At 39.5% G+C, this 115,343-nt stretch carries 88 protein-coding genes and 2 tRNA genes (2 of these 90 running past the window's edge); 49 read left to right on the top strand and 41 right to left on the bottom strand.

Annotated elements, in window-relative coordinates; genetic code table 11:
* The 4 genes from OQ289_RS07580 to OQ289_RS07595 all read left to right on the top strand — a co-directional run.
* Nucleotides 1–1,338, top strand: partial view of a zinc-dependent metalloprotease gene (locus tag OQ289_RS07580; RefSeq protein WP_270090110.1) — the 3' portion only. Its footprint begins 1,278 nt before the window's first position; only the last 1,338 of its 2,616 coding nucleotides appear in the window; its start codon lies off the left edge, out of view; the stop codon is at nt 1,336–1,338.
* 13 nt (nt 1,339–1,351) lie between these two features.
* Nucleotides 1,352–4,687 carry a SusC/RagA family TonB-linked outer membrane protein gene (locus OQ289_RS07585; RefSeq protein ID WP_270090111.1) on the top strand — a complete coding sequence of 1,112 codons (3,336 nt, stop codon included), beginning with the start codon at nt 1,352–1,354 and terminating at the stop codon, nt 4,685–4,687.
* Nucleotides 4,688–4,753: 66 nt separating this feature from the next.
* Nucleotides 4,754–6,085: a RagB/SusD family nutrient uptake outer membrane protein gene (locus tag OQ289_RS07590; protein ID WP_270090112.1), complete on the top strand. Its 1,332-nt coding sequence runs from the start codon at nt 4,754–4,756 to the stop codon at nt 6,083–6,085.
* A 73-nt stretch (nt 6,086–6,158) separates the two neighbouring features.
* A complete protein-coding gene (locus OQ289_RS07595) occupies nt 6,159–6,884 on the top strand; it encodes a LytR/AlgR family response regulator transcription factor (protein ID WP_270090113.1) in 726 nt (241 codons plus the stop codon).
* 8 nt (nt 6,885–6,892) lie between these two features.
* On the opposite strand, the gene OQ289_RS07600 is transcribed toward OQ289_RS07595, so the two are convergent.
* From OQ289_RS07600 to OQ289_RS07610, 3 genes are read right to left on the bottom strand one after another with little or no spacing between them, the layout of a single operon-like run.
* Nucleotides 6,893–7,924, bottom strand: a complete 1,032-nt coding sequence (locus OQ289_RS07600; protein WP_270090114.1) for a LacI family DNA-binding transcriptional regulator — start codon at nt 7,922–7,924, stop codon at nt 6,893–6,895.
* A gap of 49 nt (nt 7,925–7,973) precedes the next feature.
* Nucleotides 7,974–8,810 carry a glutamate racemase gene (murI, locus tag OQ289_RS07605; RefSeq protein WP_270090115.1) on the bottom strand — a complete coding sequence of 279 codons (837 nt, stop codon included), beginning with the start codon at nt 8,808–8,810 and terminating at the stop codon, nt 7,974–7,976.
* Between the two features lie 53 nt (nt 8,811–8,863).
* A complete protein-coding gene (locus OQ289_RS07610; RefSeq protein ID WP_270090116.1) occupies nt 8,864–10,282 on the bottom strand; it encodes a glycoside hydrolase family 125 protein in 1,419 nt (472 codons plus the stop codon).
* Nucleotides 10,283–10,677: 395 nt separating this feature from the next.
* On the opposite strand from OQ289_RS07610, the gene OQ289_RS07615 reads away from it, so the two are divergent.
* Nucleotides 10,678–12,318 (top strand): gliding motility protein RemB, encoded by a 1,641-nt coding sequence (locus OQ289_RS07615; protein WP_270090117.1) that lies wholly within the window; start codon nt 10,678–10,680, stop codon nt 12,316–12,318.
* Nucleotides 12,319–12,456: 138 nt separating this feature from the next.
* A complete protein-coding gene (gene aroQ, locus OQ289_RS07620) occupies nt 12,457–12,873 on the top strand; it encodes a type II 3-dehydroquinate dehydratase (protein ID WP_270090118.1) in 417 nt (138 codons plus the stop codon).
* Nucleotides 12,874–12,886: 13 nt separating this feature from the next.
* Here the strand turns inward: aroQ and OQ289_RS07625 are convergent, their stop codons facing one another.
* The 6 genes from OQ289_RS07625 to lgt all read right to left on the bottom strand — a co-directional run bounded on the left by OQ289_RS07625 (nt 12,887) and on the right by lgt (nt 19,443).
* Nucleotides 12,887–13,969: a dipeptidase gene (locus tag OQ289_RS07625; protein ID WP_270090119.1), complete on the bottom strand. Its 1,083-nt coding sequence runs from the start codon at nt 13,967–13,969 to the stop codon at nt 12,887–12,889.
* 19 nt (nt 13,970–13,988) lie between these two features.
* On the bottom strand, nt 13,989–15,086 hold the full coding sequence (locus tag OQ289_RS07630) for a D-TA family PLP-dependent enzyme (RefSeq protein ID WP_270090120.1): 1,098 nt from the start codon (nt 15,084–15,086) through the stop codon (nt 13,989–13,991).
* A gap of 126 nt (nt 15,087–15,212) precedes the next feature.
* The gene (locus OQ289_RS07635) at nt 15,213–15,680 is read right to left on the bottom strand and encodes an Atu1372/SO_1960 family protein (protein WP_033566100.1); all 468 of its coding nucleotides are present in this window, start codon (nt 15,678–15,680) and stop codon (nt 15,213–15,215) included.
* 39 nt (nt 15,681–15,719) lie between these two features.
* The gene (locus tag OQ289_RS07640) at nt 15,720–17,039 is read right to left on the bottom strand and encodes a gluconate:H+ symporter (RefSeq protein WP_270090121.1); all 1,320 of its coding nucleotides are present in this window, start codon (nt 17,037–17,039) and stop codon (nt 15,720–15,722) included.
* Between the two features lie 167 nt (nt 17,040–17,206).
* Entirely contained in the window at nt 17,207–18,400 is a 1,194-nt protein-coding gene (locus OQ289_RS07645) for a multidrug effflux MFS transporter (protein ID WP_270090122.1), read from the bottom strand.
* Nucleotides 18,401–18,612: 212 nt separating this feature from the next.
* Entirely contained in the window at nt 18,613–19,443 is an 831-nt protein-coding gene (gene lgt / locus OQ289_RS07650; protein ID WP_270090123.1) for a prolipoprotein diacylglyceryl transferase, read from the bottom strand.
* Nucleotides 19,444–19,778: 335 nt separating this feature from the next.
* Between lgt and OQ289_RS07655 the strand changes: the two genes are divergently transcribed.
* The 3 genes from OQ289_RS07655 (at nt 19,779) to OQ289_RS07665 (ending at nt 23,042) form a co-directional block, all read left to right on the top strand.
* Nucleotides 19,779–20,897, top strand: coding sequence for a M42 family metallopeptidase (locus OQ289_RS07655; RefSeq protein ID WP_270090124.1), 1,119 nt, complete (start codon nt 19,779–19,781; stop codon nt 20,895–20,897).
* A gap of 23 nt (nt 20,898–20,920) precedes the next feature.
* Nucleotides 20,921–21,232, top strand: a complete 312-nt coding sequence (locus OQ289_RS07660; RefSeq protein WP_033565939.1) for a DUF3467 domain-containing protein — start codon at nt 20,921–20,923, stop codon at nt 21,230–21,232.
* 301 nt (nt 21,233–21,533) lie between these two features.
* Nucleotides 21,534–23,042, top strand: a complete 1,509-nt coding sequence (locus OQ289_RS07665) for a carbon-nitrogen hydrolase family protein (protein ID WP_270090125.1) — start codon at nt 21,534–21,536, stop codon at nt 23,040–23,042.
* A gap of 54 nt (nt 23,043–23,096) precedes the next feature.
* Here the strand turns inward: OQ289_RS07665 and smc are convergent, their stop codons facing one another.
* The 11 genes from smc to OQ289_RS07720 all read right to left on the bottom strand — a co-directional run bounded on the left by smc (nt 23,097) and on the right by OQ289_RS07720 (nt 39,247).
* Nucleotides 23,097–26,636 carry a chromosome segregation protein SMC gene (smc, locus tag OQ289_RS07670; RefSeq protein WP_270090126.1) on the bottom strand — a complete coding sequence of 1,180 codons (3,540 nt, stop codon included), beginning with the start codon at nt 26,634–26,636 and terminating at the stop codon, nt 23,097–23,099.
* Between the two features lie 181 nt (nt 26,637–26,817).
* A complete protein-coding gene (locus OQ289_RS07675; protein ID WP_270090127.1) occupies nt 26,818–28,005 on the bottom strand; it encodes a glycoside hydrolase family 76 protein in 1,188 nt (395 codons plus the stop codon).
* Nucleotide 28,006: 1 nt separating this feature from the next.
* Complete coding sequence (locus tag OQ289_RS07680) at nt 28,007–29,143, bottom strand: glycoside hydrolase family 76 protein (RefSeq protein ID WP_270090128.1); 1,137 nt, start codon at nt 29,141–29,143, stop codon at nt 28,007–28,009.
* 11 nt (nt 29,144–29,154) lie between these two features.
* Entirely contained in the window at nt 29,155–30,300 is a 1,146-nt protein-coding gene (locus tag OQ289_RS07685; RefSeq protein ID WP_270090129.1) for a SusE domain-containing protein, read from the bottom strand.
* A gap of 18 nt (nt 30,301–30,318) precedes the next feature.
* Complete coding sequence (locus tag OQ289_RS07690; protein ID WP_270090130.1) at nt 30,319–31,953, bottom strand: RagB/SusD family nutrient uptake outer membrane protein; 1,635 nt, start codon at nt 31,951–31,953, stop codon at nt 30,319–30,321.
* Between the two features lie 10 nt (nt 31,954–31,963).
* Nucleotides 31,964–35,074 carry a SusC/RagA family TonB-linked outer membrane protein gene (locus OQ289_RS07695; protein ID WP_270090131.1) on the bottom strand — a complete coding sequence of 1,037 codons (3,111 nt, stop codon included), beginning with the start codon at nt 35,072–35,074 and terminating at the stop codon, nt 31,964–31,966.
* Between the two features lie 263 nt (nt 35,075–35,337).
* Nucleotides 35,338–36,627, bottom strand: coding sequence for a sugar porter family MFS transporter (locus OQ289_RS07700; RefSeq protein ID WP_270090132.1), 1,290 nt, complete (start codon nt 36,625–36,627; stop codon nt 35,338–35,340).
* A complete protein-coding gene (locus OQ289_RS07705) occupies nt 36,624–37,472 on the bottom strand; it encodes an ROK family protein (protein WP_270090133.1) in 849 nt (282 codons plus the stop codon). Before OQ289_RS07705 ends, OQ289_RS07700 begins: the two co-directional genes overlap by 4 nt.
* The gene (locus tag OQ289_RS07710; RefSeq protein ID WP_270090134.1) at nt 37,462–37,608 is read right to left on the bottom strand and encodes a hypothetical protein; all 147 of its coding nucleotides are present in this window, start codon (nt 37,606–37,608) and stop codon (nt 37,462–37,464) included. The genes OQ289_RS07705 and OQ289_RS07710 overlap by 11 nt, the downstream gene beginning before the upstream one ends.
* Before the next feature lie 90 nt (nt 37,609–37,698).
* Nucleotides 37,699–38,688 carry a LacI family DNA-binding transcriptional regulator gene (locus OQ289_RS07715; protein WP_270090135.1) on the bottom strand — a complete coding sequence of 330 codons (990 nt, stop codon included), beginning with the start codon at nt 38,686–38,688 and terminating at the stop codon, nt 37,699–37,701.
* A gap of 61 nt (nt 38,689–38,749) precedes the next feature.
* Complete coding sequence (locus tag OQ289_RS07720; RefSeq protein WP_270090136.1) at nt 38,750–39,247, bottom strand: regulatory protein RecX; 498 nt, start codon at nt 39,245–39,247, stop codon at nt 38,750–38,752.
* 219 nt (nt 39,248–39,466) lie between these two features.
* Between OQ289_RS07720 and OQ289_RS07725 the strand changes: the two genes are divergently transcribed.
* Entirely contained in the window at nt 39,467–41,908 is a 2,442-nt protein-coding gene (locus tag OQ289_RS07725; protein WP_270090137.1) for a bifunctional UDP-N-acetylmuramoyl-tripeptide:D-alanyl-D-alanine ligase/alanine racemase, read from the top strand.
* Between the two features lie 50 nt (nt 41,909–41,958).
* The gene (locus OQ289_RS07730; RefSeq protein WP_033565927.1) at nt 41,959–42,555 is read left to right on the top strand and encodes a DUF502 domain-containing protein; all 597 of its coding nucleotides are present in this window, start codon (nt 41,959–41,961) and stop codon (nt 42,553–42,555) included.
* A gap of 154 nt (nt 42,556–42,709) precedes the next feature.
* On the opposite strand, the gene OQ289_RS07735 is transcribed toward OQ289_RS07730, so the two are convergent.
* From OQ289_RS07735 to OQ289_RS07745, 3 genes are read right to left on the bottom strand one after another with little or no spacing between them, the layout of a single operon-like run.
* Nucleotides 42,710–43,771, bottom strand: coding sequence for a hypothetical protein (locus OQ289_RS07735; RefSeq protein ID WP_270090140.1), 1,062 nt, complete (start codon nt 43,769–43,771; stop codon nt 42,710–42,712).
* Between the two features lie 17 nt (nt 43,772–43,788).
* On the bottom strand, nt 43,789–45,564 hold the full coding sequence (locus tag OQ289_RS07740) for an HSP90 family protein (protein ID WP_270090141.1): 1,776 nt from the start codon (nt 45,562–45,564) through the stop codon (nt 43,789–43,791).
* Nucleotides 45,565–45,567: 3 nt separating this feature from the next.
* Nucleotides 45,568–48,051: a tetratricopeptide repeat protein gene (locus OQ289_RS07745; RefSeq protein ID WP_270090142.1), complete on the bottom strand. Its 2,484-nt coding sequence runs from the start codon at nt 48,049–48,051 to the stop codon at nt 45,568–45,570.
* A gap of 295 nt (nt 48,052–48,346) precedes the next feature.
* Between OQ289_RS07745 and OQ289_RS07750 the strand changes: the two genes are divergently transcribed.
* Nucleotides 48,347–48,949 (top strand): histidine kinase, encoded by a 603-nt coding sequence (locus tag OQ289_RS07750; protein WP_270090144.1) that lies wholly within the window; start codon nt 48,347–48,349, stop codon nt 48,947–48,949.
* Here the strand turns inward: OQ289_RS07750 and OQ289_RS07755 are convergent.
* The 5 genes from OQ289_RS07755 to OQ289_RS07775 all read right to left on the bottom strand — a co-directional run bounded on the left by OQ289_RS07755 (nt 48,946) and on the right by OQ289_RS07775 (nt 57,952).
* Nucleotides 48,946–49,725, bottom strand: coding sequence for a Cof-type HAD-IIB family hydrolase (locus tag OQ289_RS07755; RefSeq protein ID WP_270090146.1), 780 nt, complete (start codon nt 49,723–49,725; stop codon nt 48,946–48,948). The genes OQ289_RS07750 and OQ289_RS07755 overlap by 4 nt on opposite strands.
* A 184-nt stretch (nt 49,726–49,909) precedes the next feature.
* Complete coding sequence (locus OQ289_RS07760) at nt 49,910–53,245, bottom strand: DEAD/DEAH box helicase (protein ID WP_270090148.1); 3,336 nt, start codon at nt 53,243–53,245, stop codon at nt 49,910–49,912.
* 98 nt (nt 53,246–53,343) lie between these two features.
* Nucleotides 53,344–55,425 carry a TonB-dependent receptor gene (locus OQ289_RS07765; RefSeq protein ID WP_270090149.1) on the bottom strand — a complete coding sequence of 694 codons (2,082 nt, stop codon included), beginning with the start codon at nt 55,423–55,425 and terminating at the stop codon, nt 53,344–53,346.
* 64 nt (nt 55,426–55,489) lie between these two features.
* On the bottom strand, nt 55,490–56,839 hold the full coding sequence (locus tag OQ289_RS07770; protein WP_270090150.1) for a BamA/TamA family outer membrane protein: 1,350 nt from the start codon (nt 56,837–56,839) through the stop codon (nt 55,490–55,492).
* A 159-nt stretch (nt 56,840–56,998) separates the two neighbouring features.
* Entirely contained in the window at nt 56,999–57,952 is a 954-nt protein-coding gene (locus tag OQ289_RS07775; RefSeq protein WP_270090152.1) for an acetyl-CoA carboxylase carboxyltransferase subunit alpha, read from the bottom strand.
* Between the two features lie 174 nt (nt 57,953–58,126).
* Here OQ289_RS07775 and OQ289_RS07780 point away from each other — a divergent pair, with 174 nt between their 5' ends.
* The 6 genes from OQ289_RS07780 to OQ289_RS07805 all read left to right on the top strand — a co-directional run bounded on the left by OQ289_RS07780 (nt 58,127) and on the right by OQ289_RS07805 (nt 69,157).
* Nucleotides 58,127–60,301: a glucoamylase family protein gene (locus tag OQ289_RS07780; RefSeq protein WP_270090153.1), complete on the top strand. Its 2,175-nt coding sequence runs from the start codon at nt 58,127–58,129 to the stop codon at nt 60,299–60,301.
* Between the two features lies 1 nt (nt 60,302).
* Nucleotides 60,303–61,136 (top strand): 4,5-DOPA dioxygenase extradiol, encoded by an 834-nt coding sequence (gene ygiD / locus OQ289_RS07785; protein WP_270090154.1) that lies wholly within the window; start codon nt 60,303–60,305, stop codon nt 61,134–61,136.
* Nucleotides 61,137–61,220: 84 nt separating this feature from the next.
* Nucleotides 61,221–61,742 carry an OmpA family protein gene (locus tag OQ289_RS07790; RefSeq protein WP_270090155.1) on the top strand — a complete coding sequence of 174 codons (522 nt, stop codon included), beginning with the start codon at nt 61,221–61,223 and terminating at the stop codon, nt 61,740–61,742.
* Nucleotides 61,743–62,194: 452 nt separating this feature from the next.
* Nucleotides 62,195–66,619, top strand: a complete 4,425-nt coding sequence (gene dnaE, locus OQ289_RS07795; protein ID WP_270090157.1) for a DNA polymerase III subunit alpha — start codon at nt 62,195–62,197, stop codon at nt 66,617–66,619.
* 122 nt (nt 66,620–66,741) lie between these two features.
* Nucleotides 66,742–67,059: a thioredoxin gene (trxA, locus tag OQ289_RS07800; RefSeq protein ID WP_033565914.1), complete on the top strand. Its 318-nt coding sequence runs from the start codon at nt 66,742–66,744 to the stop codon at nt 67,057–67,059.
* Nucleotides 67,060–67,246: 187 nt separating this feature from the next.
* Nucleotides 67,247–69,157, top strand: coding sequence for a class II glutamine amidotransferase (locus OQ289_RS07805; protein WP_270090159.1), 1,911 nt, complete (start codon nt 67,247–67,249; stop codon nt 69,155–69,157).
* 306 nt (nt 69,158–69,463) lie between these two features.
* Here the strand turns inward: OQ289_RS07805 and asnA are convergent, their stop codons facing one another.
* Entirely contained in the window at nt 69,464–70,471 is a 1,008-nt protein-coding gene (asnA, locus tag OQ289_RS07810) for an aspartate--ammonia ligase (RefSeq protein ID WP_033565912.1), read from the bottom strand.
* A 620-nt stretch (nt 70,472–71,091) separates the two neighbouring features.
* On the opposite strand from asnA, the gene OQ289_RS07815 reads away from it, so the two are divergent.
* Nucleotides 71,092–72,354, top strand: coding sequence for an aminotransferase class I/II-fold pyridoxal phosphate-dependent enzyme (locus OQ289_RS07815; RefSeq protein WP_270090160.1), 1,263 nt, complete (start codon nt 71,092–71,094; stop codon nt 72,352–72,354).
* A gap of 1 nt (nt 72,355) precedes the next feature.
* On the top strand, nt 72,356–73,006 hold the full coding sequence (locus OQ289_RS07820; RefSeq protein ID WP_270090161.1) for a TetR/AcrR family transcriptional regulator: 651 nt from the start codon (nt 72,356–72,358) through the stop codon (nt 73,004–73,006).
* 67 nt (nt 73,007–73,073) lie between these two features.
* On the opposite strand, the gene OQ289_RS07825 is transcribed toward OQ289_RS07820, so the two are convergent.
* The 3 genes from OQ289_RS07825 to OQ289_RS07835 all read right to left on the bottom strand — a co-directional run bounded on the left by OQ289_RS07825 (nt 73,074) and on the right by OQ289_RS07835 (nt 74,488).
* Nucleotides 73,074–73,769, bottom strand: coding sequence for a hypothetical protein (locus OQ289_RS07825; protein ID WP_270090162.1), 696 nt, complete (start codon nt 73,767–73,769; stop codon nt 73,074–73,076).
* A 174-nt stretch (nt 73,770–73,943) separates the two neighbouring features.
* Nucleotides 73,944–74,016 (bottom strand) — tRNA-Lys (locus OQ289_RS07830).
* Nucleotides 74,017–74,110: 94 nt separating this feature from the next.
* Nucleotides 74,111–74,488 (bottom strand): VOC family protein, encoded by a 378-nt coding sequence (locus OQ289_RS07835; protein ID WP_270090164.1) that lies wholly within the window; start codon nt 74,486–74,488, stop codon nt 74,111–74,113.
* Nucleotides 74,489–74,833: 345 nt separating this feature from the next.
* Here OQ289_RS07835 and OQ289_RS07840 point away from each other — a divergent pair, with 345 nt between their 5' ends.
* From OQ289_RS07840 to OQ289_RS07855, 4 genes are all read left to right on the top strand, one after another.
* A complete protein-coding gene (locus OQ289_RS07840) occupies nt 74,834–75,646 on the top strand; it encodes a hypothetical protein (RefSeq protein ID WP_270090166.1) in 813 nt (270 codons plus the stop codon).
* A 19-nt stretch (nt 75,647–75,665) separates the two neighbouring features.
* Nucleotides 75,666–76,760: a ThiF family adenylyltransferase gene (locus OQ289_RS07845; RefSeq protein ID WP_270090167.1), complete on the top strand. Its 1,095-nt coding sequence runs from the start codon at nt 75,666–75,668 to the stop codon at nt 76,758–76,760.
* 25 nt (nt 76,761–76,785) lie between these two features.
* Nucleotides 76,786–78,945 (top strand): sensor histidine kinase, encoded by a 2,160-nt coding sequence (locus OQ289_RS07850; RefSeq protein WP_270090168.1) that lies wholly within the window; start codon nt 76,786–76,788, stop codon nt 78,943–78,945.
* A gap of 83 nt (nt 78,946–79,028) precedes the next feature.
* Nucleotides 79,029–80,114: a hybrid sensor histidine kinase/response regulator gene (locus OQ289_RS07855; protein WP_270090169.1), complete on the top strand. Its 1,086-nt coding sequence runs from the start codon at nt 79,029–79,031 to the stop codon at nt 80,112–80,114.
* Between the two features lie 13 nt (nt 80,115–80,127).
* On the opposite strand, the gene OQ289_RS07860 is transcribed toward OQ289_RS07855, so the two are convergent.
* The 3 genes from OQ289_RS07860 to prmC form a co-directional block, all read right to left on the bottom strand.
* Nucleotides 80,128–80,598, bottom strand: a complete 471-nt coding sequence (locus OQ289_RS07860) for a response regulator (protein ID WP_270090170.1) — start codon at nt 80,596–80,598, stop codon at nt 80,128–80,130.
* A gap of 174 nt (nt 80,599–80,772) precedes the next feature.
* Nucleotides 80,773–80,845 (bottom strand) — tRNA-Lys (locus OQ289_RS07865).
* 121 nt (nt 80,846–80,966) lie between these two features.
* Entirely contained in the window at nt 80,967–81,827 is an 861-nt protein-coding gene (gene prmC, locus OQ289_RS07870) for a peptide chain release factor N(5)-glutamine methyltransferase (protein ID WP_270090171.1), read from the bottom strand.
* 100 nt (nt 81,828–81,927) lie between these two features.
* Between prmC and ribD the strand changes: the two genes are divergently transcribed.
* The 3 genes from ribD to OQ289_RS22155 are packed head-to-tail and all read left to right on the top strand — an operon-like array spanning nt 81,928 to nt 84,523.
* A complete protein-coding gene (gene ribD, locus OQ289_RS07875) occupies nt 81,928–82,974 on the top strand; it encodes a bifunctional diaminohydroxyphosphoribosylaminopyrimidine deaminase/5-amino-6-(5-phosphoribosylamino)uracil reductase RibD (protein WP_270090172.1) in 1,047 nt (348 codons plus the stop codon).
* Nucleotides 82,975–83,015: 41 nt separating this feature from the next.
* Nucleotides 83,016–84,305 (top strand): DUF2851 family protein, encoded by a 1,290-nt coding sequence (locus tag OQ289_RS07880; protein ID WP_270090174.1) that lies wholly within the window; start codon nt 83,016–83,018, stop codon nt 84,303–84,305.
* Nucleotides 84,302–84,523, top strand: coding sequence for a PspC domain-containing protein (locus tag OQ289_RS22155; RefSeq protein WP_033564364.1), 222 nt, complete (start codon nt 84,302–84,304; stop codon nt 84,521–84,523). Before OQ289_RS07880 ends, OQ289_RS22155 begins: the two co-directional genes overlap by 4 nt.
* Nucleotides 84,524–84,530: 7 nt before the next feature.
* On the opposite strand, the gene OQ289_RS07890 is transcribed toward OQ289_RS22155, so the two are convergent.
* Nucleotides 84,531–85,184 (bottom strand): ankyrin repeat domain-containing protein, encoded by a 654-nt coding sequence (locus OQ289_RS07890; protein WP_270090177.1) that lies wholly within the window; start codon nt 85,182–85,184, stop codon nt 84,531–84,533.
* A gap of 543 nt (nt 85,185–85,727) precedes the next feature.
* Between OQ289_RS07890 and OQ289_RS07895 the strand changes: the two genes are divergently transcribed.
* The 9 genes from OQ289_RS07895 (at nt 85,728) to OQ289_RS07935 (ending at nt 92,540) form a co-directional block, all read left to right on the top strand.
* Nucleotides 85,728–86,294, top strand: coding sequence for a UbiX family flavin prenyltransferase (locus OQ289_RS07895; RefSeq protein WP_270090179.1), 567 nt, complete (start codon nt 85,728–85,730; stop codon nt 86,292–86,294).
* Nucleotides 86,295–86,623: 329 nt separating this feature from the next.
* Complete coding sequence (locus OQ289_RS07900; RefSeq protein ID WP_270090180.1) at nt 86,624–87,889, top strand: dihydroorotase; 1,266 nt, start codon at nt 86,624–86,626, stop codon at nt 87,887–87,889.
* Nucleotides 87,890–87,894: 5 nt separating this feature from the next.
* On the top strand, nt 87,895–88,563 hold the full coding sequence (locus OQ289_RS07905) for a hypothetical protein (protein WP_270090181.1): 669 nt from the start codon (nt 87,895–87,897) through the stop codon (nt 88,561–88,563).
* A 4-nt stretch (nt 88,564–88,567) separates the two neighbouring features.
* Complete coding sequence (locus OQ289_RS07910) at nt 88,568–89,206, top strand: DUF4199 domain-containing protein (RefSeq protein ID WP_270090183.1); 639 nt, start codon at nt 88,568–88,570, stop codon at nt 89,204–89,206.
* A 32-nt stretch (nt 89,207–89,238) separates the two neighbouring features.
* A complete protein-coding gene (locus tag OQ289_RS07915; protein WP_270090185.1) occupies nt 89,239–90,189 on the top strand; it encodes a glycosyltransferase family 2 protein in 951 nt (316 codons plus the stop codon).
* 4 nt (nt 90,190–90,193) lie between these two features.
* Nucleotides 90,194–91,192, top strand: coding sequence for a glycosyltransferase (locus OQ289_RS07920; RefSeq protein WP_270090187.1), 999 nt, complete (start codon nt 90,194–90,196; stop codon nt 91,190–91,192).
* A 103-nt stretch (nt 91,193–91,295) separates the two neighbouring features.
* Nucleotides 91,296–91,535 carry a hypothetical protein gene (locus OQ289_RS07925; RefSeq protein WP_333485594.1) on the top strand — a complete coding sequence of 80 codons (240 nt, stop codon included), beginning with the start codon at nt 91,296–91,298 and terminating at the stop codon, nt 91,533–91,535.
* On the top strand, nt 91,532–92,296 hold the full coding sequence (locus tag OQ289_RS07930; RefSeq protein WP_033564370.1) for an MBL fold metallo-hydrolase: 765 nt from the start codon (nt 91,532–91,534) through the stop codon (nt 92,294–92,296). The genes OQ289_RS07925 and OQ289_RS07930 overlap by 4 nt, the downstream gene beginning before the upstream one ends.
* A gap of 91 nt (nt 92,297–92,387) precedes the next feature.
* A complete protein-coding gene (locus OQ289_RS07935; protein WP_270090190.1) occupies nt 92,388–92,540 on the top strand; it encodes a lmo0937 family membrane protein in 153 nt (50 codons plus the stop codon).
* Between the two features lie 9 nt (nt 92,541–92,549).
* Here OQ289_RS07935 and OQ289_RS07940 read toward each other — a convergent pair whose 3' ends face one another.
* Nucleotides 92,550–93,239, bottom strand: coding sequence for a 2-C-methyl-D-erythritol 4-phosphate cytidylyltransferase (locus OQ289_RS07940; protein ID WP_270090191.1), 690 nt, complete (start codon nt 93,237–93,239; stop codon nt 92,550–92,552).
* A gap of 150 nt (nt 93,240–93,389) precedes the next feature.
* Nucleotides 93,390–94,439, bottom strand: a complete 1,050-nt coding sequence (gene queA / locus OQ289_RS07945) for a tRNA preQ1(34) S-adenosylmethionine ribosyltransferase-isomerase QueA (RefSeq protein WP_033564372.1) — start codon at nt 94,437–94,439, stop codon at nt 93,390–93,392.
* Nucleotides 94,440–94,708: 269 nt separating this feature from the next.
* Between queA and OQ289_RS07950 the strand changes: the two genes are divergently transcribed.
* From OQ289_RS07950 to OQ289_RS07985, 8 genes are all read left to right on the top strand, one after another.
* On the top strand, nt 94,709–95,956 hold the full coding sequence (locus OQ289_RS07950) for an ABC transporter permease (RefSeq protein ID WP_033564373.1): 1,248 nt from the start codon (nt 94,709–94,711) through the stop codon (nt 95,954–95,956).
* A gap of 54 nt (nt 95,957–96,010) precedes the next feature.
* Nucleotides 96,011–96,670: a DUF2306 domain-containing protein gene (locus tag OQ289_RS07955; RefSeq protein WP_270090192.1), complete on the top strand. Its 660-nt coding sequence runs from the start codon at nt 96,011–96,013 to the stop codon at nt 96,668–96,670.
* A 98-nt stretch (nt 96,671–96,768) separates the two neighbouring features.
* Complete coding sequence (locus OQ289_RS07960; RefSeq protein ID WP_270090193.1) at nt 96,769–97,680, top strand: YARHG domain-containing protein; 912 nt, start codon at nt 96,769–96,771, stop codon at nt 97,678–97,680.
* A gap of 130 nt (nt 97,681–97,810) precedes the next feature.
* The gene (locus OQ289_RS07965; protein ID WP_270090195.1) at nt 97,811–100,261 is read left to right on the top strand and encodes a glycoside hydrolase family 31 protein; all 2,451 of its coding nucleotides are present in this window, start codon (nt 97,811–97,813) and stop codon (nt 100,259–100,261) included.
* Nucleotides 100,262–100,283: 22 nt separating this feature from the next.
* Nucleotides 100,284–102,248, top strand: a complete 1,965-nt coding sequence (gene glgB, locus OQ289_RS07970; RefSeq protein ID WP_270090197.1) for a 1,4-alpha-glucan branching protein GlgB — start codon at nt 100,284–100,286, stop codon at nt 102,246–102,248.
* Nucleotides 102,249–102,443: 195 nt separating this feature from the next.
* On the top strand, nt 102,444–103,862 hold the full coding sequence (locus tag OQ289_RS07975; protein WP_270090198.1) for a glycogen synthase: 1,419 nt from the start codon (nt 102,444–102,446) through the stop codon (nt 103,860–103,862).
* 4 nt (nt 103,863–103,866) lie between these two features.
* Complete coding sequence (locus OQ289_RS07980; RefSeq protein WP_270090199.1) at nt 103,867–105,141, top strand: glucose-1-phosphate adenylyltransferase; 1,275 nt, start codon at nt 103,867–103,869, stop codon at nt 105,139–105,141.
* A gap of 31 nt (nt 105,142–105,172) precedes the next feature.
* The gene (locus OQ289_RS07985) at nt 105,173–105,715 is read left to right on the top strand and encodes a hypothetical protein (protein WP_270090200.1); all 543 of its coding nucleotides are present in this window, start codon (nt 105,173–105,175) and stop codon (nt 105,713–105,715) included.
* 119 nt (nt 105,716–105,834) lie between these two features.
* On the opposite strand, the gene OQ289_RS07990 is transcribed toward OQ289_RS07985, so the two are convergent.
* Nucleotides 105,835–107,040, bottom strand: coding sequence for a pyridoxal phosphate-dependent aminotransferase (locus OQ289_RS07990; RefSeq protein WP_270090202.1), 1,206 nt, complete (start codon nt 107,038–107,040; stop codon nt 105,835–105,837).
* 174 nt (nt 107,041–107,214) lie between these two features.
* On the opposite strand from OQ289_RS07990, the gene OQ289_RS07995 reads away from it, so the two are divergent.
* The 5 genes from OQ289_RS07995 (at nt 107,215) to OQ289_RS08015 (ending at nt 112,640) form a co-directional block, all read left to right on the top strand.
* Nucleotides 107,215–108,189, top strand: coding sequence for a bile acid:sodium symporter family protein (locus tag OQ289_RS07995; RefSeq protein ID WP_270090204.1), 975 nt, complete (start codon nt 107,215–107,217; stop codon nt 108,187–108,189).
* A gap of 54 nt (nt 108,190–108,243) precedes the next feature.
* Nucleotides 108,244–109,233, top strand: a complete 990-nt coding sequence (locus OQ289_RS08000) for a cation diffusion facilitator family transporter (protein WP_270090206.1) — start codon at nt 108,244–108,246, stop codon at nt 109,231–109,233.
* 127 nt (nt 109,234–109,360) lie between these two features.
* The gene (lepA, locus tag OQ289_RS08005) at nt 109,361–111,151 is read left to right on the top strand and encodes a translation elongation factor 4 (RefSeq protein WP_270090207.1); all 1,791 of its coding nucleotides are present in this window, start codon (nt 109,361–109,363) and stop codon (nt 111,149–111,151) included.
* A 30-nt stretch (nt 111,152–111,181) separates the two neighbouring features.
* A complete protein-coding gene (locus OQ289_RS08010) occupies nt 111,182–112,066 on the top strand; it encodes a bifunctional 5,10-methylenetetrahydrofolate dehydrogenase/5,10-methenyltetrahydrofolate cyclohydrolase (RefSeq protein ID WP_270090209.1) in 885 nt (294 codons plus the stop codon).
* A complete protein-coding gene (locus tag OQ289_RS08015) occupies nt 112,032–112,640 on the top strand; it encodes a hypothetical protein (protein ID WP_052144089.1) in 609 nt (202 codons plus the stop codon). The genes OQ289_RS08010 and OQ289_RS08015 overlap by 35 nt, the downstream gene beginning before the upstream one ends.
* Nucleotides 112,641–112,686: 46 nt before the next feature.
* Here OQ289_RS08015 and OQ289_RS08020 read toward each other — a convergent pair whose 3' ends face one another.
* Complete coding sequence (locus OQ289_RS08020; RefSeq protein ID WP_270090212.1) at nt 112,687–112,899, bottom strand: heavy-metal-associated domain-containing protein; 213 nt, start codon at nt 112,897–112,899, stop codon at nt 112,687–112,689.
* Between the two features lie 84 nt (nt 112,900–112,983).
* Nucleotides 112,984–115,343: the 3' portion of a heavy metal translocating P-type ATPase gene (locus OQ289_RS08025; protein WP_270090214.1), read on the bottom strand. It continues 58 nt past the right edge of the window; only the last 2,360 of its 2,418 coding nucleotides appear in the window; its start codon lies off the right edge, out of view — the gene reads right to left on this strand; it ends in the stop codon at nt 112,984–112,986.

Consider the following 115,343-nt stretch of genomic DNA (forward strand, 5'->3'; position numbering starts at 1 on the left):
GGCAACTCATTTTCGGACGAGAAAATGGCACACGCTATTCGATTTGTATCCTCTCATGAAATAGGACATACCTTAGGTCTTAAACATAATATGGGCTCGTCCTTCAGCTTTCCTGTGGACTCACTACGTTCACCGGGGTTTACAAAAAATATGGGCGGAACAGCTACTTCAATCATGGATTATGCCCGATTTAATTACGTTGCGCAGCCGGAGGATAATGTATCTTCAATCACACCTGTAATTGGTCTATATGACAAATACGCTATAGCGTGGGCATATAGATGGAATGAAAGTAAGACGCCTTGGGATGAACTACCTGAACTTCGAAAAGAAATTGAGAATCATCAACACGATCCACACTATTGGTATGGAGAGCAGCAAGATGGTAAAAATATAGTGGATCCTAGATCTCAATCTGAAGATTTGGGTAATAATGCGATGTTAGCTGGACAATACGGTTTACGTAATTTGAAAAGAACAATGCCCCACATTATTGAGTGGACAACTAAAAGCGGTGAAGACTATTACCGCGCAGGCAAGTTGTATATGGCTGTTATCGGTCAATGGTATGCCTATGCGGACCACGTAGTCAATAATATCGGCGGAATATACTTGGAAAATCCAGTATGGGGAGATGGTAAGAGTGCGTATGCTCCTGTGGCTCGCCAAATGCAAAAAGATGCGCTTACCTATATTAAGGATCAAGTGTATTACTTACCTGAATGGTTATTCAGAATGGATTTAATGACTAAAACATTTCCCTTGAAAGATAGCCCAATGGGACCATTTGAATACGCTCCGTACAATTTGAAACGCGAGTTCCAATATAGCCTTCTTTACAATTTGGTCAAAGATGAACGTTTGTTGCGGATGACTGAAATGGAACTTTTGTTTGGGAGGGAAGCAGCCTGGAGCGTCGAAGAGTTCTTGACAGATATTCGTAAAGATATTTTTGCGAAATCCCTCAAAGGGCAACAGTTGGATGCGGAAACCCGCATGTTACAACAAAACTATATTGATGTCTTATTGGTTTCTACCAATAAGAATATGGAAAAATTGCAAGGCAAAAAGCTTGAACTGGTCGATTTGTTTCTGAAAGAAGCTAGGCCCGAAATCTGCGCAGTGCATGGTATTGCTCATGATACGGCTAAAGAATTGCGGAATGTACACGTATCTGGGATGAGTCGTACTTCCGAGATGTTGACAAGCAAGAGGTCCGAATTATTCCAGATCCGCAAGTTATTGTTCAAGGCCAAGGACTCGGGCGATTATATTAATAAAGCACATTATCAAGACCTGATCTCTCGTATAGATGGATCGCTAAATATCAAAGATTAACTTAAATCCACAAATGAACAGAGTACTGTTATTCATCATTTTTTCTTGTACGCAATTAGTTTACGGACAGGAATTAATCACGGTCAATGGCCGAGTGCTGGATGCCACATCGCACCAACCAATTGTCGGAGCTACTGTTTTTGTTGGCAGCTCTGCTGTCACAGAAGATACAGGCGTGCCCGGACAGATTCAACAATCTGCCTTGGGGACCTTGACCGATAGTAAAGGAACTTTCGAATTAAAAGTGCCTAAAAATGCAGCTTATTTTACGATTTCTTATGTTGGCTATGAGAGCCAACCTGTCAAAGTATCTGAAGGAGAGAAAACTATTTATCTGAAGGTTGACAACCAGTCTTTGGAAGAAGTTATCGTCACGGGATATACAGACATCAAAAAGAGAAAGAATACTACAGCCTATGATAAAATCAAATTAGATGATATCAAACAAGTCGGCGTGTCTAGTATTGATCAATTATTGGAAGGTAAAGTAGCGGGTCTACAATTGAGCAATTTAAATGGTGGACCTAATAGTGCACCTCAAATCCGAATTAGAGGGACAGTGTCCATGAATGGGACACAGGACCCGCTATGGGTGATTGACGGATTGCCAATTGAAGGGGCAGTGATGCCTAATACCTTTGATAAGGATAACTTAAACAACTTGACCAATCTACCTATTGCAGGTATTAATCCGGATGATATAGCGGATATCACGGTATTGAAGGATGCTGCGGCAACTTCAATATATGGCGCTCGTGCAGCGAATGGTGTGATTGTAATTACGACGAAAAGAGGGAAAAGGGGGCCTGCTCAAGTGCAGATTAGTGCCAATACCTTCGTGACCCAAAGACCTGATTACGGCAAATTGAATTTGATGAATTCTGCTGAAAAGATTGATTTTGAACTTGCCTTAGCGAGCAGGTCGGACTTGGATTACCGTCTAGGCAATGGGGCTATTTCCAGACTATTGACAGCGTCCAATGAATGGGATGTGTATAGAAACGGTGGACTTTCAGCATTGAGCAATGCTACGCAGCAGTCCATCAATAATCTGCGTGGTCAATCTACAGACTGGGGACGTGAACTTTTTAGAAATGCCCTTAACCAGCAATACACTGCATCGGTGTCTGGGGGTAATGAAAGTCACACTTACTACATCTCTGGTGGTTATTACGATGAGAAAGCTACGACTAAAGGTGTGGACATGCGTCGCTATTCATTGACTTTCAGCAACGATTTTCAAATCAATAGCAAACTGAAGGGTGGATTGAGCCTATTAGGTTCAGCAACTGATCGTCATAATTTGATTCAGGATAGAGATGGTTTTTCAAACCCATCCCGCTATGCTCGTAACGCCAATCCGTATATGAATGTGCGCGACGCTGCTGGAAATTATGTTTATGATCCGGATATAGAAGGCTTCGAGCAGACGAGATATGTAGATTTTAATGTTGTAGAAGAACGTGAAAATACATCATATTCATTGGCCAACAAGAGTTTGAAAGCTATCGCTAACTTGCAGTACCAAATTATCCCGTCACTGGCCATCCGTACAGAGCTAGGTTTGCAACTGGAGGAGATTGGGACCGAAAAATTTGGAGATAAAGATTCTTACTATACCCGTAAATTTAGAGAAGGTACTCGCTACTACGATAGTTCTAGTAAACAGTATAAGTATTTCTTGCCAGATGGTGGAATTATTGAAAATTCTAAAAATAGTGGCTTTCAGTACAATTGGAAATCATTTGTCCAATACACCAAATCTTTTGGGGAGCGACACGAACTAGAAGTGATGGCGGGGACGGAATTGAGAAGGTCCGATAATACAATTATCGAAACAAAGGGATTTGGATATGATCCTGTTACTTTGACGAATCAGAGTATTATTTTTCCAAATAGCTCTTATCAAAAGTTAGCGCTTTATCGACAATATGCAAAACGGATTGGTGCGACTTCATATGCATCATTCTATGCGAATGCTTCGTATACCTTAGACCGAAAGTATAACTTCAGTGGAAGTATCCGCTATGATGGGTCGAACATGTTTGGAGTTGATCCTAAATATAGATTCTTGCCAATATGGTCGCTCTCGGGGTCATGGAATGCCTCGGAAGAAGAATTTGTGCGGGATATGGAGTGGATATCTAATTTGAAGATACGGGGTTCATATGGTATCCAAGGAAACATCGATCGCAACACTTATCCATTCATTATTGGGGAGTATGGTAATACAACCTTATTGCCAGGAAACAATGAGCCAACGATTAATGTAGGTGCTCCAGCAAACGATAAACTGCGTTGGGAAAAAACAAAATCATGGAATGCTGGGATAGATTTCAGTCTGTGGAAAAATAGACTTTCATTTACGGTAGACTATTATAACCGTACGAGTACTGATTTAATCGGTAACAATAATCTGCCTCAAGAAAATGGTTTTGAGCAGGTATTACGCAACTGGTCTTCTGTACGTAATGATGGTGTCGAATTGACGATTTCTAGCCGTAATATAGTGAAAGAACATTTTACATGGTCTACTGATTTCAATATTGCCCATAATCGCAATAAATTGTTAAAGGTAATTGCTAATCCGAATGCATACATGCCTGATGGAAGAGCGGGGTATGGTATCAATTCGCTCTTTGTATTGGAGACAGCTGGATTAGATGCCGATGGTGTGCTGCAGTTTAGGGGCGATAATGCTGAGGTGATTAAATTTGAAGATTTTTATGAAGTGTATGATCCATATGCAGACTTTATGCCGGGATATTTCCTTGCGACTAATTTAACGCACGAGTCGTACCGAAATAAATACAAATATAAAGGAAGCCTAGATCCGAAATTTGTGGGTGGTTTGACCAATAGATTTAAGTATCGCAATTTCGATTTAGCGGTATCTGCTATCTTCAATATAGATAAATGGGTAAAACGTGAACCTTTGTACAATCCTGCTAAGGTGGATAGAGGAATTAATTATTCAAAAGAAATTTTCCAGGCATTGGAAGGTGGCGGGTTACCAAGTATAGGAAGTACAAGTATGGATCTCAACGACAGATGGATGGCATATAGCTGGATGATGGATGGGGATCCAGCAGGATCATTTAGAAATCTGGATATATGGGCAAAGGAAATGAGTTATTTCAGAATCAGTAGCATCCGATTGGGATATACACTGCCAAAATCGATAAGTAACAAGCTGCGCTCATCTAATCTAAGAGTGAGTGTCGAAGGACGTAACTTATTGGTGTTTGGAACGGACTACACAGGCTACTTCGATCCAGAGACATATGGTAACAATTATGCGCAGCCGATTTCTAAATCAATCGCTTTTGGACTGTCTGCAACATTTTAATGTAATGAAATGAAAGCTAGTTCGAATATAGACGAGCTTTCATCAACAATGACAAAAAATAACAAGATGAAAAAAAATATTATATGTATCTATCTTTTGTCCATGAGTGTCATCTTGTCCTCTTGCGATAAGTATTTGGATATTCAACCCGTTGGCACAGTTGTGCCCAGTACGGAATCTGACTTCAGAGCACTATTGACCAGTGGTTACCAAGCATTTCCCGATCATAAGGCTTTTCTGAATCTTCGTACAGATGAACTTGTATTGAATGAAGAATCTACGGATTTATCATCTATTAAGGACATATATATATGGAACGATCAGAACCCTGGCCCAACAACGAGATCTTATGCATGGTTGACTTTTTATAAAAGCATCTTCTATGCAAATCACATTATAGCTGAAGCTGAGGAAAAGGTAGGTAATAGTGATGGAATCAGTCAAATTCGTGCAGAAGCATATCTTATGCGTGCTTATTCACATTTTGAACTGTTAAACTCGTATGCACCTTCATATAATCCTGCAACAGCTGCTTCGGATAAAGGTGTGCCAATTTCTATCAAGATCGATTTGGAACAAAAGTTTGTGCCCGCATCCGTTGAGCAAGTCTACCAGCAAATATTGGCAGATATAGCGGCAGCATCATCATTGATTAAGGTAACCGATAGCCCCACGAATGTTAAATATAGATTTAGTAAACGTGCTATTCATGCATTTGAAGCTAGGATGAGATTGTATAGAGGAGAGTGGCAACTTGCTATGGACGCAGCAGAAAAAGCGTTGGAAATTAATGCCAATTTAGAGGACTTGACAAAGGGAAGTAGTTTACTGCCTAGTAATTTTGAGTCGGTTGAGATGATTCAGTCATGGGAAAATACAGGAAATTCGGTAGTCCGAAACTCGACATTTATCTCGGACGAATTACTAGGATTATATAACGTAGGTGGTGATTTACGATTTGATCGTTATTTTCAAAATACGGATAAAGATAATCCGCGATATGTATCGTTGAAGGGAGGTGATAATCAATTTAACGTGACCTTCCGCAATGGCGAATTGTATCTGATTGTCGCTGAAGCATCACTACGGTTGAATAATAAGACCAAGGCTATAGATTATCTGAATCGTCTTCTCAAGAATAGACTGACCCCAGGGTATTTAGCAGCCCACACTACAGTGTTAGCCGGAATGACAGATGCGCAGTTGCAATCTGAGATTATGGATGAGCGTGCGCGAGAATTGGCTTTGGAAGGCCTGCGTTGGGATGATTTGAAAAGAACGGATAGGCGTCAGGTTGTACATAAGTTCTTTGGACAAGACTACATTTTGAACCAGAATGATCCACGTTATGTCATTCGCTACCCGAAGGAAGCGGTGGAGAAAAACCCCGATTTGTAATTCTTTCATCAGAAATGGACAATAACTGATCCCTACTCTGTAAAGAGTAGGGATTTTTTTTTAATTTCACCACATGGCAACTCGAATATTGATCGTGGAAGATGAAGGCTGGGCTGTAGACAGCTTGTCTGAGATGTTGTCGGATATGTGGACGGACGATTTTACAATTGAGGTGAAGGCTACTGTACGAGATGCAATTGATTGGTTGACCAAGCATAAAGCCGATCTTATCTTTATGGATGTACACCTAGGGGATGGTTTGAGTTTTGATATTTTTGATTCCATAAAGGTAAAGACCCCCATTATTTTTACCACCGCTTATGAGGAGTATGCTCTGCAAGCATTCCAGAACAATGGCTATGCTTATCTTTTAAAACCTTTTGATCAGGAGGAACTCCATGCAGCGGTTGCCAAGGTACAGCCTCTGATATCGAGGGCACAGCATTCATCGGCCTATAAGAATAGATTTTTAGTCAAGTATGGCGTTAGATTGAAGTCTATTCGTGCAGAAGATATCGCTTATTTCATGGCTGAAGACAAGTTGTTGTACGGTTTTTCAGTGGAGGGAGAAAAATTTATAGTGGATGAGACTATTACCAAACTCATTTCAAAATTAGATCCTCGATTCTTCTTTCAAATCAACAGAAAGTTTATTGTACATATTCAATCCATTGTCGAAATGATTAAGATTAGCCGTAATCGGATACGACTAAAACTGAATCCAGATTTGGTCGATGATATCGAAGTCGTAGTGACCGAGGAAAAGTCCAACGAATTTCAAATGTGGTTAGATAAATGATACCAGTGTTATAACTTTGTGGATTTTCGCACAATCAATAGCGGGTCCAATTCAATACGCTCATAGTTGGGTTGTATGTCTTTAGCGTGAAGGTTCAATATTTCAATTAATTTTTGTGCTCCCAATTGGCCCATCTCTTTTGCAGGTTGATATATACAGGAAAGTGGTGGTGAGAATCCCTTTGAATAAGCTGAGTTGGAAAACCCGATTAAGGCGATTTCTTGGGGGATTTTTACGTCCATTTCGTTGAGGATACCAGTTAATTTATTCGTCAAGACATCAGTTGCGGCAAAGATAGCATCCGGTCTGGGGGGCGATTTGAAAAGTTTTGTAAGGGACTTCTGGATTTCATTCTCTAAACTCGTGGTATCTTGCAGGTCAAATTGCAAAATGTATTTTCGGTCCAACGTTATATTGTAATCTTCAAGACACCTTTTGTATCCATCTAGGCGTTCGGATACAACCCCAAGATTTTTCCCCGTAATGTGTACGATCTTTGAGCGGCCTTGTTCAATGAGGTGTTGCACGGCTAAGTAGGCTCCCTCGAAGTTCTTTACCCCAATTTTGTCGGTGTTGAGGATATTGTTGATCCTGTCAATCACCACGATTGGACAACCATTTTCATGTAGGTTTCGAAGCAATTCTATATTTGGAGCATAGCCTATGGGAGAGATAATGATTCCGTCAACGCCTCGAGCATATAATGTCTCGATACATTTTCGTTCTGTCTCCGCATGCTCCTTACTTTGCATGATGACCAAGCTATAGTCGGTATGTACCAGATATTCGTCAATACCTTCTAGAATCTGCGAGAAAAAAGAATTGCTGATAGTGGAGATAATGACTCCAATGACTTGGCTCTTTCCTGTGCGGAGGCTTTGGGCTAATCGATTGGATTGAAAGTTATGCGCTTTAGCATATGACTGAATGAGTTTTTTAGTCTCTTCATTCACCTCATGGCTGTCAGATAGTGCTTTGGATACCGTAGATATAGATTTATTAACGGCTAGGGCAATGTCTTTGAGTGTTAGCTTTTTCATATTAACCGCTTAGCATAAAACCGTAATATACCAAATTATCCAGTTCTTTCTATTGCTCAACAACCTTTATAGTAGTTGCATGTATAGATTGACCAAAAAAAATCTCTGCTTTTTCTTCAAACCCGATAGCATCATCAGTTGTATAGAATGTGAGTACACCACTTTTGGAACAAGTTTGCTCAACCTCAGGATGGCGATGTAGATAGTCTACAAGGCTATCTGCTACAATTGGACCTTGAGAAATGATTTGTATGTGTCTTGGTACAAATTGTTCGATGATGGGAAGTAGGAGTGGATAGTGTGTGCAGGCGAGTACTATCGTGTCAATATCGTGGGACATCGACAACAGGGTATCAATATCTTTCTTTACAAAATAGCGTGCGCCAGGGGTATCGATTTCATTGTTCTCAACCAAAGGAACCCAAAAAGGACAGTCATGTTGGAAGACCTCGATATTTGGAGAGAACTTGTTGATCTCGAGTTTATATGATTCTGATTTTACTGTTCCTGTAGTTGCCAATATCCCAATTCTGTTAGTTTTGGTGAAGTTTTGGATGATTTCGGCGGTGGGCCTGATTACTCCTAATACTTTCTTGCCTGGAGGAAGGTCGTTTTGTTGGATGGTACGTAGGGCTTTGGCGGATGCGGTATTGCAAGCAAGTATGACGAGATTACATCCTCTAGAGAAGAGTTCAAAGACACAGTCTTTAGTAAATTGATAGACGGTTTCAAAAGAACGGGTACCATACGGGATGCGGGCGTTGTCTCCAAGATAAATGTAGTCGTATTGTGGTAGTCTTTTTTGGATTTCCTTGAATACCGACAGGCCGCCGTAACCTGAATCGAATATACCTATCGGACCCATATTTGTATCTTGATCTTGCATAAAAAAACACTATTGGGAATACCCAACAGTGTTTTAAATATTGAGTATTCGGATTACTTAAGCAAAGATGGCTTTTCCTGATAAGTTTTCCATAACAATTCTCCAAATAATGTATTCGTCCACGCAAACCAGTGACGGGTATATTTTGTCGGATCGTCTTTATGGAAAGATTCGTGCATGAATCCAGTGCCGCCGTGGGTTTTAATCAGCGTCTGTATACAATTGCGAATTTCAGTCTCATCGGAGGTTGTAAATGCACGCATGATAATAGACATCGGCCAAATCATGTCGCGACCAATATGTGGACCACCGATACCTTCTGCCGCTGTACCTTTGAAAAAGAATGGGTTGTCAGCTGACAAAATGTATTTGCGGGTACGTTGATATACTTCATCATTCACATCTACAGCTCCTAAATATGGTAAAGCTAATAGACTTGGAACATTGGCATCGTCCATCATCAAATGACTACCAAAGCCGTCAACTTCGAATGCATATACTCGACCAAATTTTGGGTGGTCGATAATTCCATATTTTTGCACTGCTTGTTCCACCTCATTGGCTAGATTTTCCATCTTCGAGGCGAGGTCTGTATTGTTTTTTACTTTACGTAGTATCTCGGCAGATTGTCTCAGACTCACTACTGCAAATAGATTAGAAGGAATGAGGAAAGAGAATACGGTGGCATCATCAGAAGGTCTAAAGCTTGATACAATTAGTCCTACAGGTTTTACAGGATATCCAAGGCCATCTACTTGCAAAGTATCTGAACCTCTTGCAGTGGTCCTTTCAAATTTGTACGGGCCTTGATTCTCTTTTCTTTGTTGCTCAATAAAGGTCTTATAAATATTTTGTTGTGCTTGCACCCATTCCTCATCAAATGGAGTTGCATCATTGGACGCTTTCCAATAAGCATAAGCTAGGCGGATAGGATAACATAACGAGTCGATTTCCCATTTACGCTCATGGATACCAGGCTTCATGTTGGTATGATCGGTAAACCATTCACCCTTTTTTGTAGGGTCGTTATAAAACGCGTTGGCGTAAGGATCTATATTGATACATTTACTCTGCTTACGGACTAAACCCATGATGAGGCTTTGAAGGTTTTTATCTTTCTTCATAAAAGGAAGATAGGGCCACACTTGGGCGCTACTATCACGAAGCCACATGGCATCGATATCACCCGTAATTACATAGGTGAGCGGTTTGTCACCATCTTTTTCTGGATAGACGGTTGTGTCCAACGTGTTTGGAAAACAGTTGTTGAACATCCAAGCCATCTCTTTATTAGAGACGCCTTTTTGGAATTCGCTAATGACATCTTCAATAACCTTGCTTGAAAAATGTCTCTTATCTTTTGCTAGACGGACGACCGGAAAGGAGCTCTGCATCTCTGCAAAGGAAAGCTTGCTCGCCATCACTCCAGCACTTAATAGGGCCGCATTTTGAAGGAATGTTCTTCGTTTCATTATGGTGGTATTATAAATTAGTTACTATTAATCTCTCGCAATATAATAAAAAAATTGTTCTATTGGTATCGCAAATACGTTTTAGCTTGGTGATAATAAAGGTTTGCAACCATTAGTTAAATATTATTTAGTTAATTTGCACTTCGGAATGGATTTTGCTTAATGATTCCCGGAAATTTGATAGGAAAAAGGAATGTATATGCGGCCATAGTTAATAAGACCCTAAAGACTATTTCCTGTCCATAAATGCAAACTGTATTTGAAATATTCAGGTAGCCTCGGCTACACAAACATGAAAAATTTAGTTTGGATATTCCATACCGATACATCGGGACAAGTTAATGATAGATGAAGATCAAACGGAGCTTACGAGCTCAAGACGTAATTAAATACATATGAAATTTACTATACTCAAGCCTTGGTTGCGCTGGACGATTGCTACTTTGCCTTTGGCAATTGTCACACTCCCGACTTTTGCTCAGGTCAAAAACCAAACATACTCTTACCAATATTATCAAAAGTTCAATGACGTGGTTTATTCTCCAGATACTCGAGAATTTACGTCTTCCAAACCCTTTGTATTTAAAGATTTACTTCTGTCGCGATACGACTCTTTAGGAAGTGTAGGGCAAGTAGACTCGGACAATCTCTTTATGCGGAAGATTTTTAATGAACATCTTGTTCAGGTTGAAAAGGAAGATCATACTTTTTACCTAGATTTTATGCCAGACTTCCAGATTGGAAAGGACCTAATGGGAGACAAACGAAGTACTTATATGAATACTCGGGGTTTTCAAGCTGGATTGACCATTGGAGATAAATTTACTTTTTATGCCAATGCTTATGAGAACCAAGCTCGATTTCCAGGTTACCTGGACGATTATATGACCCGTAATGAACTCATCCCTGGTCAAGGAGTAACCAAAATGCAGTCCAATAATGTCAAGGACTGGATGTATGCTACAGCAAGTGCAACTTATGATGTCAGCCCGTATCTTCAAGTGACACTTGCGTATGACAAAAATTTTATTGGTGATGGGTATCGGTCGCTTCTATTGTCGGATTTTTCTTCGAACTATACTCACTTGAAATTAAGAGGAAAGATTGGGAATGTGCAATATACTTCCATTTGGGCTTATATGACAGATCCGAAGAATCCACGTGTTGATTCCCTCAATTCGGGAGGCCGTTTTGGCGATGGGATCAAATGGGGTGCGTTCCAATATTTAGATTATAACGCAACCAACAGATTATCGGTGGGTTTTTTCCAAGCGGTGGTATGGGCGAATAAAAATGAGGCTGGTCATCGCGGATTTGATTTCAATTATATCAATCCGTTGATTTTTATTCGCCCTGTGGAGTCTAATAATGCCTCTTCACCTGATAAAATGTTTTTAGGACTGAATGCAAAGTACAAGGTATTGCGCAATGCAACTGTGTATGGACAATTCTTGTTAGGAGAATTTACCGCAAAGGAATTTTTTGGTGGAAATGGGTATGCACATAACAAATGGGGAGTGCAGTTAGGAGCGAGAGGATTTGACCTTTTCGGTGTGAAACATCTTAATTTCTTAGGAGAGTTCAATACAGTACGCCCCTATACTTATCAACATTTTACTTCTATCTCTAATTATAGTAACCACGGCGAACCTCTTGCGCATCCTACAGGTGCTAATTTTAGAGAGTTGGTTGGGCTCCTGAACTACTCGTGGAAAAGGTTCGATTTCTCGGGACAGCTGTTGTATAACAGGTTTGGTACAGATCCAAACATGGAGACTAATATGGGAGGAGATATCTTTCAATCGTACAATGCAATTCCCAATTTGTATGGAAATTCGATTGGTCAAGGGGTGAAAAACAACCTGTATTTTGCGGATCTAAAAGCTGCATATGTATTGAATCCAAAATATAACTTACGCTTTGAATTAGGGTATACGCAACGTTATCGTCAAATTGAAAATATGGCCACCCAAAAATCGGGGGTTATTTCAGTTGGGTTGAGGTCTTCGTTCCGTAATTTCTATGGGGATTTCTAATAATAGTTTATCTTTATATCTCGATGAGACTATCGTGATTTGATAGCCCATACAATATACATTTTGCAAAGGTGCATCGAAACTGGTGAACAATTTTATATTGCCGTATGGCAACTGAAAAATAAATTATATACATATATGAAAAAAATATTGATCATCAACGGTCCCAATCTTAATTTATTAGGAGTCAGAGAGAAAAGTATCTATGGCGATCAAGATTTTGTTAGTTATTTCGAATCTTTAAAAATCAAGTATCCCGACGTTGAGCTGGAATATTTTCAAAGCAATGTTGAAGGCTTTATTATCGATAAAATTCATGCTGTGGGCTTTGATATCGATGGTATCGTCCTAAATGCCGGAGCCTATACACATACGTCGGTAGCTATTGGGGATGCGATAGCGGCTGTCAAAAGCTCAGTCATCGAGGTTCATATATCCAACGTATATGCGCGTGAGGAATTTAGACATAAGTCATATTTGGCTAAGAACTGTAAAGGTGTGCTATGTGGATTTGGATTGGACGGTTATCGATTAGCAATAGAGGCTCTGATATAGGTGTGCACTTTAGTTAAAGTGCACTTCTCATAAATCGTAACCAATTTCCGTTTGCTATCTTCTCTACATCCATATCGGTGTATCCCCTTGTTTTTAAGATAGTCGGAATCTTCTGGAGGTCAGCAATAGTTGTGATATCGTAAGGACATTGTTCCGTCCCAAACGCGCCGTCCAAATCACTCCCAATCCCAACATGGTCTGTATTTCCTGCCAATTGACAGATATGATCGATATTGTTGGCCACGATTTCTAGATTACAATTCATGCCTTTCGGAGTGGAAACACCTCGCTCCCAATTGGGTACCATCATCCAAGCATCCAAGGCGATACCGATTACCGCCTGGCGATCGATTAATGTTCTAATCATGTCATCACTGTATTGGCGATTGTGATTGACAAATTTGCGACAGTTGTTGTGGCTGGCCCAGATATTGCCTTGGTACAAATCCATTGCATCCCAGAAGGCATCGTCACAGAGGTGCGTTGCATCGAGTATCATGCCCAGACGATCCATTTCGCGTAGCAATTCAATTCCTTTATGATTTAGTCGACCTGTTGCATCTGTGCCATTCGCATATCGCCCTGGTCCGTAATGTGCGGGACCTATGGCTCTCAAGCCATAATTGTGAGCTATTTCGACGTGACCGATGTCGACAATGGAATCTGCACCCTCTAGACTGAGGATATATCCAATGGGCTTATCGTTAATTGATGAGGTATCTTGCCAGAGAGAGAGGTGATTTTCCAACCCAATCTTGTCTTTAATCATGACCATCTCTCCAGCAGCTTCCATTGCTTTATACCAGGCTAATTGTCCTTGTGTTTGTGCCCATGCTTGTTCAGCGGAATGCCAACCCGCACCAGGTCGATTATTATTGGCGCGCGTTACGCGTGCAATTTGCGTAGCGACGACAAGGCCGATATTTCCTTTTCGAAGTTCAGGGAAACAGGTGGTAGCATATCCTCGGTCAGGTTTGTCGGTCATCAACACCTCACTGCTATTGATTTCATCAATAGGCCATCGTAGGTCTCGGTTCCATTCCAAGGCATTCATACTTAAATCCAAGTGGGCATCGACGATAAATGGCTTATCCATAATGGTTGATTGTATTGTTTTAGATATTAATGATACGTTTACGGGCCACGATAGCCCATTCTTGGGTCTTGTTTTGATCAACAACGACATGTGCTACGTCGTAAAGAGCTACAGTAGGACAGATATGCACGGGTATACCATATAGAATGTCTCCAATCGAAAGTGTATGCTCCGATATTTGTAAGACCAGATGTTCTTCACTTTGAGCAACAGGTTGTGCTGTAGGAACATTTAAAAAATGGACACGAGGTAACGGATTTTCCGCAGCGACGGACTTATGTCCCAAATCTACACAGACATGGTTTTTGTCAATGAGGGAAATTACCCTGCTAATCAGTACGGCAGCATATTGAAAATGCAACTCTTTCAACAGGTGTTGATATCCCCAATCCCAAAATGCGAACGTACCCGGACTGCACTCAACCTCCTCACGTAGTAGATGTATGGGAAATGTAGGTGTGCCACCAATAACCATAAGTATGGGATGCCCCAATCTCTGAACGATGGTATCTTGTGCTTTTTTCGCAAGGAGGTAGCAATTATCTGCTGCTAATTTTCGCTGGGCAAACTCCTTATCATGTATGTGGCCATCATAAGCGTGTATCCCTTTTAATTGAAGAGTAGTGCAGCTTTCCAGCACATCCAATAAAGGTGAGATGTGTGCTGGTTTTAATCCTGTTCGGTTCATTCCAACATTAATATCGATGAAAACATCGAGCTGTATATGGTGTGCCCGACATATATAATCAAGCTGTAGTGCACTTTCAACATGGTCGATTAAACAGGAGAATCGAGTAGAAGGGTAGGCCTTGATTAAAGCTACGAACCGACGGGCTTTCGGACCTACGGGCTGGTAAGCCAATAATACATCGGGCGCTTGAATGGTACCTAGCATTTCAGCTTCGGCGATGGTTGCACATTTAAACTTCGAGATACCTTCCTGTAGCATCATTTGGCATACTTCTGCGGTTTTTGTTGTTTTGACGTGTGGTCTCAACTTTTCGACTCCTCCCGCCATCTCCTTCACAAGTGATATGTTGTTGGCAATCCGTGATGGATAGACAGCCAAAGCAGGGGAGTCGATGTGGTCAATATTGTCAATCTTATACCATTCCATGGGAGAGTTATCTTTATAGCGTGCCAAAATACTTGTATATGTGCGCAATAGTTCCTAAACAGAAGTCGTCAGCAGGTCGAATGAATGTTCTGCATTAGTATACTTTCTAATATGAACTCGGATGTTTTACTCATGTAGTTCGAATAGGGCTTCTATTTCCACTGGAATATTATCTGGCAATGAGCCAAACCCGACGGCACTACGCGTGCCGATACCATTTTCTTCACCCCACACTGCAGCAAATAGTTCGCTACAACCGTTGATGATATAGGGATGCTTTTCAAAATCAGACGTACAGTTGACCATTCCCAACACTTTAATAACCCTTTTTATTCTGGACAGGCTTCCAAGATTGCTGTGTATGGTCGATAACATTGTTAATCCTACTTGGCGGGCAGCCAATTTCCCTGTTTCCATATCCATATCGCTTCCTATACGACCTATGATTAAGGATTTGTCATCTTGAACCGGACCATGACCAGATAGATAAAGATATTTACCATCGATGACATACGGCTTGTATACGCCTAGTGGTTTCGGCGCAGGAGGTAAAGTCAATCCTAATTTTTCAAATGCTAAATCAGCATTATGCATATTGTCCATATTTTTTTAATTTAACGTGCTATTTCTTTTTTATAAAAACATATTTATTAACAAGACCCCCATCAATCCAGCGATAGATACAATAGCTTCCATGACCGACCAAGATTTTAACGTGTCTTTGACACTGAGGTTAAAGTATTCTTTAAACATCCAAAATCCAGCATCATTGACATGTGAGAACATTAAGCTACCTGCACCCAAAGATAATACCATTAGGTTAGGATTGACACCTGATTGATGCATTAAAGGTGCAATCACCCCAGCAGCTGTCAGTGCAGCGACTGTAGCAGATCCTACGCACCCTCGTATTATAGCCGCTATCAACCAACCCAAGATAAGCGGATGTACAGGCAGTTGTTGTAATAGCTGTGCCAGTTCGTCATTGACTCCGCTTTCTTCCATCACTTGTTTAAATATACCGGAGCCAGCGATAATAAGCAAAATCATCGCAATATATTTTACGGCATCAGCATAGATATCCATTACAGCCTTAATACTCCTCTTTTGTCGAATGCCTAGTGTATAGGTTGCTATGATAATCGCAATTAACATGACAATGGCCGGGTCCCCTAAAAAAGAAAGCCATTTGTTCACGTTATCGTTTAAATTTGGCAAACAGTAGGGGATGACTGTTACAATGATGAGAAGAAAAACAGGTAGAGTGGCAGAGAAAAAGCTATTGAACTTTCCGGGTATGCCAATATTGAGATCTACGCTTTTCTGTTCAAATAAGGTGACAGGCCCAGGCTGTATGCCCGTCAATGTTTTAGTGAATAAGGGGCCAGCAAGTATAATCGCAGGAATAGCGACTGCCAATCCGTAGATAAGGGTCATGCCCATATCCGCATGGAAGATAGATACCAGCGCGGCAGGTGAGGGGTGTGGTGGTAGAAAGCCATGAGTCACTGAAAGTGCGGCCAGCATGGGTAATCCGATGTATACAGATGAAAGACGATATTTATAGACGATGGAAAAAATTAATGGAACCAAAAGGACAAAACCAATTCCATAAAAAAGCGGAATGCCAACAACAAAACCCGTGACCATCATCCCCCACTGGATATGTTTGATGCCGAAAGTGTTAACCATTACTGCTGCTATTTTTTCAGCGGCACCGCTTTCGGCAACTAGCTTACCCAACATGGCGCCCAGAACAATGATTAGTGTAAGGCTGCCCATGATGCTTGCAATTCCAGTACTGACGATAGAGGGCAATCTTTCGACTGGAATACCAAGACCTATCCCTGCTATGAGCGACACGAGCAGAAATGATAAAAAAGCATCTACTTTGAAGTACGAAATAAGTGCAATCAATAGGACTAAGCAAAGGGCAACAATGAGAAGCGACATAGTGCGTTCAATGTAAAGGGTTATAGTTGATTCTGTTACGTTGGTTGTTACTCAAAAATATCAAAAGATATTGAATATCCAACTAAAAAAACACCATAATTTAAACAGCAATATTCATTCCCTCTTACTTCGAATATCAATATCAACGAACCGTCGACTTTAGTGGGTCATTTGATAAGCTTTGGTAGAAAACGGTAGACAATCAAGCTTAAAAATGAACATCCCACCATTACAGATACCATTGGTGTCGCAGTCCCGTTGTGCAATAAGCTGACTGCAGCAGAGGCCAAGGCCCCGACACCCATCTGTACACAGCCTAGTAGTGCAGAGGCGCTACCTGCCAGCTCTTTGAAAGGTGCTAATGCCAATGCGGATGTATTGGGAAATGTAAATCCCTGTGCCAATAAGAATAAAAAGATAATACCAATCATCAGTGGTAGGGTAATCCAGCCAGCCAACGTAGTGGCGATGAAGAATAATGCAACTATAGACTGGAATTGAACAGCAAATTTGGATATATCTGCACTAGATCTTCTATTGAGAGCAATACGATTAATCTGGGTCGCAAAAATTAGGGCTGAAGCAATAAAAGCAAAAGCAACCCCATATTGTGCCTCAGACAAACCGTAGTATTCTTGTAAAACAAAAGGGGAGCCCGCAAGATAGGCATACATCCCCGAAGAAGATAGCGCCCCAACTAGACAAAATCGAAGAAAGACGGGGTGCTTTATAACACTCCAGAAACTAGCAGTTACTTCCCGAGGAGCGAGAGAAAGATTTTTGTTCCCAGCGTATGATTCGGGTAAGAAAAAGATAACGCCCAACAGAATTAGGAATGAGATAATGGTGAGGATGGCGAAAATAACATGCCACTCATAATGAGACATCACAAACGCACCGACACTTGGCGCTAAAATAGGGGATATACCTACAACGAGCATGAGCATACTGAAGATTTTGGCAGCTTCTTGTGGAAGGAAATAGTCACGGACCATCGCTCTGGAGGCTACCATCCCCGAACAACTCCCCAAAGCCTGTATAAATCGAAAAAGAATCAATTGCTCTATCGAGGTCGAGAAGATACACATGATAGAAGCAAAGATGTATAAAGACAGGCCTATTATAAGCGGTTTTTTTCGACCGAACTTGTCTAGTAACGGACCATATACCAATTGTCCTACTGCGATGCCGATGAAAAATGAAGAAAGTGAAAGCTGAACTTGATCTACGGTTGTACCAAAATCATTTGCAATGATATTGAAAGCAGGTAAATACATGTCTATAGAAAATGGTCCTACTGCTGACAATAGGCCTAGTATAAAAATAATAGTAATTCTTTTTGATCGTGTGAAGTCGCGCATATAAAATATATAAATAAACATCCCAACCGCTCCAGCTAGTACTCCAGCACTGAGTCACTTAAACGGATTTTTTAGTCTGAAAAGTGGCTGTATTCCGCAGGAGTCTCTAATCATTTACATCCCTACTGTTCGTAAACTACCTGGTGGTGATGACTTTTGAGAAAGTAGTATTTCAGAAAAAAAGCCCTTTTATATAAAAGAGCTTTTAGGTGTTATTTGTTTTTTTGATCTGCCGGTTTTCGGAAGATAAGGTAAAAGCCTACGATAATAAAAGGGATGCTTAAGAGTTGTCCCATATTGAACAACATGTTTTGCTCAAATGCTTCTTGGTCGATTTTGAAATATTCTAATACAAATCGTGCTCCAAAGAGCAGAACTAAAAAGATACCAAATAAGAAGCCCGATTTTCTAGTGCTCTTTTTGTTATAAAGGTACCACATTACGACAAAAATGAGTACGTAGGCTAAAGCCTCGTATAATTGTCCTGGATGACGAGGTATATTATCATGTTGCTTGAATACGACACCCCAAGGTAAATCTGTTGGCGGGCCAATCATCTCTGAATTGAAAAAATTACCCAATCGAACGAATGCTCCTGCAATGGGTACGACCAATACAAGGCGGTCAGCCACCCACATAAAGTTGATTTTTGTCTTTCTTGAGAACAAATATATAGAAGTCAATATACCAACAGCAGCTCCGTGGCTAGCCAATCCTGCGAAACCTGTCATTTGAAAATTGCCATTGGCATCCCAACGGAAAGGCAAAAATATTTCTAAGATGTGATCTTTGTAATAATCAAATTCATAAAATAAGCAGTGTCCTAGACGAGCACCAATCAATGTACCTACGAAGATGTATATACTCAATTGATCTAATTGCTCCTGTGTCTTGCCTTCTTTTTTGAAGACCTTAAGCATCAATACATAAGATATAGCGAATGCAGCCAGCCAACAAAGGGCATAATATCGTAAACCAAAAGAACCTATTTTGAATATTTCGGGTTGGATATCCCAATTAATAACGTTGAAAAAATTTTCCATTCGTGATGAATTGTTTTAGAGTTGTAAACTTAGATAAAATGCTTTGAATTCTCGAGTACCTAGAGGAAAAAAAACAAAATGTAATTTTCCTTTTTACAATTTTTAAATCAGCTACCACAGTACTATATGTCTAAATCATTTATGCAAAAAGGAGTATCTTGTCTATACTACATAAATCCTAATGAAAATATATGTTAAACAGGTTAGCGAATTCGATCCGTATACAAAAAGGTTTCGGAGGAATGTAATGATATATTTGTAAGAAAATTTTAGTTTATCTATGTTTGTATATAGTGAATCCCGAGCGGATTAAATCTGATTTTAAATACGTTAACATGGCAAAAAAGAGCGATACAAAAGAAGTGAAACATATACCGGTTGTAACCAAAGAATCTCTTTCTTTTTTTGAAAAATATATCAACAATCCATCCCCAACAGGATTTGAGTGGCAGGGACAACGCATGTGGCTGGACTATTTGAAACCTTATGTAGATCAAACTTATATTGATAATTATGGTACGGCAGTGGGAATTATTAATCCCGATGCTCCGTATAAAGTGGTTATTGAAGCTCATGCTGATGAGATTTCATGGTTTGTTAACTACATCACCAAAGATGGGTTGATTTATGTAGTACGCAATGGTGGTTCGGATCATCAAATTGCTCCTTCGAAACGAGTAAATATCCATACAGACAAAGGAATGGTGAAGGCTGTATTCGGCTGGCCTGCAATTCATACCCGTTCGGGTGAAAAAGAGGAATCACCGAGTTTGAAGAATATTTTTTTGGACTGTGGCTGCACTAGTAAAGAAGAAATCGAAGCATTGGGCATCCATGTAGGTTCGGTCGTGACTTACGAAGACGAATTTATGGTGTTGAATGACCGCTATTATGTTGGGCGTGCACTAGACAATAGGGCAGGCGGTTTTATGATTACCGAAGTGGCTCGTTTACTGAAAGAAAACAAGAAAAAATTACCTTTTGGCCTTTATATCGTGAATTCTGTGCAAGAGGAAATCGGACTAAGAGGAGCAGAGATGATTGCGGATTATATTAAACCCAATGTGGCCATAGTCACAGATGTAACCCATGATACTCAGACCCCAATGATAAACAAAATTACACAAGGAGACCTCGCGTGTGGTGCGGGACCTGTGTTATCTTATGCACCAGCAGTACAGATAAATCTCAATAAATTATTGATACAAGTCGCTGAGAAAAACCAAATTCCTTTTCAAAGACAAGCGTGCTCGCGTTTTACGGGTACTGATACTGATGCTTTTGCCTATTCTAATGGTGGTGTACCTTCAGCATTGATTTCATTGCCGCTAAGATACATGCATACCACGGTAGAAATGATTCACAAAGAGGATGTAGACAATGTAATCAGATTGATTTACCAAACTGTACTGGCAATAGAAGCTGGTCAAGATTTTAGAACATTTAAGAACTAATCAAAATTACATTACATTATAATATGGAAAATAATAGTCAGGAAAACCAAGAGTTGAGTATTGAGTTGACCGAAGAGGTAGCGGAAGGGACTTATTCCAATCTAGCCATAATTACCCATTCCTCTACGGAGTTTGTTGTCGATTTTGTGCGTATCATGCCAGGAGTACCTAAGGCGAAAGTAAAATCTCGGATTATCCTAACACCAGAGCATGCGAAAAGGCTTTTGGGCGCGTTGCAAGATAATATTGTCCGTTTTGAAGCTCAAAATGGTACTATTAAAACAAACGAAAACAGTTTACCACTTAATTTTGGTGGTCCTACAGGCGAGGCCTAGCCCTTACTCTTGCTGCATTTATCAATAGTATCTCCGGTAAATGCGGCAAGAGCATTTTTTCTTTCTTTTTAAATTCTCGATCAAATCGTTTTTCTGGACTTTGTTACTACTCTCTAGACTTGGATGTAGTATTTGTACGTTGTGGATGCAAGGACTACATTGTCGTGGCCAATGGCGTGGTGTTAGGTGCAAGCAGAAAAAAATAAGGTGCTAGCACAACAGTTGGCACTGTTTTTTGTTCTATCTTACAAATAGAGTCTAAATCTTAGACAGATAGCAACAATAAAAAAAATAAGCATATATGGATATACAGGTAAGACCGCTAACCAAAAAAGATTACAGAGACCTGAAGAAATCAATGGAGGAGGCCTATCAAGGTATGGGAGAGGTATGGACACGCGAGAACATTGTAGATTTGATTGATATATTTCCCGAGGGACAATTGTGTGTAGAGGTGAATGGACATGTAGTGGCATGTGCATTGTCCATCGTTCTTAACTCCAAGAAGAATAATATTTATGATAGTTACTACGAAATCATTGACGATGGTAAATTTTCTAAACACAACGATGATGGGGATACCTTGTATGGGATAGAGGTCTTTGTACATCCTGATCATCGAGCACTTCGATTGGGAAGACGCTTGTACGACTCACGTAAGGAATTGTGTGAGCAGATGAATCTTAAAAGTATAGTTGCAGGCGGACGTATTCCAAATTATCACAACTACTCGGACAAAATGAGTCCGAGGGTATACATCGACAAGGTCAAGCGTAAGGAAATCTTCGACCCAACACTTACTTTTCAGCTGTCCAATGATTTTCATGTCAAAAAGATACTTAAAAATTATCTGCCTGAGGATGCCGAATCTATGGAGTTTGCAGTGTTATTGGAATGGAACAATATTTATTATGAACCTGATTCTAGGTCGATTTCTACGTCAAAGCAGACCATTAGGTTGGGCTTGGTGCAATGGCAGATGCGGCTTTTTGATAATATTGAAGCATTCTATGATCAGGTAGAATTCTTTGTCGATACAGTGAGTGATTACGGGGCTGATTTTGTGATGTTTCCCGAGTTTTTCAATACACCATTGATGAAACCATTCAATGATTTGCCAGAACGGAATGCCATGCAGCGTTTAGCAGCGATGACAAATGAAATCGTGGATCGCATTCAGCAATTTGCAGTTTCCTATAATGTGAATATCATTGCTGGATCGATGCCGATATTCGAAAATAACAAATTATACAACGTATCTTATCTCTGTCACCGCAGTGGAAAGGTAGATTCTTATCGCAAGATTCACATCACTCCAAATGAATTCAAATACTATGGAATGGTAGGAGGGAATGAAGTCAAGGTATTTGATACAGATTGCGGTAAAATCGGGTTGTTGATTTGTTATGATGTTGAATTTCCAGAATTGGGTCGTATTTTGGCCGATCAAGGGATGCAGATTCTGTTCGTCCCTTTTATGACCGATACACAGAATGGATATATCCGAGTACGCACCTGTGCCCAAGCGAGAGCAATTGAAAATGAATGCTATGTCGCAATAGCAGGTTCAGTAGGAAATCTACCAAGAGTTAATAATATGGATATACAATATTCACAATCCGCTGTATTTACCCCCTCGGACTTTGCATTTCCAAACAATGCCATAAAGGCCGAAGCTACTCCAAATGCCGAGATGGTATTGATTGCTGACGTCGACCTTTATGCCTTACGTGATCTGCATGAATATGGTACCGTCAAAGTGATGAAAGACAGGAGAAAAGACTTGTATGAGGTCAATTTGCTTAAATAAAGCAAAAGGGCAGTCCTCGGGCTTCCCTTTTGCTTCATTGTAAGAAATAGTGTCTTAGGCTACGTCACGTAAATCAACAGCCACTACTCTCGAAATCCCTTGCTCGACCATAGTCACCCCATAGATAACATCTGTACTGGCAATCGTCCGCTTATTATGTGATACTACAATAAACTGGGACTCATTGGAGAACTCTCGAATTATATTGTTGAATTTGTCAATATTAGTATCATCTAACGGAGCATCTACCTCGTCGAAGATACAGAATGGAGCAGGCTTCAAAAGATATAGTGAAAATAGTAAAGCTGTGGATGTCAAAGTCTTTTCACCACCAGAGAGTTGATTGATGGATAGCGGGCGTTTTCCCTTAGGTCTGGCAATGATATCAATGTCGGATTCCAGCGGATTGTTAGGGTCCGATAGTATCAGGTCACAGCTATCTTCTTCATTAAATAAGGAACGAAATACCCGAATGAAATTGTCCCGTATCGTATTGAATGCGCTCATGAACTTGTCCTTAGCCGTATCATCGATTTCCTTTATGGTGGCCATTAACGAATCTTTTGCTTCCAATAAGTCAGATTTTTCCTTCGTTATAAAATTCGAACGTTCGTTCATTTCATCATAAGCTTCTTTCGCCATGGGGTTGATGGAACCATATTCGTCGAGTTGTTTTTTGATTTTCTGACAGCTGATTTGTAAATGTTCTTGGGAAGCATCGGATTCTGGCGGTTCGTTTTCCAAAAGATCTTTAAGATCGATGTTAAATTCGACGGCAAGACGTTCTTTTAGACTATTGAGGTCAATCTGCAGTTTTGTCTTTTTATCTTTAATTTCGCCTATTAATACATCAGTAAGATCTTTAGACTTGCGCAATTGGGTGATTTGTTCTTCCAAATCGATAATGATTTTGCGGGAGCTATAGAAATCTTCCTCGATGTCGTTTAATCCTTTTTCCAAAGATTCCTTTTGCGCATACATAGCAATTAGGTCTTCGTCATTATGGTCGACATGCTGTAACGTATCTTTTATTTGCAGTTGTACCATGTCATGTTCGACGGTGTTTTTTTCAATTCTTTCCTCGAATGATTCTTTTTGTACTTCTCTATATTCTAGATCCTTCTGTATGCTGGATAATTTGTTCTGTTGTTGGTGAAAAAGAATATTTTGTTGATTGAATACCGCAGATTTATCGGTCAAAATATCCGAAACTTCATTAAAGTTTTCGTGAAGATCATTTAAACTAATTTCCTTTTGTTGAATTTCGATCTTAAGGTCTTGCAAAGATGGGTCCGCTTTCATCAAATCATTCGTGATATTGGTGATTTTCTCTTCAATATCTTGTTTCCGATTTTGACTATTCGTGATGAATGTTTGGTACTGCTCCTGCTTGGTTTTGACCGAGATAAGCTCGTTATTGAAACGGTTCAACTGTTGACGGAGTTCGTCAATGACCTCTTTTTGGGAATTATTTTTAAAAGTCGATAGTCGGGTTGTTTCCTCTACCTCCCGGTTTTGTAGATCTAATATCTGAATATTGAGCGTTTTGATTTCTTTTGCTAGGTTTTCCAAATTCTTGGCCCTACCGATTCTTTTACCTTCAAACAGTCCAACCGAACCACCCATTAACCCCAATTTATTTTTGGAAAATTTTCCCTCTTTATGAAGGATAACTCGTTCATCACTCGGTAACGCCGTATCTAAGTCCGCAATCTCTGGGTTTTTAATGATTACAACATGCTGAAGAAGCAATTGGCACAATGCCTTATATTTCTCATCAACGCTAATGATGTCCAGAGCCGAAATAAAACGCTCATCTGCTAATTCGGTGATAGCGGGAGCTTGTTGGATCGCTTCTAATACGAAAAAGTTGGCTCGCCCTCTTGCCGAATCACTTAAGAGCTGTATGGCTTGCACTGCATCTTGTTGCCTGTCCACTACGTAATGATTCATGATGGGCTCGAGGTAGTTTTCAATTGCTACACGATAATCTTCTTTACAAAAGAGGATGTCGGAGAATAGTGGGAATTGTTTTTTCCAACCTGCATTCTTTCTTAGAAAACGGATAGATTCAGGAAATCCCTCTAAGTTGTCTACCAAAGATTTAGTCAGATTGTATTCATTTTGTTTGGCATCCACAATACGATTTTGTCTATTTAACTCATCTTTAATTTCTTGAACCTTGAGCTCGGTCTGGGAAATTTGACTTTGCAATTCTGTCTCTAGTTGTAATGTAGATTCATACTGCTGTTGTTGAGCCTCGACCCGTCCTTCTAACTCTGCTACAGCAATATTGAATTGATTTAATTCGCTTTCCTTTGATGCTGTATCATTGACATTGCGAAGTGACTCTTGTTGAAGCGCATCCTTTTGGATATTAAGAATTGCTATCTCTTTTTCTAACTGATAGATTTTATTCTGAAGTTCACTTTTCTCTCTCTGGACGACATCTAGCTTCGCCTTTGCGGATTGCTGTTGTGCCCGCAATTCCTCTACGCCTGTCTTATTGGTTTGGAGGTCATCTTGGATTGAATCAAATTTGGCTTGTTCTTCAAATAGTTCTTCGTTCAGCCTTTTGATGTTATAAATTGCATGCTTGAGTTGCTGTTTGTCATTGGCCAATTCATTGGCCAACCTTGAATCCTTCTCTTGAAGGTGACGCATTTGTTCGTTTTTTATTTTTTTCTCGGATTCATAGGCCCGGATTTTATTGACATATTCATGTGTGCTTTTTTGCTGGATCGAGAGGTTTTGTTCTTTAGAGAGGATGTCCTTTTTCTTCTCTCGAAGGTCAGTCTCAACTATACCAATATGCGACTGGCTCTGTTGGTTAGTTTCTTGCTGTACTCGTTCTTGCTCTTCTAACTTTTCAAGATCTTGGCTGAAATCCGCTAATTTGAAATAGGCCAAGCTGATGCTAGCATTTTTATACTCGTCCTTCAATTTGAAGTATTTATCCGCCTTTTTAGCTTGATTTTCTAGACTTTTAAGATTTTTTCCGATTTCAAAAAGAAGATCATCCACCCGGCTTAGGTCGGCCTCGGTATCTTTGAGTTTAGACAAGGTTTGCTTTTTACGGACCTTATATTTCGATATTCCAGAGGCTTCTTCGAAAAGATCGCGACGTGAATTGTCCTTATTATTGATGATTTCATCTATCATCTTCAGTTCGATGATTGAATAGGTGTCGGCACCTAGGCCAGTGTCTAATAATAGGTCGGTTATATCTTTCAATCTACATTTGACATCATTAAGCCTATACTCACTATCGCCGTTTCGATATAGTTTACGAGTGATATTGACCATTGAGAATTCAGTAGGAAGGATGTTTTTTGTATTATTGAAAGTTAGTGATACTTCAGCTAGATTCGCAGGCTTACGGTTTTTAGTGCCATTGAATATGATGTTCTCCATCTTTTCAGAGCGAAGGGCTTTGGTGCTTTGCTCACCCAGCACCCAACGAATTGCATCTACTACATTAGATTTGCCACAGCCATTTGGCCCCACGATTGCCGTAACACCTTCATTAAAGTTGATCGTAATCTTATCACCAAAACTTTTGAACCCCTTTATTTCTAACTTCGTTAACTGCATATTTCTTGATTTACTTCTTCTAAAATTAACGTGCGAAAATACTAAATATGTTTATATTCAAGTCATACTAAATTATACAGTAGTAATAATTTAGTGAATAAATTAGTTGGGATCTAATCTATTTATGCTAGACACAAGGATACCGACTTTAGGGGCGGTATCCTTGTGAGTATAATAGGGATTATAGCTTGGCTAAACGTGCATACATCTCTGCTATTGCAAATTGATCTAGGAGCCATTTTTGGTCGGACGGCTTTGTATTGGAGGACCAATCTTTTCCAAAAAGACCATTTTTATCGCGCATGGATTTCCACGCATAATTTAGGTTTGCCTGAAAGGCGTTGATGAATTGCTTGTCATTGTCCTGATGGTACAATTCGATGTAACCCCTCAGCATAATGGCTATGAACCAATTGTCACTCTTTTTCAAGATAGGGTATGCTCCAGATTTACTTGTTCCAGTTGCTGGAGCAGAGAAGAAATAACCTAATGCGGATTTAGCTGATGCTTGTGCATTTTTTAGGAAATGTTCTTGTTTTGTTAATTTGTAAAGTAGCGCTCCTGCTTGTATCATCTGTCCCGTATTGTAAGGATACTTAGTTTTTTGCACCTCGCCCTTGAGATTTATATTGTCCCAATATAAATGATCGGCAGGATCTTCTAAATACTTTATCGTCCAATCATACAGGCTGATTGCTTCTTTTAGGTAGCTCTCCTCTTGGGTGGCTTCATATAGTTTTAGCAAGTATACGACAGCGGGGGCATTCGAACAGGTGTTTTTAGATTCCTTTCGCTGTTCGCACCAATAGATTCCACCGCCAAGCTTGTCGTCCATTCCACTTGCTACAAAGGTCCATATTTCTTTAGATTTTTCTAAATATGCAGGCTCTTTAGTATGTAGATACAAATCCGCAAAGTCGATACCTAGCCAGATGTTGTCGTCGTAGAATCGGTCGGATAATGGCGCACTATTAACATATGAGGCATAAGCCACTGGTTGGCGTTTATCGTAGTAGTTCTCCAAACCTGGTAATACCACTTTGTCGATATGGGCCTTAATGCGAGGGTCGTTGGATTTCTCAAGTAGAGCTGTGTAAGCAGAAAGGCTTCCCGAAAATGGCCAAAGATAGGAATAAGGGTTTGACTTCTTTTCGTTCTCTCCGCCTCCAAGATAACTTGCATTGTAGGCATTGTCAAAGGGATATGTTTCTCTATAAAGATGTTTCCCATCAGCAACTCCATAAAGTTTTTCAATTATAGAAAGACTTTTAGTTGCCTTTTCATAATTTGAATTATTGGTGCTTTTTTGAGCAAAAACACTTGTCGTGAGTACGACAGCTACACTTATTCCAATGATTTGCTTGATCATTTTAATTGTTTTTAGTTGTTTTTTCAAAATATACAAGGCCCTCAAATAACATCGCGGCACTTGATTGGCTGGTTAACTGTGTTTGTCCCAAAGGTTTTTGCGTCCATGATGGGCTGAACAATACTATTCCTACATCGTTCCCCTGTATCCAAGCAACTTTGGCATTGTTTCGGAGAAAATTTTCAAATTTTGAACGAAATGCTTCTTGAATTCCATCACGTTGTAAAAACTGAACGAAATATCGCACAAATATACCTTTGAACAAAGCTCCATCGCCGTCTCCTTCATTCCGTAGTACATTATTACTGGCATCTATACATTTGGTAACGGTGAAATTAGCGATTTTTTGAGCATCGTTCATATAAAGTGGATCTTTGGTGATATCATAGAGCTCTACTGCCGTTCCGAGAAAAGTACCTTGGTTATAGGTCAGTGCAGTTGTGTTTACGACATCGGTCTCTCCATTGATATTGTCATATACCGCACCTGTAGCCCTGTCAAAAAGTGTTTCTTTCTGCCAGTCGTAAATACGGAGAGCCCATTCTAGATACTGTTCATCTTTTGTCAGTTTGTATAGTCGTGCGGCCAGTATGCTAGCTGGACCATTGGAACAAGCATTTTTGGAGTAAAGCATATCTTTTCGCCAAGCAAGCCCTCCACCTGCGTATTCTGTATTCCAAGCGGGGAGTATATCATGCCATAAAAGTAGCACGGCATCCATGTATTTTTGCTCTTTTGTAATTTCATAAAGACGGAGCATAGTCAGCGCATTCCACTCCATATCATCGTAAAATACATTTTTATACGTGTTGCCATTTTTAATCTTGACACCATTAAACCATTTTTCAAAGTAAGCACTGTATTTGGGGTCATTGGTGCGGAGGTAGCCATCTATCACGACATCCATTGCATGTGCATTGGGCCAGTATTGGAATCCGTTATCGGAGCCATCGCTACCATAGTTAAAATAACCCTCATTGTTCCAAAACTGCTGGATAAGTTTGTCTGTTGTTTTCTGCGCCATTTCTTCCCAAGAGACATCGAGATTATCGTCGTACAGATACTCGTCATCAATCTTAGTGCAGCTCCCTAAGCTTATTAAGCTCAACAGGAACAGTCCTATATGCTGTAGTTTCATTGTGTTGCCTTCTAATTTACAGTGACTGTATGTGTGTATTCCTTGTCTCCTTGCAAGATGACGCTGATTGTTGTGGATTTTCCATCAATAGCATCCCCGAATTTCCACTTGTCATCCCATTGTGTGACCGATTTTAACAATTTGATGTAATAATATGATGGATCACTCGATGCGTTAGGGCGACTATCTGTTGGGTTTTTTGCGCCAAATTGTTCAGTAATGTTTTTTCCATTGACTACGGCTTCCGATTGAAGTTTGTATCTTTCGTCTTTTCCCCAACCTTCTTGTCTGAAATTAACAATACCAGTACCTGTCCATATTCCTTTACCTTGATATGGTAGGTTAAAGAGTATTTTATTTTCAGGAGAGAACCATAATCCAATGGATTTGATTTGCGCAAAGCTTATTGTAGCCACATTGAAATCGACCTGTATTCGATATACACCAGTTTGACTGACTTGCATACTGAGTTCCTCTACTGTTTCTTTCAGCTTCACCTGGTTGTCCGTGTAGAATCGGCGAGCATTTGCATCTTTGCGGTCTAAGAATATATAGTCCTTACCTGCTTCCAATTTTGTGTAAATTTCAAATTCACCGGTAGCTGTTTGTTTGAAAGCTAATGCCGAAGCAATATCTTTTCCGCCTTCGGATCCTTCTCCAGATACATACAACTCATTAGGGATGTCGGCAAAGCCCTCTAAGCTGGATATATTTAATTTGCGTACGATGGGTGAGAGTACACGGGTTATTCCACGAGAAGCAATAACTGTCCACTGCACGTCTCCGCTCTCTCCTGGGTTGACCCCGGCCAATGCCGCTACAGCATTAAGCACTTTATGGGTGACATAAGCATTTGTAGCGAAACCCTTATTGTTAGATGTCAATTTGTATAATGGTTTTGAAAAATCTCCACCTATAACATCAAATGCGATTTCATATTGAGGGGCACCACCATCTTCTGTCAATGCAGACTCCCATTCAAAGAAAAGCGAAGCGGAAGCTGAACTGACTAGTTTCACGGCTTTATTGTCCACAGGTTCGAATAAGTTGTTTACAGCCGAGATCTGTACATCTGTATAGTTCATGTTTTCGGTCTTGCAAGCGCCCAAAGAGGATATTAATGCAGCAAGCCAGATAAAAATTGATATTCTTTTCATGATTTCTTTGGTTATAGTTTAGTTAGCGTAACCCGGATTGTTGGGTAACAGATTTTTGTTTAGATCTACTTGTGCACTTGGCACAGCCCAGAGATAATCCCTGTTTTCATCAAATCGGCGATTGTCCAGACGGATATAATCACTATTGCCATTGGCAAATTTTGCACCATATACAGTGCCCTCCAGATAGGTCTTACCAGCTTTCCAGCGCATAATATCGAAATAACGAAGACCCTCTAAAGCAAGCTCACTACGACGCTCATTACGAATTAAGGTTGTCAAGTTGGAAGTACTCATCCCTGTAGGAAAGTCTAAGGCTGTAGCTGCTGTAAATCCAGCTCTTTCACGAATTGCACGTATTGTTTGATTCCATATATTAGCGTCTAGTTTGCCAAGTTGTTGTTGCGCTTCGGCATACATCAGTAAAATATCTGCATATCTAATCATGATGACATTGAGTCCTGAGCTAAAGTCTTGGGTACCCGTGTGGTCATAGTATTTCTTAACGTAATATCCAGTAGGAGATGCATTGCTGTTGGCGCCGGCATATTCATCCGACCTTTCTGTATCATTACTACCTGTTCCAGGTTTTATGTAAATTGTGCGAGTTTCTCCGCTGAGGTTAGTCCATTGTCCGCCGTGAAACACGATTGTTGCCCCCATACGTGGGTCGCGATTCACATACGGATTGTTTTCAGAATAGGTGGGGTCACTATTTATTGGTAATCCATTTATTGTTAGGTAGTTGTTTGCTAATTCCTGAACAGGAGCATAGGCATTTAGACGGGCACCAGCAGATAGTGGGGCAGCATCATAGAGTTTGTTCCACGTTTTTGCGTTTGATACATATCCATAATCTAATATGACTTCTTCATTATATTCATTGGCAGGCTGAAATATGTCTTCATAGTTTTTGAGCAAGGAGTAATTGCCATATATTTCCTGTTTTTGCATTAAGCTATCGCAATAGTCGGCTGTTTTCTGCCAGTTGCTTTCATATAGATAGGCCCTTGCTTGCAAAGCCAATACCGCCCCTTTTGTGATTCGACCTCTATCACTGTTGGCTAACTCATTGCGATTAGGTAGTCTGGAACTGATATTAGAGAGTTCTTCATGAATGAAGGTGAGGATGTTCGCTTTAGGTGTACGATTGATATTGCCGGCCTCTGATACAGTAATGTCTGAGGTAAAGAAAGGCACATCTCCAAAGAAGTTGACTAATCGAAAGTAAATAAATGCCCGTATAAATCGGATTTCTGCCGATCTTATTTCTTTCCAGTCTTCCGTAGCATCTGAAATACGATTCACATTAGCTAAAAAAACATGACAGGTTTTTAATCCGCGGTAAGCATCCGCCCATTCTGAGGCGAAAAGTGTGTTAGTCGGATTTGCTAGTCCATTTCGAATAAGCCTTTGATTGGTTGGAGATCGACCTTCAAAAATATTGTCACTCAGAGCTTCGTCATTCCACATCTTATCGGCCGAATACATCTGATTGTAGGCCATATTGACCAATTGGTCTGCATTGGCAGTAGACTCCCAAAAGGTAGCATCTGTAAATTCGCTTGTCAAGACAGGGTCCATACTATTGCATGAGGAGGTCATAGCCGCTAAAAAGCTAGACAAGCCTATCATTTTTAATATTCTATTCATTGTCGTATATTTAAAACTGAATATCTAAACCTAATCCATAATATTTTAATGTCGGGTAGTTGCGTGCACTATTGGCTGCACCACTCATGTTCTCATTGAATTCCGAAGATTCAGGATCAATCCAAGAATTGAGGGTCAAAGTCAGCAAGTTTTGGGCATTGACAAATATCCGAGCCCTCTGGAGCTTTACTTTACTTGTCCAAGACTGGGGCAATGAATAACCGATTTGCAGATTTTTCAAGCGTGCATAGCGACCATTGAACAGAAAAATGTCAGACTCTGTTTGGTAATTATTGGTTGTAGATGTTGATCCCGAGGCAGTCAATCGTGGCCAAGTGGCACTAGTGTTTGTTGGGGTCCAATAGTCTAATTGGTGCTGGTAGATGGCATAGGAATAGTTTTCGTGAAAAGGTTCGACCAATTCACCGCGTACCATCATATCTCTACTGCCCACACCCTGCCACAGCATACTGAAATCAAAGTTTTTATACCGAAGATCATAGGTAAAGCCAAAGGTATAACGTGGAAAAGCATTTCCGAGGACAAATCGATCTTTTGAGTCTATGATGCCGTCGCTATTGCGATCCACATATCGGACATCTCCAGGTTGAAGATCAGATGCTGCGACACCTACTGGTAGGGCGGCAGTTTCGATTTCTTGAATATTCTGGAAATAGTTTTGGACCTTGAAGCCATAGTAGGAATTGAAAGGTAAGCCTTCTCTTATAACTTTTCGGATTCTATCAGATTCTGAAAACTGTTCTTTTCCCTCGAAATAGGTTACCTTATTATAAGAATCTCCTACATTTGCCGATACACTGTGCTGGAATTCACCAGTGTTTCCTCGATAGTTGAGGACGAGTTCCCATCCTTGGTTGGTCATTTTTCCAATGTTGGTTTTAGCGGGGTCAACGCCTGCTGTAGATGGTATAGTTGGTGTGATGAGGATATCTGTCGTGTTTTTATGAAAATAATCGAAACTAGCGGTCAAGCTGTTCTTAAAGAAAGAAGCATCAGCTCCTATATTAAAATTATACGTCTTTTCCCAACGTAAGTCTTCATTACCAAAGGTAAATCCGGCACCATTTGCAATTTTATTATCAAATCCATAACTACCGGATATAGGTATATATCTTGTTAGGTACTGATAGGCGGGGATATTTTGATTCCCTAATATCCCGTAGGATGATCGTAGTTTCAATTCCCCAATTTCTTCTTTATACGATTGCATAAAGCCTTCTTCCGAGAGTCGCCAGCCAAGTGACAGCGACGGGAAAAAGCCCCAACGACTCGGTTTAGCGAACTTTGAAGACCCGTCATAACGGAAGGAAGCTTCCATAAAATAACGTTGAGCATAAGCGTAGTTTAATCGCCCAATTATAGAAGTGATGTTGGTTTCTTCAGTCCTTTGAGGTGTTACTGCACTTGTTAGGTCGATTTCCGTGCCCGTTGTAGGTGTACCCAATATAGGATCAGTAAATTTCAATTTAATTTCATTCTGACGCCGCGTATTGGATTCATTTGTTGCTCCGAAGAGTCCTTTAAATTCGTGGTCGCCAAATGTACGGTTGTAGTCCAATAACAATTGGTAATTGAGCAAGGAAACTTTTTCATTAAAATCTTCAGTATTGCGAGTGGAATTGACGTAAACCAACGGTCTTTCTGCGTCAACGCTTGAGTATAGTGGCACTTGAATTCTGCGAATGAAACGATGATCAGCGTTGATGTCTGCGCCGAAAACTCCACGTAATTTCAGACCCTCCATCAGCTTCACATCCAATGCGATATTGGCATTGAAGTAATCATTGTCATTCTTTTGGTATCCTCCTTCTCGTAATTCGGCCAGTGGATTCTGATCTGTGAGTGCATTGTTGATAAGATAACGTCCATTGTCAGCTTGCATGCGATAGTAATAATAGGACGGGATTCGGGATGAATTGATGATGGCATTGCTAGCAGTTGTACTTAATCCGTTGTTTCGCGAATATGCTAGGATGCTACTGAGCTTAAATATTCCAAATTCTGTAGAAAGATTGGAACGGAGATTGAACCGTTCAATGCCGTAGTCTTTGTTGCCAACAAAATTGCTGCGTTGATTCAGGTACCCTCCCGAGAAAAGATAAGTCGAATGCTCACCACCTCCGGATATAGATACATTATGGTTTTGCTGTAATGCGGCCTGCATAATTCGGTCATAGTTCCATTCTTCTTCTTCCCGGTGGCTATATAAATCTAGGATTTGGTCTGGTGTAAATTCTGGATCGGCTCCAATGTTGGTCAAGGCCAGGTTTTTTAAAGTAGCATTTTGATAGCCCGCTACAGGTGAAAATAAGATTTTGGGATCTTGTATACCCGCCATTGCTGACAGATTGATGCGTGGAGCTCGATTTTTGACGCCCGATTTAGTAGTTACGAGTAGTACACCATTGGCGGATCTGGAGCCATATATAGCAGCGGTACCAGCATCTTTCAATACCGATACGCTTTCAATATCCGCTGGGTTTAGCTTATTGAGAGCTCCGGACTCGGAAACCAAACCGTCGATGACTACCAACGGGCTATTGTTGTTCATTGTTGAAATACCTCTGATATTGATATTCAACGTATTGCTGTTGGGATCCATACTACGTTGCTGGATGTTTAGGCTTGGCGAAGCTCCTTGTAGGGCCTGCGTGACATTGGCCACTGGCCTGTTTTCTATAGCCTTGGCATTGATTTGGTCGACTGCCCCGACTACCGATCGGCGTGTTGTGGTACCGTAGCCGACAACGATGACTTCGTCAAGTGAGTGCGCATTTGGAGACAACTCAATACGGATCTCCAGGTCGTCGACCCGTACTTCAGAGCTCTGGTAGCCCAGATAGGTGATACGTAGTTTATCACCTATCTTAGCCGGTATTGAAAAAGCTCCTTGGTCATCGGTGACGGCAGAGGCGGTTGATCCAATAAGGAGCACTGTCGCTCCCTGAATAGCATTGCCGCTTTCATCGACTACTTTCCCGCGAACGGCTTGCTGTGCTGCCGTCCATTTCAGGAAAGAAAGCTCGGTTGTTGCCAAAAGAGGATGGTGCCCCAATAGCAATATACCTGCAACAAATAATAATTTCGACTTCTTAAACATAATGAATAATGGTTTATATTCTGGTTACTTAAGCTTGTTAGCTAAACCGCATTAGCTGTATAGCTAAAGCGGTTTAACAAATGTATATATATAATTTAAAAAACCAATTATTCTGTCAAAAAATAATTTTGTGATTTAATATCGATAGGAGAAAAGGAAGAAAATACCATAGAAAGATTAGCTTAAAGCAGGTGAGGACGGCTAATGACAAAAAAAAGGACACAATTTTTTTGTGTCCCTTTTTTTTGTATTCCATAACACTGTTATGTAACATCTTTATTTATTCCTTCCAGTGTTTTTCCCTTTGTTTCTGGTAAGAAAATGATAAAGACGAACGACAGAACTACCATTGCTCCATAAAAGAGAAAAATGTAAAAGCCCCCATTTTTTCCACCCTCTACAATGACCGGAAATATCCAAGAGATGACAGCTGCAAATACCCAGTGAGTCGTGCTGCCCAATGAAGATCCCTTGGCACGGACTTCGTTTGGGAATATTTCTGCTAAGAATACCCAGATAACAGCACCCTGTGATAAGGCAAATGCACCTATGAAACCTATGATGTAAAATAGTAAATAGGAAGAATGCCCTTCTTTAAGGCCGAAAGCAGTCAAGATTAAAAAGATGAACATTCCAATGGCTCCTACTAAAAGAAGTTTTTTTCGTCCAAACTTATCGATGATACTCATCCCCAACAAAGTGAAAACAACATTGGTCCCACCAATAAATATCGGTTGTAAATACGTAAGTTGTTCATCAAAGCCCGCTATTTCAAAAATTCGAGGCGCATAGTAAAGGATTGCGTTGATACCCGTCATTTGATTAAAAAATGCGAGGAGCACTGCAAAAGCTATTGGTTTACTGTATTTTCGTTGCCATAGTGAAATTTTCTTTTTGTGCGTATACATTTCAGTTTTACTGACCAAATGTTCCTGACCCAATTTGTCGAAGACAATGTTTGCTTGAACAATATCCCTATGTAATGCTAGCCAACGTGGACTTTCTGGTATTTTTTTTAATAGTAAGTAAAATACGCATGAGGGAATAGCCATGATGCCAAGCATATATCGCCATGCATTTTCTCCTGTATTTACAAAAAGAAAATTGGTCAGATAAGCCACGAATATTCCACTAACAATCATAATTTGAAATAATCCTGTTAATTTACCACGGTCTTTAGCTGGTGATATTTCTGAAATATAGACTGGACCTACAACTGAGCTAATACCAACAGCCACTCCTCCGAGAAACCGGAACAATAAAAACATACTCCAGAAAGGAGATATACCACAGCCAATAGCGGAAACTAGATATAGGAGTGCAATAGTACTCAATACGGGCCTTCGGCCATAGCGTTCTGAAAGTCGCCCAGCAACAATAGCTCCGAAAATTGTGCCGATAAGCGATATGGAAACCGTCAATCCGTGCCAAAAAGCATCGAGTTGCCATAATTTTTGAATAATTTGTTCGGCTCCCGAAATTACAGCAGTTTCAAAACCGAATAGAAACCCTCCGATAGAGGCTATCAATGAATACTTCCAAACATTTTTCATACGCTAAATGATGTTGCTAAACCAAAAAATAAATTCCATTCTTTAAAAGATGCTATGTATATCGGAATGTCAATATCCGCCTGCACGACTGAGAGAAATCTGCTATGCGCCTTTGAGATGCTTCCTCCTAATACCAATCCCTCTGGCTGTAGCGGTAAAATATGAAGTGTAATAAAATCTACTAGTGCCAGTGCTAGAAAGGAAAATGCAGCTCTACGTTCATCCACTAGTGTTTCGGTATCTACCAAGGCTTTGACATGTGCTACTCCTTCGATACCTTGTTGTCGAAGATACTCAAGTATACCCCTTGTAGAAATGTAGTCCTCAGCAATCCCATCACGAAATTGGGCGGAGCCGTAGTTCAGGTCTCCGACTATTTCTTCGTTGTAGAGTGCTGACCCAAGACCTGTCCCTAAACTCAGACCCACAATTCGTTTGTTTTGTAGATTATGGTAGTATATCTCACCCAATAAAAAGGCTTCTGCATCGTTCAAGAATTTAATGTTTAGAGAAGATACGCCGTATTTTTCTATAAAATAAGATTTGATGTCCATGTGTAACAACGCTTGGTATTTGTGCATACCATCCATCAAACAGATGCCGTTTTTGTAATCAAAGGGACCGGGAATAGAAATGACCATCTTCTCTATCTCTTGCGTTTGTGCGCTCCAAATCGATTGGATAATAATGTCCCATTGAGCTAGAATGGTTTCGCGACTTGCTGCGCTATCTACATCACCTTTCGCTTCTTTTAGAAGGGTGAATACTTGTGATTGTTTTTCTAACGAAGCAGCTGCAATGTGCGATCCGCCAATGTCTATGCAAACTACTATTTTATTTTTCATTGAAACACATTTGTCTTTTGAGCAAAAAAGAGATTTCTGTACGATAAATTGGCATGACCAACATCGTCACATCCATTCCAGTAGAGGAGGATGCATCAGCGGGATGCGATACGCGTAGATAAATTATACTAGGCATGATTTATAATGGTTGATTTATAACAAATTGGCAAAACCGGTTTTGCCAATTGCGTAAAGCTATAGAATTTAAATAAACTCTCCAATTTTTTTATAAGGAACTTTGTCTTATCTGAAGTTCGGAAGGTATAATGTCCTCTACTGTAGTATTGTTTCTATCTTTTAATTGGTCTAGTAATATGTGTACAATGCTTTTTGCAATTCCTTCTAGAGGTTGACGGATACAAGATATTTGAGGTTGTAACAGTTCAAAAACTTCGTGGTCATCGAAGGTTACTACAGCCAGTTTACTTCTCTTTTTAAGTTTTTGGATGGCCTTCAATCCGATTATGCAGAGGTAGTTCGTGCTGAAATAAAGAGCGTCTAGTTGAGGTTTTTTTTCTAGCCATTCTAGTACTTCTTTCCAAGGTCCTTCTCTCTTTTCTCTAAAAGATGTGAAGCAGACCTGGGGAGTATGACCTTGTTTTTCTAGTGCATGGCGATAAGCCTGGAGTCTGTCCTGCATCTGCGGCTGTTGAGAGTCAATCGTTACCATTCCAATGTTGCTATATCCCTGCATCAGTAGATGTTGGATAGCAGAGGTACTTGCTTCATAATTATTGGTGCCTACGTAATTGGTGTTTATTCCAGGGATTTTTCGATCAAATAATACGATGGGGGTATTACCTTGGATGATTCTTTGGACCTCCTCCTGTATACCATCCGTTGGCGATAATATAATTCCATCCACATGTTTGTCCAACATCGTTTGTACGATTTCAGCAGCAAGTTTATTATCCCCCATAGTGCTACTATAAAGAACCTGATATTCATATTTTCTCAGATACTCTTCGATATAGAGCGCAATGGGACCAAAGAATGAGTCACCGATATTTTCAACGATGAGACCAATTGTACGGGACTTTCCAGTAGCTAGACTTTTCGCTAATGCATTAGGTTTGTAACCTATTTCCTCAATATAATCTCGAATACGTTGTGCTAGGACCTTACTGATTCTGCCTTTTTCTGCCTTTCCATTGATGACCAATGATACAGTCGACTTGGAAACTTTTAAATGTTTTGCTATTTCACTGATGGACATAGGTTACCAACTTTATGGAAGGCAAAGTACATATTTTATATTGATATTAAGAAGAGATCGATTAAATCCCTAATGTCTTTTTGTTCTTGTGGATCCAATCATAGACAAGGGATGATTCAAAGCCTCTACTTACAGCATATTGGACGAGTTTGTTCGTCAGGATGTAAGGGTTTTGATCTTTTAGTGTGCTCACCTTTTTTAGTAAGATATCGTCTAATTTTTTGAGATAATCGTCTTCTTCGATACTGGATAATGCTATTTTGATGAGCGGTGTCGATACCTTTTTGAAAGTCAGCCCTTGCTTAATTTTATTTAGACCCCAAGCTTTCATCCTGAATTTACCAGAAGCATAGGCCAAAGCAAATCTTTCTTCGTTGAGAAAATTATCTGTAATCAATTCCCCTATGATTTTTTCGACGTCCTCTTGGTGTTGCCCCCACTCATAGAGCTTGTCCCTTACTTCCTGTTGGGACCGTTCTTGATAGGCGCAGTAACTTTCAGCTTTTGATTTGGCTTGTCCAGGAGTGAACGACTGCTTTTTCTTTTCTTGATCGTACATTTTACAAACTTAGATAAATTCATACTAATAAAATGGATTCATGAATTCCACATCTAATATCGGGGCAAAGTTTGCACCAAATTCAGAGTGACTTTTAGATTTTTGAATAGCCTCTCCTCTAATATCCTAAGCAGATGCATTTCCATAAATTTAGGTGAAAAAGAAGTCCAACTTAGTGAAAAAAATCACAATCTTTGAAGGACAAAAAACGAGAGGGATATGTATAGTATTTTAAAGATTCAGAATATTCTAAAGCCGATTCAAATTCAAGTGGTCGATCTTCAGGCAGAGATTCATTATTTACTTTATGATAGTCGAAAAATTTCACATGAAAAAAATGCACTGTTCTTTGCCCTTATCAACAGGAATGACGGACATAAATATATACATGAAGCTTATCAAAAAGGAGTACGTAATTTTGTGTTGAAAATCGGAAGCGACTACATTTCCGATTTACCAGAAGCCAATATCTTATGGGTGTCAGATACCTTGTACGCCTTGCAGGAACTAGCGAAACAAAAACGCAAGGAATTCGAACCCCCTGTCATTGGTATAACAGGAAGCAACGGTAAGACAATCGTCAAGGAATGGCTCTTTCAACTCATGTCGCCTGAGTACAAAATCTATAGAAGCCCAAAGAGTTATAATTCGCAACTTGGAGTTGCGCTTTCTCTTTGGGGATTGACGGATTATCACAATCTGGCCATCATCGAAGCAGGAGTGAGTAAAGCCGGTGAAATGGAGAGATTGCAAGAAATGATTGCACCCACATACGGTGTGCTGACCAATATTGGAATTGCGCATCAAGAAGGCTTCAAATCAAAGATAGCGAAAGCCGAAGAAAAGCTTCAATTGTTTAAAAATGCAGAAACGCTTATCTATCCGTCTAAGTATTTGGATGGGGTAATCTGTCCATATAGACCACGAAAGTTTGCTTGGGGAGACGAGTCTGGCAACCAATTGGAGGTGTATAGTATAAAAAAACAGAGCGAGGGTAAAACAATTGTCACTCTATCTTATAGTGGTCGAGCATTTGCTGTGGAGGTTCCCTTTGTGGACGATGGGGCTATAGAAAATGCGATTACATGTATTGCTGTTATGCTCCGCTTTGGTTATGATACGGTTGCTATAGCGGAGCGTATACAACAGATTGTCCCAGTAGAAATGCGTTTGGAGCTTAAGAATGGGAAAAACAATACCTCTATTATAGATGACTCCTATAGTAATGACCTTGTGTCGTTACAGATTGCACTGGATTTTCTAAACCAACAACATCAACATGCGCAAAAGGTGTTGATTTTGTCAGACATACCAGGACTAAATCTTGCAGATGAAAAATATTTAAGCAAATTGAGGAGTCTAGTCTCCGAACGTAATCTTCATCAATTGATTTTGGTTGGCCCGGAATTGAGCAGATATGCAGTACAGATTGCTCCATCCGCTACTTGTTACCCTAGTACAGAGGCCTTGCAGCAGGAAATTAAAAAACTCGATTTTCGAGATGCCACCATCTTGCTGAAAGGTGGTCGAGAATTCCATTTTGAAAAGATTAGTAAACTATTGGTCGCCAAATCACACGACACGCTATTGGAAATTAATCTCAATGCGGTGGAACACAATCTCAATGCATATAAAAATCTATTACCCTCCAATGTGAAACTGATGGCTATGGTCAAGGCTTTCTCATATGGGAGTGGTAGTTTTGAAGTCGCTAATCTACTGCAGTTCAATAAAGTTGATTACCTAACGGTAGCTTTTGCAGACGAGGGTGTGGAACTCCGGAATGGAGGTATTACCTTACCGATTGTAGTGATGAGTCCCGACGAGAATGCTTTTGATGTCATCTTGCAGAATAGATTGGAGCCCGAAATCTATAGTTTCAGAATATTGCGTGCATTTTTGAGCTTTTTGAACGTTAAAAAAATCACGGACTTCCCAATCCATATCAAAATAGATACAGGTATGCACAGATTAGGCTTCGTGCCAGAAGAGTTAGGCGCCTTACTCGATTTATTAAAGGATCAGACGTTAGTAAGGGTGCAAAGTTCATTCTCACACCTAGCGTCTGCTGGTAATTCCATTGATAATGCATTTACAGAACAGCAGATAAAGACGTTTGACCAATTTACGATAAAGCTACAAGAAGTATTGGGTTACCCGATATTGCGACATATCGCCGCAACATCTGGAATAGAATGGTGGCCATCTGCATATTTTGACATGGTACGACTAGGCATTGGGATGTATGGCGTAGGGATGGGACGCCCTGATTTGAATCTTCAAGAAGTAGGACAGCTCAAGACTAATATAACGCAGATTAAGGACATTCCAAAAGAAGAAACAGTTGGTTACAACCGACACGGTGTACTGCATAGAGATAGCCGAATAGCCACAATCAAGATTGGGTATGCCGATGGATATGACCGTAGATTTGGGAACGGAGTAGGACAGATGCTAATTAATGGGCAGTTGGTCAGCACTATAGGAGATATCTGTATGGACATGTGTATGCTTGATGTCACGGATATCGATGCCAGTGAAGAGGATGAAGTAATTGTATTTCCAGATATCAAATCAGCAGCAATAGCTATTGGAACTATCCCTTATGAACTATTAGTTAATGTCTCTCAACGTGTTAAAAGAGTATATTTTTATGAATAATCCGCACATCATTTTGCATCTTTGTATAGATTATTTTGTGCTTAGCAATTATGTTTTCAAAACTTTTTAGAGGATTTTTAAATTATTTCATCAAGGGGACACTAGTCGTTGTCCCTTTAGCAGGAGCAGTCTTCTTAATCCTGTGGATTGTTGCCTCGGTTGATTCTGCACTCAATTTGACCGAGCACTTCTTTGAAGATGAAAAAGGACATCCAATATATATTCCAGGTATTGGAATCTTGACTGTTATAATGGTGTTGGTACTCGCAGGAGTAGTATTCACAAATTTTGTAACCGATCCCATTAAAAATTGGATTAACCATCAAATCAATAGAATTCCTCTTTTAAACACGTTGTATTCGTCCATCAAGGACTTTACAGAAGCTTTTGTAGGGGATGCTAAGAAGTTTAACGAACCCGTGTTGGTAACGGTTAACGATATGGGGCTTAAAAAGATTGGGTTTCTGACTCAACATGATTTGAGTAAGCTAGACCTTCCAAACGAGGTCATCGTCTATTTTCCTTATTCTTATTCATTTGCTGGGCAAATAGTAGTTGTCCACGCCGATAAGGTGAAAAAATTAAATATGTCTGCCACGGATGCAATGAAACTAGTTGTTTCTGGCGGTGTCAGTGGGTTGGAATAGTTCAACCCAGTTGTTAATAGATACAGAAAGCTTCCGACTTTTGAATCGAATCGGAAGCTTTTTTATCATGTGTTGCTAGATCGTTATAGATTGGGCCTGCGCTGTTCCTTATTCGTGATTAGTAAAACTAATCCAACAAATTTGGGGTTACTATTCAAAATGCAAGCTGTTTAGAAAAGTTATTATTCTCATTTCGCGTGTCAAATTCCTTGGCAATCAATTGCGCCGTACTTAAATAGAAATGATAGATATCAGCCATTATATAGGTGTCCGAATTGCTGTAAATCGGATGTTCTAAAGGTAGTTTCAAAGATACTGGAGTTGTGGCAGGAATATTTTGCAAGGCCTCGATAATCCCCTTGGCAAAGAAAAACAATGTACTCTTATCGGTTTCCAAGGACCAGTTGATAAATAGCTGTAAGTAAGACCAAGCAGCAGTAGGTTTCAACTCAAATAAGACGGGTACAAAATTACCAATTGAGCTAATCAAGTAAGTATCTTCCTCCCGATCGGAGAGTTCTTGTTCTACGCGCTCAGAAAGTTGCTCAGCAATGTCCTTCTGATTGTTTTTTAAAGCATAATAGGCCAGGTTGATACGGGTAACTATAGGTACACGTGCACAAGTATATTGTTCCTGAAGGATGGGTTGAGCTTTGTTGTAACCCGCGTCAAATTCATTTGCTTGGAGATGAATCAGCACTTCGCTGTCCAATTCGCAAGCTTGACAATCACTAATGCCATCTCGTTGAAATGCGGTAATTTGTTCCTGTAGCAACTTGCTCTTCTCGATATCCTTTTCTTCGGCGGCTTTGTGCAACAATTTGGAATGGTAGGCCCTCAAGTTGTATCCTTCCTTTTCCGAGCGTCTTTTGAAATCTTCCATAATGCCGACAATTTGTGTTTTACTGATGTCCGGGTTTGACTGTACTTCACTAATAATCCATTTATACTTCCAAAGGAGTTCCTCCGGGTTGTGCTGGTCAGGATGTTCGTCATATGCATTTAAGAGCCAGCTAAAAGTAGGAAGAAAATTTCGTCGGTCATTGTGTTCCCATTCAATGTCCATTAATTGCATACGAAGCTCATACGCCCAATCGATATCATTGTTTTCATCGGCCAATTGAATGGCCTGAAGAAAATATCTTATCTTATCCTTGTCCTTATCACTTAAGTGGGATGCTGTATTTAATATTTTTTGAATCTGTAAAGTGTACATGGTATCACGTTATGAATCTAAATGTTTATAAAATTGTCAATTCCCATAATCAACAGATTGTTGATTCCCTCATTGAACAAGGTCATTTCTCTGTCATTTACTGGATATTTGCCAAGTAACAACGATTGTACATATAGTACATGTACGACAGAGCGAATGACATAGTCGTCTTTTACTGACAGCAGATTGTTGATTAGCTTGTTGCTTGAATTTAGGCAAAGCACCGGTTTGTCTGCGTTCTTTTTTGATGAGAACGATCCTAAAATGTCGTTGAGGGGATTGTCAGCGGATTTTTTGATCGACGAGGACGTGATGGATATATTGGACGCGATGTAGAGCGACGGGATGTCCAGTGGAGTATATGATTTGATGATAACTTCACAACCTTGCTCGTTTAGCACCTCATTCGCTGTGTCTAAAAATGTAAGATAGGTAATCTCTTGTTCGGGGGCTAGTTCATGGAATGATGCCAAGATATCCCTTGGTGTGATTTCTTTGATCCGAATGCTACTGTCTAAGCGTTGCGCTTTTTTGAGCAGTTCCTCTTCAAATGTATATGCTGCATTGATAACCAATAGTCCTTGAGATTCAGCAATGCGTCTCATTTGTTTGAAGTCGTCTATATTGGGGGTGTAATATATCTTATCTTGATATTGCCTAATGTTTTTGAACGTCCTGACTCCTTTATTGGTTTCAAATGGCAAATCTTCAAGAAAAACACTTAGCAATTCGATATCTTCTGCAGCAATGGCCTTTATGTGTAGATAGTGAGTGTGGATTAAGTTATGGTAGACACCCTCATCTATTGTCCGTATGTTGCGGAGGTAATCCTTTAAGGCTTCGGCAATTTCCTTTTGTGTCTCTTTCAATGTGTCGCTAGTCATCAGCGACTCCCGTGATGCAGTAGCTTGTAAGAAATCTGTGTTGATGATACATCTTACAAAAAATGCCCATTTAGGTAGTAGTCGACAGTCATCATCACTTAAAAACATCCTTTTGAGATACAGTTTGTGACTTTGCCGATTAGAGAATTGTGCTTTATGTGGTAGAATATAGACAATTGCTTTAAGTCCTCCAGTAGGGGCATCGATACAGAATGCATCTATAAAATTGGTGTGAAAAATACTGTTGCCCAGTTTTAATAATTGGTCTTTCGCTACTTGCTTGGTCAACCATAGGCCCGTAGAGTCGTTAATACTGGCTTTTTGACTTTCTTCTATGCATTCGATCGGAATAGGGAGTAAATCTCCATAATAGCTTAAATTGTGCTGAAGAGAAGTAAATGTGAAGAGGTGCGCCCATTCTTTTTTGGGACTTAGGATTACTCGAGTACCTATGGGGTGCTTTTCTGCTATTGGCTCTATTTGATAGGTTCCGTTAGAAAGTCCCGTCCACCTGACAGCATTTTCACTCATTGCTGATCGTGTCTCCAATACAATCTCATTACTCACAACAAAGCAGGAAAGCAATCCTATCCCAAATTTGCCAATAAAATCCTGTGCATCCACACTGTTGCGTTTCGAACTCTCACCAATAACAGCAATGAATTGATGTATTTCAGATTCAGTAAGGCCAATTCCATTATCCTCGAAAATTAGCTTTCCTAGGGCTAGACGCACAGTGATTTTGCCTTCGTGATATTCGTCTATATGTTGTACAGCGGTAATAGCATCGACCGCATTTTGCAGCAACTCACGCACAAATGTGTTGGGGTTGCTGTATAGATGTTCCGAAAGAAGGGATATCATCCCTTTTAAATTTACTTGAAAGATATACGATTCTTTATGTTCCATGGTTTATCTTTTTCCTCCGATGATTCGTTTGGCTTGTTTGTGTCCATTTTCGGCCGCGACGGTGAACCAATGAATAGCCTGTTCTTCATTCTCCTCGATGCCCTCACCCATTAAATGACAATTACCCAGTTCGAATTGTGCTGCAGCGTTATTTTGTTGAGCAGCCTGTTCGAGTAGCTTAAATCCTTCTTCTTTATTCATTGCTACCCCTTGTCCTCGAAGAAGTAAGAGACCTGCATGATATTGTGAAGGAGCATCCCCATAGTTTGCAGCATTTGCAAACCAGTGGTAAGCCTGGCTCTCGTTTTTTTTGATTCCAGTACCGTTTAGATAGCACCTACCTAAGCGATACATCGAATTTTTATTTTGTTGATTGGCTGCCACTTCATAATACTTGAATGCCTCTCCAGTATTGGTATGGGTGCCTATGCCATATTCATGACAGATGCCGAGACCTTCGGATATCAATTCATATTTATCGTAAGCCTCAACAAAGTAATCGAATGCTTTTTCATATTCATCTTTTTGGTCATAATCATATAGGTAGTAGTCACCTAGTTCTAATAGGGCGTAAGGCTGTTTATTTTCTCGGGCTTTATTCAGCCAAATGAGAGCTTCATCCGAGTTGGCGAGAATGGGCGCTCCAAGATTGCCGTGCAGAAGGTAGGAGCCTACTTTATACTGTGCATAAGGGTAATTAAGTTCTGCTGCTTGCTTCATCAAATCGAATGTCTTTTGGGCATCAAAGCTAACGCCAAACTCATATTCGTAGCACATAGAAAGTTCAACCATACTTTTCGGTAGGCCAGCGTCAGCGGCCTTTTGAAAGTGTTCTATTGCAAAATCTGGATTTTGTTCGTATACAATACCGTATCGGTAACAACGTCCCAATTCGTAGATACTGTTGATATCTTGGAGAGCTGCACCCTTCTCATACATTTGCACAGCTTGTTCTAGATTACGTTCACCCCCAGTATGGTAGCCAAATTCAAGATATTGGCCTCGGATGTAACAAGCATAACCATAGCCTCCATTCATCTCTGACGCTATAGTGAACAGTTCAAATGCACGAGAAAGGTCTTTTTCTAGACTTTCGTCTTCATACATAAAAGCTAACTCTGTGACTGAAGAGGGATTGTTCTGTTCAATTCCTTTTTCAAAATATACTTTAGCCTTTTCGTTGTTTACTTCCGTGCCTAAGCCATACCGATACATTCTACCCGAATTACTGTTGCCATATGAATGGTTCTGTTGAGCTGCTTGTTCATAATGATTTAAAGCAAGGTCTAACTTCGAGGTGCCTGATATTAATCCCAATTCATACATATAGCCAAGCCGATAATGGGCATATGGGCTGTTGTGACGTTCGATAGCTTTTTCAAAATAGAACTTGCTCATCTCTAGATTTTTGTCGATAAGCTGACCTTCAAGGTACAGCTCGGCCTTTTCTACAAGAGCATCCATGAGTTCTTTGTCAGCAGCTATGTCTAAATTGGCCAGTCCCTTGGCCATATTTTGATGATGCGGTACATAGAGCTGTAGTAGCGCCAAACGATATGTTGCATAAATATTTCCGTACAGATGAGCGATTGAAAACCAATGGAAAGCATTTCGATATGCTTCTTCTTCAGCCGCCTGGGGAGGACAGGATAGGTGTCCAAAATTGCTCATGGCTTCTAGACTGCCCAACTCTGCAGCCCTTTCTAAAAGGGCGAGCGCTGCCGTAGGCGTCTGGTCATCAAAAGTCAACAAAGCGTAACGAGTCATGGCGTAGGACGAATCGTATGTGTCCATACAATACTTATATATCGTCTTTGCTTTGTCCAAATTGCCTTGCCATTCGTGGCTACAGGCCTCCAATATATAGCTGTTCTTTATAATTTTGCTATCTTGACTGGTTCTGAGCGATGAATAAATAGTAGTCAGGTTATCAAACTCTTTGCCTTCCAGGTAAAGGTATCCTCTGTATAGCCGGCCCCATTCACTATTATCTTGGTCTAGCAAGCGGATGGCCTCCTCTTTGTCCTGTCGAGGGATATGATTGTAATACAAGAAATAGGCATATACAGGCTTCGCAATTGGTGCGTTGTGTGCTATGGCGAGTGTTAAGTAATGTGCAACCTTCTCTTTATTCTGATAGCCAGTGCGAGCTTCGTGGTATTGAAAGGCCAGCTGAGCGTACGCATCCGGCAAATGTTGCGCAAGATTATTAAGTATAGTTTCGAGTGTGTTCCAATAGAAATCATAATCTTCTTCGCTCAGAAGATAGCTGAATTTGAAGTCCAGCCCATCGTAAAAAAGCTTTTCGTAAAGTTGTACGATATCTACTGAACACTGTTGGAAATAAGAGGTCGATTGACTTAGGATAGCGAGGCCCGTCATCCAATTTTGGTCATCCTGTAAAGCGTTGTAGCTATAGTCAAAATTTAGTAAATCAGCTATTTTGATGTTGGACTGTGTAGTTTCGTACCGAGTACTTAAATTCATGATAATTGTTGTTTCTGCTGTATGGTGCAATACACGTATAGCACGCATGTGAAATCTCCAGTCAAAATAATTAAAATTTATTTATAAAATAAATCTGTAAAGGCTTTAATTTTTTGAACATCCAGAGCCGTAGTCAATAAATCTTCTTATGTGTTAATACTGTGGGTTTTATAAGTTTTCGACGTTTCAGTTAGTTGTCCCATCACCGGTTGTAGGATAATGGTGAAGTTGTAAGGCAATTTATGTAAACTTGCATTTGTAAATCGGGTTTAACAAGTACAAAGATAGGATATCGATGTTTAAAATATTTAATAGAGGGGGGGCGGCTGAACATGTGCCCACAGAGGAAGAAGGAATGGAATCTTTTTTAGAAAGCCAAATCGATCGAAATCTATTACAGCTATGGTGTGAACGATGCGTTGAAAATAGGATGGCAGAAGACCTCAATCTACAATATGCAAATCTCCAACGAATATCTTTTACGAGAGTATCACAAGTGATGTTGTCACTCCAGTATGAGGTTGAGTACATCAAAGCGTACATCGCGGTTTACCAGAAAATGCCAATGGAGGAGTTTTATGTCAACTTTGTCTCAAAATGGACAGGAAGTGAAATATTTGTTCCACCGTTTATTCTCATTCCCCTTATTCAGAATTCGCTAGTGTATGGATACTGTAGGATGGAAAGATTTCCCGTTAAAATAAAGTTGTCGGGGTCAGAAAAAATGTTGACCCTCGAAGTAAGTAACCGTGTGAACCATCACATTCCCGACCAACGGACTACCGCTATAATCCAAGCTTACAAAAAACGATTAAATTTGATTTACCCTAAGAGATATCAATTACTTTTCAATAGTAATAGTAATACGTTTAAGGCTTCATTGACACTTGAACTCTAGATAACATCGAAATGCTTGAGAGCATTCCAAATACCGTCGTGATCCACGTCATCGGTTATATAATCTGCAATGTCTTTTACTTCCGGATTAGCATTGCCCATGGCTACTCCAATGTGGGTATGTTGCAACATGGTGATGTCGTTTCCGCCATCTCCAAATGACATGGTTTCGTTAATCGTAATCCCAAAGTAGTCCAGAAAGATATCAATACCTACTTTTTTACTTTGTCCTAAAGGGTTGACATCTGCGAAAAGTGGTGTCCAACGAGAGGCAATTGAGTTGGGCATCACCGTCTTCATAAAATGATCTTCATGCTCTGGCTGAATGAAAATATTAGTTTGAAGTACCGTCGAGGTGTCAAAGTCTTCATATTCGCGCTGCATAGGGACGGGAAGATTCAGGGAGTCGTACATCTGCTGGATATCAGGAGTGACATTGAAAATCGAGATTTCCTGTTCAGACATTAACGAAAAACTTACTGGATTTGCTTGCTTTGCATAGTTCAAAAGAGATTGGATATCTTCTGCAGGTATCGGTTTTCTAAACAGCACATCTCCGTCTTTTGTGACGCAATACCCACCGTTGAAGGTGATAAATCCATCGAAATCTAAATATTTGATATGATTTAAACTATTAATCGAGCGACCGGTAGATACTATTATTTTGATACCTTTGGCTTGTAAGGTACGAATGGCATTTTCAGTGGATAATGGAATTTGGTGGGTGTTGAAACTTAATAATGTGCCATCGACGTCAAAAAAAACTGCTTTAATCATAAAAATATATCTCTTTTCGTAGTGAATTGCAAAAATACAAAAAAAAGCGGGGAGGCATCCTCAATAGGATGGTCAATGACACTATCGATTTAATTTAAATACTCGAAACGCAGTAGAGATTCCAAACAGGAAATCATCAGAAAGAGTCTCCAGTGTATTTGCCATTCGCGAAGTGCACAACCGTTTAACTCAGCAGCCTGAGTAAGTCATCTTTGTTGAAGTCTGCAAATAGTGGGTTCGTCCCATTTCCAATCAAGGTGGAGGCAATCTCTTTTTTCTGTTGCTGCAGTTTGATCATTTTTTCCTCAACAGTATCCGGTGTAATCAATCGTATTGCTGTCACCGCCTTGTCTTGACCTATGCGATAGGTACGGTCGATGGCCTGCTCTTCAACTGCTGGATTCCACCACGGGTCTATGAGATAGACTAGATTGGCAGCTGTAAGGTTCAGCCCCATGCCGCCCACTTTTAGAGAAATCAGCATAACACGAGTGTCTTCTTGTTCTTGAAAGCCATGTACTATCTTTTCCCGATTTTTACTTTTCCCCGTCAACATTGACACTTCGATTCCAACCTTTTCTAAAGCTTTTTTAACCAATTCCAGCATGGATACAAACTGAGAGAATACAACAATCTTTTGTTGGTCTTTTCGATCAGCTATTTGTTCGACAAGCGCTTCAATCTTAGCTGAATCTACTACACTTGTTAAGTCCTCCGCTTTCAGTAATTTAGTAGAATTGCAGATGAGTCTTAACTTGGTTAATCCCTTTAAGACATACATAGCGTTCTTACGGATTTCATCTCCATCGGATACAGAAATAAATTCTCTAAACTCCTTTTCGTAAAGGTCATAGATTTTCCGCTGGTCAGGTTTCATCTCACAGTATAGGATGATTTCGTTTTTCTCAGGAAGTTCATGCATTACCTCTTGCTTAGTTCGTCGAAGGATGAAGGGTTGAATCTTTTGTTGTAAGGACTTCATTCGCTTGCGATCGCTAAAGGCATCTATGGGTGTAGTATATACATCTTTAAAATATTTTTTGCTTCCAAGTAGTCCTGGGCAAGCAAAGGAAAGTTGGGCATACAAATCTAACGTGTTGTTTTCAATCGGTGTACCTGTCAACGCGATACGGTTGTAAGATTGAAGTAATAATGCAGCTTTGTATCGTTGAGAGTTAGGGTTTTTTATTTGTTGGGACTCATCCAAGAAAATATAGTTAAACGTGTATTTTTTCAAATAATTGATATCGGTCAATAGATTGTGATAAGATATCATTATCAGTTCATAATTTTTAAACTCCTCAGCACTTTTAAGACGCTTGGGACCGTCCAATATTAAAACGTCTATATCAGGGGCAAATTGCTGTAACTCACGCTTCCAATTGAAGATAAGCGTTGTTGGCAGTACAAGAAGATTACAGTTGCTCTCTTTTTTCTCTCGTTGGGAAAGGATAAAGGCGATAATTTGAATGGTTTTGCCTAATCCCATATCATCCGCTAGACAGCCACCCAGTCGAAAATCATCTAAAAAATTGAGCCAATTAAGACCTTCGTGTTGATAAGGGCGTAGTGTTCCATTGAATGTTTTAGGTGTTTTTAGTTTATTTATATTTTTGAAATTCTGAGTTTTATATTTAAGTAGTTGAATTTCCTCTTTAGTTTTTTTATCCAACTGATGCTCCTCGAAAAGATGGTCAATCGTTGAAAAATTGTTTTTTGAAACGAGTATATTGCCCCGGTCGTCTATTTCGCCCGCTTCAAAGTAAGTAGCAAATTTTTCAATCCATTCTTCAGGTAGAATTCCGACTGTACCATCATCCAAAGTGATAAATTTGGAACGATTACGAACGGCTTTCTCCAGTTTTTTAATAGCAGCTTTTCTGATGCCAAAATTTAAATTAATATTTACATTAAACCAGTTGATTCCACTTTTTACCTCAACTGTTACTTTACCTTTGAATGGGCTGATGTTATTGTTTTTAATAAAATTGAATCCTATAATGCTAATACCATGATTACGCCATTCTTCAAAGACATCCAAAAACCAATTTTCATTTAGAAAGTGTTTTCTGTGAAGATAAAAGTATAGAAAGGATTCTTGTAGTTGCTCTTCAAAATACGGATGTTGCTTAATAAGAAGGGCAATCACAGCTTGTTCTTTATCGTTACATCTTTTTACTAAGTAGCTGTTGCCGGTTGGGTCCATCCCGACTATCTGCCTTTGAGAGCGTATTGGAACTTCTATATCCGCATATCGAAATACAGGCGTTAGCGTTATGTAGTCCTGCGATTCATCTAAGTAGATGATTGCCTCCCTGTCCCCGTAATACTTTTGATGCGCCAGTTCTCTTTTGCTAATCTTAGGCATGTCTGGATAACGAATCTCTATAGACTGTGATAGAGACTCTAAAAACTTCGTGTTAAATGTCTTAAATATGGATTGATGTATGAGTAATTCTTTTCCTTTGTCATGGAACAGGGCTATCAGTTCAGCAATCTCTATTAGAGGGATGTGATAAAGTGTGTGGTTGATATGGATGAAATGCGTCAATTTTAGTGTAAGCTCATGCAGGGAGTATGATTTGTTTTCAATGCTGAGCGAAGCATGCAATGTCATAAATGACTCTCTTGTACGAATTTCCATAGCAGGAACGGCTGCCAACGACTTTAAAAATACTGGGGTGAGTTGAGTGGATGTTAAAGAGGCTGGGTGAGCGTCGTTATGCATATACACCGCTAATCCAAGTGGGTTTTTAACCACGGCGGAGAGTGCTCGCTGAAGCTGCTCATCTGTTAGTTCATTGGTGGATTGTGACAGTTGTTGTATCGCACTATAAAATTGACTTTCAAATACGTCTTTGGACTTCCATATACTGTCCAGCACAGGAATGGGATGTATAGGGTTTTTTAATTTGCCCTGTTTGGTTTTTTGAGCCAAACAGAGCTGGATTTGCAGGTGTTTGTAGAAACGATGCCTTTTGATGACAATAATAGTATCTTGTAGCGGCATATTTTTTGAGTCGGTGTCATTCTTTTTTATTTTAAAATAATTATGATCTAGTGAGATAATACTATTGTTTTGAAGAGATACTTCTAATTTATCTTGGTATCCTAGCTTAAGGTATTTCTCTATTTCCGCCTCTTCTGTAAGGCCGTATCGGACGCCTGCTTTTCTCAAACGGGTATCATACCGTTTATCAGAAAAGAAAGTCAACCACTCTTCATTACGGAAAAGAGAGATTAATAGTGTCCGTTGGTGTAGACAAATTCCAAACATTTCTGTGCACGAACATGACAACAAAAGACTTGGCTTTTGATATACCAGTCGAAGCGAATAGACGTGATTGTCAATCGCTAACCTGAAGCTACCTTGATAGCGCTGGATATTTTCCACTTGTAGTACCGGATCCGTAATTCGGGGGCCGTCTAACTCGGTTATATAGGAAAAACGATCGATTCCATCAAAATCAATATGTTGGATTTTATACTGATGAAACTCTGTATTATTGTAATAATCCATTACTGTCCAAACGCTGCATAGAATTCAAACTTAGATAAAATGCATTGCATTTGCGAAGGTCGAATAGAAAAAAGGTTAACTTGATTTGAGATACACGTCTAATGCATTAGTTTGAAACCTATGTAGTAATTGCGGCTGGGGGCAGCGTTAAAATAACGTCCGCCAAAAGCATTGATGTCATTTCCCAAGCTGTATTTTTCATTCAGCAGATTGTCTACACCAGCAAACAATTGTAAATTACATCCCTTTACGAGAGGTGTTGTCCAATTAATTTTGGCTTGTAGCAAATGATATTTATCCGCATACACAGTGTTTGCATCATTTAATGGAATACTTGATGTAAAATTATGCATTATATTGATGCCAAAATTTTTATCGAATGTTAATGATACGTGATTGACCCAAATCCAGTCGGGGGTAGCGGTTAATTTATTGCCGGAGAAATCGTCTTGCCCAACTTTATATTGTGCAAAACGATAGTGGTTGTATGTCATATTACTTCCCAATGATAGGGATTGGATAAACTGTTGCTTTCTAGGGGCAATCAAGTAGGTCAAAATAGACGCTTCAATACCTTGTTGGTCTACTTTTCCAGCATTCAGAAAATATTCTTTCCCGCTCTCCCTAATCTGACGGATAATGGCATCATCCATGCGGAAATAGTAGTAGGCTGCGTCTATAATCAGTCTTCTATTCCAACTTTCTGCACGCAAGCCAATTTCGTAGTTGGTGCCCGTCTCAGGCTTGAGGTTAGCATTAAATTCATTATCTGAGGGATATATCTCTGCAATTGTGGGAGCTGAAAAGCCCTTACTGATAGAGGTTCGAGCAGCTATTTGATGTGTGAGCAGATAGGAGGCTCCAAAACGAGGCATCCACGTAGTGCCAAAATCAATTTTTCGGAAGCGTTCAGTAGCTTCGGGGAAGATTTCTTCATATTTGATGGCATTATAATTCAATCCAAGAGAGGCTTCCAACGTGAGCTTTTTAGCGATTAGCGTCTGTCCACGTAGGAAATAGAAATGTTGGTCATTTTCTAATCTATTCTTGTTTTGTGTATGGGTAGCAATACCTTTTTCATTGTCAAAGTTGTCTATTTTGTAATCTCCCTTTTGTCCTTCCACTCCTAATTGAAATTGTAATTGGAGCTGTTCATTATCCTCATTGTGATAAGATATATAGGAACGTAGCCCAATGTTGTTTTCGTCTCGCTTTTCAAAATTGGTGATAAAAGGATTTTTTACATTAGCCAGGCTTCCAAATAAACTAATGACGTGAGTAAAATAATTGGACAATTCATAGGTATTGGAAAGACCTCCAAAAAATGTTTTATTATAGATTCCTGCTCTCTGCTCCATTGCTCCAGGATTGGGCCCCGCGGGTGGTCGTGCTGCAGTAGGATCTTCATCATATTGCGCCTGTGTCAACCCCCCAGGTGTACGATAACCAAGATTAGCATATAATGCTAGTAGTTTCAACTGTCCGGAAGGACTGTAGTTCCAGCGATGTGTTGTCTGTATGGTTTTCTTATTCAGTGCTGAATTCTGGCGATAGCCATCACTTCTGCTAAAACTCTGGTCTATAGCGAAATTATAGTTTTGCGTAGGTTGTAGCGCCGTAGATAGCTGCTCTTGAAAGCCTCCGAAAGAACCACCCTGAATAGCGAGCGAACTACCAAGGTGTGCGTCAAAACCATTCGGAGTAAGTTGAATAACTCCACCTGAGTTTGGTCCGTATATTGATCCATCTGGGCCTTTGATGATATGGAGGCCACGCACAGAAGCGGGATCTAAAAGGTTAAGATAGGTATTGCCACCTGCGTCGGTTAGCGGAAACTCATCAACATAGATTTTGGCGTTTCGAATGCCAAATGGAGAGCGAATCAAACTCCCCCTCATAGCCAATCGGTAACTGCCTGGCGATCGTTCTTCCATTCGTATACCAGGTACAGTATTGATTGCTGTCAACAAGGTCTGGTTACCCTGACTAGCAATTAAATCCTGACCAATACTTTGGGCCGATGATGTCAACGTCAGAAGCGGTCGTTTGGCAAAATATGCATTGATTTGTATAGGTGATAGTGGATTATCAATACTATCTGTTAATTGGACTTCCTGGGCAATCAAATGGCATGAAGCAGAAGTAGAGAAGAAAAGAGCTAGGGCTTTGATTAGTCGCATGTCGTGTTTAGGATATAAAAGTTCCTAAATTAACAAAAAACACTAAACTTTGGTGTTTTATCCTTTAAAAAGCTTCATTTAGACCAAGAAAAAAACCTCTATTACCATACTTCCCAAAAGCATAATCCAAGCACAGATTGGTTCTTGTGGCTTTGTTGAATAGAACTCGTAATCCAGCACCACCCCCAGGTTGCCAGCGTTGGAATAGTTTAGTCCCAATTTCGTCACTCGCTGATTGCATATTGAAGAATGTAACTCCACTTAAGAATTTATTTGCCATTATGGGAAATCGATATTCAACTTCAGAATAAGCAAATGATATCCCTTTGAAATAACCTATAGTATATCCTCTTCCTGTACGTACATTGGTGTCTTTACTTGTTCCTGGGAGGTCAAAATAAGGCAGTGTGCCACTAAGCCTATACGACCCCCAGTACCAAAAGGCTAGTAAATGATCAGGATGCTGAGTTGAAAAGCTGAAATACTTTCTAAAATCAGTTACCATTTGAATAGCATTTTTACTGCTTCCCATCCAAGTCTGGTTGACGCGTATCCCAACATCGGTGTAGATGCCCTTGTAGGCTCTATTAGGATGGTCTCTGGTCATATATTGCACATTGAACAATAGTCCATTCGAATTGTATCGCTTAGGGTCGAATCCATGTTTGATGCTATAGAGATAGGGTGGGGTTGGACCATTAACTAATTGTGGTTCTTCAATTTTTCTACGCATGTCGAATGAAACGCCAGCGCCTAAAAAAAGTCCATCTGCCACTTGTCTATAAATCTTTTCATTGAAGACATAAGAATTATATTTGGAACCGTAGCGATTTCGTTCTGGATTAGCAATGATACGTTCTTCCTCTGTTGTCCAAGCATGCATATTCATCCCGATACCAGCATCAGGAGCTACCATACGTACAACTGCCATGCTGCCTTGTAAATTCCATTTATTACCCGGTGTGAAAATATTATGACTCAAATAGGCGACCATAATACCTTTGGTTGTAATTGAGGCTGAAGTTGCCCCTACAGACATCGTCGTATTCGGTTGATTTCCCAACACCTTACCCGCGACAGCTTTAATGCCCCCTTGAGCGCCAATGGTTGGATTGTAAGCAACATTCGGCATAATGGTAATGGGAGATCTTTTTTTCGAACGGTCAGCCTCCCGACGAGGGTGGAATATGTTTACGAATAAATCGCTGATATCATATTGATCCGTAGAAGCAAGTATTGGTTCAGTTTTATTTTCAGATATCAATGTGTCCTGTGGACGTATATGCACCACGCTACTAGTATCGTGCTGAGCGAAAGATAGCGGAGCGACACCTAATAACAATATTATAGATAGCAGATAGCGTAAAAAGTAGCGTTTTATAAGTGTTTTGCTTGCTAGGGTTGTTAATATCATTATAATAGAGGTCTCGTCTGGTTAAAGATAGAAAAATTGATTAAAGATTTAACAAACAAGTCGGGCTATAGTTTCAATTCGTACTAATGACTTGATAAAAAGAAAAGCCAGCATGATTGTTATCATGCTGGCTTTTTAATAAAGTCTCTGTTTTCGATATTATTCTTCTACATATCCCATTTTGCTGAATTTTTCAATCCTCTCACTGACCAAAGTGTCTGAGTCTTTTGCTTTTAAGATTGTCAAATCTGTTAGGATTCTTTTCTTAACGGTTTCTGCAGTCGTATTTGGGTCTTGGTGTGCCCCTCCAAGAGGTTCTTCTATAATACCGTCGATAAGTCCATTTCCTAACATATCGTTGGCCGTTAGTTTTAATGCTTCAGCAGCTCTTTCTTTATGATCCCAACTTCTCCACAAAATAGATGAACAAGATTCTGGTGAAATAACTGAATACCATGTGTTTTGTAACATATATACACGATCTCCGATACCAATTCCTAAGGCACCACCAGAAGCGCCCTCACCAATCACGATACAGATAATGGGTACTTTGAGGACGGACATTTCCAAAAGATTGCGGGCGATTGCTTCTCCCTGACCTCTTTCTTCAGCTTCCAGACCAGGGTACGCACCCATAGTGTCAATAAGAGTGATGACGGGTTTGTTGAATTTTTCCGCCATTTTCATCAAGCGTAATGCTTTGCGGTATCCTTCAGGATTAGCCATTCCGAAATTACGGAATTGCCGCTCCTTGGTGTTCTTACCTTTTTGATGACCGATAACCATAACTGATTGTCCGCCAATGGAGGCAAAACCACCTATGATTGCTTTGTCGTCCTTTACATTTCTATCGCCATGAAGTTCAATGAATTCGTCACAAATCATGTCAATATAATCGAAGGTTTGCGGACGCTCTGGGTGTCTGGACATCTGTACTTTTTGCCACCCGGTCATATTATTGTAAACCTCAAGTTTGGTCTCTTCCAACTTCGCTGTCAAATCTTGGATAGTAGCATTCATATCTACCTTGGTTTTTTCAGCTACCTGGTTTACTTTTTCTATCTGCGTTTGCAAATCTGCAATGGGTTTTTCAAAATCGAAAGTCGTTTCCATATGTTCTTATGAAAAAAATTAGAGGGCTAAGGTAAGGCTATTTTTAGGTAATTTAAAATTTTACTAGACATTCATTTGACCGATGATGTCAATTGCATTTGTTATTTTTGCAATGGTTTTGGACAACTTGCTAGATAAGTTGGAAATTATTAGTTCACTTTTTATAACAATATCATGAAATATTGGAGCCTATTTGCCTGTTGCTTCTTTTTTATAGTCACTGCAGTCAAAGCTGATACTTATCCTGAAGTGATATTTGATAATAGCTTAATAGGTGGCAGCTATGCCAAAAGTATGGTTACTTACAAAGGAAATAGCTGGGTTGAAAATGTTAAAAAGCACCTTCCTGTATCCGATACGCTGTTTTTTACTCCGGGAAATGCATTGTCCTTAAAATACTTTGATGCCATTGATGGATCCTGGGAAGCGGATATATTTTATAGTAGACAGAAGTTCTTTTATCAAATATCCAATAAGGATGTCTTAACTTTAAAGATATACGTTCAGAGTCAGGCCACCACTCTGGACAATCTCCCAAAATTGATTGTCAAACAAGGCTATAAAGAGTCCTTACCTATAAAGATGGATTCTTATATTGACGACTTTACAACTAATAGTTGGATTAATGTGGAGATTCCTGTTAAGGATATCAAAAATATTACAGAAGGAACCATAAGTGCCGTCAGCTTTAGAAATGAGGGTGGCAGCAATCAAAATCATCAGTTGTTTATCGATCAAATTGAATTTCTCCCTGAGCGGCACCCTGATGTTAAACTGTCCTCTCCGGCGATTCTATCTAAGGCTATGGCCTATGATAGGCAGGTCCTACTAAACTGGCAATTACCTTTAACACCTAGCATCCGTTATATCAAAATATACCGCTCTACGGATAAAGAGAACTTTGAGCCCGTAGCAGTGAGACCAATACACATGCAGGGTTGTCTTGATCGTGTGCCTGAAGTAGACAAGACCTACTATTATAAAATCGCTTGGGTGGACTATAATTATATAGAATCACCCTTTTCAGAAGTGAAAGAAGTGAAGACGAAAAAAATGTCTGACGAGGAGTTGATGGATGTGGTGCAAGCGGCACACGTGAACTATTTTGTGGAAAATTTTGATTTCAATAGCGGGATGTATCTTCCTTATCGTAGAAAGGACAAGGCTATTGTCTCAGTTAAGGAGTCGGGGTATGCAATATTAACACTGTTAATCGGCGCAGAGAGAAAGCAAATTAGCAGACAGGCTGTTCTGGGAAGGATTGATAAAATGGTCAATTTTTTGGAACAGGCACAACAAAAGGATGGTGTTTTTCCTGAGCTATTTGATGGAAGGACAGGGTTGCCGGAATATCGAAACCAGAAACCAAAGTACAACCTCACATCTACAGCGAGTATTATTGAAGCCCTATTGGTTGCTAGGCAGTATTTCTTTAAAGAAGATGTGCCCGAGGAAGTTGTATTACGCGAGAAAATTACCAAAATTTGGGAACGAGTGAATTGGAAAGCTTTTTCTTTCAATAGTGATGGGGTGGTCTTGTGGGATAGTTGGTCTTCAGTAGATAGTACTCAACGGTCATATCTTTTAGGTGGATTTAATAGCAGTATGAACGCATATTTGTTAGGACTGTCTTCGCCGACCTTCCCGCTTTCGTCGCAAGCCTACAATAGTGGCTATGCAAACATCCATCTTCACGGGGGGCAATTGCCTACTTATTTTTCACAATTTGTAGTCACAGATTCCCTATCAACAGACTCTATTTCGGATGAGAATACCTTAAAAGATACATCGGCTATAATCTGGTCGCGGTCTATGATAAGTGATACAACCAAATTTGGTTTGGATACCAAAATTCCAGAACTTGGGGTGCCTCTTGTGGATGTGTATCGTATGTTTTTTACCATAGCCCCGCATGGTCGTAAAGATCAATTTATAGACTATGAACAACAAGTACGCAATCTTATCTATATTGCCAAGAGAAAGGATAATGAGATGGGAGTGGGGACGGCCCAATCAGATATTTGGGGATATTATCATTCTCGTAATGAAACAAATGGTACACGCATCAATCCCGCAGTAGGTACATCCGCTGTCTTTGTCGATAAGGAGGTAGGATTGAAAGCGATGAAAGTACTCTATGAAAAATATGGAGATGTTCTTTTGACGGAATATGGATTTAGAGCTTGGTTAGATTTAAAAGATAATGATGTTTCTGATGAGTATGTAGCAATTAATCAGGCCGCTGTAGCTATTATGATGGAGAATGGAAGGTCTGGTTTGATTTGGAAGCTTTACAGCGAAATTCCAGAGATTAAGAGAACACAAGAGTCTTTATTAAAAAAGGATTAATATGTTAACTGGATGGAAAGAATTACAAGAATTGTCGAGTAGCCTCAAATCCCAGAGTAAACTCATGCCCGCTCTCTTTGTCGGTCACGGGTCGCCAATGAATGGAATCGAGGACAACGAGTTTTCTAGAAATTGGGCACAATTGGCGAAGGAGATTCCAGAGCCCCAAGCAGTATTGGTGGTGTCGGCCCATTGGTATACCGATAGTACAAAGATTACAGCTATGGAAAGCCCTCAGACCATTCATGACTTTTATGGTTTTCCCAAAGAATTGTTTGCGATAGAGTATCCAGCACCCGGCAGTCCTGTATTGGCCGAGGAAACCAAGGCTTTAATTACACAGACGCATGTAGAATTGGATCACGACTGGGGATTGGATCACGGCACTTGGACAGTAGTGCGACATATGTATCCTGATGCTAAGATTCCAGTACTCCAGTTGAGTATTGACTATCGTCAACACCCTTTATGGCATTATGATTTAGGTAAAGAGTTGCAGGGATTGAGGAGAAAAGGCGTACTTATTATAGGAAGCGGTAATATGGTACATAATCTGCGAATGATATCCTGGAAAATGATAGATGGAGGTGGATATGATTGGGCCTATGATATGAATGATACCTTCAAGAGTTTAATCCAAAAGAGAGAGCATAAGACACTTGTTCAATATGATCAGTTGGGAGCAGCAGCAATTTTAGCGATACCAACCCCAGAACATTATTTGCCGATGCTATATACCTTGGGACTACAGGGAGATAAAGAAGATGTCACGTTTTTTAATGATAAGCTTGTGGGTGGGTCTTTAAACATGACGTCCTTTAAAATATCGCAATAAATCAATGCCAGACAACTGGTTTTAAAGATTTTTATTATCTTTAACAGATTAAAATCACAAAATTTCATAAGTTATCATTTTTTCATGAAGCGGATTAACATATTAGCATTAACCCTACTTTCAGCATTAACGCTTTTTTCTTGTAAACAACAAGCCCTGACTGTAAATCCTGGCGCGGTACTCAGTAAAGATGGAACCGATGACGGGTTGAAAAATGTCAAAGAAGAATTTAACGACGCTTCCCGTACTGATGAAGGTATTAAGTTTTCCCTTTCTTCAGATTTTTTGTTTCCAACCAATTCATCTTATTTGACAGAAAAATCTAAAGTTGAATTGAGTAAAGTTGCCAAACTATTAAAAGAGGATGCAAAAGCAAAAATTCGCGTAGATGGTCATACCGACGCTACTGGTGAAGCGGGGTATAACCTTTGGCTGTCGGAAAAACGTGCAGCATCTGTGAAGAAATTTTTAGTTGATTCAGGTATTTCTGATGGTAGGATTGCGATAAAGGGACTTGGACAAACTAAACCTGTTTCAGATAACAAAACTCCAGAAGGTCGTCAAAAGAATAGAAGAGTAGAGGTCGTTATCTTAAACGGAAAGTAGATTGGCATTTTATATCTAAAGTAAATAAGGGCAGTATAGGTACTGCCCTTATTTATTTTATGGCGCTATTATTGTCAATTAAGGGATGGTTGTGTCGTAGCGAAAAGAGTTGTAGGCAAGAACCGATAATGGGTAAAAAAGAATATGAGTACCACCATTAACACTTTATCGCTATTGTTCTTGAATTGTCGTTTAAGTATATCTAGAATGGATACGATGATCAAAATCGTGGGAATGAAAGTCAGCGAAGTGAGAATCATTATTAGAATCATTTCTTGTGCCCCAATGTTGAGGAAAAGTAAGTCCATAGGCTATAATTTTTATAATTTGTTGTAGGCTAATATGATAAAAGATATACCTGTTTTATATCTAAAAGGACTCAAAATCTTTAGTAATTTTGTATCTTCAAGGGGTAGTAGTTAAGAAGATATCGGTTAGTAAAGGAAGTAGATATGTATATAATATTTGATACGGAGACCACAGGTCTACCAAAGCGGTGGGATGCGCCAATTACAGATACAGACAATTGGCCTAGATGTATACAGATTGCTTGGCAACTGCATGATGAGATGGGTAATCTCATAGAGCATGCCGATTTTTTGATAAAACCAGATGGGTTTAACATACCCTATGATGCCGAGAAAATTCATGGGGTATCAACAGCATTAGCCGAAGAAGAAGGTATTCCCATTCAAGAAGCCTTAATCAAATTCAATGAAGCTCTAGCCAAAGCGAAATTTGTTGTTGGTCAAAATATAGGCTTTGATATCAACATCATGGGGTGTGAATTGTATCGTTATCAGGTGGAGTCGCCCATGGCTAGTATGCCTGTGTTGGATACTTGTACGGAGGTGACGGCTAATTTATTGAAAATTCCGGGTGGACGCGGTGGACGATTTAAACTACCCAATCTGACAGAGTTACATACCTTCCTTTTTGGAGTGCCATTTGCAGAGGCGCATAATGCGACTGCCGATGTGGAAGCAACGACCCGTTGTTTCTTGGAATTGGTCCGTCAAGAGGTCTTCACTTTGGAAGAACTTCAGCAGGACACCGGATATTTTGTTGAGTTCAGGAAACACAATCCAGAGCCTATACAGACAGTAGGACTGAAGCATATTAATTTAAAGCAGGCTTCGGATGAGATTCGATCAAGATTAAGTGAGGAGAGTAGGGAAAAGGTATTTGTCGATGCGGAGGCCGTTGCGGCGATGAAAGCTGCAACCTTTGTGCACTTACATAATCACTCCCAGTTCTCGGTATTGCAATCAACAATATCAATCGGAGGTCTAGTTGATGCGGCAATCAAGAATAACATGCCAGCTGTTGCATTGACGGATCATGGTAATATGATGGGGGCTTTCCATTTCGTAAGTCGTGTCATCGGACACAATAAAGAGGTTGAAGCGAAAAATCAAGAATTGATTGCTAATGGGGAGATTCCAACCGGGAAAATTATCACACCTATTGTCGGCTGCGAATTTTATGTTTGTGAAGACCATCTCGATAAAACTCGGAAAGACAACGGTTATCAAGTTGTATTTCTTGCCAAGAATAAAAGCGGTTACCACAACCTTGCAAAAATGGCATCCATAGCATATACTAAAGGTTTTTACTACGTTCCAAGGATTGATAAGAAGGTAGTCGAGCAGTATAAAGAAGATCTTATTGTTTTGTCTGGTAATTTGCAAGGTGAGGTCCCTAGTAAAGTCTTGAATATTGGTGAAAATCAAGCTGAAGAAGCTTTAGTATGGTGGAAGGAACAATTTAAAGGTGATTTCTATATAGAAGTCATGCGTCATGGACAGGAAGACGAAAGTCGTGTCAATGAAACGTTGCTTTCACTAGCCCGTAAGCATCAAGTTAAAGTGGTGGGGACTAATAATACCTATTATGTCAATAAAGCCGATGCTCATGCCCACGATATTTTGCTGTGTGTAAAGGACGGAGAGAAATTGTCGACCCCTAAGGGACGTGGAAGAGGTTTTAGATTTGGACTTCCAAATCAAGAATACTATTTTAAATCCACTGAGGAAATGAAAAAGGTTTTTGCCGATCTTCCAGAAGCCATTGTCAATATACAAGAAGTCATAGACAAGATTGAAATATATAAATTAAATCGTGACGTCTTGCTTCCTAAGTTCGAAATACCTGAGCAATTTCAGGTTGCTGAAGATAACGACGACGGAGGAAAGCGAGGGGAAAATAAGTTTTTGGCTCACTTAACTTATGTTGGAGCTACTAAGCGATATGCTGAAATTACCGATGACATCCGGGAACGATTAGATTTTGAATTAGCGACGATTGAAAAGACTGGATATCCAGGTTATTTTCTAATTGTCCAGGATTTTATTTCTGCAGCTCGTGAAATGGGGGTTTCTGTAGGGCCAGGACGGGGGTCGGCAGCAGGTTCCGCTGTTGCGTATTGCTTAGGGATCACCAATATCGATCCGATTCAATATGATTTGCTTTTTGAGCGATTTCTAAATCCGGATCGTGTATCCATGCCCGATATTGATATTGACTTTGATGATGAGGGAAGGGGGAGAGTCATGCAATACGTAATTGATAAATATGGCTCATCGCAAGTTGCGCAGATTATTACCTATGGTACAATGGCTGCCAAATCATCTATTAAGGATACAGCGCGTGTGCTTGATTTGCCTTTATCCGAAGCGAATGAGATTGCTAAACTTATTCCGAATCTGAAATTAAGTAAGATTTTCAACATGGGGGAGAAGGCATTGAAAGAAGCACTACGCGCAGAAGAATTGGAAGCTGTCAATAAACTCATATCCATATCAGAAGGTGCAGGTCTTGAGGCTGAGACTATCAAGCAGGCTAGGGTCTTAGAGGGATCAATGCGTAATACGGGGATACATGCTTGTGGCGTCATCATTACCCCGGATGACATCACCAACTTTGTACCTGTATCCTTGGCTAAAGATTCAGACCTATATGTCACTCAGTTCGATAACTCCGTGGTGGAGAGTGCGGGACTTCTCAAAATGGACTTTTTGGGGTTAAAGACATTGACGTTGATTAAAGATACAGTCGTCAACGTTAAGCTAAGACATGGTATTGACTTAGATCCGGATAATTTTCCAATTGATGATCAATTGACTTATGAGCTTTTCCAAAGGGGAGAGACTGTGGGAGTGTTCCAATATGAATCTCCTGGTATGCAAAAGCATATGAAGGATCTGAAACCTACTGTATTTGCTGATTTGATTGCAATGAATGCGTTATACCGACCGGGTCCAATGGAGTATATTCCTAGCTTTATTAAGCGTAAGCATGGTGTAGAGCCTATTATTTACGATTTGGATGCTTGCGAGGAATATCTAAAAGAGACCTATGGAATCACGGTTTATCAGGAACAAGTAATGCTCCTATCCCAAAAGCTGGCCGGCTTTTCTAAAGGTGATGCCGACGTACTACGTAAAGCGATGGGAAAGAAGCAGAAAGCTGTATTGGATAAGATGAAACCAAAATTTGTCTCCCAAGCAGTCGAAAAAGGGCATCATGCCAAAACACTAGAAAAGATCTGGACCGATTGGGAAGCATTTGCGAGTTATGCCTTTAATAAGTCACACTCCACTTGCTATGCTTGGGTTGCCTATCAAACAGCCTATTTAAAGGCACATTTTCCAGCAGAGTATATGGCTGCTGTACTGTCCAACAATATGAATGATATCAAGCAGGTTACCTTTTTTATGGAGGAATGCCGTAGAATGGGATTGGAAGTGTTGGGGCCTGATGTCAACGAGTCGCATTACAAATTTACGGTAAATGATCGTGGAGCAATTCGTTTTGGAATGGGCGCTGTAAAAGGTGTCGGTGCAGGAGCCGTAGACACTATTGTACAGACCCGTGAAGGAAGTCCGTATAAATCTGTGTTTGATATGGCCAAAAGAATAGATTTGAGAGCTGCTAATAAAAAAGCTTTTGAAAGTTTGGCCTATGCGGGTGGGTTTGATAGTTTTAAGGAAACCCATCGGGCACAATACTTTAATTCGGATACGGACAATTCAACAGGACTAGAGAAAGCTATAAAATTTGGCCAACGCTTTAAGGAAAATGAGAGTTCTGCTCAGGCCAGTCTCTTTGGTGGAGAAAGTAGTGCCGAACTGCCAGAGCCAGTTCTGGCCCCCTGTTCGCAATGGGGCTTGATTGAAAAGTTGAAGTATGAAAAGGATGTTATTGGGATCTATTTGACCAGTCACCCTTTAGATAATTATAAATTTGAAATTAAACACTTCTGCCAGAATATTGTAAGAGAACTCCAATTAATAAATAAAGTGAAGGCTTCTGAAGTCGAAGAAGAAGTATTGCTGGAATTCAATCGGATTAAGAATAAGGAAGTTATTATTGGTGGAATAATTGCTGTTGCGAATCATCGTGTTTCTAAGAATGGTAAACCCTTTGGGTCGTTGATCATTGAAGATTACTCCGATTCATTTGAAATGATGGTTTTTGGAGAAGATTATGTCAAATTTAAAGGATACCTTCAAGAAGGCTATTTCGTGCAGATACGAGGCTTGGTTCAAGAGCGATTTAGGCAGGTCGGGAATTGGGGCTTTGAGCTGAAGAGCATACAGTTGCTCTCGGATTTGAGAGACAAACTCGCCAAAAGCTTTACCGTACAAGTTCCTCTGCAGGTACTGAACGATGAGTTCGTACACAGTATGAAGGAACTCGTTTCAGCGACAAAGACCGAAGGTCAAGAGGCTAATTGTCAATTGAAATTCAAAATTGTCGATATCCAAGATGGCTTCAATATTGAAATGCCTGCAAAATCCATTAAAATTAATCTTACCAACGAGTTTCTTGATGGAATAGAGCAATTTGAAGGGGTCAATTATAGATTGAATTGATGATGTATAGTTATTATTTAACAGCCGAATGACAGGAAATTTGTTGATGATGCTTATATTTGTAAGCATAAAAAATAGAGTATAACTATAGTGGCTTGGTCACTGTTTAAAAAAAAATAATTATGGCATTAGAAATTACAGACAGCAATTTTGAAGAATTGGTATTAAAGTCAGACAAACCTGTGTTGGTAGATTTTTGGGCAGAGTGGTGTGGTCCTTGTCGTATGGTAGGTCCAGTTGTCGAAGAAATTGCTAAAGAATACGAAGGTAAAGCAGTAGTAGGTAAGGTAGATGTAGATAGCAATCCTGAAATATCTGTTCGTTTTGGTATCCGTAACATTCCCGCACTTTTGTTTTTCAAGAATGGTGAGATCGTTGATAAACAAGTAGGAGCTGTCCCTAAGTCAGTATTGACCGAGAAATTGAACAAACAATTGTAAAAACAAAAGGGGGTAGTTTAACTACCCCCTTTTGTTTTTACAATTGTTACGCTATGATAGGAAAATGAGATCTACCTCTATATCATAAAAGCACTTTGGGAGAAATGACATTCGAAAAACCGTGACAAGACTTTTTATTGATTTTTTTTCTTAAATATTCTTTACCTTTGCGACATCAAATAAAGCTATGAGTGACGCTATAAAACACGAGTGCGGAATCGCACTTATTCGATTGCTAAAACCCCTCTCTTATTATCAGGAAAAGTACGGCACGCCATATTATGGCATTAACAAGCTGTACCTATTAATGGAAAAACAACACAATCGTGGCCAAGACGGTGCCGGTATTGCGACCATTAAGTTTGATACTCAGCCTGGTAGTCGCTACATCAGTCGATATAGGGCGATGGGGGCATCTGCTGTTGCGGATATTTTTGAATATGTACAGAAGAAATTTGCTGCAGTGCAAAAAGCATATCCTAATGAATCTAAAGATACAACTTGGCTGAAGGAGCACGTCAGCTTCACTGGCGAGGTATTGCTAGGGCATCTAAGATATGGCACTCATGGGAAGAACAGTATAGAAAGCTGCCATCCTTTTCTTAGGCAAAATAATTGGATGACCCGTAATCTTGTCGTAGCTGGCAATTTCAACATGACCAATGTCGACGAATTGCTCCAGCAGCTTTATGAGCTTGGGCAACATCCCAAAGAGAAAGCAGATACCGTTACGGTATTGGAAAAAATCGGTCACTTCTTGGATGACGAGAATCAGGAGTTGTTTGATAAATTTAAACAGGAGGACTATTCTAATATAGAAATAAGTTCGTTGATTGCTAAAAATTTGGATGTTGCCAAGATATTAACCCGTTCAGCAAAAACATGGGATGGGGGTTACACTATTGCCGGTATTTTTGGGCATGGTGATGCTTTTGTGATGCGCGATCCTGCGGGTATTAGACCGGCATTCTACTACCAGGATGAGGAAATCCTCGTTGTGGCTTCTGAACGTCCAGTTATTCAGACGGCATTCAATATTCCTATTGGAAGCGTTAAGGAGATTAAACCTGGGCATGCACTTATTGCCAAGAAGGATGGCACTGTCACCGAAGAAATGTTCAGGCAGCCAGTTGAAAAGAAATCTTGTTCATTTGAACGAATTTATTTTTCAAGAGGATCTGATGCTGATATTTACAAAGAACGTAAGGAATTAGGACGTCTTTTATTACCTCAAGTATTAGATGCGATAGACTCGGATATCAAGAATACGGTTTTCTCTTTCATTCCAAATACAGCCGAAGTGTCATACTACGGCATGGTAGAGGGGGTGAATACATATGTTCGTGATTTGCAGAAGCAAGCGCTTTTGAATCGTGCTGATAAAATATCAGATAGCGAATTGGAAGAGGTATTAAGTATGGCTCCTCGATTTGAGAAGTTGAATGTAAAAGACGCTAAGCTTCGTACTTTCATTACACAAGATGCCGATCGTACCGACATGGTTCAACACGTATATGATACCACCTATGGAATCGTGCGTGATCATCAAGATACAATTGTTGCTATTGACGATTCCATTGTGAGAGGTACGACATTAAAGCAAAGTATCTTGACTATATTGGATCGGTTGCATCCTAAGAAGATAGTTATTGTTTCCTCAGCGCCACAAATTAGATATCCAGATTGTTATGGTATCGATATGTCTCGTATGGGTGAGTTCGTCGCTTTCGAGGCCGCCATCAACCTCTTGAAGCAAAAAGGAATGGCACATATCATTGACGAAGTCTATCAGAAGTGTTTAGCGTCATTGACCAAACCGAAAGATGAAGTTGAAAATTATGTGAAGGCTATTTATACACCATTCACGGATGATGAGATATCAACAGAAATCGCTAAAATCATCCGTCCCCATCATTTAAAAGCCGAAGTGAAGGTGATTTTCCAGACATTGGATAATTTACATCAGGCGATTCCTGATCATAAAGGGGATTGGTATTTCTCTGGTGACTACCCAACTCCTGGGGGAAATAAAGTTGTCAATAAGGCATTTATGAACTGGGTAGAAGGTAAAAATGTAAGAGCCTATTTTAGTAGTTAATACTATGATGTGGTAAATAAAAAGGGAGCTCATTAATAATGAAGCTCCCTTTTTATTGGGATTAAAGTCACCATTGATTTTGTTGGTATATTTTACTCCGTGTATTTGAGGAGAATTACACTTGATTATGTTTGAAATGCACGTTATTTGTGTCACACAGCCAGTATCTCTGAATTGTATCCACTATCAAACTTTATTTCCGTATTTTATTCAGAATAACCACGGAGTCATATCAGAGATAAGGTAAAATAGCAACCATTCAAAATCCATTCTAATGGATACTTCCTAAAGCTACCTTTTATCTACTTATAAAATGTTTATTCCTTTATCTCGCAGGTTTATTTTTTCTTCCTCGTCCCATATACTTACTTGCACTTCTCCAATATGTGCTTTCTTAAGCATAAACATACATACTCTTGATTGTCCTATCCCGCCTCCGATAGCCTCTGGAAGTTGGTCTTCAAGTAATAATCGGTGAAAAGTCAAAGATGCGCGGTCAAGGTTGTTGCGGAGCTCTAATTGATGTTGTAATGCCTTCTTATCCACCCGAATACCCATAGAAGACAATTCGAATGCTATATTCAGTGTTGGGTTCCAGACAAGGATGTCCCCATTGAGACCATTATGGCCATTTTCATTGAGCGTACTCCAGTCATCATAGTCTGCCGCACGGCCGTCGTGAGCCTTACCATTGCTAAGTTCGCCTCCAATTCCATATAAGAAAACTGCTCCCAAGTCCTTGGTGATAGCGTGCTCACGTTCTTTTGGTGACAGCGTAGGATAGCGTTGCAATAATTCTTCAGAAGAGACAAAGGTAATTTGTTCTGGCAAAATTGCTTTGATATGAGGGTATTGTCTTTCGACTTGTTGTTCTGTAAATTTTAAGGCCTCAAATATTTTGAGTACTGTCTCCTTTAGGAAGTTTAGATTTCGTTGTTCAGGACTGATCACTTTTTCCCAATCCCATTGGTCTACGTATATGGAATGGATAGGAGTGTAGTCTTCGTCAGGGCGAAGTGCACGCATGTCGGTAAGGATACCTTCGCCCACGTGCATATCCAATTCTTGTAAACGTAGTCGTTTCCATTTTGCTAACGAATGTACTACCACAGCTCTACGTTCTTCAAGTGCTTTTATTGGAAAAGCCACGGGTCGTTCTATGCCATTGAGGTCATCATTGATTCCGGTACCATCCAACACCACCAAAGGGGATGAAATAGGTATTAGGTTTAGATTGTGTTTGAGCTGCTGAGAAAAGGTATCCTTTACAAAGCTAATAGCAACCTCAGTTCTTAATAGTTCTCTTCCTTCCATGAAGTATAAATATTTATAAAAATTGGTCGTTCGTGATTGACCAATGTCTTATTCAAATGTTAAAGCCTAAATTCTATCTAATAAAGGAACAAAAATACCATTATTTAATGCAATTTAAAGTTTTATTGATAATATTATTTTGATGCAGGTCTATCATTGATTATTTTTTAATAAAGCTCCAGAAGTGGAGTTTTTTTGGTAATGATTAAATATAAAAAAAGCCGTTACAAAAAAGTAACGGCAATCCACATTAACCTGAACCATTTTATAAACCAGATCTTCAATTTTATGAGGTCAGTTTTACTTCTGTTCTTTAGGAACATTGTAATAGAACATCACTTCATTGTCTGTCAAAAACTATTCGATATACAAATGTACATCTTTATATATTACTAAATGGTGACTTATTAATAAAAAATGTATTTTTGTGACAATAAATTTGTATGTGCTTGTAAACTAAGTTGAAAAATTGAACCTGCAATCGAATCCAATGTTCCCAAAGGGTAATCTAAATAGCTTATGGGAGCTGTAATTAAAGTGTTGGAATTTCTTTTGTTAGGAAATACAAATTCATTTTGAGTTGCACAGAATCATGGCATGAACATTATAACAACCAGAATATGAATATAGATTTTAACAAAGCAACCTTCAAGGATTTTGAAAATATCCCAGGGTTTGACCTAGCCGATCGAGCAGAAGTATTTTATGATTTCCTTAAATTTATGAGGGACAACGGACACATGAACTATCGGTTGCGTACAGAGAGTGCCTGTGCACCTCAGATGGATGTTATCCTGACTGGAGAAACCAAGAGCCGTAATTATATAAGCTATGTGTCGAATGATTATCTAGGGTTTACACAGCATCCGAAAGTCAAGGCCGCAGCAATTGCTGGTATTGAAAAATTTGGTACTGGAGCTGGTGCATCTCCTCTGATTGGTGGACATTTTGAGTATCATGAACTCCTCGAGCAAAAGATTGCCGGCTTTTTTGGTAAACCTGCTGATTGGTCAACTATTTATACAACAGGGTATACCGCCAATAGCTCAACATTGATGTCGCTTTTGCAGAAAGAAGATTTAGCGATAGTAGACATGGCGGTGCATACTAGTGTACATGAAGGGTGTATATTGACAAACAAAAAGACATTTCCGCATAATAATTTGGAATCTTTGGAGCATATTCTTAAGTTAGCACAAGGGCAGTACCGCACTAAATTAGTGATTGTAGATGGCGTTTATTCGCAGGATGGGGATGTGGCACCGTTGAAAGAGATTTATTTACTAGCAAAAAAATACGGAGCCTATCTCATGGTGGACGATGCGCATGGTATTGGGGTTGTTGGCGCTACCGGGAGAGGTGTACTGGAAGAGACAGGTCTTTTGGACAAGGTAGATTTTATTACGGGTACCTTTAGTAAGACTTTTGGAAACATTGGTGGATATGTTATTGCAAACCCGAAGCTAACAGCATTTCTTAAGTTTCAGGCTAGACAACAGATTTTTTCAGCGACCTCCAATGCTTCTGCATTAGGGATTGTCAAGGCAATTGAGCTGATAGATGAAGAACCGATCTGGATGGATAGGTTGAGAGATAATATCCACCATTTTAAAAATGGATTAAAAGGGTTAGGTTTAGATGTGGGCAATACGCAATCTGCTATTATTCCAGTAAAAATAGGTGATCCGCATTTAACCGGAGATATTGGACGTATGCTGTTGGAACAGGGGATTTACACCAATCCTATTTTGTATCCCGCCGTGCCGAAGAAAGATGCCCGTATTAGGATGAGTCTATCTGCATCGCATACACGAGAACAATTAGATAAAACAATTGATGCTTTTGCATACATTAGCAAAGAATTGAATCTAGTACAAGTATAATATGGAACGAAAGATTGTTGATGGAGAGATCAGGAATAAGGAACGTACAAAGCAGAAGTTATTAGACGCTGTTGGGGAAATCCTTAGAACTGAAGGACATGCCAAGTTGGGAGTGAATAATATTGCAAATAGAGCTGGGGTAAGCAAGAAATTAATATATAGGTACTTTGAGGATGTGGATAATTTGGTGGAAACCTATGTGAAACAGAAGGATTACTGGCTCGCTTTAAATGATGGGATGTCTGGTTTAATTGAAAACAATAGTCACGATTTTGGAAAGGAATTGGCGGGAAGTTTTTTAGAGAATTTGTTTATGCATTTAGAGCACCTGCCCGAAACTCAGAAAGTGATTCTCTGGGAGATTTCTGAAAAAAGTAAAATCATGAAGGATATAAGTGAGGTTAGAGAAACGATTGGGAATGAGCTTTTCAAAATGACCGACCCTTATTTTGAAGGGTCGGATGTGGATTTAAGAGCCGCGTATGCGATTATGTTGGGCGGTATTTATTATCTCAATCTGCATGCTAACGCTACAGGAGGTACATTTTGTGAGATCGATACCAAATCAGATATTGGAAAAGCACGCGTCAGTAAAATGTTGCGAATGTTAATTGGTTACTGTTTTGATGATGCTGGAACTAAAAATAAATAACAATAAAAAAGCTCAATTATCTGGATTGAGCTTTTTTATTGTTATCTGTAAATAATTTGATAGAATGCTATTTAAAGCGATTACCCATAAGGTCGCGCTTGATTCCTATTAGTAATCCTTTCTCAAAATGAAGGTAATAAATGTGAAATTCTTTTTCTGATAAAGGGATTGAAAAATACCAGTTATTGGAATCGGACATTATGGGGTCAAATGCTTTCGCAGTGTTTTTATCAAATAAAGATATGCGTTGCAAACGGGGTGCATACTTGGGGATGGAGTTCAATTTTTGGAGCTTAGTGTATATAGTAGAAATTACATCGCCTACGGAAATCCTATTGGTTACAGATTCTCCAACAGGCCAATGGCTGAGTTTGTCACCATTGTTCGTCCATATGGATTTTATCTTGTCATCTTCGAAAGATACTTGGATACCTTTAGAAGTGCCTTTTGTCTCATCAAAAAGTAGTTGATTATATAAGTGGAGTCTATCCTTCAAATCTTGGACGTTTGTAAATATATTGGCTACGATTTGTAAGTTTTTTGAAGTCTGTTGTTCTTCCTGTATTTTTTGGACGGCCTGATAGACTACATGTGCTGTATTACCGATGGTCATCCCTTGCATATTGCCTTCAGAGATGCTGTCGGATTCGAGTACAAAGAGCGGCTCAGGCTCGGGACCAGTTGGGTCGACTCGAGGGGCGGTTTTAGAACAGGAGACCAGAGCCATCAATAAAAGCATAAAATATGTGTAGGTTTTTTTCATGTATTGGTTTCTTTAATAAGAAAAACGTTTACTCTGGGCGATGTGCTACAAATTATGCTATATATTTTATGACAGCATGTGTTCAAGCATATAGCGCTAACCCATTCGCGCATCTCTATCCTCACAATAATTGTAAAAAAAAAGCTTCACTGAAAAGTGAAGCTTTTTTTTTAGTGATCCCGCTGGGATTCGAACCCAGGACCCATACATTAAAAGTGTATTGCTCTACCAGCTGAGCTACGGAATCCTTTCTGTTTTTGAAAGTGATGCAAAGATAGGATTTTCTATCTTATCTTCCAAATAAAATTGTAAAGATAGGTGTTGAATGTACACTTTACTTTCTACAGATGCTGGTCGATTAAGATAGGATTGCCATCAGGGTCAACAACAATAAAACCAGCGGGGCCTGAACTTCCTTCATCGACCTCCTGCTGCGGGAAGATACCATCCTCTTTAAGACTCATCTGTATAGCTCTGACGTCATCAAAGGAATCGAGTGCGCGTGCATTGCTATCCCAACCTGGGTTGAAGGTGAGCATATTTCTTTCAAGCATTCCTTGAAACAGTCCTATTAAACTGTCTTCATTTTTCATAATCAGGTAGTTCTTGTCTAGATTGCCAGCAAATACCGAGAAGCCAAATTTTTCATAAAATTCTTTCGAAGCTCTAATGTCCTTGACATTTAAGCTGATGGAAAATGCACCAAGTTTCATATTCATTTATTTGAGATATCGTAATAAAGTTAACCATTCTCTATATTATAAAGACGTAAATGTACATAAGGTCAGTTATAGTGGTGTAGGGGGGGGCTCCTCGAAACTTATTTGCAATTAAAGATTCCATATATAGGCATGATATAAATTGATATGGTATAAAGGTGTAAGATGAATAGTGAAATTCTATTATATAGAGATTTTGATTTTCATGTTTTTATCCTGCGGTGCGTAGATAAAAATGCTTTTTGGAGAAGTGAAAAGTATAGGGAAATTATTTACCCCAACAGTTAAACCTTTAGTTTTAATTGATTAGTTTTGTAATTCATTCAAATACTTAAACCATTTTTCGTGACACTAATATTCAAAGATGAACGTCCTGTGGTGAGGTTAAGAGCTTTTCGAGCTGTTGATGATCCCAAAACTTGTGAGCGCTTTATTGAGGGGCATGCCCATGTCTTGACAGCCATAGGGGTAAAGAAAGTAACTTCATCCCGAAATGATTGGATGTATAATCCTGCTGCTTTTGTACTAATCGTAGAATCTCTTGACGGTGAAAATGTATATGGTGGTGCGCGTATACACGTTGCCGGAGGTTCACAACCACTTCCAATAGAAGAAGCAACGGGCAATATGGATCCTAAAATTTTTGATTTGGTATGGCGTTATGCTCAAGATGGTGCTGGTGAAGGTTGTGGGTTATGGAATTCTCGTGAGATTGCTGGGTATGGTATAGGAAGTATTTTTCTGACGCGGGCAGCGATAGCCATTGCCCCTCAGATTGGACTGAAGTCGCTATTTGCTCTTTGTGCTCCTTATACCATCAACCTGACCAAAAGTGTGGGATACCGCTTAGAGACTAGTGTGGGCAATGAAGGAACATTTTATTATCCCAAATTGGATTTATTGGCCACAACCATGATACTAGATGACGTCAGTAATTTACAATCCGCATCCGAGGAAGATAGGAATGCAATTCTAGCATTACGGAGTCAAGGAGATATCGTCAGGATTGAAGAGCTACGCTCAAAAAAAATAGAGATTCAGTATCAACTGCAGTTAAGTAATATGGATAGTTGGGATTTAAAATCAATTGTTTCCAACGCTAAAAAACGTACTAATCTCGATGTTGATATTAAAGAAGATGATATACAGATAATGTAGCACAAATTGTTTGAAATATATGATAGACGATTTAGAATACAAGTTTCCATACAAACCGTTGTATTTCCGGATTAAAAATGCCAATGAAAAAGCACAATTGGAGAGTCTCCGGGAAAAAGAACAAATTGTTTTTGTATATGACGAAATTGAGAGGCAGGTTCTTGAGCTCATCCGCTGTCGTTATCCTGGAGGTCATGATTCGTCAACAAACCCTGAGGACTACATCGATAATGTTTTGGAGGGCAAGACTTTTGACGAATACGGTGTTTGGATTTATTATCCATGGCGTAAAACGTTGGTACATATACTAGACGAAATGGAATTCGTAGAAGTAAGAACCAATCGCAACCAATTTAAAATAACAAAAGAAGAACAGAATCTTCTTTTGAAAAAAAAAGTGGGTATTGTAGGGCTCTCCGTAGGTCAATCTGTAGCGTTAACCATGGCGATGGAGCGCACATGCGGTGTTCTAAAGCTTGCGGATTTTGACGAATTGGATTTGAGTAATCTGAATAGATTGAGGACGGGTATTTTTAATCTATCCGTTCCGAAAGTTGTCATTGCCGCAAGGGAAATTGCAGAGATAGACCCCTACCTAAAAATCGAGATTTTCCCAGAAGGTCTTAAACCTGAGAATTACGATGCTTTTTTTGACGTGAATGAACCCTTGGATTTGTTGGTGGAAGTCTGCGATAGCTTTGAAGTCAAATTAGAGAGCCGATTTAAAGCTAAAGAATTAAAAATACCTGTTTTAATGGATACAAATGATCGTGGAATGATAGATGTTGAACGATTTGATTTGAATCCAGATCGACCGGTATTTCACGGTTTGGCAGAAGGTCTTACGTTGGAAAGACTGCGTACATTATCGGCGGGAGACCGAGCTACGGCGCTAATGAAAATTGTTGAAGTTGATAAGCTATCTGCGAGAATGAAAAGTTCTATTCCTGAAATCAAACGTTCTCTTTTGTCTTGGCCTCAACTGGCCTCTGAAGTCGTTTTGGGAGGTGCTATGACTACTGACGTTTGTCGAAGAATATTACTTGGTTATCCTATCGCTTCCGGCCGCTACTATGTGGACATGAGTGAGTTGATAGGGAATAAAAACAAATGATTTCCTGCTTTCAAATTGCTTAAGTATGAATTATAGAGGTTTTTTGGTTATTTTCTTAATGCTCACATCCTTTCTCCGTACATATGCAGGTGATGCATTTGTGTTTACTACGGAGTCTGATGGTGAATATATCGGAAAATACGTTTTTGTTTTAAAAGATCCCACTAAAAAACTGACTTTTGTAGATGTACGTCATCGACCAGATTTGTTTCAACGAAGTGGTCAAGAAGTCCCTAATTTAGGTGTTCAAGATGTGAATAACTGGATTCGATTTGAAATAGAAAATCTATCCACGGATGAAAAACTGGTTGTAAACCTCTCGCATGCCAATATTGATGAAGTAATTTTTTATTCTTTGAAAAATGGCGATATAGATAGCACTACAATGAAATTGGGAGGTGATATGGGGGCTAGAGATTATCCACATCAATTCTTTCTATTTGAAGTACCTATAAAAAAGGGTGAAAAGATGACATGTTTCATTAAACTTAGAAGTGGCACCCAACTTTCAGCTCCAATTTCTATACACAGCCCTAAAGGGTTAATAAGAACACTTTTAAATACAGATATTTTCTCTGCAATATATATTGGACTTATGTTATCCATGATTTTGTATAACATATTTCTGTATTTTTCGACTCGTGAGCCACATTATTATGTTTATGTGAATTATATTTTTTGGGTTGCCGTCGCACAGTTAGCGGTTTTAGGGGTTATAGAGCCTATCTTTGGAGTATATAATAGCTGGGTATCTAGTCGATTTCTTACCTTCTCTGGCGCTATGTCAGGCATTGGTGCGATTTTCTTTGTAAAGTCGTTTCTTCATACAAAGAAAAATGCTCCAAGACTTCATGTACTCTTAAATGTATTTTTGGTAGGATATTTGGTTGCTATCGGACTTTTGGGATTGAATGTAGTAATACCAGCATATAAAATGGTCAATGTTGTAGCTGGAGGTGGTTCAACAATTGTTTTGATATTAGCTTTTAGATTATCGAGTCAAAAGTACCAACAAACTAAATATTTTCTTTACGCATGGTGTGTCTTTTTAGTAAGCGTTTTGATATATGTGCTTAAAGACTATAATGTATTACCTTATAATTTTTTTACATTACGATCTGTTCAAATAGGATCTGTGTTCGAAGCTATATTGCTTTCTTTCGCTTTAGGTGATAAGATTAATATTTATCGTAAAGAAAAGGATGAATCCCAAGCTCGTGAATTGGAGACTTCTTTGGAGAATGAGCGCCTTATTAGGGAGCAAAATGTCGTTTTGGAGCAAAAGGTAGAGGAGCGTACTCATGAATTGACCCAGTCAAATGAATCCCTGCAGACCACATTGACTCATCTTAAGGAAACGCAGTCACAGTTGGTTGAGGCAGAAAAAATGGCCTCTTTGGGACAACTCACTGCTGGAGTTGCACATGAAATTAACAATCCAATTAATTTTGTGTCATCCAATGTTGCACCTTTGAAAAGAGACATCAAAATGATTTGGGAGACTTTGGAAGAAATCGAAAAAATAGCGCTCAACGATACATTGTCTTACGATGAAAAGCAATTAGCTATTGCAGCCTATAAGGAAGAACTCGATATAGAATACCTCAAGATCGAGGTTGATTTTTTGCTTAAGGGGATGCAAGATGGTGCGCAAAGGACGGCAGAAATTGTCAAGAGCTTGCGTATTTTTTCGCGTGTGGATGAGGATACACTTAAGTATGCTGATATTAACGAGGGACTTGAATCTACGATGGTTATCTTAAACAGTTTGATGCAAAATGGTATTGAGGTTCAGAAGGACTTTGGTGATTTACCAAAAGTAGAATGTTACGCTGGAAAGCTTAATCAGGTATTTTTGAATATGTTGACAAATGCTATTTATGCCATCAACAAAAAATTTGAGTCTAAGGTCGGTGGAAAGTTGATGATTCATACGGGAATACTTGATAACAATACCTCGATTTATGTCAAAATAGTCGATAACGGCATAGGTATTCCTGATGATATTCGGGAGAGAATTTTCGACCCTTTTTTCACAACCAAGGATGTTGGAGAGGGTACAGGTTTGGGCATGTCTATTGCTTATAATACAATTGCTAAACATCAGGGAAAAATCTTGGTAGATTCCACTCTGGGCGAAGGAACGACTTTTACGTTGATTATTCCGGTTCAGCAAAATATTTAAGAAAAAGTAGCGCTGAAACGTTGTAAATATCATTAACTTCGTTTTATGCGCTTGTCGGGTGAATATCTATTTATTATGAGATTATGCAGGAAGAACTAGAAATACTATATATCGATGACGAGATAAACAATCTAGTTGGCTTTAAAGCTAATTTTAGGTATCGCTATGTGGTGCACACAGCATCCAATACTGCTGATGCGCAAGAAATCTTGCTTAAGAACCCTAATATACGTATCATTTTCTGTGATCAACGGATGCCTAATGAGGTTGGTGTGGATTTTTTGAATCGTATAAAAAAGGATTTCCCAAGACCTATTCGAATTTTATTGACGGCTTATGCAGATATGAACACCGTAGTAGATGCCGTAAACAAGGGACATATCTTTAGATTCGTTCGTAAACCTTGGATGGAAGAAGAGATTATCTCATCTATTGAAGAAGCGAATAAATTCTACATTGCCAACTCACTCTTGGATATTCGAAATGAGGAGCTGCAAAAGGCCTACGATGAGTTGGATAAATTTGCCTATAGCGTGAGTCATGATCTTAGGGATCCACTTACGGGTGTGTTGTCAGCAGTTAAGCTTGCATTGACCTTTGATCAAATAGAACATATTCATAAGTTATTGACCCTTATGGAAGACTCACTGACTCGGTTAGATGATTATATCGATAGCTTGCGTGACTATTATTTGTTGAGAAGGGGAGAGCTCCAATTGTCCGAAATTGATTTTCGCGAACTTTTTGATAATATTAAGCAGTTTTACAAGATGTATACGCAGAATAGTGCTGTTACGTTTGAAATTAATGTTCATCAGATGGAAGGCTTCAAAAATGATAAGGCCGTGCTTGAGCTCATTCTACACAACCTGTTGTCCAATTCTTTTAAGTACCAACGTGCTGAATCGGATAAAAAATCGGTCACATTGTCGGTCTCTGTAGCCAACGGTCAGGCAACGATTATTGTTAGTGACACTGGGATAGGAATTTCATCCGAACATATCAGTGATATCTTTAAGCTATTTTTTAGAGGGAGTGATCAAGCCAAGGGCATGGGCTTTGGGCTATACAATGTGCATAGTGCATTGTTAAAACTCCAAGGGACGATTGACGTGAAATCGGAACTAGGGGTAGGAACGACATTTGTCGTTGTCATTCCTACGAAATAGGTGATGTGGCTAATTACGAAAGTAATTTCTGTCGAAGTAAGAATTCCAATTGTTCGTTTGATATTTCTAATTTGGAATATGTTTCCAATATTTTTTTTCGTTCAGCATAAACCTCATAAGCTCGTTGAATAGTCTGATCCAATTCTTCTTCGCTCCACGGCTTGTTGAGATAGTGGAAAATCTTGCCTTTATTGACTGCATCTATGACTGCTCCCATGTCTGTATAACCTGTCAGTAATATTCGCATGGGTTCAGGGTTCACCTTAATGATTTCTTCTAAAAATTCGACGCCGGTCATTTCTGGCATTCGTTGGTCGGTAATGATGATATCTATCGGGGTTCTCTTGACAAGTTCGATTGCAACAGCACCGCTGATGGCAGTATATACTTTGTACTTAAGACGAAATGTAGCCTTGAAGGAAAATAGATTGTTCTCCTCATCATCCACATACAGTATGGAGATTTTGTTGTCTTTATTTTTCATGAGATATCATGTTTAGTGTGATAGATAAAAGAGAATACGTTGACAAGTTAACAAAAGTCTCTTAAAAAATCAAAAAGAGAATCATCTGCCATTTTTTTAAGTGATCGCTGGCCTCTGTTTTTACATCCCCTGTTGGATATAAAAAAAGCTCCACTGAGAAGTGAAGCTTTTTTGTGATCCCGCTGGGATTCGAACCCAGGACCCATACATTAAAAGTGTATTGCTCTACCAGCTGAGCTACGGAATCCTTTCTGTTTTTGAAAGTGATGCAAAGGTAGAATTTCTTCATATATACTCCAAATAAAACTGTGAAGATTTCTCTTCTCTAGATGTAACTGTCTATAAGCTAAAAGTTTTATTTTTTTAAATTATAACTGTGCATGAATCATTCGGTCTGCATGCTGCATATCTTGAAACATTTGCACGTTAGAAAACCCCTTTTTCATAAGCATGTCTACCGTTTGGGGGCCATAATATTGATTTATTTCAAAATAAAGGTGCCCTGAAGGTGTCAAATGCTGCAGGGCAAATGATGCGATGGTCTCATAAAAAAGGAGTGGAGCTGTTTCTTCAACAAATAGCGCAAGATGTGGCTCGAATTCCAAAACATTAGGATGCATTTTTTCTTTTTCTTTTGGCGTAATGTACGGAGGATTGCTAACGATGATATCATAGCGCTGGTCTTTATTGAAAATGTAGGTCCACTCTAATATATCTGCATTCACAAAGTTGACCGATGCACCTAACTTTACGGAGTTACGCTTGGCAATTGCAATAGCCTCTTTTGATATATCAAGTGCGCTTACTGCAGACATCGGGAGAAATTTTTTTAGACTTATGGGTATACAACCGCTCCCAGTTCCTATATCAATAATTCTTATGCTCCCTGAATTTTGACCATGATTTTTAATAATCATATCGACGAGCTCTTCCGTTTCTGGACGTGGAATCAGCACAAACTCATTTACCTCAAAAATCTGTCCGTAGAAATGAGCTTTTTTGAATATGTGCTGTATGGGTTTGCTAGCCATCAGTTCACCAAGTATGTTTAAATAAAGTTGATAATGTTCATCGGTAATATCGTTGTGTTTTTGCAATGCATAGATGCTTTTGTGCACCCCGGTGATTTCTTCTGTCACGATATAAAACAGTGCTAACGACTCTTCCAGGTCATAAAGAGGAGTCAATTTTTCTACATAGAGGTGCTCTAGATCTTGAAGTCTGCTCATAACACAAAAATACACTAATATGGTAGAGCTTCCTACCAAACAGAATAATTATTACCGGACTTATAAATGCAAGTTTCTCTAAGTTTTGATACTTTTGTATATGGATATGCATGAAAAGTATATGAGGCGTTGTTTGGAGCTGGCCATTATAGGCGCAGGGACAGTAAGCCCCAATCCCATGGTAGGGGCTGTAATTGTTCACGATGGACGTGTCATCGGCGAGGGGTATACTGCACCTTTTGGTGGGCCGCATGCAGAAGTCAATGCTATACATCAGGTGTTGACGCTCTTTTCAGAACAAGCTACGAAGTTGCTTTCTCAATCGGAATTATATGTTAGCCTTGAACCTTGTGCGCATTTCGGTAAAACTCCTCCCTGTGCCGATCTAATCGCTAAATATGGATTGCGTAAAGTGTACGTAGCTTGTAAAGATCCTTTTCCGCAGGTCAGCGGTAAGGGAATAGAAAAGCTAAGGGCAGCGGGGATAACAGTAGAAACGGGACTTTTGGAAAGAGAAGCTCGTTGGGTAAATCGTCGTTTTTTTACTCGTATTTTAAAACATAGACCGTTTGTGATTTTGAAATGGGCGCAGACCAGTGATGGATTTATCGGGCGTACAGATGATGTCCAGACTTGGATTAGCAATCCGGCAAGTAAACAATTGGTTCATAAATGGAGGGCTGAAGAAGATGCAATTCTCGTGGGCACGCGAACTGCTTTGGTCGATAATCCGGCACTGACAGTGAGAGAATGGGATGGACATCATCCTAAAAGAATTTTGATAGACCGAAATCTGTCAGTACCCACTTCTGCCAATATATATGGAAGAGAAGGCGAGCTCATAGTCTTCAATGCTGTTAAATCAGAATGGAAAGACAATGTGAAATATATTGAGTTGGAAAATTTCGGACTATATCTCCCTCAGAATATTCTCTACCAGCTTTATTTAATGGACGTACAATCCATTATTATTGAAGGTGGAGCAATTACTATCCAACACTTCATTGATGCTGGACTTTGGGACGAGGCCAGGATTTTGACCGCTCAACAGGAATTGGGAAGTGGTATTGCTGCTCCAAAATTAGACGGACGTGTGTTGGAAAAACACCGTGTCGCTAATGACGAGTTATCTATTGTTGTCAAGTAGAACTAGTTATCCAAAGGAATGCGTATCTTTAGGGTATGCAGATGCCGGAGGAATTACTTCATTTCATATGGCGCTTTCGTCTGTTTGACCAATCGAACTTAAGAACTTTAGGTAATGACGAATTAACCATTAAACAAGTCGGACAGCATAATATAGATGCTGGACCGGATTTTTTGATGGCCAAAATACGGATTGCCCAGCACGATTGGATTGGACATGTAGAGATACACCGTACAGCGATTGATTGGTATGGACATAGTCACCACTATGATACAGCTTATAATAATGTGATACTACACGTCGTATGGTATGGTACTAAAGAGGTAAATCGTCGGGACGGCACACCTATTCCTACACTTTGTTTGGCTAATTACGTGGATAGCAATCTTTTGAATCATTATCGTGTGCTGATGAATAATGAATATTGGATAGCTTGTCAAAATCAACTGCCATCAATTGATACAACCTATGTCAGTCAATGGTTGGTAAGGTTAACAATGGAACGCCTAGAGACCAAATTTAATATATTTCAACAACAATTAAATGCCCATAAACAAGATTTTGAGAAAATCACCTTCATCATATTGGCTCGAGCATTCGGCCAACGCGTAAATGCAGATTCATTCCAAGAATTGGCTCAACATATCCCGCTAAATTTGGTGCTTAAATACAAAGATGACCCTGTTAAGCGCGAAGCACTATTTTTGGGAATGGCTGGGTATCTGGTCCGACAGGATTATCACGACAATCCCTATGTGCGTCAGCTTATTCAAGAATTTGATTATTTGAAAAAACTACATGGTCTATCTAGTCTAGAGGTCCATCGATGGAAGCGATTTAGGATGCGCCCTTATAATTTCCCTGAATTCAGGATTGCACAGCTGGCTGCGTTATATGCCCATAATGATTTTCTAATTGCTAAAATCTTAGAAATGGAAACATTGGAAAACGTAAGAGCCTTTCTGTCCAAAATTAGACTTGCGACATTTTGGGAAACGCATTTTACTTTGGACAAAGTTTCTTCCCCTCATGTTACAAATCTTGGTACTGGCTTTATCGATTCCTTGACTATTAATGGTCTAGTCCATGTCTTATTTTTATATGGTAAATATTTTCGACAAGAATCGTATCTTTATAGAGCTGTATCTTGGTTGGAGGAAATTAAAGCTGAATCCAATGCTATTGTAAAAGGTTTTGGAATTTGTGGAATTCGCGCAAGAAGAGCAGCAGAATCCCAAGCGTTGCTTCATCTTAAACGTGAATATTGCGATAAGAAAAATTGTCTTAGCTGTGGGATAGGGATACAGATACTAAGAATAAATAGAGAATGATTGAAAGGGTTTTATATTATTTTGAGCAGCAATCTTTTGGGGTATGTGCTTACTTAGGTGAAAAGTTTTCGATTTCGATTTCTAAACTACGTCTATTTTTTATCTATGCTACAATTATAGGTGCAGGGTTCCCTATTCTTTTTTACCTTTTCGCCGGCGTAATATTGGATTTTAGAAATTATGTGAAGAAAATGCGTAAATTTCTTTGGGACAATTAAAGCTAAGTTAATCTACCCTCAGTATTTCGGCAATCTCTTTATACCCTTTTGCTGCAGCGAGGTCAGAAGCTGTCAACCCCATGTCGTTACGTATACCGATATCCGCACCATTCTCTAATAATAAAATAATCATGTCTATATTTCCGTGCTGTGAAGCAAGATGTAAAGGTGTAATCTTAGAAGATTGTATGATGTTTACATTGGCTCCGGCTTCAATCAACATTTTACTGATTTCAGACTGATTAGCATGAAGTGAAGCATGAAGAGGAGATACATTGTAGCCATTTTGAGAAGTTATATTGGGGTCCGCATGATTCTTTAATAAGATTCTCACAATATCTTCTCTCGAAAAATGAGCTGCTATACCTAACGGACTAAAACCCTGTGTAGATATCTCATCGACAATATCAGGTCGTTTTAGAATGATGGCTTCCACATGTTGGGTCAATCCTGCTGCACAAGCCTCATGGATAGTGATTGAAGTGATATATTTTAATATGGTTTGAACTATTTGTCCCTTGTTGTAGTAGCAGGCCAACATGAGAGGAGAGATGTCATGACTGGTGTTTTGTTTTACAAGTTCGGGTTCGTTACGAAGCAAAAGCTCCAAATCTTGATGATTGCCTGTCTCAATATATTCTTCTAATACAGATAAACTCATTTGGTTACATGTTTTTATGATACGAAATAAATAAAAAAATGTTAATTATATGGGAATTGTTAATAACATTCAAAGTGTTAGTATTTTTTTGAAGATGCTTGTTGGAGTTAGAGATGTTTTCCTAAGCATACATTTTGGGAAGTGATTGTGAAATTCACCTTTCTAAATCTTAGCTATTTTAAACAGAATATGTTTCATTATGTACTACTTAAGTGAGAAGTCACCACTTGTTAGGTATTGATTGTAGCATAACCGCTACAATTTCAGTTTTGGGAATTGAATTAGTTTTGAATTGCAAGTTATTAGGGTACTTTTGTACATCGCCCTCCCCAAGGGCATGTTTTTCATAGGTAGATGTAGGGTCGAATATTTCTTATTCGACCCTTATTTTTTTGCTAAAAGTATCCATAGCTTGTACAATATATACACTGCTTTCGAAGCTGATTATCTCTACTTATTTTATTGGTGAGAGTTGTCATTCCTTCACAGTTTTGAATGCGTTCAGTGAAGTTTTATTAGCTTTGTTTTTTATTTTAGAGAGTTATGGGAAAGAAAATAATCATCGCTGTCACGGGGGCGAGCGGATCTATATATGCAAAAGTACTGCTAGATACCTTGTTGCGGGAAATTGGTCAATTTGAAGCAGTAGGAGTCGTCATGTCGGACAACGCAAAAGATGTTTGGCAATATGAGCTCAACAATCGAGACTATGAGAACTATCCTTTTACTTTTTACGATAAAAATGATTTTTATGCACCTTTTGCCTCGGGGTCTGCAAAATTTGATACCATGATCATTTGTCCTTGTTCAATGGGAACATTGGCTAGGATTGCACACGGCACCTCATCGGATCTAGCGACACGCGCTGCGGATGTAATTTTGAAAGAAAAGCGTAGATTAATCCTGATGGTCCGAGAAACACCTTTAAGCCGTATCCATATCCAAAATATGCTGACAGTGACAGATGCTGGCGGAATCATATGTCCAGCAAGTCCGTCCTATTATAGTCTGCCGCAAAATTTTGAAGAACTAGCCAAGACAGTCGTCGATCGTGCCCTCTCCTTGGCAGGGATAGAAGTTGATTCCTACCGATGGGGCGAAATGGAGTAGGACGTAAATGTCCACTTATCTTCTTCAAGGTACTAGGGAATACGGATGTATGAGTAGGAGAGAGCCATTCTTGGCTTGATGTCATTGCGCTATTGTAGAAAAACAAAACATAAACATTGTGAAAATAGCATCCGTTTTAATTGTATTTTGTACATTTGTTTCTCAAATGAAGCTGCTTTTCGCTAGAACTATTTGTTTGCCTTATTTCTTTGACTCGTCAAAAGAAAAACTCACTTTTTGTTTTCTACCCAACTGTTCTATGCTGAAAAGATGTTTTCCAACTACTTGTCATAATATTGCACTGTATAAAGCTATAAGATTTTAATTTCATGACTACATTATTGATTACTTCTGCGACTATTGTCTTGCCTGGGAACAAAAATCACCTGAAAGTGGTGGATGTGTTGATAAAAAATGGTAAGATTGCTGAGATAGCTCAAAAGATTAAAAAATCAGATTTAAATGATGAGGTATTTGATGCCAATGGAGGTTTTTTAGCTCCGGGTTTTCTTGATTTAAACGCCAATTTTGGTGAACCAGGCTTAGAGACTAAAGAAGATATCGCAACAGGAAGTGCTGCCGCTGCTGCCGGTGGATTTACGGGAGTAGCTGTCCAACCCAATACCGAACCTCCGATTCAAAGCCGTACAGAGGTGGCGTTGGTCAAAAATCTCGCTAAGGGAAATTTGGTAGATGTGTTTCCCATAGGGTCCATCAGTAAAAAGAGAGAAGGCAAAGAGTTGGCTGAATTATATGATATGCAGCAGACAGGTGCGGTGGCTTTTAGTGACGGTAATCGGAGTGTACAGCAGGCTGGATTGATGGGTAGAGCACTCTTATATGCTAAAGGATTTAAAGGACTTATAATCTCTCATCCCGAGGATGAATCTATGGCGGGCGACCGTCAGATGAACGAAGGGGTCGTCAGTACATATTTGGGGATGAAAGGTATTCCTAATCTAGCGGAATCGCTCATGGTCTCAAGGGATTTGTATTTGGCGGAATATAATGATGCACCAATACATTTTACGTCTATCAGCACAATAGAAGCTGTCGATTTAATTAGAAAGGCGAAAGCCAAAGGCATTGCTGTCACTTGTGACGTCGCAGCCCATAACTTAGTGTTGACAGATAAAGAGGTCGAAGCTTTTGATAGTCATTACAAAGTCAACCCTCCGCTTCGCACAAAGGCTGATATCAAAGCCTTGATAAAGGGGCTTAAAGATGGAGTGATAGACGCAGTAGTTTCTCAGCATACTCCTCACGAAGTTGAGTTTAAACGTGTGGAATTTCATATTGCGAAGAACGGAATAATTGGATTACAGACTGTGCTTCCTTTGTTGGTGAAAGCTGGTTTGAATGAAGAACAAATAGTGGACAAACTCTCCGTGGGTCCCAGAAAAGTGCTTGGAATGAAGGTTCCGACTATTGAAATTGGAGAAGTAGCTAATTTGGTTTTATTTGATACATCATCCGAGTGGATATTTACAAAAGAAGATAATAAATCAAAATCTGATAATTCTCCTTTTTTGGGAACGGAACTGAAAGGTAAAGTATTGGCAGTCCTCAATAATGGTAAAATATTTAAAAACTAATTGACATGGATCAAAAAATAGAACGTGCTGTAGAGTTAGGCTTGAAAGCTTATGGTCATAGTGAAGGTAGTGATTATCAACAACTTCTTGGGGTTTTAAAATTGGCTTTTGATGCTGACAAACCCTTTATGCAAAAGGTTGAGTTATTGGATACAGCCTTTGATGATCACATGCGGTTTGATGAATTGAGAGAGGTGTATTTTGACCTTTTGCTGATGAATTTCTTTTCAGAGGATGTTCAGAAATTGGAGGAAGATTATTTGGATTCAGCTGAGTGGGAGGGGATTGAGGATGAGACCATCGACCGTGGAACAGAATTGTTGAATATTTTTCTCTATCTTCGTGAGTGTGCTGACGATGAAATTGAACCGGAATTAGAGGACTATTTGAAAGAGTTTTTGTTGGTTGATGAGGATGAGTTCCAAGATGAACATCGTATTTACGAAAGTGTAATTGCCAATCAAATTTTAGTAGAAAGCAATTATTCCGAAATCGCTAAAGTAGCTAAGTCACTTGACGCCGAAGATGATCTATTGGATGTGTTTTATCCAATGATGAGTTTCTTTGCCGAATCGAATCCCACTGAAGGCCAATTGAAGGAGTATGAAGCAACAGCTTTGAATCCAGCATTTGATGTTGCGGTTTATCAAATTATTTCCAATTATAACAACTAAAATTATGACTGATTCATTGACAATCCAAACGGCGGAAAATAAGAAGCAAAGCATTACTTATGGTCTCTATCTAGGTGTTATCGCTTTGGTATTGGGGATTATTACGATGTACATCTCGAAAAGTACTTCATCTCTGATTGTGCTTTATGGCGTTTCGGCAGTTCTTAATCTTGTCATTTTTATTGGTATAACCGTGTTTTTTTCCATTAATCTTCGGAAGGGGTATGGGGGCTATTGGTCGTTTAGTCAAGCTTTGAAGAGTATTTTCATTATGCTGGCCTTCGCAACGTTAATTTCATCTGTTGGATCATTCCTCTTTACAAAATACGTGGAACCAACAATACAGGAAGAAGTCATGAACAACACGAGTAGCCTCACTATCGAAATGATGGAAAAGGCCGGTGCCGATGACGAACAAATTGATGAGGTAATTGCAAAATTGGACGAAGCAAAGGCTTCTATTAGTAATATCTCCTTCGTTCAATTTTTCAAGGGTTTTGGCATTACCCTAATTTCGTATTTTGTATTGGCTTTAATATTGGCAGCAATCTTCAAGCGAGAGAGGCCTATATTCCTCCAAGGAACGAACGACTCAAATAACACATATGGGAACCAGTCTGATTCCCAAATTCCCAATCAATAATTGATTTCAAAAAAGCTATTTTAGATATACGTATGGATATTTCGGTTGTCGTTCCATTATTTAACGAAGAAGAATCATTGCCAGAATTGACTTCCTGGATTGATAGGGTCATGACTGCAAACAACTTTGCTTACGAAGTTATTTTGGTAGATGACGGGAGTAATGATAATTCTTGGCGGATTATTGAACAATTAAAGCAAGGGAATAACAACATTACAGGGGTGAAATTCCGACGAAACTATGGTAAATCAGCTGCTTTAAATGTCGGATTTGCTGCGGCGCAAGGGGATGTGGTTATTACGATGGATGCGGACTTACAGGATAGTCCTGATGAAATTCCAGAACTCTATGATCGCATTATGAACCAAGGTGCTGATTTGGTGTCGGGTTGGAAGCAGAAGAGATATGATCCATTAACCAAAACAGTGCCGACCAAACTCTTTAATGCTGTAACACGGAGTATGTCCGGTATTACAAATTTGCACGACTTTAATTGCGGGCTTAAAGCATATAAAAAAGACGTAGTCAAAAGTATAGAGGTGTATGGAGAGATGCATCGTTATATACCGGTGTTGGCAAAATGGGAGGGGTTTTCATCGATTCAAGAGCAAGTCGTACAACATTATCCCCGTAAGTACGGGACTACAAAATTTGGACCGGGTAGATTCGTGAAAGGATTTTTGGATTTACTCTCTATTTACTTTGTTGGGAAATTTGGTAAGCGTCCGATGCACTTTTTTGGAACCATAGGTGTTATCAGTTTTTTGATTGGTATATTCATTACCTTCTACTTGATATTCGATAAGCTCATGAGTATTGCAAATGAATCTCCTTATCGGAATATCACTGACCAACCTCTTTTTTTCTTGTCATTAGTGGCTATTCTTGTAGGTACACAGTTGTTTCTTACGGGCTTCATTGCTGAGCTTGTCTCCAGAAATGGAAATGATAGAAACAAATATCAGATTGATAGAGTCATATAGAGGTATGTTTTTTTCTATTATTATCCCATTATACAATCGACCCCAAGAGATAGGTGAATTGCTTCATTCGTTGTTGTCCCAGACGTATAGCGGTTTTGAAGTAATCATAGTCGAAGACGGGTCAACGGTAGAAGCTAAGGAAATTGTAGAGGGATATCGTAGTCGTTTGGATGTCCACTATTATCGAAAAGAGAATGAAGGGCAGGGCTTTGCTCGTAACTATGGCTTTGCCAGGGCCCGTGGAGATTTTTTCATTGTTTTCGATTCTGATATTATCGTACCAACCGATTATTTGGAAAAAGTAATAGTTGGTCTTGAAAGAGATCGATGGGATGCTTTTGGAGGACCTGATGCAGCTCATGAATCATTTAGCCCTATTCAAAAAGCAATTAGCTATTCAATGACGAGCCCATTCACTACAGGTGGAATACGTGGAAATAAAAGACATGTAGGGCAGTTCAATCCACGTAGCTTCAATATGGGTATTTCCCGAGAAATTTGGGAGAAGACAGGAGGATTCAAATTGGCCCGAAGATCTGAAGATATTGAGTTTAGTCTTCGGATGATAGATAATGGGTTTAAAGTTGGATTGATTCCAGAGGCATTTGTTTATCACAAAAGAAGGACTAGTTTCGCTCAGTTTTATAGACAGACGAATTTTTTTGGTAAAGGTCGTGTTGATATTTACAAGCTTTTTCCAAATGAGTTAAAGCCTGTCCACGCTTTACCAGCGATATTTGTCATAGGATTGGTTTGCTTGATGCTATTGAATGCCTTTAACTATATTGTTTCCGGTCAGATTACCCTTATCTATTTATTGACATCTATGGGCAATACTATGATTAGTATGTATTTCATCTTATTACTTCTTCATGCTTGTTGGTCCACCCGAAGTTTACAAGTGGGCTTGTTAAGTGTTGTTGCTGCCTTCACACAATTAATCGCATACGGAAGTGGTTTCATTGAGCAGTATATTCAGGAGATAATCATCGAAAAGAAATAGAATTTGGAAATTCTATTTTGATATCTACCTGAAGCTTGTTAACTTGGTTTATAGATTTAAAACAGATATTTTGCTGCCTTTTACACAGAATAATTTAGATAAATTGGAAACGCTGTTTAAAGAATTTGGATTTAAACTTCGTTATGAGAAGGGGAATTTTAGGACCGGCGCTTGTGTTCTTCAAAATTCTAAAGTCATTGTTGTCAATAAATTTTCAAATTTAGAGATTAAGATACAGTCTTTGATTCAAATCCTTCATGAAATTCAAGGAGATGAATCAGTTTTAGATGAGAAGCAAAAGAGCTTTTATCAAATCATTAAGCAAACACAATTATCGATTTGAAAATTACTTTTTTAGGAACGGGAACTTCACAGGGTGTCCCTGTAATAGCTTGTGATTGTGTAGTTTGTCAATCTGCAGACACTCGAGACAAACGCCTCAGATCTTCGATCTTAATAGAATTTGAAGGCAATAATCTCGTAGTGGATACCGGTCCCGATTTTAGATATCAAATGCTTCGCGAAGAAGTGAAACACCTTGATGCTATTTTAATGACCCATTCCCATAAAGATCATATAGCAGGATTGGATGATGTACGCGCTTTCAATTATCAACAAAAGAGTTCAATTCCAATATTTGGAACGCAAGCATTACATGAGGCTCTAAAACGAGAGTTTTATTATGCGTTTTCAGATTTCAAATATCCTGGAGTACCACAACTTGAGCTTCGAGAGATAGATGGAACCCAATCTTTCCGTTTATGTGACAAAGAAGTTGTGCCGCTTGAAGTTATGCATTTTCGAATGCCCGTTTTAGGATATCGATTAGATAATTTTGCATACATTACAGATGCTAAGACAATTTCGGAGGAAACAGTTCTCAAACTCCAAGGCGTAGAATATTTGGTTATCAATGCGCTGCAAAAAGAACCTCATATTTCCCATTTTACGTTAGCCGAAGCAGTAGCATTCGCCGAGCTTATTGGTGCTAAAATGACCTATCTTACACACATCAGTCATCGTCTCGGGCTTCATGCGGAAGTATCTAAGGAGCTACCCCCAACTATTCAATTGGCCTATGACCGGTTAACATTGAATATCTGAGTTTTCCAGTCCGTCTGCAAACTTTTCTTTTGCTTGTCTGTTTAATACTTACAGACATTCATTTTGTATAAACCAAAAAAAGAAAAAGATTATGGGTAACATTTTGTATTTAATTGCAGTCATCTTGGTTATTATTTGGGCAATTAGCTTTTTAGGAGGATATTATACTGGCGGCATTATTCACGCATTATTAGTTATTGCTATTATTGTGATTCTATTGAGGATAATACGTGGGAATGCTTAGCTCGTTATCTTAAAGAGATTGGAGATATAATTGGGCAATGTCGATATCTTCCTTGTAGGTGATTTTCAAATTGGAATAGTGACCTTCGAGTAGCGTTATTGTGTTGCCCAATTTTTCTACCACGGAGGCATCATCTGTAAAAGTATCTTGTTCCCGTTGTTGATATGCTTCAAAAAGTAAGTCCGCTCCAAAAGTTTGAGGAGTCTGGATTAACCAAACGCTATCTCTATTTACGCTCTTGTTCGTTCCATCTTTTTCTATTCTTACCGAATTTGTACTCTTACAGCCAACAATTACTGCTCGCTTTTCTTTCGCCATTTCAAAAGATAAATCGATGATTTCTGTCCGAATAAGAGGACGAGCTCCATCGTGTACAGCAATACAATGTAGATTTGGCTGGTCAATTGTAGACTTAAGATAGGTAATGCCATTTTGCACACTTTGGAAACGAGTAGAGCCTCCTGCTATTATGTGGTGGGATATTTGAAAGTTATATTCCCTACAAAGTTTTTCCCAAAGTTGTCTCATATCTGGATGGATGACGACAACAATCTGTGGTTCACTTCGTGCCATATAAAAAGCTTCAATTGTATGCATCAGAATCGGTTTGGTTCCCAATTTCAAATACTGTTTGGGAAGAGAGTGGTTCATCCGAGTACCACTGCCTCCAGCGACGATAATGACATGATTGTAATTCATTTTAGATGCTTTAAGAATTGGAGAAAGACGTTTTCGACAGACACATAGTATAATGAATAGATCTCATAGTCGTAATGCAAAATAAAGAGCTAAAAAAACGCGGACGATATGATGTATATCTCCGCGTTTGTATATAATCGTTCAGTGGACTTAGATAATTAACATGGCATCTCCGTAGCTGTAGAATCTATATTTTTCCTTAACAGCAACTTCATAAGCATTCATTACATTTTCATAACCCGCGAAAGCTGCAATCATAACTAAGAGCGTTGACTCTGGTGTGTGAAAATTAGTAATCATGGAGTTGGCAATGCTAAAGTCATATGGCGGGTAGATAAATTTACTCGTCCAATCAGATGCGGCTTTCAGATGTCTGTCTGCAGAGACAGAAGATTCTATCGCACGCATAGAGGTTGTTCCCACTGCACATACTTTTCTCTTTTCGTCAATTCCTTTGTTGACAATACGCGCAGCCTCATCTGTGATGATGAACTGTTCGGAGTCCATTTTGTGTTTCGTTAAATCTTCCACTTCAACCGTACGGAAAGTACCTAGTCCGACATGTAGTGTCACTTCAGCAAAATCAACACCTTTAAGTTCTAACCTTTTCATCAATTCCCTAGAAAAATGAAGTCCAGCGGTTGGAGCGGCTACAGCACCTTCATTTTTTGCATAGATAGTCTGATAGCGGTATTTATCTTCGGGAGTAGCTTTGCGCTTGATATATTTAGGAAGAGGTGTCTCTCCTAATATTTCAATATTACGACGGAATTCTTCATCCGTACCGTCAAATAAGAAACGGATAGTACGTCCGCGTGAGGTCGTATTGTCAACAACCTCGGCTACAAGTAAATCGTCATCCCCAAAGTAAAGTTTGTTGCCAACTCTAATCTTACGCGCTGGATCGACCAATACATCCCAAAGACGTAGTTCTTTGTTTAATTCACGAAGCAAAAACACCTCAATAGTGGCACCTGTTTTCTCCTTATTACCGTACATACGGGCCGGGAAAACCTTAGTATTGTTTAAGATCATGACGTCTTTGTCATCAAAATAGTCCAAGACATCCTTAAAGATTTTATGCTCTATTTTTCCGCTATCACGATGAAGAACCATCAAACGTGCTTCATCACGTTGCTCAGAAGGTTCCGATGCTAACAAAGATTCTGGTAGATTAAACTTGAATTGAGATAATTTCATTTTTTACTTTTGAAATTTGATAAATAATGATGTTGCTTTTTGTTCAAACACTGTACAAAACGGATTTAAAAAAGCATACAAAGTTAAGCAATTTTCAACTAAAAGCGTTATATTTCACCATTAATATTCCTTAAGAACGAATTATTCGCCTATGTTTTGTTAATTTCAATTATCCCCGTGTGCGAGAAATGCGTTTTGCCTCTAATGGAATTATAATTGCATTTAAAAGCAAATTTATCTAAGTTTACACTATCATTTTATCCTCTTTCATGATTACTGTTTTTAGACTACTGGGTGAAAGTTTTGGTTTTGCGATTTCCGCTCTTAAAGACAATAGGACAAGAACTTTCTTGTCTCTATTAGGGGTGACCATCGGAATCATGACTATAATTGGCGTATTTTCGGCAGTGGATACCTTAAGGAACAATCTGGAAGAATCGGTCAGAAAAATTGGAAGCCGTACCCTCTATGTGGACAAATGGCCTTGGGATGGCGGTCCCGATTTTCCTTGGTGGAAATATATAAATCGCCCTGAACCTAAATATACAGACTATGAATCCCTACGAGCTCGGATGACCACTGCAGAGAGCATGGCGTATGGTTTCAATGTAGGAAATAGTATTGCGAAATTTAAAAGTAATAGTGCATCCAATATCACCGTCAACGCGGCTACGCATGATTATTATAAAATACAAAGTTCAGAAATCGCCGAAGGAAGATATTTTACCGAAACTGAATCTAATGTTGGCTCAATGGTTGTTATATTGGGCGCGACGATAGCGGAAGGCCTGTTTCCTTCTGGCAATTCTCTTGGACAGCAAATTTCACTCTTAGGTCGCAAATTAACGGTTATTGGCGTGATGAAAAAGGAGGGGAGTGGGATGCTAATCAATACCTCTTCAGATGAAATAGCCTTCATTCCGTTCAACTTGGGTCGCAATATCATCAATTACGAGCAGAATAATCCCAGTATAATGATTGCTGTTAAACCAGCCTATACACTTGACGAGGCCGAAAGTGAACTCAGAGGGTTGATGCGCTCCGTTCGTCGTATCTCTCCCCAGCGAGAGGATGATTTTTCCATTAATAAAACGACACTGATTACAGCACAGTTGGACCAAATGTTCACTGTTATCAATCTTGCAGGCTTCTGTATTGGTATTTTCTCGATATTGGTCGGTGGATTCGGTATTGCCAACATCATGTTTGTGAGTGTGCGAGAACGTACAAATCTAATTGGCATACAGAAAGCCCTAGGTGCTAAGAACTACTTTATCTTAACCCAATTTTTATTTGAATCCATTCTCTTATGTCTCATTGGAGGGGCATTCGGATTGCTTCTAGTGTATGGACTTGCGTTTCTGGTTAAGGTAGCGTTGGGGTTTGCAGTAGTCGTGAGTGTCAAAATGGTGGTCATAACCAGCGTTCTCTCGACTTTTATCGGTTTGATATCAGGTATGGTACCTGCTATTATGGCCGCTAAAATGGATCCTGTAGAAGCAATCCGCAGTAAATAATTTTTTTGTTTTAAGGTTAACGTTTTGATTGCTGGAAAATAGTATTTTTAGCATATGGAAAGGTTGATTCGCTCCAATGCTATGCTATTACTATGGTTGCTGGTCTTCGGCTATAGCTTCGTGCTAATGGGTGAGATTACTTGGCGGTACCGTTACTTCGATTTGGAAGCCAATTTTCTATTGATTAAGCAGACAGAAATATCCACACACTCTTGGTATAAATACGCATTTTATGTACATGTATGTAGCGCCATTCTTACACTACTTGCCGGATTTACCCAATTCAACATTAGCCTTCTTCGACATTCACCAGTATGGCATCGTCGCCTAGGATATGTCTATGTAATCGGAGTTGTCTTTTTTGCGGCTCCATCGGGCATCTTAATTGGATTGCATGCCAATGGTGGTATTTGGGCACAAGTAGCGTTTGTGATATTGGGTATACTATGGTTGTTATTTACAGTGCTTGCATTTTGGACAGCCACGAAGCGGAATCTTAAAGCCCATCAAAAATACATGTACCGAAGCTTCGCTTTGACGTGTTCGGCGCTTACACTCCGGTATTGGAAGGTGGTATTGGTTTACTTTTTTGCACCGAATCCTATGGACCTCTATCAAGTGATTGCGTGGCTGGGGTGGATTCCTAATCTGATCGTTGTAGAGTTTATTTTAGTTTGGAAGTTTAGGGAATTAAAAGATGTGAGCACGATTTGATAGCGGTGCATAATATAGTTGGTTATCCCATCAAGATAAATTAGCGGTCGTCAAAAAACAAACCGAGCGGAATCAATTTATGAAATAATTATATACATATGAAGAGAGTATTAGTATTATCCTTCCTTTTATTACTTGTCCTATCGTCTTGTGAACAAAGGAAAAAGAAAGAATCAAGCCTAGTAGGCAGAGATTCGTTGAAAATTGAGCATGAAGTAAAAAAAGAGTTATATGGTAATTGGGTAGGCGATTTTGATGTGGATGAGGAATTATACGAGCTCCTTGCTCTTAATGATGATTTGCCACAGGACTTTGATTACAATCCGAAAATCAACTTGTCTCTAAAGCGGATTACCGCCGATACGGTGTTGGGGCAGAATGTCGTCAAAGGCAATATGCGTCCGCTAATAGGTCGAATGGAGGAAAATGGTGCTTCCGTCTCCTTCATCATGGACGAGCCAGGAGATAAGAGATCAGATGGACGCTTTGAATTTAGGCTGGAAGGGGATACACTCATTGGCACTTGGACCGCTTTTGATAACAAAGTCAAAATAAAAAAGCGAAAATTTAAGCTTTTGAAAAAACAGTTTGCCTATAACCCAAATCTTATGTTGCCCAATGAAGTCGAGTTGGTAGATTGGAAGACTAGCGAACGACGTGAAGAGACTGTCGAAGACGGAGATTCGACGATTACGTTTGTAAATGATTTTTATCGAGCAGCATCCGATGCTGTGTTTAGCATTAATGCCTCTAAACAGAAGTTGACAGAAGCCGAATTGAAGAATTTGAAGAGGTTGGATCTGGAAATTATTCGAAATACCATTTTCGCTAGACATGGTTACGCATTTACAAAAAGTGGTGTAAGACAATTTTTTGATCCTGTAGAATGGTATGTGCCCATTTCCAATGAAGTGAGCCAAGAATTGACTCAACTTGAAAAAGACAATATATCGTTGTTGAAAAAATTTGAAAAATATGCAGAAGATAATTACGATTATTTTGGAAGATAGTCAATATAAAAAATATTATAAATGTGTTATCTTATTAATAAATGTACTTTATTGAATTAAATATTCGTATTTTAATAACCGTAATAGTCACATATTCAAGGTACGCTATTTTTAATCACACTATTTTAGAATGGAAGAAGAACTTAAACCTATTGCAGTAGAGCCTACGACTGAGAGCTCATTGGAGGGGGATGTCCATCATGTCAATAACCCAGTGTTGGATTTACCACATATTGAAAAAAAATATTTAGGTTCTGTAAAGTCCTATTTGAAACACGATAAGGGATACATTTTCTCAGATGGCAGCGCCAAGGTGGAGGTAACGGTTGTCACTGATGAGATTATTAGGGTGCGTCTAGCCCCTAAAGGATCTTTTTTGGAGGACTTTTCGTACGCCGTTCCGCCATCAAATCTACATTCTGTCCTTTTTGATTTAGAAGAAAGTGAGGATTTCTTTGCAGTAAAGACCAACACTGTCATTTGCAAAATCAAAAAGCAAGATTTCTATATTTCATTTGAAGATCGAATAGGTAAGGTCGTGAATGCAGATTACTCGTCTATGCATTGGGAAGAAAATCCTGATTTTGGGGGATATTATGTGTATTGTACGAAAAAAGCTTCTAGTGATGAAGTCTTTTTTGGAGGTGGAGACAAGGCTACAAATTTAAATCTTAGAGGAAAACGCATACAAAATTGGAATTCGGATACCTATTCATATGCATTCAATCAAGATCCATTGTACAAAACAATACCGTTTTACATAGGTGTACATGAGGGCGATGCCTATGGGATTTTCTTTGACAACACATTTAAGACCTATTTCGATTTTGCGGCAGAAAATCATGATCAAACAAGTTTTTGGTCTGAAGGAGGAGAGTTACAGTATTATTACATCCATGGCCCTCACATGATGGACGTCGTAAAGCGGTACCATAGTATTACGGGCACCCATTATTTACCTCCAATGTGGGCCATCGGTTACCACCAATGTCGGTGGAGCTATTATCCCGAGACAATGGTAAGAGATGTTGCCAAGCAGTTCAGGCAGCGTAGTATTCCTTGTGATGCCATCTACCTTGATATTGATTACATGGACGGTTATAGATGCTTCACTTGGAATAAACAATATTTTCCAAATCCCAAAAAGATGATTTCGGACTTAGCCTCGGACGGGTTCAAGACTGTTGTCATGATTGATCCAGGTATCAAAGTGGATGATAATTATTGGGTGTTCAAGGAAGGACAGGAAAATAAGTATTTCTGTCGCCGGGGGGATGACTATTTTATGGAGGGGTTTGTCTGGCCTGGCCGGTGCCAATTTCCTGATTTTACCAACCCTAAAGTTCGTGAATGGTGGGGCAGTCTTTACAAGGGATTGGTTGAAGACGGTGTCGCTGGATTCTGGAATGATATGAATGAACCAGCGGTGTTCGGAAGAGGTACTTTCCCCGATGACGTAAGACATTATTATGAAGGTCATAGGGGGTCGCATCGGAAAGCTCATAATATATATGGGATGCAGATGGTCCGTGCCACTTATGACGGACTTAAAAAGCTCTACCAAAATAGGCGACCTTTTACGATTACTAGAGCCGCCTATTCGGGTACACAGCGTTATTCTTCGGTTTGGACAGGAGATAATGTGGCTACTTGGGAACATCTCAAGATAGGTACCCTTCAACTGCAACGTCTTTCGGTGTCTGGCCTGTCGTTTTGTGGTACTGATATCGGTGGATTTACAGGTGAGCCTGATGGAGAGTTGTTCACCCGGTGGATGCAGTTTGGTGTATTTTCTCCTTTTATGAGAGTGCATTCTGCTGGTGATACTCGTGATAGAGAGCCTTGGAGCTTTGGCGAAGATTGGGAGCTAATTAATCGCAAATTTATTGAGTTGAGATACAAGTTGTTACCTTACATTTACTCGGTTTTCTGGGAGCAGCACAAGTATGGTCTACCTATTTTGAGACCATTGGCAATGTTGGAGCAGCATATTCCAAAGAATTTGCAACGTGAAGAAGAGTTTGCTTTCGGGGATAAAATTCTCGTATCACCTGTACTTAATCCTGGTCAGCAGGAGAAGATTGTGTATTTGCCAGCCGGCTATTGGTATTATTATTTTGATAATACGGGCTACGAAGGTGCGCAGGAGCACGTCGTCCATACTCCTTTGGATGAAATGCCAGTTTTTATCAAACATGGGAGCGTCATACCCGAATACCCCGTCATGCAATATACAGGGGAGAAAAAACTAGAACATCTCAAGTTGAATGTATACCATACGAGTGGCAAAGAAGATTCTTATGTCTATGCTGATCACGGTGATACCTTTGCTTATGAGCAAAATATATACTCCGAAAAACATTTTATAGTGGACGGGAGTCAAGGCTTTTTAGTCATCACCCAACATATTGAAGGGCTTCATTCTGAACGATTTGACAACTATCACATTTACTTGGTGGGAATGCCTACTTTACCAACATCAGTTAGTCAGGATGGAGTCGATATTGAACTTCAAAAAGATAAACAGGATAACTTTTTCTTTGTTGTTGAAAAAGAATTTAGAAAAATAGTAGTTCAATAAATGTAATCTAACCTAAGCCATTATGAGTCAATCTGTAGAAATTTTTTCATTATTCACGGATTATGATGTTTCGCTGTTTCGAGCTGGGAAGCATTATAAATTGTACGAAAAATTTGGAGCCCATGCCATTACGGTGGCCCATGTTGAAGGTGTTTATTTTGCTGTTTGGGCACCCAATGCAAAACGAGTGACTGTCGTTGGCAACTTTAACGGTTGGAATGCTAATTGCCACAGCCTATTTGTCCGTTGGGATGGAAGTGGCATTTGGGAAGGATTCATTCCCCACTTGGCAAATGGGGAAGTGTATAAGTATCATATAGAGACCTATGCGGGGGAAGTGCTGGAAAAAGGAGATCCTTTTGCTTTGCAGTGGGAGATTCCACCTCAGACAGCATCTGTCGTCGCTTCTACCTGGTATGAGTGGAAGGACGAAGATTGGATGCAAAAGAGATATCTCCGCAACGGCTTAAATCAGCCCTATTCAGTTTATGAGATGCATATAGGCTCATGGATGCGTAGTCCAGATCATCCAGATAGACTATTTAACTATCGCGATGTGGCGGCTCACTTGATACCCTATGTTAAAGAGATGGGATTTACCCATGTCGAGTTTTTACCCATCATGGAGCATCCCTATTATCCCTCATGGGGCTACCAGATTACAGGATACTTTGCGACAAGCTCGCGTTATGGGAGCCCTCAGGATTTGATGTATTTGATAGAAGAGCTACATAAGAATGATATTGGTGTTATTTTAGATTGGGTTCCATCACATTTTCCTGGAGATGGCCATGGACTACACCGCTTCGACGGTAGTTATTTGTATGAGCATGAGGACCCGAAGAAAGGTTTTCATCCAGATTGGAAATCCTATATCTTTAATTACGGACGTAACGAGGTTCGCGCATTCCTGATCAGCAATGCCGTTTTTTGGTTGGAACGTTTCCATGCCGATGGTCTGCGTGTAGATGCTGTAGCTTCTATGTTATATCTTGATTATTCTAGAAATGAGGGGGAATGGATTCCCAACGAATTTGGAGGACGCGAGAATTTGGAAGCGGTGGATTTTTTAAAAGAGTTTAATGAGGTGATATATAGCTATTTTCCAGACGTTCAAACCATTGCCGAAGAGTCTACTTCTTGGCCTGGCGTGAGCAAGCCGACCTATACTGGGGGCTTGGGGTTCGGAATGAAATGGATGATGGGGTGGATGCATGATACATTGGATTATTTTAAAGAAAATCCCGTAAATCGCAAATATCATCATCATAAGATGACTTTTGCGACAGTATACGCGTATCATGAAAATTTTATGCTTCCACTATCGCACGATGAAGTTGTACACGGTAAACGTTCCTTAATTTACCGGATGCCAGGAGATGAATGGCAGAAGTTTGCTAATTTGAGAGCACTTTACCTTTATATGTTTACTTTTAGCGGCTCGAAGCTTCTCTTTATGGGAGATGAATTTGGACAGACCGGCGAATGGAATGCAGAGCAATCTCTAGATTGGCACCTGTTGGAACACGCTCCCCACAGAGGAATGAAAAGATTTGTTTCCGATTTGCATGCGTTATATAAGTCACAACCAGCACTTTATCAACTTAGTTTTGAACAGTCAGGATTCCAATGGATTGAATTGGGAGATGCCGATCAATCCATTTTTGTATACCATCGAAGAGGATATGATGCCAATGATTGCTTATTGGTTGTTTTGAATCTTACACCGATTGTTAGGGAAAGCTTTAGAGTAGGGGTTGGACATAGTGGGACTTGGGAAGTAATGCTCAACTCTGATGATTTAAAATACCATGGAAGCGGAATTGTCACGGACACAGCAGAAACTGAACCTATTCATTGGATGGGACAGACACAGTCGATGTTAGTCAATCTTCCTCCACTTGGAGGTGTTGTGTTAAGAAGGAAGCTTGTAGAAGACACTTCCTTTCCAGCGAAGCCACTATCTACAAGGAGCCCATTACATTGATAACTAAATATTTATGTCTCTTGAAATACATTAGTATGCCAATCGTAAGGATATCAGGTAATTATAGGTGTACGGATATCCATCGAGGGGAAATTACAAAAGCACCGATGGGCTTAAATTGGATTCGCCAATATGAGATTTAGTGCTTTGGCTAAAACGGGTCTATCTTGTCGTTAATAATTTTAAAATATGCAGATGAATGTAATTCACTTAAGCGTAGAGTGCTACCCCGTAGCAAAGGTTGGGGGATTAGCAGATGTTGTTGGGGCCCTGCCTAAGTATCAAAATAAATTGGGAATAAATGCATCAGTTGTCATACCATGGTATGACAAACCCTATATACGAGATCATGCATTTGATAGAGTAGTTAGTGGGACATTCAATCAAGGTTCAGCGACACTTTCGTATGAGGTGTGGAAACAAGTCGAGTCGACTTTAGGTTTCGATCTTTTTCTAATTAAGATACCTGGATTTTTAGATCGCTCAGAAGTATATGGATATGCCGATGAAGGCGAGCAATTTATTGCCTTTCAACATGCGTTTTTGGATTGGCTGACGATATCTGCAATCGTACCGGATATTGTTCACTGTCATGATTATCACGTGGGTCTCATTCCATTCCTCATGCAATGGGGAGATCGTTTTCATACACTTCGCACAGTCAAAACTGTGGCTACTGTACACAACGGTCAGTATCAAGGCTGGATGAATTGGAGCAAAGGAATATTACTGCCTGCTTTCGATACTTGGAAATGGGGGTTATTGGATTGGGATGGGCTTATCAATCCTTTGGCAGCTGCCATTAAGTGTAGTACGGCTTTTACTACTGTATCAGAAGGCTATTTGAAGGAACTATTGGTTGAAGCAAATGGCCTACAAACCCTCTTTGCTTCCGAGTCCTTTAAAGGAGTTGGAATTGTAAATGGCATTGATACCGAGGTGTGGGATTCGGAGAAAGATGTGGCAATACAATTTCCATTTAATATTCGAAATGTAACCAAAGGGAAAGAAAAAAACAAAGAAACTTTCTGCGAACAATATAAATTAGATTCAAGGAGACCACTCTTGGTGTTTATCGGCAGATTTGCCTATGAGAAAGGTGCAGATTTATTAAGTGAAATTATTATTAATTTATTTGAGGTTAAAGATGAAAAAATAAGTATATTTATATTAGGCTCTGGTGATTCGGAGATTAGGGATTCATTGGCGCCTTTATCAGCTAAATATCCAGGATATTTTTCGGCTTATTTTGGTTATGATGAATCCTTAGCCCATTGGGTGTATGCGTCTGCAGATTTATTGCTAATGCCTTCTAGGGTGGAGCCGTGTGGGTTGAACCAATTGTACTCTTTGCGTTACGGGACATTACCTGTCGTACGAGCGATTGGGGGGTTAAAAGATACCGTTATTGACATCCAAGACCCAGAAGGATACGGGGTAAGGTTTGCAGAAGCATCAGTGGAAAGTGCTGTGGAAGGAATACAGCGAGCCGTTCTATTTAGCTCAAATAGTGCGGCATTCGAGAAGAATAAAAAGCGAATGATGTCTCTTGATTTCTCATGGGACAGTTCGGCGAAGACTTACATTGATTTATATAACCAGATAAACCCTTAAAATTATGCTTCCTAAAGTCGTATCTATCGTGTTGGGAGGGGGACGTGGTACACGTCTTTTCCCATTGACCCATGACCGCTCTAAACCTGCAGTTCCAATTGCCGGAAAATATAGGTTGGTGGATATTCCAATTTCTAACTGTCTTAATTCGGGGTTCAATCGGATATTTGTATTGACCCAGTTCAATTCTGCCTCTTTAAATAAGCACATCAAAAACACATACAATTTTAGTGTGTTTAGTAAAGGATTTGTCGATATATTGGCAGCCGAGCAGACTAATGAAGGAGACCGATGGTTTGAAGGAACAGCCGATGCTGTTAGGAGATCTCAAAAATATCTCACCAATATTGAATACGACTATGTTTTGATTTTATCTGGAGATCAACTTTATCAGATGGATTTTTCTGAGCTTATTGATTTTCATATTCAGAATGAAGGGGAGGTCACACTTGCAACAATTCCAGTCTCCAAAAAAGATGCTCCAGGATTTGGGATTCTGAAAGCCAATGAAAATAATGAGATTACATCTTTTATTGAGAAGCCAAAGACCGAATTGTTGGCCGATTGGACGTCAGAAGTGAGTGAGGCTATGGAAAAGGAGGGACGGCAATACCTAGCATCTATGGGAATATATGTCTTTTCTAGAGGTATTCTCAATAAGTTGCTAAAAGAGAATCCAGGAATGGACTTCGGTAAAGAAATTATTCCTGATTCCATAGGCTTGAATAGAGTATTGAGTTTTCAATATGATGGTTACTGGACGGATATAGGTACGATTGATTCTTTCTTTGAGGCGAATATCGGATTGACAGATGATATTCCTTTGTTTAACCTCTTTGATAAAAACACAGTTTTTTCCCGTGCTCGCATGCTACCGCCTTCCAAGATTTCGGGTACTACACTTACCAATACTATAGTTGCAGATGGTTGTATCATCGTGGCCGAAAGCATAGTCAAATCTGTCATTGGTATCCGATCGCGAATAGGTAAAGGCACGACTATGCACTCCACATATATGATGGGCTGTGATTATTATGAGCACTTGACCGAGGTAATCGAGCTAATTAATACACAGGCACCTCCACCTGTAGGTGTAGGCGAAAATTGCCATATCGAAAAAGCTATTTTGGATAAGAACTGTAGAATAGGGAATGATGTCCGCATCAAGGGAGGGGAGCATCTTGAAGATGGTGATTATGAGACCTACACCGTTAGGGATGGTATAGTAGTGGTCAAGAAAAACGCAGTAATCCCTCATGGTTTTAAAATTGGATATTAAGTTTTAAGCGTATTGAGGTAGGGAAATTACGATGGACGTAGAAAAGATTATTCGAGATAAAAATATATATTTTGCAAAGGAGGTTATTGCGGGTATACCCTGTACAGTGGGATACATCAAGAAGTTCAGATGGCGATGGCTGGCAACTCAGCTGAATACCTTTATAATCATCGGCGAAATAGAGGGGACCATTCAACCGTTGATGATTCGAAATTTTTCAAAATCCTGTTATCAATATGCCATTAGCCATAATAAAGGGTGGCCACGAGGACTGCAGTCGGGTATTGGGTCTATAGCTATTTTGATTGGAGCTGAAATGACGCAGGAGGCAGCGGCATACTGTATGGGGAGCCCTGAGGTACATTACTCCGCTTTTGAAATTCCAGTTGCTTATCTAAAAAAATATAGACAATCCGTTAAATATACGGGAACCCAATTATGGGGCGGAATTTATTATCCTTATTTCAATAGCTTGATTAATGAGTTTGTGGGACAGCTTTCCTTACTACAAATCAGTCAAACTCCGCCATCTCTTCCTCCTCTGCCGGGAATGTCTATGGAGGAGGGTATGTAGCATAGAAACCATTTCAACTCGGGTTTAAAAACCATCTCTGAAATTAGATACAAATTTTCAGAGATGGTTGTCCTGGGTAGAAATGGCTTACTAAATTTTTAAAAGAGGACGATATCCAGCTAGTTTAGTTTAGCTAGGGCTTCTTTGATTCTTCTTAATGCTTCTTTTAGGCTGTCATCAGATGCTGCATAGGAAAGTCTGATATAATTGTTGTTGCCGAAAGAGTCTCCCCCTACAGTAGCTACGTGACCTTCGTTCAATAAATACAAAGCGAGGTCCGCAGAGTTATTGATGACATTTCCTTGTAGATCTTTTTTGCCGAAGAATGAACTGATTTCTGGAAAGAAATAAAATGCCCCTTGCGGAAGATTTGTTTTTACGCCAGGTATATCATTTAGCAAATCATAGACCAGTTGCCGTCTTCTTTCAAAAGCTGCTTTCATTTCGTTAACACTACTCAAACCACCCTCATAGGCAGCAATTCCAGCACGTTGTGAAATTGAACAGGTTCCAGACGTTGTCTGTCCTTGCATCTTATCGTTTGCTGCGGCAATTTCTTTGTTAGCCGCGATATATCCCAAACGCCAGCCAGTCATCGCATATGCTTTGGAGAACCCATTGATGATGATTACTCGATCTTTGATACTATCGAATTGTGCAATGGATTCATGTTTGTCAACAAAGTTGATATGCTCGTATATCTCATCAGAAATGATATAGATATCAGGATATTTCTCGAATACTGCGACTAATGCCGCCAGTTCTTCTTTGCTGTATACCGAGCCGGTAGGATTACATGGTGATGAAAACATGAATACCTTAGATTTCGGTGTGATGGCCGCTTCTAGTTGTGCTGGAGTAATTTTGAAATCCTGGTCAATTTCGGTATCGATAAATACAGATTTACCCTCGGCAAGCACGACCATTTCAGAATATGATACCCAATATGGAGTTGGTATAATTACTTCCTCTCCAGGATTGATCAACGTCATCAATACGTTTGATAAAGACTGCTTGGCACCAGTAGATACCACAATTTGTGAGATATCATAGTCCAAATTGTTTTCGGTCTTTAATTTATTAACGATAGCTTGTCGCAATTCAGGATACCCTGGTACAGGCGAGTAGCGCGTGTAATTCTGGTCTAAAGCTACTTTAGCTGCTTCTTTTACATGGTCAGGGGTGTTGAAATCTGGTTCTCCAACACTTAAACTGATGACATTTACTCCTTTTGCAGCTAGCTCTCGACCCAGTTTTGTCATTTTTAGCGTAGCGGATTCGGATAAATTATTAATCCTATCTGATAAAATTGATTTTATACTCATGGTGATACAAAGATATTATATAGAATGCAAATAAATGGTTAATCTTTTGAAAAAAAGTAAATAATTTGACTTAAAAATATGGAAATATGTAATTGACATGGATCAATATCATAACTGGGAAAATACTTGTAGCTTTGAATTGCTCAAAGTTAGTGAACTAAACAATCATTTTAAATGAAATTTAAATTTGACAGTTTCGTCGTCGGATTGATTATTGCTATTATCATTGCTTATATCTATCCGGATTTGGCATTAGTAGAGGGGACATTCTCTTTAGATCACATTACGACGATCGGTGTGTCCCTGATTTTTTTCTTCTATGGATTAAAGCTGAGTTTCGGAGAGATTAAAACGGGGTTAAGCAATTGGAAGTTGCATGTTTTGGTTCATACCTCGACATTTATACTGTTTCCCCTTTTAGTGTTGATTTTTTATCCTTTTATCAAGACAGAAGTACAACACGATTTTTGGATGTCGTTTTTCTTTTTAGCGGCATTACCATCGACTGTTTCCTCCTCTGTTGTTATGGTTTCAATTGCCAGAGGCAATATGCCCGCGGCTATTTTCAATTCCAGTATTTCAGGAATAATGGGAGTGTTGATTACGCCAATGTGGATGGGGTTGTTCTTGACCATCAACAATGATTTTGATTTTGGTCATGTCTATCTCAGTTTATTCTTGGAGATTATCCTACCAGTAGTTCTAGGTATTTGTCTGCAACCGATTTTAGGGAAATGGGCCCATAAGTATAGCGTTTACTTATCAAAAATGGACAAGCTCACTATACTACTTATCGTATACACCAGTTTTGCTGATTCTTTTTTAGAACATATTTTTGACGCTGTGAATGTTTGGTATTTCGTAGCTGTATTTACAGGTGTGATTGTTCTCTTTTTCGTGGTTTATCTAATCATTTGGTATTGGAGTCGAAGGATATTCCGTTTTTCGGTCGCAGATGAAATTACCGCTATTTTCTGTGGATCTAAGAAATCGCTTACACATGGGTCAGTATTTGCGAAGATTATTTTTGGACATACCGCTACAGGATTTGGATTGGTGTTTTTTCCATTGATGATTTTTCATGCTTTTCAGATCCTGGTTGCCAGTGTCATTGCACAGCGCTATGCTGCGAGAAATAATATTGATTAAAAAACACGTTATATTTGCATCTAACGGTTTATTTTAAAGTAAGGTATACACAATATGTCTAGGCAAAAAAGACTGGTATTGCTTTCTCTGACAACAGGGATGATTCTTATGTTGGTCAAATTTACAGCATACCTGATGACCGGGTCCAATGCTATTTTTACAGATGCGGCAGAAAGTATTGTGAATGTTGTCGCCTCTGGATTTGCTTTCTATAGTATCTACCTGTCTGCTCGTCCGAGGGATGAAAATCATCCTTATGGACACGGTAAAGTGGAGTTTTTTTCCGTTTTTTTGGAAGGTGGACTAATATTTATAGCAGGCACCATTATTTTGGTGAAAGGGGCTTATAATATTTTTTACCCAAATGAACTGTCCAATTTGACCGAAGGAATAGGGTTGGTCGCTGTAACAGGAGTCGTAAATTTTGGAATTGGTTTTTACCTCATCAGGAGAGGACGAGAATTAAAATCCATGACAATTGAAGCCGATGGCAAGCATTTGCAGGTAGATGCCTATAGTACTTTTGGACTAATTGTTGGGCTGATTTTGATGCAGGTGACTGGTTTAATATGGATTGACACTCTGATTTCTTTACTTTTAGGCACATTTATACTCTATAGTGGATATCGATTGCTTCGCAGATCCATTGGCGGGTTGATGGACGAATCTGATTTAGATTTAGTCAGCGAAGTCGTGGATGTTTTGAATGAGGTGCGACGTACAGAATGGATTGATATTCATAATCTTCGCGTGCAGCGTTATGGAAATGAGTTACACGTAGACTGCCATTTAACCTTGCCAAACTATTATAAACTAGGAAAAGTACATGATGAAATCTCAGATTTGGATAGTATTGTAAATGCAAAGCTTTCTACAAAAACAGAGTTCTTTGTTCATGCAGACCCCTGCCTTCCTGAGTGTTGCCATTATTGTCGTGTGGTAGATTGCCCAATTCGTTCAGAAGCATTTATTAGAGATATTTCGTGGGATATTCAGAATGTTACCCAAAATAAAAAGCATTTCGAAAGTTCAATAAATCCTTAATTAATGCCCAAGGACAGATAAAATACTCTTAGTCTGAAAAAATCTTCTTCGAATACCGCTTTTTCCCAAATAAATATCCTCCGAAAAAAGTATCTTTGCTGATTAAAAAGCGATATTAATATCTTATATGAAGCATATCCGTAATTTCTGTATTATTGCCCACATTGACCATGGTAAGAGTACATTGGCAGATCGATTGTTGGAATTTACTAATACCATCACTCAGCGTGAGGCACAGGCACAATTACTAGATAATATGGATCTTGAGCGTGAACGTGGTATTACCATCAAGAGTCACGCTATCCAAATGAACTATATACAAGACGGTCAAGAGTATATTCTTAACTTGATTGATACTCCTGGGCACGTTGATTTCTCTTATGAAGTCTCTCGCTCCATTGCTGCATGCGAAGGAGCACTATTAATTGTGGATGCCTCTCAAGGTATCCAAGCACAAACTATTTCAAATTTATATTTGGCATTAGAACATGATTTAGAGATTATTCCGATCTTGAATAAAATGGACTTGCCTGGTGCGATGCCGGAAGAGGTAAAGGACCAAATCATAGATTTGATCGGTGGCAAACGTGAGGATATCATCCCCGCCTCTGGTAAGACTGGTCTAGGTATTCCAGATATTTTAGAAGCCATTGTAAGCCGAGTCCCTGCTCCCGTAGGTGATCCCGATGCACCTCTTCAAGCCTTGATTTTTGACTCAGTGTTCAACTCATTTCGAGGTATCATGGCCTATTTTAAGGTGGAGAATGGCGAAATTAGAAAAGGCGACAGAGTTAAGTTCATCGCAACAGGTAAAGAGTATTTTGCAGATGAAATCGGAACCTTGAAACTGAATCAGGTACCCAAACAAGTTATCAAAACAGGAGATGTAGGATACATTATCTCAGGTATCAAAGAAGCTCGAGAAGTCAAAGTGGGCGATACTATCACACATAAGGACAGACCAAGTCCTGATGCTATTCAAGGATTTGAAGAGGTGAAGCCAATGGTCTTTGCAGGTATCTATCCCGTAGATACGGAAGATTATGAGGAACTTCGCGAATCCATGCACAGATTACAGCTGAACGATGCCTCTCTAGTATTTGAACCAGAGTCTTCCGCAGCCCTTGGTTTCGGTTTCCGTTGTGGGTTCTTAGGAATGCTCCATATGGAGATTATTCAAGAGCGGTTGGAACGTGAATTTGACATGACCGTCATCACCACAGTGCCGAACGTTTCCTACAAAGCTTATCTAAGTAAGGATAATGAAGAGGTCATCGTACACAATCCTTCAGATCTTCCAGATCCTAGCAAGCTAAATACCATTGAAGAACCTTATATCAAGGCCAATATCATTACAAAAGCAGAATTTGTGGGCCCTATTATGTCTTTGTGTATCCAAAAGAGGGGAATCATCACGAATCAATCTTACTTGACGTCGGATCGTGTAGAGCTGGTTTTTGAGATGCCAATGGGTGAGATTGTCTTTGATTTTTATGATAAGCTTAAAACCATTTCAAAAGGATATGCATCTTTTGATTATACGCAAATCGGATATAGAGTCTCTGATTTGGTAAAGTTAGACATCCGATTGAATGATGAGCCTGTAGACGCGCTTTCGTCGTTGATTCACAGAAGCAATGCGTATGATTTTGGAAAGAAAATTTGTGAAAAACTGAAAGAGCTACTTCCCCGTCAACAATTTGAAATTCGTATTCAAGCGTCTATCGGTGCTAAGATTATTGCCAGAGAAACCATCAGTGCTTTGAGAAAGGACGTGACCGCCAAATGTTATGGTGGGGATATTTCCCGTAAACGTAAGCTTTTGGAAAAGCAAAAGAAAGGTAAGAAGCGTATGCGTCAAGTCGGTAATGTGGAGATTCCACAGTCAGCATTTATGGCGGTATTGAAATTAGATTAAGAAATATCAGTAATCCTATTCCTATATATAATGAATTTATTAGACGGTAAAGTCGTTTCTGCGAAAATTAAAGAAGACATTAAAAGTGATGCCGCTGCATTCACTGCACAGTCTGGACGCAAACCCCATTTAGTGGCCATCCTGGTTGGCAATGATGGCGGTAGTGAAACATATGTTGCAAGTAAAATGCGCAATTGCGAACTCGTAGGTTTTGATTCTACGAATATCAGATATGATATCTCGATTACGGAAGATGAACTTATTGCAAAAATAGAGGAAATCAATGCTGATGATACTATTGATGGATTGATTGTACAGCTACCTTTGCCAAAGCATATTGATCCCGAAAAGATTACTGAAGCCATTGACTATCGTAAAGATGTGGACGGATTCCATCCCATTAATTTAGGACGTATGCAACGTAATCTTCCATGTTTCATCCCCGCAACACCGTACGGCATCATGTTGATGTTGGAGCACTACCAAATCGATACTGCTGGTAAACATGCAGTAGTTGTAGGGCGCAGTAATATTGTCGGCTCGCCGATGAGTATCCTGTTGGCACGCAACTCAAATCCTGGAAACTGTACAGTGACCCTGACACATAGTCGTACACAAAATCTTAAAAATGAGGTATTAAGAGGAGATATAGTTGTTGCTGCAATAGGAAAGAAAAACTTTGTGACAGCAGATATGGTCAAAGAAGGAGCAATTGTAATTGATGTAGGTATCAATAGAGAAGATTCTACTCAAACCAAATCTGGATTTAAATTGTATGGTGACGTAGATTTTGAACATGTAGCGCCTAAGTCATCATGGATTACACCTGTACCAGGTGGAGTCGGATTGATGACTATAGTTGGTCTTTTAAAGAATACCCTTGAAGCTGCAAAAGGCACAATTTATAAAAAGTAATTTTTTTGGTACAAATATTGTTCCTCTTAGTTATTTGAACTTAAATAATTTGAAAATGAAAAAAATTGCACTTTTAGCAGTTGTCGCCGCTGCAATCACAATGGCTTCTTGTAATAATTCTTCCAATCAGCACGAAGGTCATAATCATGACCATGATAGTTTAACGACTGTTGGAGAACACGTAGATGCTGCGATAGCGGATCTAAATAAAGCAGAGGCTGATGCCAAAGCTAAAGCTGAGCAAACTAAGAAAGATTTGGATGACGCCATTGCCCGCGGAGATAAAAAAGCAGAAGAGGCTGCACGCAAAGCAGCAGAAGAAGCGAATACAGCTTGGGACAAAACTAAGCAAGCCCTTAAGGATGCGGGTCAGGATGTAAAAGAAGGACTTAATGATGCCGCTAAAGCAACTGAAAAAGCTACCTCTAATGCTATTGATGCAACTAAAGATGCAGCGAATAAAACTGTGGAAGGAACGAAGGAAGTTGCTAAGGACGTATCGGATGCAACTAAAAAGGCAGCTAGTGATGTAGAGAATAAAGCAAAGAAAGTAGGCGAAGCGCTAAAAAACTAGTATTGGAATTTAACAGTAAAAGGGTCGAGCTAAGCTCGACCCTTTTTTATGCACTTTCGATTTTAAATCCTGCTTCTTCAACAGTTTGAACAATGGTGTGCTCATCTATTCCCTCAACCTGTACGGTTAGTACTTTGTCTGTCGATGTCGTGTCAACTTCCCACGATTGGATACCGCTCTGTGCGTCTAAAAAAGGAGTAACCTTTGACACACAACCACTGCACTTAATATTTGTTTTGAATTTGAACGTATTTTCCATGTTTTACCTTTATTATAATATTACAAATTTAACTTGTTATCCCCGTATATATGTTACATCATTGTTCTAATGATGTATACAATTTTATTTTTTCATTTTTAATAGTAGGCTGTTGCTTACGACGCTTACACTGCTTAGTGCCATAGCTGCTCCTGCAATCATTGGATTGAGCAAGAACCCATTTAAAGGATATAATAAACCAGCTGCCAATGGAATGCCAATCACATTATAGATGAATGCCCAAAATAAGTTTTGACGAATGGTAGCTACGGTCTGTTTGGATAGCTTAATTGCTTCTGGGATTTTAGTGAGATCCGAAGAAATAATGGTCATAGTAGCAACATCCATAGCAATATCACTTCCTTTGCCCATTGCAATGCTGACATCTGCTTGCGCCAGAGCCGTACTATCATTAATACCATCTCCCACCATTGCTACAAGTTTGCCCTTTTGCTGTAGATTTTTCACAAAAGCTGCTTTCTGATCTGGAAGTACTTCCGCCTGATAGGAATTGATTTTAGTCTTTTCAGCTATAGCGCGGGCTGTAGCTTCATTATCACCTGTCAACATATAGACTTCTATTCCCAGGTTTCTGAGTTGCTCTATAGCAAGCGTTGAGGATACTTTGATTTCGTCTGCAACAGCAAATACACCCAAGGCCGATTGGTTGTCCGCGAACCAAATAATCGTTTTTGCATCTTTACTCCACTGATCTGCTTTGGCAATGCATTCTTTAGGGATTTTGATGCCATTTTCCTTGAGTAGTTTCTGATTGCCGACGTAGAAAGTCGTGTCATCGATTCGAGCAGACGCACCTTTGCCCGTAATGCTTTGAAAGTGACTTATTTGTATAGGTGATAGTGCCTGCAGGTCGTTGACGACCGCTTCCGCAAGCGGGTGCTCGGATTGTTCCTCAATACTGAGAAAAATTTGTTTTAAAAATATATCCTCATTATGCCAATAGCTGTCAGTCAAAACTGGCTTTCCTTCTGTAATGGTACCCGTTTTGTCCAATACAACGACATCTATTTTCTTAGCAAGCTCTAAACTAACAGCATCTTTTATTAAAATACCTTTTTCAGCACCTTTACCTATACCTACCATGATCGCTGTCGGAGTAGCCAGCCCGAGTGCACAAGGACAGGCGATAACCAATACTGTTGCAAGCGCTATCAAACCTTGTGAAAAACCATTTTCACCTCCAAGTATAATCCAAGCTACAAAAGCAATCAATGCGATGCCAATCACGATAGGGACAAAGATAGCGGCTATTTTGTCAACCAGTTTTTGTACTGGAGCCTTACTTCCTTGTGCCTGTTGCACCATTTTGATAATTTGTGCCAGCATAGTCTCGCTACCCACTTTTTCGGTTCTAAATTGAAAACTTCCTTTCTGATTGATAGTCCCCGCGAAAACAAGTTCATTTTCCTTCTTTAGCACTGCTATTGATTCGCCACTCAACATACTCTCATCCACATAGGAGCTTCCGTTTATCACTATGCCATCCACAGCGATTTTTTCACCAGGTTTGACCAATAGCAAATCGTTCTTTTTAACCTGCTCAATGGCAATGACTTCGAGCTCTTGATTTTCTTTTACAAGCGTGACCGTCTTGGGCTGTAGTCCCATTAACTTTTTGATAGCAGATGATGTGTTGCCTTTTGCTTTTTCTTCTAAGAGCCTACCCAGTAGAATAAATGTGATAATGACTGCCGCCGCCTCAAAATAAACATGTCCATGTTGTCCTCTGCTCGTCCAAAACTCAGGAAAAATAGTATTGAATACACTAAAGATATAAGCGATACCAGAACCTAAAGATACTAACGTATCCATATTGGCCGTACCGTGTTGAGCCTGTTTCCATGCATTGATGAAAAAGTCTTTTCCAAACCATAGAATGACAGGAGTGGACAATATCCACATGATTTCGTTGGCATAGGGCATGTCCATGTAGAACATGCCGATGATAACTACCGGAAGGGAGATAAGAGCCGACCAGATTGTTTTTTTCTTTAAATTTTCAAATTTCTGTTTGTGGATTTCTGCTAGAGTTTCCGATTGAAGAATTTCATTTTCTTCCAATAAGAGGTCGAATCCGGCTGATTGCACTTCTTTTTTCATCAACTCAGGGTTGGTAACATTTGGAAGGTATTCGATAGCTACTGAAGCCGTTGCAAAATTGACTGAAGCTGTCAATACACCACTGTGGTGACTCAATGAACTCTCAACCCCTGAAGCACATGAGGCACATGACATTTCCAAGACCGGAATTGTTTTTTTGACCGTAGGTACTTGATACCCTTGGTCTCGAATCTGCTGGACGACAGTGTTCAACTCCATACTGTTTTTAGCAATGATCCTTGCCTCTTGTTTTGTAAATACTATGTCATCTTTATTTCCTCCACCTATTTCCAAGACGTTGTTTTCCAATGCACGGACTTGCC

The organism is Sphingobacterium sp. SYP-B4668 (assembly GCF_027627455.1).
Taxonomy (GTDB): domain Bacteria; phylum Bacteroidota; class Bacteroidia; order Sphingobacteriales; family Sphingobacteriaceae; genus Sphingobacterium.

Coding starts and splice junctions, on each gene's coding strand:
- OQ289_RS07585 (WP_270090111.1), top strand. CDS start 1,352: ATGAACAGAGTACTGTTATTCATCATTTTTTCTTGTACGCAATTAGTT.
- OQ289_RS07590 (WP_270090112.1), top strand. CDS start 4,754: ATGAAAAAAAATATTATATGTATCTATCTTTTGTCCATGAGTGTCATC.
- OQ289_RS07595 (WP_270090113.1), top strand. CDS start 6,159: ATGGCAACTCGAATATTGATCGTGGAAGATGAAGGCTGGGCTGTAGAC.
- OQ289_RS07600 (WP_270090114.1), bottom strand. CDS start 7,924: ATGAAAAAGCTAACACTCAAAGACATTGCCCTAGCCGTTAATAAATCT.
- murI (WP_270090115.1), bottom strand. CDS start 8,810: ATGCAAGATCAAGATACAAATATGGGTCCGATAGGTATATTCGATTCA.
- OQ289_RS07610 (WP_270090116.1), bottom strand. CDS start 10,282: ATGAAACGAAGAACATTCCTTCAAAATGCGGCCCTATTAAGTGCTGGA.
- OQ289_RS07615 (WP_270090117.1), top strand. CDS start 10,678: ATGAAATTTACTATACTCAAGCCTTGGTTGCGCTGGACGATTGCTACT.
- aroQ (WP_270090118.1), top strand. CDS start 12,457: ATGAAAAAAATATTGATCATCAACGGTCCCAATCTTAATTTATTAGGA.
- OQ289_RS07625 (WP_270090119.1), bottom strand. CDS start 13,969: ATGGATAAGCCATTTATCGTCGATGCCCACTTGGATTTAAGTATGAAT.
- OQ289_RS07630 (WP_270090120.1), bottom strand. CDS start 15,086: ATGGAATGGTATAAGATTGACAATATTGACCACATCGACTCCCCTGCT.
- OQ289_RS07635 (WP_033566100.1), bottom strand. CDS start 15,680: ATGCATAATGCTGATTTAGCATTTGAAAAATTAGGATTGACTTTACCT.
- OQ289_RS07640 (WP_270090121.1), bottom strand. CDS start 17,039: ATGTCGCTTCTCATTGTTGCCCTTTGCTTAGTCCTATTGATTGCACTT.
- OQ289_RS07645 (WP_270090122.1), bottom strand. CDS start 18,400: ATGCGCGACTTCACACGATCAAAAAGAATTACTATTATTTTTATACTA.
- lgt (WP_270090123.1), bottom strand. CDS start 19,443: ATGGAAAATTTTTTCAACGTTATTAATTGGGATATCCAACCCGAAATA.
- OQ289_RS07655 (WP_270090124.1), top strand. CDS start 19,779: ATGGCAAAAAAGAGCGATACAAAAGAAGTGAAACATATACCGGTTGTA.
- OQ289_RS07660 (WP_033565939.1), top strand. CDS start 20,921: ATGGAAAATAATAGTCAGGAAAACCAAGAGTTGAGTATTGAGTTGACC.
- OQ289_RS07665 (WP_270090125.1), top strand. CDS start 21,534: ATGGATATACAGGTAAGACCGCTAACCAAAAAAGATTACAGAGACCTG.
- smc (WP_270090126.1), bottom strand. CDS start 26,636: ATGCAGTTAACGAAGTTAGAAATAAAGGGGTTCAAAAGTTTTGGTGAT.
- OQ289_RS07675 (WP_270090127.1), bottom strand. CDS start 28,005: ATGATCAAGCAAATCATTGGAATAAGTGTAGCTGTCGTACTCACGACA.
- OQ289_RS07680 (WP_270090128.1), bottom strand. CDS start 29,143: ATGAAACTACAGCATATAGGACTGTTCCTGTTGAGCTTAATAAGCTTA.
- OQ289_RS07685 (WP_270090129.1), bottom strand. CDS start 30,300: ATGAAAAGAATATCAATTTTTATCTGGCTTGCTGCATTAATATCCTCT.
- OQ289_RS07690 (WP_270090130.1), bottom strand. CDS start 31,953: ATGAATAGAATATTAAAAATGATAGGCTTGTCTAGCTTTTTAGCGGCT.
- OQ289_RS07695 (WP_270090131.1), bottom strand. CDS start 35,074: ATGTTTAAGAAGTCGAAATTATTATTTGTTGCAGGTATATTGCTATTG.
- OQ289_RS07700 (WP_270090132.1), bottom strand. CDS start 36,627: ATGAAAAATGTTTGGAAGTATTCATTGATAGCCTCTATCGGAGGGTTT.
- OQ289_RS07705 (WP_270090133.1), bottom strand. CDS start 37,472: ATGAAAAATAAAATAGTAGTTTGCATAGACATTGGCGGATCGCACATT.
- OQ289_RS07710 (WP_270090134.1), bottom strand. CDS start 37,608: ATGCCTAGTATAATTTATCTACGCGTATCGCATCCCGCTGATGCATCC.
- OQ289_RS07715 (WP_270090135.1), bottom strand. CDS start 38,688: ATGTCCATCAGTGAAATAGCAAAACATTTAAAAGTTTCCAAGTCGACT.
- OQ289_RS07720 (WP_270090136.1), bottom strand. CDS start 39,247: ATGTACGATCAAGAAAAGAAAAAGCAGTCGTTCACTCCTGGACAAGCC.
- OQ289_RS07725 (WP_270090137.1), top strand. CDS start 39,467: ATGTATAGTATTTTAAAGATTCAGAATATTCTAAAGCCGATTCAAATT.
- OQ289_RS07730 (WP_033565927.1), top strand. CDS start 41,959: ATGTTTTCAAAACTTTTTAGAGGATTTTTAAATTATTTCATCAAGGGG.
- OQ289_RS07735 (WP_270090140.1), bottom strand. CDS start 43,771: ATGTACACTTTACAGATTCAAAAAATATTAAATACAGCATCCCACTTA.
- OQ289_RS07740 (WP_270090141.1), bottom strand. CDS start 45,564: ATGGAACATAAAGAATCGTATATCTTTCAAGTAAATTTAAAAGGGATG.
- OQ289_RS07745 (WP_270090142.1), bottom strand. CDS start 48,051: ATGAATTTAAGTACTCGGTACGAAACTACACAGTCCAACATCAAAATA.
- OQ289_RS07750 (WP_270090144.1), top strand. CDS start 48,347: ATGTTTAAAATATTTAATAGAGGGGGGGCGGCTGAACATGTGCCCACA.
- OQ289_RS07755 (WP_270090146.1), bottom strand. CDS start 49,725: ATGATTAAAGCAGTTTTTTTTGACGTCGATGGCACATTATTAAGTTTC.
- OQ289_RS07760 (WP_270090148.1), bottom strand. CDS start 53,245: ATGGATTATTACAATAATACAGAGTTTCATCAGTATAAAATCCAACAT.
- OQ289_RS07765 (WP_270090149.1), bottom strand. CDS start 55,425: ATGCGACTAATCAAAGCCCTAGCTCTTTTCTTCTCTACTTCTGCTTCA.
- OQ289_RS07770 (WP_270090150.1), bottom strand. CDS start 56,839: ATGATATTAACAACCCTAGCAAGCAAAACACTTATAAAACGCTACTTT.
- OQ289_RS07775 (WP_270090152.1), bottom strand. CDS start 57,952: ATGGAAACGACTTTCGATTTTGAAAAACCCATTGCAGATTTGCAAACG.
- OQ289_RS07780 (WP_270090153.1), top strand. CDS start 58,127: ATGAAATATTGGAGCCTATTTGCCTGTTGCTTCTTTTTTATAGTCACT.
- ygiD (WP_270090154.1), top strand. CDS start 60,303: ATGTTAACTGGATGGAAAGAATTACAAGAATTGTCGAGTAGCCTCAAA.
- OQ289_RS07790 (WP_270090155.1), top strand. CDS start 61,221: ATGAAGCGGATTAACATATTAGCATTAACCCTACTTTCAGCATTAACG.
- dnaE (WP_270090157.1), top strand. CDS start 62,195: ATGTATATAATATTTGATACGGAGACCACAGGTCTACCAAAGCGGTGG.
- trxA (WP_033565914.1), top strand. CDS start 66,742: ATGGCATTAGAAATTACAGACAGCAATTTTGAAGAATTGGTATTAAAG.
- OQ289_RS07805 (WP_270090159.1), top strand. CDS start 67,247: ATGAGTGACGCTATAAAACACGAGTGCGGAATCGCACTTATTCGATTG.
- asnA (WP_033565912.1), bottom strand. CDS start 70,471: ATGGAAGGAAGAGAACTATTAAGAACTGAGGTTGCTATTAGCTTTGTA.
- OQ289_RS07815 (WP_270090160.1), top strand. CDS start 71,092: ATGAATATAGATTTTAACAAAGCAACCTTCAAGGATTTTGAAAATATC.
- OQ289_RS07820 (WP_270090161.1), top strand. CDS start 72,356: ATGGAACGAAAGATTGTTGATGGAGAGATCAGGAATAAGGAACGTACA.
- OQ289_RS07825 (WP_270090162.1), bottom strand. CDS start 73,769: ATGAAAAAAACCTACACATATTTTATGCTTTTATTGATGGCTCTGGTC.
- OQ289_RS07835 (WP_270090164.1), bottom strand. CDS start 74,488: ATGAATATGAAACTTGGTGCATTTTCCATCAGCTTAAATGTCAAGGAC.
- OQ289_RS07845 (WP_270090167.1), top strand. CDS start 75,666: ATGATAGACGATTTAGAATACAAGTTTCCATACAAACCGTTGTATTTC.
- OQ289_RS07850 (WP_270090168.1), top strand. CDS start 76,786: ATGAATTATAGAGGTTTTTTGGTTATTTTCTTAATGCTCACATCCTTT.
- OQ289_RS07855 (WP_270090169.1), top strand. CDS start 79,029: ATGCAGGAAGAACTAGAAATACTATATATCGATGACGAGATAAACAAT.
- OQ289_RS07860 (WP_270090170.1), bottom strand. CDS start 80,598: ATGAAAAATAAAGACAACAAAATCTCCATACTGTATGTGGATGATGAG.
- prmC (WP_270090171.1), bottom strand. CDS start 81,827: ATGAGCAGACTTCAAGATCTAGAGCACCTCTATGTAGAAAAATTGACT.
- ribD (WP_270090172.1), top strand. CDS start 81,928: ATGGATATGCATGAAAAGTATATGAGGCGTTGTTTGGAGCTGGCCATT.
- OQ289_RS07880 (WP_270090174.1), top strand. CDS start 83,016: ATGCCGGAGGAATTACTTCATTTCATATGGCGCTTTCGTCTGTTTGAC.
- OQ289_RS22155 (WP_033564364.1), top strand. CDS start 84,302: ATGATTGAAAGGGTTTTATATTATTTTGAGCAGCAATCTTTTGGGGTA.
- OQ289_RS07890 (WP_270090177.1), bottom strand. CDS start 85,184: ATGAGTTTATCTGTATTAGAAGAATATATTGAGACAGGCAATCATCAA.
- OQ289_RS07895 (WP_270090179.1), top strand. CDS start 85,728: ATGGGAAAGAAAATAATCATCGCTGTCACGGGGGCGAGCGGATCTATA.
- OQ289_RS07900 (WP_270090180.1), top strand. CDS start 86,624: ATGACTACATTATTGATTACTTCTGCGACTATTGTCTTGCCTGGGAAC.
- OQ289_RS07905 (WP_270090181.1), top strand. CDS start 87,895: ATGGATCAAAAAATAGAACGTGCTGTAGAGTTAGGCTTGAAAGCTTAT.
- OQ289_RS07910 (WP_270090183.1), top strand. CDS start 88,568: ATGACTGATTCATTGACAATCCAAACGGCGGAAAATAAGAAGCAAAGC.
- OQ289_RS07915 (WP_270090185.1), top strand. CDS start 89,239: ATGGATATTTCGGTTGTCGTTCCATTATTTAACGAAGAAGAATCATTG.
- OQ289_RS07920 (WP_270090187.1), top strand. CDS start 90,194: ATGTTTTTTTCTATTATTATCCCATTATACAATCGACCCCAAGAGATA.
- OQ289_RS07935 (WP_270090190.1), top strand. CDS start 92,388: ATGGGTAACATTTTGTATTTAATTGCAGTCATCTTGGTTATTATTTGG.
- OQ289_RS07940 (WP_270090191.1), bottom strand. CDS start 93,239: ATGAATTACAATCATGTCATTATCGTCGCTGGAGGCAGTGGTACTCGG.
- queA (WP_033564372.1), bottom strand. CDS start 94,439: ATGAAATTATCTCAATTCAAGTTTAATCTACCAGAATCTTTGTTAGCA.
- OQ289_RS07950 (WP_033564373.1), top strand. CDS start 94,709: ATGATTACTGTTTTTAGACTACTGGGTGAAAGTTTTGGTTTTGCGATT.
- OQ289_RS07955 (WP_270090192.1), top strand. CDS start 96,011: ATGGAAAGGTTGATTCGCTCCAATGCTATGCTATTACTATGGTTGCTG.
- OQ289_RS07960 (WP_270090193.1), top strand. CDS start 96,769: ATGAAGAGAGTATTAGTATTATCCTTCCTTTTATTACTTGTCCTATCG.
- OQ289_RS07965 (WP_270090195.1), top strand. CDS start 97,811: ATGGAAGAAGAACTTAAACCTATTGCAGTAGAGCCTACGACTGAGAGC.
- glgB (WP_270090197.1), top strand. CDS start 100,284: ATGAGTCAATCTGTAGAAATTTTTTCATTATTCACGGATTATGATGTT.
- OQ289_RS07975 (WP_270090198.1), top strand. CDS start 102,444: ATGAATGTAATTCACTTAAGCGTAGAGTGCTACCCCGTAGCAAAGGTT.
- OQ289_RS07980 (WP_270090199.1), top strand. CDS start 103,867: ATGCTTCCTAAAGTCGTATCTATCGTGTTGGGAGGGGGACGTGGTACA.
- OQ289_RS07985 (WP_270090200.1), top strand. CDS start 105,173: ATGGACGTAGAAAAGATTATTCGAGATAAAAATATATATTTTGCAAAG.
- OQ289_RS07990 (WP_270090202.1), bottom strand. CDS start 107,040: ATGAGTATAAAATCAATTTTATCAGATAGGATTAATAATTTATCCGAA.
- OQ289_RS07995 (WP_270090204.1), top strand. CDS start 107,215: ATGAAATTTAAATTTGACAGTTTCGTCGTCGGATTGATTATTGCTATT.
- OQ289_RS08000 (WP_270090206.1), top strand. CDS start 108,244: ATGTCTAGGCAAAAAAGACTGGTATTGCTTTCTCTGACAACAGGGATG.
- lepA (WP_270090207.1), top strand. CDS start 109,361: ATGAAGCATATCCGTAATTTCTGTATTATTGCCCACATTGACCATGGT.
- OQ289_RS08010 (WP_270090209.1), top strand. CDS start 111,182: ATGAATTTATTAGACGGTAAAGTCGTTTCTGCGAAAATTAAAGAAGAC.
- OQ289_RS08020 (WP_270090212.1), bottom strand. CDS start 112,899: ATGGAAAATACGTTCAAATTCAAAACAAATATTAAGTGCAGTGGTTGT.